The sequence below is a fragment of the Methanocaldococcus sp. FS406-22 genome, from assembly GCF_000025525.1.
GTDB lineage: Archaea > AGJL01 > Methanococci > Methanococcales > Methanocaldococcaceae > Methanocaldococcus.
On record NC_013887.1, the window covers coordinates 574,753 to 690,095 of the forward strand.

Below are 115,343 nucleotides of genomic sequence, written 5' to 3' on the forward strand. Positions count from 1 at the left end.
TTATAAAGCTACAATTAAAATCCATGTATAAAAATGGAATTATAAAAAAAGAAATTCTAAATAAATTTATTAATTTACATTTGGAAGGACAAATTATTTGGGAGTATAAGGGAGAATATCGTGAAGCTCCAAAACCCTATTATAAAATATCAATGGACGAAATAATAAAACCCTACATTGAAATATTAAAAAAAGACCGTAAAAAATCGGGAGTATCTGAGTTAAATTGTAGAAATGGAGCAAATTGCACTATTATAAACAAATTATTAGATATTGATATTAACGATGAGCTATATTGTATTATAGATAGAAACCAAAATCAAAAAGGAAACATTATTTTTAGTGGAAAAAATCCAATTATTAAAACAGAGAATATATTTCAAAATTTTAAAGTCAATGATGAGAGTCTTTGTAAATGGTTAAACGACTATCCAAGCAAGTATCATGAATTAATATTATTACTAATTTTGCTTAAAGAATTATATACTAAGGGATTATCCAAAAATTCAGATGGGGAGTTGCTCCATAAACTTGAAAATCTTTGTAATTATATAGGTATTGACATTAATAAGCTTAATTATGGCATTACTCCTAAATTATTATTATGTGAATTTATAATAAAACTCTTTGATAAAGCAATTATAAGATTTGAAGAAGTTAGAGGTTATCCCGAAATGCATGATTCCAACTACATAAAGCTTCCACTAAATCTCTGGGTTACTATGTTATCATCCCATATAGATACTCCAGAAAAAAAATATAGGATTAAATAAGCATCTTAAAAAAATATATGAAAATGCCGATAAAATATCTACTTATGGATTTGAAAATGAAAATTATTATGGAAATGGGAAAGATTTAGCAAAATACTTATTTTATTTAAAAAATGCTGAAGATTTATCCATTAGAAAGAAATATGAGAGTATTAAAATATATTTTGGGAATATATTTAGTCAAGAGGGCATAAATTTCGATGTTGTAAATTATGAAGGTTATCCAGAAATTGTTATTACTCATAACAATAAACAGCTACCAATTGATATGGTAGGTTCTGGAATTTTTGAAGTTTTGAATCTCTTAGCAGTTGTTATCGGTGCGGAGGAAAAAGTTATCTTATTAGATGAACCAGCACTGCACTTACATCCAGTTTATCAGAAAAAATTATTAAAAGATGTATTTGAGAAATTAAATGAAAATGGGAATAATCAAATTATAATAATAACACATTCACCATATTTCATTGATTTAAAAACCCTAAAAAATACATTTAGATTTTATAAGGAAAATAGCAAAACAAAAGTAATAAATGTAGAAGAACTTTTAAATGGAATTATAAATCTGAAAGATTTTACAAAAAATGATGCTTTAATCCGTTCATTATTTGCTAATGGGGTTATTTTAGTGGAGGGTGTTTCAGAATTCTTGAGCATTCCAATATTATTAAGAAAACTAAATTATGCATTAGAAGATTATAACTTGGAGATTATTAATGTTGAGAGTAAAACAGGATTTGAAAAATATGTTAGATTGATGAATTCTCTGAAAATACCTTGTGCAGTAGTTTGTGATGGAGATACAGCATATAATCTTTATAATAAAGATGGTGGAAAATGGAAATTAAACAAGAATTTACCACATATTATTAACATATACAAAAAAATAAAACCATTTTGGGTTAAAGATAAAGATATAGATATAGACAAAATCTTAGAAGATATTGAAAATAAAATAGCTACTAAAAAATCAAGTTTAGAAGAAGAAATTGACAAAGATGATAAATTAGAAGAAGAGCTTGTCGAAAGAGGAATTAAACCAATATATGAAGAAATTAAAGACATTTTAATAAATAAACTATTCATATTTGCATGTAAAGAATATGACTGGACTGGATTTTTAGGAATTAAAAAAGATGAGACTGAAAAATGTATCCAAAAAGCTTATGAATTTGATGATGAAGAAAAACTAAAAGATTTAAAAAACTTCATTAAAAACTTTATAGATAAACGTATTAATCCTAAAATAAACCATAATACAGCCTTAAACACATTTAAAGACGGTGGTAACCATGATTACAGTTAAAGTTAAAAACTTAACCAAAAAATACGGAGATTTTAAAGCATTAGACAAAGTTTCATTTGAAGCAAAGAAAGGAGAAATCTTAGGAATTGTAGGAAAGAGTGGAGCTGGGAAATCAACACTAATAAGAATTTTAAGAGGTAGCTTAGATTATGATGAGGGAGAAGTTGAGATTTTAGGTAGAAAGGATAACTTTAAAGAGATAACAGCCATACATTTGCAGAGAAACTTTGCACTATGGGCAGAGCCAGTTATAAACAACATAATTAGAAAGCTCTATGCAATAAGAAACAACTCTGATGAGTTATTACCAATGGAAGAAGAATGGGAAGATTATGAAAAAACAGCAATAGAAATACTAAAATTAGTTGGTTTAGAGCATAAAAAAGATGCTTTTGCAAATATATTGAGTGGTGGAGAGAAGCAGAGGCTAATCTTAGGCAGACAGATAGCTAAAATCTATGAGAAGGGAGAGGGGGTTTTATTATTAGATGAACCAGCAACAATGGCATGCCCAGCATCAAAGCAGAAGCTATTAGATGTTATTAAAAACATTAGAGATAAATTAGGCATAACTGTAATAATAACCTCTCACTTGCCAGAAATCCATAGATACCTCTGTGATAGACTAATTTTGTTAGAAAATGGAAGGGTAAAGATGGATGGAGATGTTGAAGAAGTTTTAAATGAATTCTTAAAAGAGATGAAACCTCCATACATAAGAACTCCAAAGATAAAGGACAACGCAATAATAAAGGTTAGAAATGTTGCTAAGAGATATTACGTTGTTCATGGTGGAGAGACATTAAATCTAAAAAATGTCTCATTCGATGTTAAAGAGGGGGAGATTCTATCAATTATTGGGCCAAGTGGAGTTGGAAAGACAGTTATTATGAGATTAATGGCTGGTTTAGAGTTACCAGATGAAGGAAAGATAATAGTTGATGGTGTTGATATAACCAACTACGGATGGGAGAGAATAGAGCTTAGAAAGAGAATTGGAATTATGCATCAAGAATTTTCCCTTCCATACTATCAAACAGTTGAGAACCTATTAAAATACAGATTAGGGCTTAAAGGAGAGAAAGCTATAGCACATGCAAAAGCAAAGGCTGAGGAATTGGGCTTATCTCCAAAGATTGTTGATGCTATCTACCAATTAATAGATGCTCCAGAGTCAGAGAGAATTTCAAAACTGCAAAAGATGGGATTGACAGAGGATATAATCTATAAACTCTTCCCACCAGTAGTTGAGAGCTTTGAGCCAGAGGAGATTTTAGAGGCTTTAGATTTAGGAAAAGATATTTTAAAGAAAAAGGTTATTGAACTAAGTGGAGGGCAAAAAGTAAGAGTAGCTATGGCTTTACAGTTGATAACAAAGCCAAAAATATTGTTCTTAGATGAGCCATTTGGAGACTTAGACCCAATAACTTTGAGGGATGTAGCTAACTATCTAAAAATAATCAATGAGAGGTTTGGCACTACAATAGTTTTAGTCTCTCACTGTGTAGAGTTCATTAAAGAGATTAGTGATAGAGCCATCCTATTGGATGAGAACAGGTTAGTTATGGAAGGAAATCCAGAGGAGGTTTGTGAAGAGTTTATAAGAAGAAGTAACGCAAGATTTATGAGGGAAGAATCCTCTTATAACTCTAAGAAATCTGTTTTAACAAGTGAATAAAGATTACTTCTACACTATATATAAATCTTTTTTAGAATTGGAAATTTTTTATTACTTTTTAATACTAGTCTAAAAATTTTCTCGGGATTTTCTTTCTTTTAGTAATACTAATTTAAATAGTTTATTTTATATTTAGATGTATAAGTATTACTGGATAAAAAAATAAAATTGGTGTTTAATTTGATATCCCCAAAGAGGCTGATTTTATTAATAAGTATGGCAGGAGCTTTAGTAGCAGACCCTCAGTATGTTTCCATACCGAATCGGTCTTATTTTAACGCAACATCTGAAAAGGGATTTGAATTGTTATTAGACAAGTTTCCATACCGAATCGGTCTTATTTTAACTGTATAGCGAGTTACGTAGTTCAAACAGCTTTGGAAGCTTTGTTTCCATACCGAATCGGTCTGATTTTAACCCTCTTTTAGGATTACACGCACACAAATACCCACATGATACGTTTCCATACTGAATCGGTCTGATTTTAACCTTTATGTCTTCGTTTGGATATAATGCTAAAAAGTTTCCATACCGAATCGGTCTGATTTTAACAAAAATTAGTTAATAAACATAAAGACGCAATGTTCGTGTTTCCATACCAAATCGGTCTTATTTTAACTATAATTCTAACAGATTTACCAATATCTGACATCTGTATTTTTATCGTTTCCATACCGAATCGGTCTTATTTTAACTCGGTTATCGAAAGATTGATATCTGTTAATGTTTTGACTGTTGTTTCCATACCGAATCGGTCTTATTTTAACGTTATTGAGAAGTTCATACAGACATTGGAGGACGGATCAAATCAAGTTTCCATACCGAATCGGTCTTATTTTAACGCTGAGTATGCATACAACGATATTGCAGAGAAGGCGTTTCCATACCGAATCGGTCTTATTTTAACAGTTATTAGATTTTTTAATAACCTTTTTCGAGTTTTGTTTCCATACCGAATCGGTCTTATTTTAACAGGGCAATCATTCACAACTTATTTTTTATTATTCTTCTAATATTTATACTTTTCGGCACTATATTTTTCTAAGGGTAGATAACTATCCTCATTTATAAACCTACTGATATTTAAATCTTTCTTTTTTAATTAAATTGAGTATTCTTATCTTTCTAAATTTGAAGATTTGACTTATTGGTTAGAGAAATTTTATTTAACTTATTATCTAATCTCAAATTTTAAAAATCTAAATAATTCAATAAACCTAAATATTCCAAACGATTAAACCAACAGACCCTTAGAAATTAAATTTAAATCCCCTAAATCCTTAAATACTAATTAATCATTAACCTTATCAAATTCCAAGTTCATTCAACAAGACAAATATAATTTACATATTTAAATACAGCAAAAAACAAAGATTAATAAGGAGATATTATTATGAAATATAGGGCACTCCAAATATAAAAACCTTAAGTATGAGGGTAAATATGATTATTGGTGTCTTAGCAATTCAAGGAGATGTTGAAGAGCATGAAGAGGCAGTTAAAAAAGCTGGCTATGAGGCAAAGAAAGTTAAAAGACCAGAGGATTTAGAAGGAATTGATGCCCTAATAATTCCAGGAGGAGAAAGCACAGCTATAGGAAAATTAATGAAAAAATATGGATTATTAGAAAAAATAAAAAACTCCAATTTACCAATATTAGGGACGTGTGCTGGAATGGTTTTATTATCAAAAGGAACTGGAATTAATCAAATTTTGTTGGAATTGATGGACATCACAGTTAAAAGAAATGCTTATGGAAGACAAGTAGATAGCTTTGAAAAAGAGATTGAATTTAAAGATTTAGGAAAGGTTTATGGTGTATTTATAAGAGCTCCAGTGGTTGATAAGATTTTGAGTGATGATGTGGAAGTTATAGCAAAAGATGATGATAAGATAGTTGGTGTTAAGCAAGGCAAATACATGGCTTTGTCATTTCATCCAGAACTATCCGAGGACGGATATAAGGTTTATAAGTATTTTGTTGAGAACTGCGTAGAAAATAAAAAATAAAAAGATAAAGCTTAATTCACTATTTTATCTCAACTTTTGCATTTAAGAAAACCGGTCCTCTAACGTCTATAACCTTATTCTCTCCCATTATCTGTTTTAAAGCTAATTCGTCAATTTTTAAGTTTATATCTCCTAAACTCCTAACTATTGGGACTCTGAACTTAAACTCATCTACATTTGAAACCAATGCCTCCTCAATCTTAGCCACCAACTTATAGATAATTCCATCTATATATCTGATGTTTGTAGAAACTCCCTCTTCCTTAGCTTTCTTTAAGATTGGGATATATTCCTCTTTAACTCCTTCATAAGTTGGAGGAATACCATAGATATTTCCATCATAGACATAGACTTCATTTAATACTGAAGGCCCTAACAACTTTTTATTTGGCTCATTTTCAAATATCTCTACCTTAATTATCTTTTTCTCTCCATTAAAGTTAAATTCCCTCTTAACCTCAATTGAGCATGGGCTTTCTTTATCTTTGTTGGCTATACAGATATCAATAAGCTCACTTGCAAAGTTATAAAGCTCATCCAATATAGGAACTTTATCAACCTTTATCATCCCAGCTATGTCTCTATCACTCAACCTATATTCATAAAATTGAGGATAGACCATTGCCCTAACATCCTCATAGCCATAAATTATCATTGCCAACCTCTCAACTCCTAATCCAAGATTCATAACTGGCACATCTATGCCATACTTAGCCAAGGCAATTGGTGAATAAACCCCAAAGGTTGCTACTTCAATCCACTCTCCCAACTTTGGATGATAAGCATAAACCTCTGTCTGTGTTTCTGGAGTGTAGTATTTGCTCTTCTTCTCATCAGGCTTAAACTTAAATTTTGTGAATCCAAATTGAGCTAATAAACCTTCAGCAACTATTTTACCATCATCCACACTAACATCCTCACCAACAACTACACAAGATGCAGAGTGATAGCTCATTAAATGACTCCTATCTTCTCTCTGCTCCCTCCTAAAACATCTATCAATTGAGAATAACTTTAATGGCAGATTTCTCTTTTTTATTAAACTGCTTAGAGTTATAAACCATCCAGATGTCATGTGGCTTCTTAATGTTAATGTTGTTGGCTCTGGCTTCAAATCCTTAAATTCAGGAAATGCTGTCTCTAAAACCTTTAACCCCATCTCATTGCTCACATTTAAAGCTTTAGCAATCTCAAATACTAAATCATCCCCATCTATAGCTCCTTTTTTATACAAATGGAGAACTTCTCTCAGCTTTTCTTTCTTCTCCTCATCTATATCAATGCCTAAATTTTTTATAATCTCAACCTTCTCATTTCCTAAACCCACATCTGGCCTTGGCAATCCAGCTAAGTAAAAGCATCTATCCAATACAGCCATTGCCTCTGGGCCGAATTGCTTATAAATCTCTACCTCATCAACAATAACTGGATTAATCATCTCTTCAAATCCCATTCTTAGATAAGCTTGCCTCAATCTTTCTATTGTCTCCATTACTGGATGTGGCTTTCCATAGATAGGCTTTAATCTCGGATATCTCTCATCAATATGTTTATCTTTTATTAATGCCTTTGTCTCTCTCCATGCCTTCTCAAAATCCTTCTCTGCCAATTCTAAAACCTTATTTATATCAAACCTCATTTTATCATCCCTTTTAAACTTTAATCTCTTCTAAAACTTCTCTAATTGCCAACAAATCTAATTTACTTTGTGCCTTTAAAATACCCTCCTCAATATTCACAAATAATATGTTTTTCTTAACAGTCCATACAATCTCATCAGTTATCTTTTCATAGAATATCTCATCCCTATTTTTAAAGTTTTCAAATAGCTTAATAACTCCCTCAAATAAATTCCTATTTTCATCCTCTAAGGAATACAGCAAATCCTTTAACTGCCTTTTTCTAACTCTAAGGGATTTTTTGCAGAATTCTTTAATATCCTCTCCCAACAATTTTTCTTGAACTGCTTCAACTAACTTTATTGGCTTTCCTCCAAAGTAGTGCCAAATAATCTCTATCTCTTCATCATTAAACCCATATCTTTTTAAAAATGCCTTTGTTGTTTCATAGTCAAAGTCATCAACTAAGTAGTATTTGCATCTATCTTTTAACATTCCCTCATTATAAACTCTTTCAATAAATAAGCTATCAGAGCTTAGGCAGAGAACATGACATAGATGTTTCTCTTTAGTTAAATCTATAAAGAAGTTAAATAACTCATAAATAAGATAGCCGTTAATCTTTAAGTCTCCTATTTTTTGCAATTCATCGATAATTAAAACTGGCTGTTTTCCTTCCTTCTTAATCTTTTCAAACACATCCAATATATACCTAAAGATGTTATTTGTCGGTTTGTCATCACTATATTCCTTAAATAAAACCTCAATAAAGTCCTCATACTTAGAAATAAAATGCTCCCTAAGGTTTATGTAAAAAACAACATACTTATCTCTATACTTATCCCTATTAAGCTTATTTTCTATAATATATTTTATCAAAGCTGTTTTTCCACTGTTTATTGGGCCATAAATAAAATAAATCAAATTAGGTTCAAAAGATAAGACTTTAAGCAAATAGTTAATTTCTTTTTCTCTATTAAAAAATTCCATGTTATCAACCAGTTAAAACTTTAAGCTGATTAAATCTGGTCTTGGCTTTTTGAATTTATATTCCTCTCTGCAGATATTACAAAGCTCTCTAACTCCAATATTAATGATATCATCACTTCCGGGTAGAACTCTAACAAATATCCAATCAGCATTTATATTATAGCTTTTAGCCAACTCTTCTAATTTATTTAAAATCTTCTCCTTAAATATCTCAACATCATCAATAAAAAGCCCTCTAACTGTAAGCATAATGCCAACACAAGAACATCTTGAGGCAAAGACATCCATTTCTGATATAAAAATCTCTCTTCCCAAAAGCTTTATAAAAAACTTCTCAATCTCCTCTCTATCCTTCAAAATCTTATCTTTCAATGTTTCACCTTTATAACCTTCTCTGCCAATTCCTTACAAAAGTTACATTTACTACATAACTTACTGCAAGATTTCCAATACTCAATAGCCCCATCTAAAGCCCTATTATCTAAATAATAGAAATGCTCTAACTCCCTTGGGCAATCTAACAACTCCATTAAGTTGCCATCCCATTTTTCATTTAAATATGCATTTATAACCCTCTTTATCCACCCAATTGGATGACTTCTCCCAGATATCTTAAATATATCAACCAATCCCCTATAATATTTCAAATCCTCTGGCCTTATGAATGGGCTTTTTATTATAAGCTCTTTTTTCTTAACTCTTAGGTTTATGCATTTGTTGTAATAATAATCATCCAAAGCTGGGATGTTTTGAGCATTTGCATGTGAAAAGAAATTAAAGTGCTGTATTCTCATAGGGCATTTGTATAGACAAGCTTCATTAACTAAGATTTTTAACTTACAGCTTACATTCTCTTTAATCTCTTGTATTATATCAAAGTGTCTATTTATTGAGCTGTCTAAGGTTATTGCATAAACCTCTTTCTCATCCCAAAATATAGCTTTATCTAAGCTATCAACCAAGGCAATGCAAGAGACATTAACCTCTAAGCCATTATCTTTAGCTAAATCTACCAAATAAGGGTCTGATAAAGCGACACTATCAACACCAATGTTTTTTAGCTGGCTAAAAATCCAGTTTATGTAGCTGATGCCTTTTGGTGTTAAGTGTATTCCCCCAATGCAAGATGCGTTTATAACAACCTCAAATCTAATGTTGTTTCTCTTTGCATAACTAACTTGCTTAGCCAAATCTTCAAAGTTTGGTTTGTATAAGGTTGCCCTTCCAGTTCCTACAAACTCTGGAAATCCAACATAGACTTCAAAACTCTCCTTTTTAAGCTTTTTATTTATCTTTCTAAGCTTATTAATTTCATCCACAATAACTTTTAATGATTCAAAGTTTCCGGGATGAGGAATAGAGAACAACTAAATCACCTTGTAATGGAGTTAATTATTCTTCATCTCTAACATAATTCCTTAAAACTCCAATGCCCTCAATCTCACACTCTACAACATCCCCAGCCTTTAATTCACCAACTCCCGGAGGAGTGCCAGTAGAGATAATATCTCCCGGATAGAGTGTCATTATTGAAGATACAAACTCAACCAACTCATAAACATCGAAAATCATATTTTTTGTATTAGATTTTTGCTTTATCTCACCATTGACTCTACACTCAATATCTAAGTTCATTGGGTCTATGTCCTTAACTATTCTCGGTCCTATTGGGCAGAAGGTATCGAACGATTTAGCCCTTGTCCATTGCCCATCCTTCTGCTGTAAATCTCTTGCAGTAACATCGTTTAAGATTGTATAGCCCATTATATAATCATCTGCCTCATCTTTTTTAACATTTCTGCATTTCTTTCCAATAACTATAGCCAATTCAACCTCATAATCAACTCTCTTAGAGATTTTTGGTTTTATTATGTAGTCTTCGTTATAGATGATTGCAGAAGTTGGTTTTAAAAATATTATTGGATACTCCGGAATCTCCATGTTTAGCTCTTTTGCGTGGTCTATGTAGTTTAAACCAACACAGATGATTTTTGTTGGATTTATCTCTCTAATATCCAAACTATCACCAATCTTTTGCTTTATTGAATTTAAATTTAAGTAATTGATTATTTTATACTTTTCTCCCAAGCTTTCAAATAAAACAACTGTTCCCTTAAATGCATCTAAAACTCCTCTGCTAAATTCATCCTCATCTAAATAATCATCAACATAATCTTCCAAAATCATAAAGCAATCTCTTAAATAACTTAGCAATGATTCATCATCAATCTCTGTTTTTGGAAAGTTAGGGATTTCTTCTTCAATAGCTCCCATCAATTCTTTCTCAAAATCAACGTTAAGGTAGAGTTCTTCAACATCAAAACCAAAACTTATTGCTTCATCTCTAAAAGTATCTAAGATTATGTAATAACCAAACAAAAGCCCATTATTGTATGAATCAGGATTTTTCTCATAGATTGATTTTGTTTCAAAAGCTTTCTTTATCAGCTCTTCAAAAAAGGATTTTAATATAGATTTTAAGGGCTTTTCCATATTTAATCCCTTAAAATAACAACTTTCCCATCCACAACATCAATCTTAACTAAGGTTTTTATCTTATAGCCAGTCTTTTCTTCAACTATCTTCTTTCCTTCTCCTCTTTCAATTACACAGATAATGTCTTTTATCTCTGCCCCAGCCCTTTTTAGAGCGTTTATTATAGCTATCATCGTTCCTCCAGTTGAGATGACATCATCTATAATAACAACCTTATCTCCTTTTTCTATGCCGTTTAGGTAGAGTTGTCCCTTGCTATACCCAGTAGATTGGAAAACTGGGATTTCTCCGGGCAGTTTGTATTCTCTCTTCCTCATAATCACATAAGGTATATCAGTATATAGGGAGAGTGTTGTTACCAAAGGAATTCCCATAGCTTCAGCAGTAACCAGCTTATCAACATCTTCAAAGTTTCCTATCTTTATTATTCTCATTGCTACCTCTCTCAACAACTTTGGCTCAACGAGAGGAACACCATCACTTATTGGATGTATAAAATAATGATATTGCCCCCTTTTAACAATTGGGCATGATTTTAATGTTTCTTCTAATAGCAATCTTCCACCTCCACTATAGCACTTTATAAACACCAGGTCTTGGTTCGAATATGTCTCCTGATTCTCTCAACTCAGATAAATACTTTTCTAACTCTTCTTCTGGGATATTAATTCTCCCAGCGAGTTCTTCAAATGTAACCTCTCCAAGATTTTCAATAATGGCTAAAATCTTATCTTTTATGACATCAGGGTTTAAAATTTCACTATATATTTCTTCTTCCAAACTTTCCTCTTCATAAGGCTCAGCTCCCTCCAATAAATATTTTCTTGTCTTTTTAATCTCTAAATCTCTAAGTTTTATCCATCTTTCATCTCTCTTTCTAATAATTTCAGCCATAATATATTTTTCTCCATCATAAACTCTCGGTCTTCCAATAACATCTACTATATCTCCCTCTTCAATATACACAGATTTTTCTTCAAAGTATCTAACATTAACTCCATCCACATAGAAGGATGTGATGTTTCCAACGTTTATATTCTCTACCTTCCCTAAGATTCTAACTCTCCTAACCTTTCTACTCTCTATAATTAGGGCGTTATCAACTACTTCATTATTTAAAAACTCCTCTGGGTAAATTTTGTAAGCAACATATCTCATTTTTTCACCATTAAATTTCCTCAATACTTAAAAATAAACATTTTAAATACTCAGTCCCTTTAGAAGTTATTGGATGGTCTGGACTTTGTGAGCCATACTTTATAATTTTAGCCCATTTCTTTGCCTTTAAACATGCATCTATAACCAAAGCCTTAAAGGCATCTGGTTCTACTGGTTGAGAGCATGAGCATGTAACCAATAACCTATCAGCTAATTTAGCTCCAAATCTGTTTAGCATGTGATATCCTTTTATAGCAGATTTTAAAGCCTTTTTTGATTGAGCAAATGCTGGGGGGTCGAGAATAACTACATCAAATCTCTCCCCATCTTCTATAAACTCTTCCATAACTTTAAATGCACTCCCTTCAATAAATTCATATTTATCCTTTGGGATGTTATTTAGCTCCATGTTTTCTTCTGCCAATTTTAATGCCTTTTTTGATAAATCAACTCCCACAACTTCAGCTCCTCTTATCGCTGCATGAACTGAAAATCCACCAGTATAACAGCAGATATCTAAAACCCTATCTCCCTCTTTTATAAACTTCTCTATCTCTAATCTATTTTCCCTCTGGTCTAAGAAAAATCCCGTCTTTTGCCCATCGAATGTAACTTTGAATTTTGCCTCTCCTTCTTTAATTATTGTTTCTGTTTTCTCTCCAGCCAATATTCCTTCTACTTCTGGTAATCCAGCTCTCTTTCTATTCCTTCCAGAACTTTTTTCATATATGCTGTCAATACCTAAATCTAAAAGAGTTTCAACAACAACATCCTTCATCTTCTCAATACCGTAGTTAAATATCTGAACTGTAGCTATATCATTGTATTTATCAATAACTAAGCCATTTAACCAATCTGACTGAGTATAAACCATTCTGTAGGTGTCTTTAAACCCTAATTTTAGTCTATACTCATTTGCTTTAATTATTTTTTCTTTTATGTAATTTTCATCTAACTCTTCCTTTCTCAAAGTCATTATTCTTACTTCTCTTGGATTTTTAAAACCTCTTCCTAAAAACTTTCCTCTCTTTGAGTAGATATCAACAACCTCTCCAATCTCAACACTATCAAAATCTTCTTTATTTAAGATATTCTCCCTTGGAATAATTAAATTTCCTTTTTCTATAGCAGAATATCCTCCAAAATCGACATATAGCTTTATTGTCATAGTTAATTCACCATTTTATTTTTCTTTTTCATTTGATTTTAGTTTTTCAGTGTATTTACATTTTGGATAGTTAGAGCAACCAACAAACTTTCCAAATTTTCCATCTCTAACAACTAAATCTCCTCCACATTTAGGGCATTTTCCTACAACCTCTTTTTTATTTATTGGTTCTGTGTATTTACACTTTGGATAATTTGAACAACCATAAAATGCTCCATAAATCCCCTTCTTTAAAACCAGCTTAGCTCCACACTTAGGGCAGATTCTGTCATCTTCTTTAACCTCTACTTGCTTTAAAGGACATTCTGGATTAATACAAACCTCTCTATCTCCAATTTTTAAAATAGGGGATTTGCATGCTTCACAAACTTTATTTGGGATTTTTATTCTTCCTTTATCTGGAAGAGAATACTTTACATCACATTCAGGATAGTTAGAGCAACCAACAAACCTGCCCTTTTTATGCCTTATTAAAATTAAGTCTCCTCCACACTTTGGACATTTCCCAACAATTTTTGCTTTTTTATTTGTAGCATCTAAGTTTTTAATAAGATAAATTCCAATATCTTCCTCTTTCTTTTTAAACTCTTCTAATATTTTTCTCAATCTTTTCTCAGCTTCTTCTAAAACATCATCTTTTTTAATTTTTCTAAACTGTATCTTTTCTAACTTTTCTTCTAAATCTCTTGTCATCTTTTCATCAATAATCTCTGGGCAGAACTTTTTTAATGTCTCAATTACTGAAATCCCTAAATCAGTTACTTTTAAAGAGCCGTCGTCAATAACATAGCCTCTTTTTATTAGTTTATCTACAATCTCTGCTCTTGTTGCCTTTGTTCCTAACCCTTTCTTTTCTAATTCTTTTATAATACTTGCAACAGTATATCTTTTTGGTGGCTGTGTTTCTTTTCTTGTTATTGTTATCTTTTCAACTTTGATTATATCATTTTTCTTTAATGCTGGCAATTCAATCTCATCAAATTTTGGGAAGTAATATATCTCATGCCAACCCTCTTTTACTGTCCTTGAACCAGATAACTTAAATTTCTCTCCTTTGATATCAACTTTTACATTTAAATATTCTCTCTCTGCATTATCCCAAAAAGCGGCTAAAGTTCTTCTTGCTATTAAATCATAAATTTTCTTTTCTTTCTCTGAAAGTTCTTCTTTTGGAATATCTACAATATGTATTGCAGGATGTGCAGGGTCTTCTTTCTTCCCTTCAACTGGCTTTAAATTCTCTTTTAAAATTCTCTCAGCCCATTTTCCATAAACTGGATGATTTTTTATTATATTTAGGATATCTTCCAAATACTTTCTATCTTTTGGAAGTTTTTGGCTGGATGTTCTCGGATATGAACAGTTATGCACAACTATACCATTTGCTATAAAGTTGTGGTAATCTTTGACAGTTAAATCATAAACCTCTCCTTCATATTCAATTTCTTCAATTTTTTTGATTTTTTGAATATAAACATCTCCGTTAGCAATTCTTTTTAAATCTCTGTCTATGATATAATTAGATAACTTTCTTAATCTATCTAAACTTAAACCTTTATTTTTTGATAATTGGTTAGATAGGTCAAATTTCTTTGCAATTCCAGATTTAAACTTATTTTTCCAATCTGAAGTGCAGATAATGCTATAATGATGAGAATATTTTTTATTTTCTAATATAAAATCAATAAATTTAGTTTTTTTAATTTTAAATGTCTTTTCTGAATTATTTATAAACATTACTACTTGCTCATTTTCTTTTAATTTTTCAGCCGGTATAAATATTAACTCATCCCTATAAACTAAAATTGGATGCTCCTTTGTAGTGATAAGTTCAGTTCCATCATTTAAAGTAATTTTTATCAATTTTTCTTTTATAGTTCTTTTTAAAAGTTTATATTTTGATTTTGTCAGTTTTAAGTCTTTATTTAGGCATAAAACCTCTCCTTCATCGTCTAAGTCTTTAATCTTTTTAATTCCATCTGGCAATAATATCAACGTATCTGGATGTAGGCAAAGCCCTTTCTCATACAAACTTTGGGCAATTTCTTGCGTTTCCTTTGGAGATATTTTAAAATAACTGTAAGCCTCTCTCTGTAAAGTTCCTAAGTCAAAAGGTGGGAGAGGTTTTATCTTCCTTTTAGTTTTCTTTATTTCAACAACCTTACCAAATTTTTCATTCTTTATTTTTTCATAAACACTTTTTGCCTCTTTTTCATCCCAAAACTTCTCTTTCTCATGTATGGCTTTTAAATTATCTTTAAATAGAGCTTCAATAACCCAATATGGTTTAGGAACGAATTTTTTAATTTCTAACTCTCTTTCAGTTAAAAAAGCTAATGCAGGGCCTTGAACTCTACCAATACTCATTGTTTTCCATCTATTCACTGCCCTTATGGCATTCATTAAAGCTCTCGATAGGTTTATTCCAAAATACCAATCTACAATATGCCTACTCTCTCCAGCATCAACTAAGCCATAATCAATTTCATCTGGATTTTCAAAAGCTTTAACTATCTCTTTTTTTGTTAAGGATGAGAATCTCATTCTCTTTGCTTTTTCTTTTCCGCAACAATATTTTAATGCATGATAACCAATTAACTCCCCTTCAATATCCCAATCTGTGGCTATATAAAATTCATCTGCCTCTTTTGAGAGCTTTTTTAATGCCTTTATGTATTTATTAACATATTCTTTTCCCTTTTCAACACTTGCAGGCACCCATTTTATATCAAAAACTGGATATGAGCCAAATTCTTTATTTTCCTTTTCAACTAAGGTAAATAGATGCCCAACAGCACTTGCCACTATAATCTTTTTTCCATTTCTTTCTAATTCATAGTATGGGACTCCATCAATGCTCTTTTTCTTTGCTTTACCTAAAGCATTTGCTATCTTTTTGGCAACACTCGGCTTTTCACAGATTATTAACGCTGTCATAATTCCACATGTTTTAAACTTATGACATAACTGCATAAATCATTTATGCTTATGTGGTATAATATCAGTAATAGGGTTTTATATGTTTGTTGGCATTGAGCAAGGCAATATATTGTTCTATTCAAAATTAACTGCAATAATTAAGAGATTTATACATAACTTTAATGGAGGCATATAAATGCATTTTTCTACAGGAAAGTTTTGAAATCGACATAGTTAGTTTTTGTAGCACAGGGGGAGGGGTAATATGACCAAAATTTCTGTTGTATTGCCTACTTATAACGAAAGGGATAATTTACCCATAGTTGTCAAAGAAATAGATGAGAATTTGAGAAATTATGATTATGAGATAATAGTTGTTGATGATAATTCTCCTGACAGAACATGGGAAGTTGCCTTAGAGTTGAGTAAAACTTATCCCATTAAATTAATAAGAAGATATGGAAAACTGGGTTTGGCCAGTGCCATATTAATGGGCTTTTATAATGCCGAAGGAGACATTTAATCTGCATGGATGCTGATTGCCAGCATGATTCATCTGTTTTAAGCAAAATGATTGAAGAAATTGAAAATGGGTATGATATAGTTATTGGCAGCAGGTACAATGGGAAAGTTGATGACGGCTGGGGAGTTAGGAGGGATATTATATCTAAAGGAGCTACTTTTTTAGCGAGGCCTTTAACTAATGTTAGAGATTGCATGAGTGGATACTTTGCAATAAAAAAGGATGTTATTGAGGGAATTAAAAAATGGAGCTTAATAGGATACAAAATTTTACTGGAAATTTTAGTGAAAAGTGGGGATTTAAAAGTTAAAGAAATTCCTATTAGATTTGGAGTTAGGAAGCATGGAAAAACGAAGTTAAACCATAAAGAGATTGTTAATTATTTACATTTAGTTTTTAAGCTGTATTTATGGAAATTGAGTGTGAAAGAATGAAAATTTTGGTTATAAACTGGAGGGATATTAAAAATCCAGAGGCTGGAGGGGCTGAAGTCCATATTCATGAAATATTAAGAAGATTGCCCAAAAGTTTTAAAATTGACTTTGTTTCTTCAACTTTTAAAGGTTGTAAAAAAATCGAAAAAATCGAGAACTATACTGTTTATAGAATTCCAAACAAATACTTATTTAACCTTATATTCCCGATATATTGGTTTTTTAAATTACGAAGAAATCGTTATGATGTTGTTATTGATGATATCTCAAAAATACCTCTCGGCACTCCACTTTATATCAAAAACGTTCCAATAATTGGGATTATCCACCATATTCATGCAAAAACCCTATTTACTGAATTAAATCCATTCTTAGCATTATATGTTTATATCATGGAGAAATTTATGCTGGGATTTTATAGAAAACACAAAATAATTACCGTTTCCAAGTCTTCAAAAAGTGAGTTGGAAGAACTTGGATTTTCAGATGTTGAAATTGTATATAACGGAGTTGATTGCGAGTCTTTAACTGAATTTTTAAACTTGAAAAAATCTAATGACCCAGTAATTATCTATCTAGGCCGATTAAAAAGTATAAAAGAGTTGATAATATTATCGAAGCCTTTAAAACAGTAAAAAATGAAATACCTAACGCTAAATTATGGATTGTAGGCTTAGGAGATGAAAAAGACAGATTAGAGAAACTCGTTAAGGATTTGGAGTTGAATGATGTAATTTTTTGGGGATATGTTTCAGAAAAAGAAAAATTTGAACTACTAAGAAAATCTTGGGTCTATGTAATTTGTTCAGAAAAAGAAGGTTTTGGAATATCAGTTATTGAAGCAAATGCAGTAGGAACTCCCGCCGTTGGCTATAGAGTTCTAGGGCTGGTGGATTCTATTAAAGATGGATATAATGGCCTGTTAGTGGAAGATAAGGACATTATAAAGCTTTCTGAAACCTTAATTAATTTATTGAAAGATTATGATTTAAGGGAGGAGTTAAGTGAAAATGCTATTGAATGGGCTAAGCAGTTTAGCTGGGATAAGAGTGCCGAGGAGTTTGAAAGAGTTCTAAAGATGGTGGTAAATAATGGATAAAAATCCCCTGGTCTCTATAGTGATTCCAACACACAACAGAAAAAAACATGTTGAGAGGTTAATAAATTCAATTTTAGAAAATACTTACAAAAATATCGAAATAATTGTGGTAGATGATGCTTCAACTGATGGAACTTACGAATATCTCAAAGAGAAATTTGGTAATTTGCCTAATTTCAAAATTGTAAGGAATAATAAAAATCTACTGGTATCGGGCAGTAGAAATAGGGGTATAGGTCTATCAAAAGGTGAATTGATTTTTTTAGTTGATGATGACAATATATTAGATAAAAAATGCATTGAAAATTTAGTAAAACTTCTCATTTTAGATGATAAAATAGGAGTGGTTGGCCCTATAATGTATTATTGGAAAGATAAAAAAAGAATTTGGTCGGCAGGGACGAAAAGAAACATGATAACAAGTAGAACTTATTTTATTGGTAGGGAGTTACCTTTACCAAATAGAAAAACATGGGAAACAGATGATTTCCCAAATGCTTTTATGGTGAAACGAGAGGCGATAGAAAAAGTTGGAGTATTTGACGATAAAACTTTCCCTATTCATTATGAGGAATCAGACTTTGGAGAAAGAATCAGAAAGGCCGGATATAAAATTGTTTGTAGCTCTAAAGCAATAATTTGGCATGATATACCACTACCTGAAGATGTTAAAGATAAATCGAGATTACTCCACTGTCATAATGAATTTAGAGCATATTACTGTGGGAGAAATAGAATAATGTACCATAAAAAATACTCCAAATGGTGGCAATTTTTAGTTTTTATTTTGATTTTTAATTGGCTTGTAGCAGGGTATTATTTAAAGGTTATAATATTTGAATCCAGGAAACCATTTAAAGAGAGTTTGAAAATAGCAAAGGCCTATTTAAGGGGTATTGCAGAGGGGATAAAATGAAAGAACACAGTAAAATTAACTATTTAAAATCAACATTAGATAGTAATAAACTTGTATTTTTTGCTTTTATCATATTGTCATTTATGTTATCACTATATTATTCATTTACTAATGGAGTAACTATGGGTGAAGATGCAGGAGCCAGTTTTTTATTATCTAAAAGTAATTGGGATGTATTCTTTTACACCTGGAATGAAAGAACTTTTAACGGAATTCCAAATTATTATGGAATATTTGAGTATCTACCACATATTTTAAGTTTATTTTTAGGTTCATCATTTTCTGCATTTATTTATTACTTTATTTTGTTATCGTGTAGTTTTTTAGGATGTTATTTGTTTATATATAAGTTACTTGAACAAAATGAGGATAGAAGTAAGTATATCAAAATTGCTGCATTTTTAGGGACGATTTTTTACTTCTTTAATCCTATTTCTACGGTGTATAGATTAGGTTGCACGCTAATAGGTGGAACAGTTTTTTATTTAATATTTCCTCTTATAGCATTGGTTATATTATTATACTCCAAACATCCAGTAAAATTAACCTTAATTTCATTATTGTTGTTCATTTTCTTTGGATTTGGGTTTATGGATGTTTTTCGATGGGCCATACAACTTCCTTTCTTAATAGGTTTTCTACTTATTCTTAAAAAAATCAGTAATAAACCGTTAATAAAAGTTTCAGATGTAATTAAATGCTCTTTACTGCTTTTTGTAGCATATTTACCAATTGTAATTTTAATATTCACTACAACATTTCAACAACTCAATATTGCATCGCAGATGATTAATCCAATAGACAACCTACAATTTATGAAAACTGTGGTATATGAGTGGCAAGCCATACTTCTCTATCCGTCTTACTTATGGCAAGGTTTAGACGCTTATGGTGAATACTACAAAAAGCCATGGGTTATAGGTTGTTGGTTAATAACAATATTATCTATTTATCTCCCTCTAATTTTAAAAAGAACTATAATAAAACAAAAGGGTTATCTCTGGGAGCTTTATCTCGTCAGCGTTAGCATACTCATATTAACTATACCTCTGTTAGCTTTGCCTAAAGGACCGTATGGAAGTATTTTTGAAACTTTATTTCTTAAATGTAAATTTTTATGGGTTTTTCGAACAACATACGATAAGTTTAACACTATTCCACTATTTTTTGCTACACTATCATTTTCTGCATCACTGGCTTTACTGCTTAATAGCAAAAAGATGCTATTTAATAAAATTCTTAATAGAACATTGTTATTTACTGTCATTATATGCATGATTACTGTTTCATTACCCGCCTTGAAAGGAGATATGGCATATAAACCTCAAACCAAATTCACGCCCTCAGAAAATCTTTTTCACGATTGGAAAGTATTAGAAGAATATGCAAAAAATGGTAAGATGTTTTTTGTGCCATGTTCTTATTGTATTTGGATATATTCCAACTTTGGATATCATGGAATAGACTATTTAATATGGGTAATTCCTGGCAACCATATAACCTATGCCTGTAGGTTTAATGAGCTAACTAAACTTATGTACGATGATTTAAGCAATCCAAATTTCGATGAAAAAACCTGTGAAAGGATAAATCATACATTACATGCATTGGGTGTAAAATATATTGTTCTTAGAAAAGACTTAAATCTAATTCAACAGGCAAAGCAGGCACCTGACGGTGAAAATATACTACAATCTTATAAAAACTTCCCTAAATTGGTAAAATATTTGAATCTAAGATTAGTAAAAAAATTGAACTATTACGAGATTTACGAGCTTCCAGACAGTTCTCCTGTTATTGATGCAATATCGGCTGATAATGAAATGAAATTGATACATACCACTCAAGGTTTGTTTATAAATCTCGACAATGGATATTACATGAAAATTCCACAAGTATTGGGTTCTAAAGGAATTACAATTCCTGTAGAAAAATCTAAAAATTACACTTTAATTCTAAAAGTAAAACCAATCACAATGGTTAAGCTTGAAATTAACAATAAAACTATGATAGATGAGGCTTATCCTTGCACTGCCACTATACGAAAACCTTTCTTTGAAAAAATTAGGGTTGGGGGAGATGCATGGCTTAATGAAAATCAATTCTTTGAAGGTTCTCTTAAAAATCTCACCATAGAGATAAATAATCATACCATTCGTCATGAATTATTAACAATCTCCAATGAAAAATATGTCGATATTCCTGTTAAAATAGACTATCCTATAACACAAATAGAGTATGATTTTACTGTAAATTTCTCCAATGATTCCTCTTTACATATAGGATTAATGCCAGAAAGATTCGAATTTATATGGTGGGAAACTAATACCATATGGGTTTCTGTCTATGACGAAGAGTTAAGACGTATCTCCTCTGATTATGAAAAAAAATTATACTGCCCGTATCATGTCAGAGTTTCATACAAACATATATCAACATCACTTCTGAATGTTACTACTGGGAAAAAATCAAATTACACAATTATAAACGCAACAAACGAATGTATAATAAAGATACCTCTTCATGGGGCAAATAATTATTTTATCCTCTCAGCTAATCCTCCTATATGGTTAGAAAGTATAATACTAACTCAGCCTAATCATAACTCATCTTCTACCTTTTATAAACCAGTGATTATTGAATTTGAAAAAATTAACCCAACCTTATGGGAAGTTAAAGTAAATACAACAAAACCCTTCATGTTGTCATTTGCTGAGAGCTACGACCCACTATGGGAAGCAAGGATATACAAGGATGGAAAATTAGTAGAAAAAGTTTCTCCAGTTCCGTTGTATAATGCAATAAATGGTTTCTACATAAATGAAACAGGAGATTTAAAGATAATCATCAGATACAAGCCACAAGATTGGTTTGATATTGGTTTAGCAATCTCTGGAACAACTTTCTTGGCATGCATTGCATACTTACTCTACGATTGGAGGAGAGAAAAAGATAGGAAACATTAATATTAAACAAAAACTAAATATTTGATTATTTTGATGGTTTATAAGGAGATACTATGGAGCAAAAATTAGCAAAACATAGTTTAATAATGGTATTTTTTAGCTTATTAACAGCATTTTTTAACTACCTATATCAACTTTTTATGGGGAGATTACTAACTCCAGAGGAGTATGGGATTTTGTTTTCTTTAATAAATATTTTTTATATTTTTAGTGTATTATCTTCAACAGTTCAAACTACAATGACGAAATATGCCTCCCAATTAAAAGCAAAGAATCAAGTTAATAAAATCTCCTACTTTTGGAGGTATGCATTAAAAAAATCTTTCACATTTGGAGTAATAACTACAATCTTATTTTTTATGATAACTCCCTTCTTATCAAGCTATCTCCATTTTCCATCTCAAATACCAGCATTAATATTATTCTCCTCTCTACTATTCGCCTATGCAATGCCTACAAATCAAGGAATCCTACAAGGTTTGCAGAGATTCATTCCATTAGGGATAACTCAAACACTATGGGCGTTCTTAAAATTTGTGTTAGGGATTTTATTGGTTTATTTAGGATTTAGCGTTAGTGGAGCATTAGCTCCATTTTTAATTGCAAATATTGTTGTTTTTATTATCTCATTTTATTTCTTAAAAGATTTAATAAAGATAAAACCAGAACCATTTAAAATCCCTAACCTCTACAAGTACTCAACTTTAACTTTATTGGCACTATTGACTTACACAACAAGTTATTCAATAGATACTATCTTAGCAAAACACTATCTAACTGATTTTTTAGCTGGGATTTATTCATCAGTTTCTGTCTTAGGAAAAATAATTCTTTTTGCTCCAGGGGGGATAGCAATAGTTTTATTCCCAAAAGTATCAGAACTAAAAGAAAAAGGATTAAACCACTTTAATTTATTTATAAAAGCACTAATATTAACAATTATTTTAATATTGCCAATCTTGTTACTATTCAAATTCTTTCCAGAACTAATTGTAAAAATTATTTTTGGAGAAAAATATCTAAAGACAATTCCATATTTATTTAAGTATAGTTTAGCAATGTTTTTCTTTGCAATTTCTGGGCTGATGATGAATTATCTCCTATCATTAGGAGTAACGAGAGTATCTTACGCTTTAACTTTAACTTTAATAATTGAAATAATTGGAATAACTTTATTCCATTGGGATATAAATCAAATAGTAGATGTTGTTTTAATGTTATCAATATTCTCATCCATAATACAAATGCCATTTTTAGTAAAAATTAGAGGGGTATTATGAATATAGAAAAATTAAAAAAATACAAAATACTCCTTATTTATCTTTTGTTATCAATAATAATCTCAATACCAATCTTCTCAGATAAATATTTCTTTCTATTGGATATGTTACCAGATTTAAGTAATCATAATCTAATTAATCAATTTTATGGTTTTGTTGCTCCATCCTATGGAGGTACTTTGTCATTTAATATCTTAGCTAATATAATCCCAGCAGATATCTTTCAAAAATTACTATTATTATTTATCCTATTTTTCAGTGGATTCTCTGCCTATTCATTGGCAAAGAAATTAACTAACTCAGAAGTTGGAAGTTTTTATGCAGGTATTTTGTATATGATTAACCCTTACACTTACATAAGAATAATAGTTGGACATTGGTTTATTTTATTTGCATACAGCTTATTGCCATTGGGGATAAAATATTTCATTGAATTATTAGAAAATAGAGATAAAAAGTCTATTATAAAAGTAACATTAATAACTTCATTGATTGCTTTCAATACACATACATTATTTATGGCTTTCATGGCCTATGGAATAATATTAATCACAAAACTAATCAAAGAAAAATCATTAAAATTACTAAAACCAGTTAGTTTATTTGCGATATCATTTACAGCGATAAATCTTTACTGGCTAATCCCATTACTAACTGCAAAATCCTCGTCATTGGTTAATTATATAACACTCCATGATTTATATGTATTTGCTCCAAAGATTGATTCCTTCTCTCCTTTATTTACATTGGCAAGCATGTATGGATTCTGGAGACCAGCTTATACCTATGCAAAAGACTACCTACCATTTTGGGAAATATTATTTATCATAATATTTTCCTTATCAATTTATGGGTTTATAAGTTATTATAAAAATAAAAAAGTTGGTGTCTATGTTATATCCTTTGCTCTGATTTGGCTAATTGGTTTATTGTTTGCTACAGGCATAACAGGATTTTTCAAAGATGTATTCCAATTTCTCTTTAATCATATATTTATCCTAAAAGGAATGAGAGAAACCCATAAATTTGTTACATTGATAGTTCTCTCTTATTCAATATTGGGAGCGTTTGGATTGAAGAAAATAATAGAAAGCCATAAATCAAATAAAATAAAAAAAAATATAATGATTTTCTTTATTTTAGTTCCTTTAATATACTCTTTCACTTTCTTCAACGGATTTGACAATCAAATTAAACCAACAGATTATCCAAAAGATTGGTATGAGGTGAATAACTTCTTAAATAAAGATAAGGATAACTTCAACATCTTATTCTTCCCTTGGCATCTATATATGGACATTCACTGGGTTCCAAATAAAGATAAAAGAATAGTAAATCCCTCACAAACATTTTTCGATAAAAATGTTATTTTTGCAGAAAATATTGAAGCAGATTCAATATATACTGAAGTTTATACACCTTATCAAAACTACATAAATTATCTCTTAGAAAATAAAGAAAAAATCAATAACTTTGGCTCTTTAGTGGCTCCTCTTGGAGTAAAATATGTCTTATTAACAAAAGAAGTGGATTATAAAAACTACGACTTCCTATTTAAACAGAAAGACTTAAAATTAGTTTTAGAAACAGAGAACTTCTATGTGTTTAAAAATGAAAGATTCAAAGGAAAGATTTATTCAGTTGAAGGAGTTGAATATGTAAAAAACCTTGATGAGCTTATAAACTTAAGCAATAAAGAGGATGTATCAAAAGAATTAATTTTAATTGGAAGTGGAGTTAATAAAACTTCAGACAAGTGGAAACCATTAAATTACAAAGAGATAAATCCTGCAAAATATGTTATTGAAGATGAACCTTTAAGGTATATAATATTCACAAACGAATATTCAAAAGATTGGAAGTTAAATGGAGAAAAACCTTTAAAAGCTTATGGCGTTGTTAATGCCTACGAAATAAAAGAAAAGGAGGATAAATATATCATAACCTATGAAAGATTTTATAAAATATGCTTGCCTTCTTACATAATCTCCTTAATATCTCTAATGTTATGTATCGCATGCTTAATTAAAGATAAAATTAAATTTAAAAATTAAATAAACTTCTATTTCCTATTCCAATCGTCATCAAATCTTACAATATCGTCCTCTTCCAAATATTCCCCAACCTGAATCTCTATAACCTCCAAAGGAATCTTTCCAGGATTCTCCAACCTATGTTTATAGCCACTCCTTACAAAGATACTCTCCCCGCTTCTAACAAACTTCTCCTCTCCTTCAATAACAACCCTTGCCATACCTTTAACTACAACCCAGTGCTCACTCCTGTGGTAATGCAATTGATAACTTAACTTCTTCCCAGGCAAGACAGTTATTTTCTTAACTTTATAAAATCTCCCCTCTTCCAAAACCTCATACCATCCCCATGGCCTATAAACTTTTTTATGGAATAAAACTCTTTCATCACCTTTTTGTTTTAAATATTTAACCACATCTTTAACTTTCTGACTTTCTCCTTTATTACAAATTAATAAAACATCCCTCGTATCAACGACAATCAAATCATCAACTCCAATTAAAGAAGCTAATTTTCCACCATGGGTATATATGAGATTATTTTTTGAATTTAAGATAACATTTTCCCCATGGATAATATTTCCATTATCGTCCTTATCAAAAACGTCATATATAGCATCAAAACTTCCCAAATCACTCCATTTTATGTTTATTGGAATAACCGCCACTCTATCGGATTTTTCCATAATTCCATAATCGATTGAAATGTCAGGAACTTTTCCATAAACTTTATTTATATCATCTTCTTTAAACGCCTCATAAACTTCTGGACAGTATTTTTTAACCTCTTCTTCAAAAACATCTGTTTTAAAGAGAAACATCCCACTATTCCACAAATAACCATTTTCAATGTATTTTTTTGCTGTTTCTAAGTCTGGCTTTTCTTTAAACTCATCAACTTTATAACCAACATCTAACTTTTCTCCTGGTTTTATATAGCCATATCCAGTATGAGGCTTATTCGGCTTTATTCCAAAAGTTATTAAATAATTATCTGCCAACTTAACTCCATCTTTAACAGATTTTACAAACCCCTCCCCATCCTCAATTAAATGGTCTGAAGGGAAAACAGCAACAGCGTCATCCCCCTCCCTTTCTTTTATAACTTTAACACCATAATATATTGCCGGGAGAGTGTTTTTTCCTATCGGCTCTATCAATATATTTTCTTCATTAAAGTTGTAACCTAACTCCTCAATTTGTCCTAAAACCAAAAATTTATGCTTTTCATTAGTTATTATGTAGATATCTTTTATATTTGACAACTTTAAAGTTCTTTCAAAAGTTAGTTGAAAGAGAGATTTTTCAAATGCTTTGAACTTTATAAATTGTTTTGGGTAGTATTCCCTACTCAAAGGAAACAACCTACTTCCTACGCCTCCTGCTAAGATGATGGATTTCACTGTTTCACCTTTTTATATTATTATAGACATATTTATCTTAATACATATTTAAAAAAATTTGGTGATGTTATGGAAGATAGAATAAAGAAAGTTAGGAGTATAATTTTAGACATTTCCATTATTGCGTTAATTGTTTATTTAGTAATTGCAACTTACACGTACTTAAAAACTGATATTCCTTACTACCTATATTTTATAAAAACGAGTATGCAAATAATATTAGGAATTTTGGGAATAACGCTTATTCTACTTTATATCTCAAAATTGAAAATGATAGCATGTAGCCTATATAATCTATTTAAGAAAACTTATTTTTCAATAAAATCTTTTTCATTGGGGCAAAAATTCATTCTTGTAGCAGTAATCCTCCTAATATATTCAGTAGTTTCTTTGATAAAAAATAATGAAAATTATGCAAATACTATTTCTATTTTAAGTTATTATTTTTTAGCCCTTGGAGTATTGAGCGAGTTTGTAAATTATATTTTAGCTGAAAGATTAATAAAATAAACAGATAAACACAAAAACCTTTTATATCTCTTACTACTTCTTACATTAGCTATCACTACATAAAGTAAGGTTTAGATATTATATTTTAAACTAACATTAAATATGTACTAATTTTTATATACACCGTTAAAATTGTTGGTTTTGTGAGCATTTTGAGTGTATGGGAGTATTTATAGTTTTTTACAAAAGTTATTAAAATCAAGCAATCCCTTTATGTTCATAAATCATTTATTGTTCTAATGGTTTCTCCTCTTTCTATTAATTTTATAATCAAATCCAAACTAACTGGTTTATAGTCAATAACTTCAACAGAAACATTAACCGTTTCCCGTTTCCATAACTTATCATAGCATTTAATAACTTATCATACAAATCGATAAGTTATGGAAACGGGTTGTCCTCAACCTATAGCTTCATCGGGAACACCGTTCCCTCAACTATGGTCTCATTGGACTTTTAGGGACAACGGAAAGCCCCCAAAATCTTTTTATCAAATTGAATACAGCTACAGCATCCCTATCAGCATAAAATCCACATTCAAAACAATACATTGGTCTCGAAGGCAGAGCCCTCTCATCGACTAATTTATACAGTTGAGATAACCTATTTCCACAATTTGGGCATAATACCGAAGTATAGGCAGGATTTACCTCAACAACTTTAACTCCGAATTCTAAGCATTTATTTTTTAAATAACCTAAGAATTTTTTAGCAGATATGTTATGCAATTTATGTTTTAGATTTTTAAACGACTTTTTAGCAATATTTTGGTTAAAATAAGGGGATAAATCTTCGATAATTAAAACTGCATTTTTATCTCTAAGTTCTTTAGCTATTTTATTAGCCAACTTTTTTAACTTGTCCTCTCTAATATTTTTTAACCTCCTACCGAATTTTTTAAGCAAAACAAAACCTTTTTTCTTTAACGGTTTATCCTGCCTATGAATTACTTTAAATGAGAATTTTTCTTGAATGTTAGCCATTATATTAGAGTATTTTTCGGTTAATTTCCCTAAATCAGTTTTTATCATCTTTATATTTTCGAAATTACCATAAGTTATATTGTCTAAGTTAAAATCTAATGCATAAACTTCTTTAAAATTGTCATTAATTGTTATTTCATTCTCTAATGGAATTAAAACAGCTATCGTTCCATCTTCCTTATTAAGTCTTAATTTAAAACCTGCCTTTATCTTCCAGCCCTCATTTAGCAGTTTAAAAAATTGCTTATGTGGTTTTAGGGGAATAACAATCCTACCATTCGGAGTTGATAATCTTAAGTGTAAGGTTTTCTTTCCCTCTTTATTTATAGAAAATAATCTCTCTATATTGGTTTTGAAATTTTTGTAGTTGAATAAAATATCATCTAACCATAAGGAGACATTTCTAACTTCTGGCTTTGAAGTGCATGCCTTATTTTTCTTTTTCATGGATATAAAACTCTTTATTCGTGTAGAAGCATCTTGAGAGGCAGTATAAATATAATGAGTTGGTAATTTTGGATATTTAATTTTTATTTCTTCATAGATCACCTCTCTAATCTTTCTATGACTTTTTCTCTTATTTTTTAAACCAAAATTTAGGGCAATAGATAAAACGTCTTTATACATTTCGATAATGTTTTCTATGATTTTTATTTTTGTCTTTGTTAATGGCTTGCTTTTCAATACTATAGTTTTAGTTAGTTTGATTATTTCTGACATGTTTATTCACTAAATAGTTTTTTTGCTGTTTATAATAATCTGTCACTATAAGTATTTATATATTACAACATGCTACAAAAACTAAGAAACTGTTTCAAACCCTCTTTCTTTTAGGATTTATAAATGGATATTCGTCTAAGTGATTTGCATGATGATGCCCATGTATAATCCAACCATCAAAATTAAAGGTATAAGAGCTATCCGGATTATGGATTAGCATAAATTTATAGCCATTATATTCAATAACCCTAAACTTCTCACCAAACTTGTCATGATTTCCTTTTATAAAAATTACCTCACCATTTAGCAGTTCTATAAGTTCTTTAGCTTTTTTAACCTTATTCTTGCTTAAAACAAAATCTCCCAAGAAATAAACGATATCTTTATCCCTAACAATGTTATTCCAGTTTTTTATTAGAGTTTTATTCATCTCTTCAACACTTGAAAAGGGTCTATTGCAATATTTTATAATGTTTGCATGGTTAAAATGCGTATCAGAGATAAAATAAATCTTTCTCATAGATATCCCAAAAATATAAATTATTTAAACCATGCATCCAATGTTTTTTGCTTTGTCTTATTTGCAATTAAGTTATAGAGCTTATCAACATGCTTTTTAACTCTCTCATAGCTAAAATCATTTTCATCAACTAAGAATTTTATAATTCCCTCTTTATCTGGAAGTTTTAAGCTTAGTGAATAGCTGTCGGTAACCTTTGGCTCTTTAAATATCCTTTTAATCTCTTCATAGTTCTCAACCTCTTTCTTTAAAACATCCTTAGCTACTCCACTTCTAACAAGCTCATAAGCCCTTTTAAATCCAATACCCTTAACTCCTCCTGGATTATAATCAGTCCCCATAAATATGGCTATATCTATCAAATCATCTAAAGAAATCCTTAAATCCTCTAAAACCTCATTCAGCTCAATTAACTCTGGCATCTCCTTTGTAGTTGTTAAGTTCCTAACAACCCTTGGAGAGCCGTACAACAAAGCATCATAATCTTGACTTACAACAGCCCAAACATCCCCTTTCTTTGCCATATAGCTTGCTTGTGCCTCTCCTTCAGAAGGAGCTTCAACATAAGGGATTCCCATTAAGCTTAGCAGATACTTGCAGTTTTCAACCATTTTTGGAGTTAGATAGCTAACTCTCTTTGCATACTTAGCCGCTTCCTCAAAATCCTCTTTTTTTATGGCCTCTTTCATCTTAAGCTCTGCCTTCTCCTTCATCTCTCTTCTAACTTTTCTTGTTTTTTCCTTTAATTTTGGTGGCTCACCATCAAAAACCCAGATTGGAGTTATGTCATTCTCTAACAAATGGATAGTTTTATAAAAAACTCCGTTGTAGGCAGAGGTTATCTCTCCCTTCCTATTTCTTAATGGTGAACCATCCTTCAATCTTATAGATGTTAAAAATTGATATAATGCGTTCATTCCATCAATAGCTACTTTTTTTCCTTTTAAATCCTCAAAGGAGATAATCTTTTTTGGTATAAAATCACCAAACTGCACTCCCATACTATCCCTCACTGTTAATCTTAGCTAAAAATTATAATTGCAAAAAAGATATTTATAAAAAACGGTTTAATTTGTTAAACCCCTATAAAAAATAAAAATTCTATAAAATTTTATAAAAATAATAAAAATAGCTTAGGAATTACCTTCCATTGCTCATAAGTTTTTCCTTCCAAATCATGTCTATATCTATGCTTCCTCCTTGGAATTCACCAATATCTGCTATATTACTATATGTCTCTTCAATATCTCCTTCGATCTCTAAATAAACCCTTTTTAGCTCTTCAATATTATCTTCACTTGTCTTCCACAATCCTCTTTGATATGCCTCTAACAACCTCCTTGCAATCTCTTCTAAAGCATATATGTTATGCTCTTTAAAGAACTTCCTATTTTCTTCATTTTTTACAAACGTATTAAATATCTCATCAAATATCCAATTTTCAACCTCCTTAGTTGTAGCACTCCAGCCATAAACCCTCCCAATCCTCTTGGCTATATCTCCAGCTCCTTTATAGCCATGTCTCTTCATTCCCTCAATCCACTTTGGATTTAGAAGTTTTGTTAAGCTAACTCTCTCAATCTCCTCCTTTAAAGTCCTTACTTCAACATTGTTTGGATTTCTTGTATCTCCGTAATATGCTTTAACTTCCTTTCCTTTTAAAACCCTTGCCGCATTTGTCAAACCTCCATGCGTTCCAAAGTAGCAACAACATCCAAATAAATCATATTCGTCAGTAACAACCTTATTAAATGTTAAATCAACCGTCTTTAGAATATTTTCAAATGCATCAACTGCCTTTTTTCCATAAATATTCTTTCCATAGGCATAGGAGTTCCAGTGAATGAATGCATCCTTTAAATCTTCCTCATTCTCCCAAGCACTTGCATAGACAGCATATTTAACCCCATTTCCATAAGTGCCGGGAGGAGAGCAGAATATTCTAAATGTAACCTCTCTAAATGACAAACCTTTATCTAAGCTCTCAACAACATGCTTTTTTACAAAGTTCATCTCTAATGGCTCATCTAAGTTTGCAACCTTTAATATTGCCTCATCAACAAGCTCTATGCAGTTTGGGAACATGTCCCTTGTTATTCCACTAACTCTTATGGTTACATCAATTCTTGGCCTTCCTAACTCCTCCAATGGAATAATTTCCAAACCAACAACCCTTCCTCCTCTATAAACTGGTTTAACTCCTAACAAGTATAAAATCATTCCCATTCCTTCTCCATCAGCCCACATTATGTCAGATGCCATCCAATACAAAGCAATATTCTCGGGATATCTTCCTTCCTCCTCTAAGTATTTTTTAATCAATTTCTCAGCCAATAAAACCCCAACTCTATATGCAGATTTTGTAGGGATTCTGTATGGGTCTAATGAGTAAAAATTCCTTCCAGTTGGTAAAATATCATAGTTTCCTCTTGTTATCAGCCCAGAGGGGCCGGGTTCGATATATTTGGCATCAATGCCCCTCAATAGAGAGCCAATTTCATCTGATTTCTCAATCCTTTCATTGATATCTTTAATCTTCTCCTCTAATTTTTTATCATCTATACTTTCTCCATTCAATACATCAGAAATTTTCTTCTTTAAATCTTTATCTTTATATTCAAACTCTAAAATACCCTTTATAAACTCAACTCTCCTCTCTCCCTCTGGAAGCTCTCCAAAGATGTGCATTCCATCGTTGCACTTTGAGTTCTTTATCATCTCTAAGGTATCTCTTAACTCATCAAATATCTCTTTAAACTTCTCATGAATCTTTCCTTCTTTTTCAATTTTCTCAATTTTTTCTTTGATTTTTAATAGGTTGGTTTTTTTGACTTCTTCAACTATCAAATGCTCTAATTGATGCCTTCTTGAGGCATCCATCTCTTTCAAATACTCCTCTACATAGCTATCCAATGTCTCCAACTCCTCATAAAATGCATCTGTCATAACTGTTTGCATATGGTCTATAATAGTTGCATAGCTCCTTCTCTTTGCTATAGTTCCCTCTGGTGAGTTGTCTGAATTATAAATATAGAGATGAGGAATATCTCCAATGCAAATATCTGGATAGCATTCATTAGACAATCCAACATTCTTTCCCGGAAGAAACTCCAAAGTTCCATGAGTTCCAACGTGGATTATAACATCTCCAATCTCATTAAAGTATTTATAGCTGGCAATGTATTGATGAGTTGGTGGGCAGTAAGGGTCATGCAAAATTTTGCAGACTCTACCATCACATCTTGCCCCAGCACAACCTCTTTTTGGCTGAACGCAGACATAAACATTCCCAAACTTTAAGCCAGTTATAACTATCTTATTTTTGCCATTAACTTTATAAATCATCCCAGCTGGGATGTCTTTGCCATTTAAATCTCCCCATGTCTCTAAAATCTTGTTTCTTACACTCTCTGGGAGTGTGTTGAAATATTTATAATATTCCTCTTCATCCATTAAGTATAGATATCCTCCTTTAGCTATAACCTCATTTACAGTAGTCCATCTAAACTCTGAAATTGCCTTTCTCTGCAGAATTAGTTGAGCTAACTCCTCCCCATCTTTTGGAATATTTTCTACATAATAACCCTCTTCCTTTAACTTCTTCATAATGTTTATAACACTCTGGAGGCTGTCTAAGTGAGCGGCACTTCCCACGGTTGCCTCAACAGAAGCACATGCATTGTTATGCAATATAAATATAACCTTTCTATCCTTCTTAGGTTTGTATTTTAGCTCAATCCATCTTTTTATCCTTCTAACAACTTTATCTATCCTCTCTTCAATACCAAACTTCTTTTCCAATCCAGCTTCATTTTCTGTAGTTCCTATAATAATTGGCTCAATTACTCCCTCAAATTCTGGCAATGCAACAGACCAACCAATATCTGCTGATAAACCCTGCTTATCTTCTTTCCAATCCTTGTAGCTTTTATAGTAGCTCATTATTGGATGAAACACTGGAACATCCAACTTTTTGAGTATCTCTATTCCAGAGATTTTGTTTAAACCTCCCTTATCTTTTACAGTTCCCAATGGAAATGATAGCAGATTGATTAAAGCATCTATTACTGGCTTATCATCTTTAAAGAAGTATTTTAAAACACTCTCTCCACTTCCTAAGGCATTTAACTCCTCACACTTAGCCCCATAAGAAAATACTGGAATTACGTTAAACTCCTTATCTAATCTATTTAATAGCTTCTCAATCACATCCATATCATCATTAACTAAATAATGCCTTGAGAATAAAACTCCAACAGTGTATTTTTTATCAAACTCAACTTCTTCTAAAAATTTCTCTAATTCTTCATAAATCTTTCCTTTATAATAGATACCTTGGAATGGATGCTTTACAATTTCCCTATTCTCTCCCATCAAATATAGAACCATATTTTTGAAGTTGTCTAACCCCCCATAAGTTGTAAATAAATAACATTTAGCAGATTTTTCAGAGTTCCAGACACTTGGGTCTTGGGCAACAACTATAACGTTTTCGTTAAACTTCTTTATCTTCTCTAAGTCAATATCATCTGATGATGTCTTGTAAATAAAAACTAAGTCAGAGTTCTTGGCATCTTCTAAAAATTCATCAGTAATAGAATTTCTGTTAGAATATATTTTATACTCAATGTTTTTCCCTTCTTTTTTTAGCTCATCCAAAGCCTTTTTTAATATTGAGCAGTATGATGCCCACATATAAAATGTGATTTTCATAACACCACCATAATAATAAGAGTTTATAATCACTACTTTAGTGTTAATTTTCTGTATATTTTATTACTACATTATTACAATTTTGGTATTTATAATTTGTCATTAAAAATCATGATAGATTTCATAAAATAAAAAATTAAAATTAGTAAATAGACGCTCCATCATTGTTTGGTTTAGTTAAAATAACTCTTCCATACCTATTTAACTTCTCTTTTACCTTCTCAACATTTTCATCTTCAACTATAGCTATATAACTCGGTCCAGTTCCAGATAAGCCAGCCGTTATTGCTCCAGCTTCTAAGGCATCTATTGCTATCTTTGTTGGAAAGTTTAACGCTGATGCATATAAAATCCCATTCAAAAACAAAGCTTTGAAATAGTTTCCATTAATAGCCTCATTAAAGGCAATTTCAACATAATCTTTTATCAATTTCATTCTATTCACATCAACATTCTTTTCTAAATTGGGAATTAGAACTAAGACGTTTAAATCTTCTCTCATCTTATCTCTTTTTAAAATCTTCCTTTTTATATTGTCAGTTATGGTAATTCCTCCATAGTATGATGCTGTAGCATCATCATAAGCTCCAGTAACTGTTAATTTTTCATCAAAACTTGATTTTATGCCCAAATTTAATATTAGTTCATCATCTATCTTTTCCCCTAATGCATCAAATGTTGCTAAAACAACTGCATTAGAAGTGGCTGAACTACTGCTTAAACCTGATTTTATAGGAATTTCTGTCTTTGTCTCAACATAGGCAGAGTAATTTAACCCAAAATAATCTAATGTATTTTTAACACATCTTACTATTAAATTTGGCTTAATATTTGGATTATCTAAAACTTTCCCTTCTATCTTATTTTTTCCATCGTCTATTAACTTAACTCTTGCATAGACTTTCAAATTTAGCCCAAAAGCTGAGCCCTTACCTGTCGCTATTGCGTTTATTATTGTTCCAGATGCTAACGCATAAGCTCTCCCTTCCATAAGAATCACTGCACTGCTTTTTATCACCATAAATAAAGTGGGGCTGAACGTAGTGAAGCCCCGCTAAATTTTGATGAACCTTTTACTAAAAGGTTCATGATAACGCATAGGCATTTCCTTCCATAAGTTATCCCCTTAATTATTATGCCAATTCCATAAACCTACTCTATCTTCCTTTGCTTCTCTTTCAACTTCTAAGAATTCATCTTTCAACTCAAAATCACTAATATAAACTCTCGCATAACCATATTTTAAAAGCTCTTCATTGAAGTTTATTAAGTTGTTAGAGTTATTTATAAAAATATAAGCTAAATATCTCCCATACTTATCTTTCTTTGGAGCTTTGTTGTCAAAGACAATTATGACTGTTTTATGGTCAAGCTCTTTTTTTGCAAATTCCTTGGCTTTTATCCCCCATTCTCTTAAATAAGTTATGTTTGTTATTGGTGTACCATTTAGTAGATAGTATTCATGAGGGTTATTTTTCTTGTATGTTTCGGGTGTATCAACTCCCAATAACCTAATTTTCCATAATTCTCCATCAACATTTACATAAACAGTGTCTCCATCTACAACTTTAACGACCCTTCCATAATAGTGTTCATGAGTATTTACAAAATTATTATAGTTTTGATAATTTCCATAATTCTCAATACTTTTAAAATCAACACACCCACACAAACTTATAGAAATCAAAATAAAAGCAATTAAAAGCTTTTTCATAATCTCACCACATATAAAACTTAGATTATTAATGAAAATATCTTAATACTTGCTATAATTGTTATTAAAACAACAACCCTCGTTATTTCATTTGAAGCTCCCAATATATCTCCATTAACCCCACCAAAATGCTTTTTAGCTATTTTAGCCATACACAAACCAGTAATTATTGCTGTTATTATAGCTATTATAACGATTTTCCTATCAACCCCACTAAATATTAAAAGTAGCGGGAGAGATAAAATAATTCCAATTGTTAAAAACTTTTCATCTGCCTTTTTAACAAAGTATCTTCCAGTTCCTTCAATTAAAGGACTTCCAAACGTTGAACAGCTCAGCATCCCAAGCTTTGCACAAACCTCTACGACCAGTAAGTATAGAATGTTGATGTCTAAAATATAAGACATGGATGCAACTGTCATTAAATTGATAAAAAAGGAAAAAACTAAACCACCACAACCAATATACCTATCTTTCATTGCCATTAATTTCTTTTTTTTGTCTCCAACAGCCATCCATCCATCTCCAAAATCAATTAAACCATCTATATGATGGAAACCGTTTAAATATTCAATAAAAAATAAAATTAAAATAGCTGCTAAAAAATCAGGAAACAAAAAACTAAAAATATACCCAAATATTAAGCTAAAAATTCCGAATATGTAGCCAATTAAAATAATTAAATAAAAATAGTTGGCAATATCTTCAAAATCAAAATCTTCCACATAGATTGGAATTCTTGTAAAAAATGACAACAGTGCTTTAAACTCCTTAAACATCACTATCCCCAAAATTTTATTATTTTAGGTTTTTAATAATATCTACGAGTTCTTGAAGAGAGTTTATTGTGTAATCGCTATATCCATCATCTTCCATATCTTTATATTTGCCTTTCAATATTCTAACTGTTATCATCCCCAGTTCCTTTGCTGGTTTTATATCCTTATCAACCCTATCCCCAACATATACAGTTTCCTCTGCCTTTAAACCCATTCTACTCAATGCATATTTAAAAAACTCTAAATGAGGCTTTCCTAAACCAAACTCCTCTGAAGTAATAACATCATCAAAGAACGGATGAATTCCCAACCTAATAAGTTTTTCCCATTGCTTTATGGTTAACCCATCAGTTATAACTCCCAACTTTAGTCCCATTGCCTTAAGTTCTATTAATGTCTTTATTGTATGAGGATAGGGTCTTAACAAAGCTACTTTAACGTTATGGTAGGTTATTATTCCAGTGGTTATTATCTTTGGGTCGTATCTTCCTAAAACAGCTTTAACCAAATCATCAAAGTGCTTTCCATAGTTTGAACCTTTGTCTTTGATGATTTTATTTAATATATCCATTGCCTCATCAAATTCTATATTTAAACCAGCATCTATCATTGATTTAACCGCTTCTCTCCTTGCAATTTTGACGAATTCTGATGAGTTGTATAGGGTGTCATCTAAATCAAATAAAATTCCTTTTATCATATCTTACTCCCTTTTTAAGATTTTTAATTAAAATTAATCAAATACCTACTTATGCTTTTTTTACTTTTTCCTTAACCATTTGGAATAATCCAACAAAGTCATCATCCTCATTCACTGGAACAACAATTAAGCCCAATTTTCTATGCCTCTCTATCCAATCCTCATCATAGACAGGAACTTCTATCTTTATCGGCTCGTCAGTTGGATTTCCAACTATAACATTTCTGTATGGGAATGGCTTTACATCGTCTCCTTCATAAGGAAATATGGTTTCTCTAATATACCCCCCTAAAGCCATGGTCATTCTTGGTAATAAAACCATCTTTGGCATTTTATATCCCCTTAATTTAAAGTTGTAAAAAGTAATATATTAACCTCTCAGATTTAAACTTAACTAAAATAGTTTATATCCATTCATCGGTATTTATAAATTATGTATAACAAATAAAAAAGAAAAAAGAGAAATAATTAGTATTCTATGTAGTCAATGGCATGTTTAAATATTAATAGGTTTCTATCCCCAACTTTTACCATTATTTCGTAGTTGGATACTCCTGTAACTTCAGCATCTAACACTTCCCCATTTCTTAAGAATATTTTTACTTTTTTCCAGTTTAATCTTCTTGCATATTCAAAGTTTGGGATAACTTTCTTTGGCTGCTGTTTTTTTGCTGGTCTATTCATCTACTCCACCTTTTAATATCTTATAAATATCAACCCTTATAATTTCCAATCACATATATATACTTTTTTATAATGTTTTTCAAAACTTTTTAAAATAATCAAAGGTATAGATGAACGCCTTCCTTTGGAAGCGTTCAAACTTCCTTAATAAATTTTGTTAATTTTGAAAAACACTATTGGGCAGTTATCACATAATGGCTTTTTCCTACAGAACTTTTTACAGTGCTCTACTATTAACGCATGATATTCTTTGTATATTTCCAAATCTTTTGGCAGAGATTTCTCAAATATTTCCTTAATTTCATCGTATTTAGCTTTTTCATTAATTATCCCTAACCTACTAAACATTCTCTTTGTGTATGCATCAACAACAAAGCTCTCCCTATCTAACGCATACAACAAAATACTATCAGCCGTTTCTTTCCCAACACCGTTTATTGATAAGAGTTCAGCCCTTAATGTTAAAGTATCTTTATCTGTTTTAGCCATCTCTTCTGTATTTCCATAGTTATCAACAATAAATTTAGTTACATTTTTTAGACGCTTAGCTTTTAAATTATAAAATCCAGCTGGCTTTATAAGTTCTTTTAATTTATCTTCATCAACATTAAGTATTTTTTCTTCATCCAATAAATTCTCATTTTTTAAGTTATTAATGGCTTTTTCCACATTTTTCCAACTTGTATTTTGGGTTAAAATTGCTCCAACAACAACCTCATACCTTGTTTCAGCAGGCCACCAATTCTGGTTTCCGTAATAGTTCAATAAAATTCTGTATATATTGTATATTATCTCAAATCTATTCTCCCTCATTTATCATCCCTTATGATTATAGATTTTTTATCAAATGGATTTGCTCTCACACATAAAGAATAGAGATATGGATAATTGTCTTTTAAGTGCATTAGATAGTTTAGCCATTGAATTATTAGCAATCTATATACTCTTATAATATCATTCTTTAAATGTTCTAAGTCACTTTTTGGGAGGTTGCTTAAATCTTCTCTTCTGTGCAACTCATCCGCTAAGTGAAACACTGCCATTAGTAATTCAGTAAAATCTTCATGCTCCAATAGCATAGGATTTTCCATCAATCTTAAAAGAAAATCTTTATTTCTTTCCAACAGATTTTTAAGTCCATATAAATCAATTTTCTCCATATCTATGTTGCAATCATAGCTTTTTAATAACTTTTTTATCCTTTCAAAAGTTTTATCATCCCAATCTTCTGATACTTTTAAGTAATCCTTTATATTCCCTACATCACCATTTAAAATTATTTTTAAAAGCTCTTCTCCAACAGTATTAAAAAAAGCCCCAACCACCATATTTAATTTTTCCAATATCTTCTTTTTCTCCCTATAATCTAAAATTCTTTCAATGATTAAACTCACAATCAAAACTTCAATAGGGACAAATGCTAAGTGCAATAAAAAATAGCTTAATATGTAATCAACCTTCCTAAAAATCAAAAAATGTATTAAATAAACTAATATGGATAAAAAAATTAGGGAAATACCTATTGTTAATAAATATCTCTTGTCATTCATCTTATCCCTTAAAATTCCAGATTTTATCCCCTACATAGTGAAGGTTTTTAATAGCTTTTCCTTTATCTGCTTCTTTCATCTCTTTTCCATTCATTAATGCAATTCCAACACATATTGGCTTTTTATGGGTTTCATCTACAACAAAAACAATATCTTCCTCTTTAATGTTTTCATCTGCCTCTACAATTCCCGGAGCCATTACATCTGCCCCATTTATTAAGAATTTTATAGCTCCCATATCAACTACAACTAAATTTTTATTAGGGAGGGATTTTAATAACAATTTTAATGTTGGAATTACTTTATCATCTTTTTTAAATGCAATTGGTTCTTTATCAACCAATATTATCTCAAAGTCATCGGTTATAGCTATTTCCACATTACCTTTTTTTGGAATTATCTCATCAACATTTTCAAAAAACTCCTCTAATTCTTTTTTTATTTTTTTGACATCTTTTTTGCTTAGAAAATACCTCTTCCTTATTTCCAATCTCTCACCTTTTATAAATAAATTGCTCACTCTAAAATTTTATACAGAGTAGTTCTCTCCTTAGGAATTAACCCAACTCTTTTAATCATATCCCGAATTTCCTCAACGCTCATATAAACTCCATGCTCAGCTCCTGCACTTCTTGATATATTCTCCTCTATTAAAGTACCACCAACATCATTAGCTCCACATCTTAAAGCAACCTGAACCATCTTTTTTCCTAATTTAACCCATGATGCCTGGATATTTTTTATCAATCCTTTAAATATTATTCTGCTAATAGCAAAAACCTTCAAATCCTCAATACCAGTAGCTCCTGCTCTTGCTTTCCCCTCTTTATAAATTGGGGCAAATCTATGCATAAATGAGAGAGGAACAAATTCAGTAAAGCCGTTTGTCTCTTCCTGAATCTCCTTAATTATAAATAGATGATTAACCCAGTGCTTATAGCTATCAATATGCCCATACATCATTGTTGCAGTTGTAGGAATGCCTAATTTATGAGCCTCCTTAATAATATAGATCCATTCTTTTGTTTTTATTTTGTTTGGGCATAACTCCGCCCTAATTTCATCATCCAAAATCTCTGCTGCAGTTCCTGGCATACTATTAAGTCCATGTTCCTTTAAAATCTTTAATGCTTCTTTAATAGTTAAACCAGCATTTTCAGCTCCAAAATAAACCTCCATTGGTGAGAACGCATGTATATGGATATCTCCATACGGCTTTGTTGCCTCATGCACAGCCTTTAAAATTTCTGCCTGGTAATAGGTGTCTATCTTTGGATGCAATCCTCCCTGAATACAAACCTCAGTGCATCCAAATTTTTTTGCTTCCACAGCCCTTTTAGCAATCTCATCAATATCTAAGAAATATGCATGACTATCGTTTTCGTTAGCTCTGAATGCACAGAATCTACAGTTTCCAACACAGATGTTTGTGAAGTTTATATTTCTATTTACAACATAGGTAACAGTATCACCAACTTCTTCCTTTCTTAAAGAATCTGCAAATTTAAACAACTCAAATATAATCTCATCATCTTCAAATAGCTCTAATGCCTCTTTTTTTGATATATCCTTCTCTCTAAATTTTTCTAAATCCATGTTCTCATCTCTTAGAGTATAGTGTTTTTCAAAAGTTATTAAAATTAATTAGGAATATTTGAACACCTTCTTTTAAGAAGGTGTTCATTAATACCTTAGTTATTCCAGAAGCCATAGAGGCTACGCCCCTATTGGCACAGGACTTTCACAGGAATAATTTTTCTTATTGAATATTGATGCCATTAGCATCTAAATTCCTTAATAATCTAAAAACTGTGAAAGTCCTGTGGGTATACCCCAATTTAATTTACACCTTCGAGCGTAAGCGAGGAGGTGTTAGGTTTTGGTTAAGCTTTTACTAAAAGGTTATTCTAAAGAATTTTGAAAAACACTATAGTATTCTTCAGTTATTTTTAGTTCTCCATCCTCTATTTTATAATGGAAGCATGAATAATAACCCTCATGACATGCAACTCCCTTCTGTTCAACTATAAATAACAGAGCATCTCCATCACAATCTCTATAAAATTTTATTAGTTTTTGAACATTTCCACTTTCTTCACCTTTTCTCCACAATTTTTTCCTACTTGTTGAATAATAATGCATATATCCAGTTTCTAATGTCTTTTTTAATGCCTCCTCATTCATAAATGCAACCATCAATACATTTTTATTCTCATCACACGTTATTGCTAAAATTAATCTCTCTCCTTCTATATTTCTAAATTTTAGGTTTAATTTTTTAATTATTCCATCTATGTCCATTAAAATCACCAATTATCTGGGTAATTTTAAGAGGCACTGCCGAGCGTAGCGAGGCAGTGCATCCTGGGTATCCCAATAGGGCGAAGCCCTATGGTTCTCTGAATTTTAGGTTTAGTTTTTTAATTGTCTCGTTTATATCCATTAAAATCACCAATTGAGGAGTTTAGTATTATTTTGATTTTTTCTACATTACCAATCATCTAAACCCATCCACTCTCCAACTATATTTATATCCTTTCCTCCATATACCCCATCAAATTTATCAATTTTAACTATTGATGGTAGAGATATCGCATTTCCTACTATAATCGCTTCTCCAATACCTAAAGAAGCTAAATCCTTTGCTAAATCTTCACCTAACTCTTCTGAAGCCCTTTGAATATATTTTTGGTCTTCTGGTTCGACTATTCTTAAAATTATCTTAGTGTTCGTTTGAGATAAAACATCTGGATGTAATTGCTTAGGCCTTTGAGATACTAAACCTAAGCCAACACCAAATTTCCTACCCTCTCTTGCTATTTTCCCCAACCATAAGCTTGCTGAATTACTCTCGTTTATTGGAATAAAGATATGGGCTTCTTCCACAATTAACAGCATAGGTTTTGTTACTACTTTGTAGTGTGATTCAATAATGTCTAAGTTTGACTGTGCAACTCTTCTAATTTCCTCATTAATACTATATACATCTTTTAATGATTTTAAGTATGATATCCTTTTTGAAAAAAGATGTTTGGCTATAAAACCAACAAAAGTTACCATTTGAGGAATCTCCAATCCGCTTAAATTAACGATGTTTATTTTTCCAATTTCAAATTCTTCGATTACATCTTTATCCCCAATATTTAGTGCATACTCTAATTTAAATTTGCTAATAATATCAATGAGAGACATTAATATAACGAAATCTTCCTTTTCTAATTTTCTTCTATCGTAATTTCTTCTTAACGGGTTGTAATATTTAATTTCCCAGCCAACTGATGCTATCTTACTCCACTCATAGAGTATATTTTCTATTTTTTCAATAAACTCAATCCCTTTAGCATCTGGATATTCATGTTTTACAGTATGGTATGCAAATTCTATATAAACTCTCTTTTCTATCTCATTATCCCCTATCCCAATTAAATTAGCAAATTCACTTGGAGTTAATAAAACAGGGTTTATTGTTGGATTTATTACCTTTATTTTCCCCTCCAGGTCTTCATGATATAAGGAAGTGTATTCCCCATGAGGGTCTATCATTATTACAGTTCCATTTTTCTTTGCAAGTTCTCTACATAAAACAGATACAGTATTCGACTTACCTCCCCCAGTTATAGAGAGTATAGCAAAATGTCTTGATACGAGTTTATTTGTATCTAAATAAACCCTAACATTATCTCTTGTCAGCAAATGGCCTATGTTCAACCCGTCTGGAGTTAGATATAGGTTAGTTAGTGTCTCATCATCACACAATCTAACCTCACTGTTCGGGAGTATTGGTGTTCTGTTTGGGATTATTTTATTTCCTTCCAGTACACCAATGACTTTAACTTCACCAACAAATTTCTCAATATCTGCAACTACATTTTTAATAACCCCTAATACCTCCTTGTTATCAACATTTTTTGCAATTACATACTCTCCAAATCTTATCTTTTCAAGGGATTCGAAAGTGAAATGTGTTGTTGTAGTTTTTCCTACAACCTTCATAGCATACACCCAAGTTTTTGGAGAAGTTCTTTTATTTGCATTAAAACGCTCTCGTCAGATTTATAGTCATCAAGTAATTCGCAGTATCTGTACATCTCGAATGATAACTTAGACTTTATATCATTAACCATCTGGGATATTTCATCTAAGCTTATGTATGATTCGATAAAAGATAAATAGATATATGCTCCAATGGGATTGTTGTTTACCATGTACTTCCATAGGTTTGATGCATAGAAACAAGTAATATTCGGTTTGTGATACATCACAGGAATATCGAACAGAACTGACTGTATCTCAAGATTCGTAGGTTTTCCGTTTCTTAATTTTTCCAATATATTGTCAATTTCACATGTAAATTGTAGAGAATTAACGATTTTCAAAATCTTTGTGTATGTTGTTATTGCCTCATCAATTTTTCCAGATTTTTCAAGAACTATTGCGAGAGATTTCAATGTGTCAATATCTTTTGGATTCACCCTTAAAGCATTTATAAAAGATTCGTATGCATCTTTGTAATTGCCTAACTTGTAATAAATATATCCTTTGACATACCACCATCTACTGCTATTTTCCATATTTATTAAATTATCTACATATTTCATGGCTTCGTAATAGTATCTTGAGATTCCTGTTGTCTCAGCTTTTCCAATTAAAGAGTATAGGTTGAGTATGCTAATATCTTCCTCTGAAAGCTCTTCAAGGTATGTTTCTAAAACCTTATCAAAAAAGTTTGAGGATTTTTCCAATTCTCCTTTTCTATAATAGAGTATGGCCAATCCAAAATACGCATACGGATTTTGTGGATTTAGCTTAATTGCCTTATTATATGCTTCTATAGCTCCATCTTCATCTCCAAGCTTGTATAGTATATCTCCTTTTTTTGCGTAATATAGACTCCTATTGAATATTGATATCGATTTATCAATATACTCGAGGGCTTTTTTATATTCTTCAAAGATTTCTGCAATTACACTTTTGTAATAGTAGGATATATCAGAATTTTCATCTATCTGAAGCACCTTATTGAAGATTTTTAATGCATTAATGTAATCTTTCTTTTTTATCATTGTAAGTCCATTATTTAAATCTTCGTAAGAGTTTATAGCATCTACAACTTTTTCCATACATTCAACGATTTTTTTACATTCATGATTTGGATTTTCTTTCAATATTTTGTTAAAGGTATCGTATGCTTTATCAATGTCCCCAAACAGTAGATAAACTTTCCCCGCCTTAAATAATGCATTAAGATTTTTTGAATTTATTTTATATGATTTTAAATAGTATTTCAAAGCCTCTTCATATCTACCATACTTAACAGATATATCCCCTAAAATTTCAAATAATTCATCGTTTTTAATCTTTTCAGATGCATTTTTAAGATATTTGTATGCTACAAGTATCTCTCCTCGTTTATAGTGTATGAGTCCTTTAAGATATGCAAAATATACGTTTGATGGAGATATTTTTAATGCCTCATTTATTGCTTCAAGTGCAGAGTCATATTTTTGTAAATGATAGAGTGCATAGGCAAGATTAAACCAATCAATAGGGTTGTTATTTTTCTTTTCTAATGCTTTTAAGTAGCATTCAACTGCTTTGTCATATATTCCTTCATCTAAGTAATAATTAGCCTCAGTAACCCAATCCTCATAGGATTTAAGTTTTTCACTAATTTTCTTAAATAAATTCATTATGAATCACCACATCTTATGCCCCACATTATTTGCTTTAGTTATAATTATATCTCCATAAATCCCATGTTTCTCAAAAACTTCATTAACTTTTTCAACGATTAATTTTTTATCCCCAAAGGCATAAATTGTTGGGCCAAAGCTTGAAAGTCCTGCATAAACATCTTTATGCAATTCATTAATTAAATCCTTTACAATCTGTGATTGTAAAGAAAGTTCAACTTTTTTAAAGCCTAAATATTGAAGTTTATTAACCACTTCTCCAAAATCATTAAAATTTTTCTCAACCACCGCTGGCATCATCTTCATCAATACGAGATGGCAGATTTTCTCAACTTCATTTAAAGGAACTGGGCAGTATTTTTTAAATATGTCTATCTCTTTTTTTCCATAGACGTGTTCTCCTTTTGGTATTATTAATATAATTTCCCAATCAAAATCATGTCTAAATATTATTGGAGCTGGTTTAACACCTTTTGATGCAGATGAAGGTCTAAAATCCTCTTTATCTTTACCTTTACCAAAACTATGCCCTCCATCAATTAAAAATCCTCCAAATTCAAAAGCTCCTATTCCAATACCAGAAGTCCCCCCCCTTCCAGTAATTTTGGCTATCTCATATCCACTCATTTCTTTATTGTATATCGTAGATATTAATTTCCCCGCCGCCAAAGATAGCTGTGTTCCACTACCAAGACCAGAATGAGCTGGAAATAGAGAGAGAATTTTTAAATCAACCCCTTCTCCACCAACAACATCTAAAACTTTGATAGCAGTGTTATACACTCTATCTCTAATAGATTCTATATAATTCTCCCCAAATTTCTCAATCAATTTTTTATCAAACTCAATATTTATTTCATCGCTTTCTTTTCCCTCAATTTTTATATTTGGTTCTTCTAAAGCCATGCCAATGCCTCCATCTACCCTCCCAATTGAACCGTTTAAATCTATAAGCCCCATGTGGATTCTTGATGGTGTTTGAATTATCATAATATCCCACCATTATTAGGTTTTAAAGAAATAACAAATAATCCGATGTTCTATAAATTATAATATTTACAACAAAAAAATAAAAAGTTTGGTAGAACTTTAGCAGGAATAAATGTTTTATTGCTTATGGACATCCTTTAGATGTCTAAGTTCCAAAGTAGATATATAAGCTGCGAAAGTCCCACTTAAATTAATGCTTCTATTAAATCCCCTCTTGTAACAATACCAATTAAATTTCCTTCATCATCAACTACTGGTAATCTTTTAATGTTATTTTCAACCATCAACTTTGCTGCATCGTTAATTGTCATATCTGGCTTAGCAACAATAACTTTTCTTGTCATTACATCTCTAACCTTTGTTTTTAATGCATTTTTTAAATCTTCCATAAATTCTTCTATCTTTAAAGCTGTTCTTAAAGGCAATTCAATCAAATCTAATGGTGATGGCAAAATGAGATTTAAATCTTCATTATGTGTAACAATGGTTTTAACTATGTCACTCTCTGATATTATCCCAACTAATTTTCCATCTTTATTTAAAACTGGAGCCCCACTTATCTTATTTTCCCTAAATAATTTTATTACATCGATTAAATCATCATCTTCATAAACCACAATGGGTTTTTTCATAATATCTTTTATTAGCATTATTTCACCGTCTATTTTTATTTATTCAATATACTCTTCAATATTTAATCCCAACTCATTACAAATTTCTTTTAGTTGATTGTATAAGTTTTCATCAATTTCAAATCCATCTTTCCTTTTGGCTTTATTTCTCTCCTCTATTTCTCCAGGGATTAGTATCTCAAATCCTTCAGCTGGTTCTGAAGTCTTAATCTCTTCTAACAACTCATCAACTTTTTCTTTAAATTTCTCCCTCCCCATAAAGAATTCTGGATTTATAGCTATAAATAAATCTCCTTTAGTGCATCTTTCTTTTGGATTAGCAGTTCCTTTCACTTTAGTTCCAACCTCAGCCCCACCAATAGCAGATAACATCTCAATAGCTAATGCCAATCCATAACCCTTAGGCCCTCCAAATGGTAATATACATCCTTCTAATGCCTTAGCAGGGTCTGTTGTTGGTTTTCCATCTTTATCTACTGCACAACCTTCTGGAATCTTTATTTTTTTTCTTAACGCCTCTAAAATCTTTCCTCTCGCTATTGATGCAGTTGCCATATCTAAGGAAAATTTATACTTATTCCCTTTAAATGCTATGGCTATTGGATTTGTTCCTAAAATTTTCTCTTTTCCTCCAAAAGGAGCCATAGCTGGTTCTGTGTTTGTTATTGTTATTCCAATCATATCTTGATTCATAGCCAACTCTGAATAATAGCCAGCAATACCAAAGTGATTAGCATTTTTTGTAGCAACAACTCCAACTCCAACATTTTTTGCTTTTTCTATAGCTAATTCCATAGCTTTTTTTCCAATAACTTGCCCTAAGCCAAAATCACCATCTACAACTGCTGTAGCAGTGCTTTCTTTAACTATTTTTATATCTGACTTTGGATTTATGTTTCCTAATTTTAAGGCAGTTATGTAATGTGGAAACCTCCCAATTCCATGGGAAGTGAAGCCTTTCAAATCAGCATCAACAAAAACATCTGCAGTTATTTTAGCATCTTCCTCTGGAACACCAAATTTCTTTAAAACATCAATTATCAGCTTTCTTTCATTTTCTGGCTTTAAAATCATTATATCCCCCCAAAATTTTTAATTTATGGTTTTACATAAGCCATGTTATAATAGACAATGTCTCCATCTGCATCAACTATTGCTATGAGTAATTTTTTTCTAACTGAATGAGCCACTCTAACAAATCCAGTTAGCTCACTTAATAGAAAAGAGCTATCTTCAGTAAATACCTTAACCAAATAAACAGAGTGTTCTTTATCTATGTTGGCTCCTCTCTCATAGAGCCTAAAATCAGCCCCATATTTTAGGCCGGTTTTTACTATGTAACCTCTTGTTCTTAAATCTTTATAAACTAAATATTTTAAGCAGAGTCTCTCTTCAATATTTTTTGCATATTCATATAGCTCTTCAAAACTCATTATCTTGCTGTCTTTGTTTTTAACTTCTAACCATCCTAAATTTACTAAATAGAGGGCTTCAACCAAAGATAATGATAAAAAATTTCCTTCAACATTTCCATAATGCCTTGCTGATAACTTAGATATCCCATTTTTGTCAAAAACTATGACTCTATCTCCATCCAGCAATCCAATAATTTTTTTGCCCATTTTATCTCTCACCAATTATTATTTTATAATCAATCTTAAAAGATATTGTAAGCAATAAAATAAATATTGTGTGGTTTTGGTTATCCAACAAAATTAATGAATGAATTGATATTGAGGTGGGTAAATGATATTTCATCCAAGGCCTTCACCAATAGCTGCTGCTATGTATCAACTTAGGGATTTAGGTGTTGATGCTATAATTTTGCATGGACCGAGTGGTTGTTGCTTTAGAACAGCAAGATTATTGGAGTTAGATGGAGTTAGAGTATTCACAAGCAATATTGATGAAAATGCCATCGTCTTTGGAGCTTCGGAGAATTTAAAGAGAGCTTTAGATTATGCAATTGAATATTTAAAAAATGAGTTAAAGAAAGAGAAGCCAATGATTGGTATTGTTGGGACTTGTGCGAGTATGATTATTGGGGAAGATTTGTGGGAATTTGTGGATGATGAAAGGGCAATAATTATTCCAGTTGAAGTGCATAGTGGTAGTGGAGATAACACAATAGGGGCAATAAAAGCAATGGAATCTGCCTTAAAATTAGGAATAATTGATGAGAAAGAGTTTGAAAGGCAGAAATTTTTATTAAAAAAAGCTACAGAAGTTGAGAAAAGAAGAGGAATGGCAAAGAAAGAGTATATAAAGCCAACCTATGATGATGATATAAATGAGGTTATAAAGATTTTGAAGGATTTAAAAGAAAAAGATGGGAAAATTGCATGTATATTGAATGCCAAAAAAGAAACAGCCTATTTATTTGCTCATCCTTTAATTGTTTTAAATAAATACTTTAACTGTGTGAATATAGCTAATTTAGATATAAATAAGGGACTTCCAAAGATAAGAAGAGATGCAAAAAATATATTAAATAGATTTAAGGCAGATTATATTACGGGAGGGTTGGATGAATATCCAATAACTGGGGATAAAGCGGTTGAAATATTAAAAGATTTAGATGTTGATGCTGTTGTTGTCTCTGGTGTGCCTCATGCCCTGCCTATTGAGAAACTAAATAAAGATGTTGTAAAAATAGCTATAAGTGACGGGCCAAGAACCTATCATCCAATAAAAGAGATTTATGATTATGCAATTGTTGAGTTAGATGCCCACGCAAAGGTTTTAGGAAAGAGAGATATTGTTAAATCAAGGTTTGGAGAGATATTGGATTATGCCCTAAAATAAAAACTTTTTGGTGATAAGATGGACAAACCATGGGTAGAGAAGTATAGACCAAAAACATTAGATGATATTGTAGGACAGGATGAAATAGTAAAGAGATTAAAGAAATACGTTGAAAAAAAGAGTATGCCGCATTTATTATTCAGTGGGCCTCCGGGAGTTGGAAAGTGCTTAACAGGAGATACAAAGGTTATTATAAATGGAGAGATTAGAGAGATTGGAGAAGTTGTTGAAGAAATAAGCAATGGAAAGTTTGGAGCAACTTTAGTCAATAATATAAAAGTTTTAGGAATTGATGAATATGGAAAAGTTAGAGAGTTTGATGTGCAGTATGTTTATAAAGACAAAACCAATACCTTAATAAAAATAAAAACTAAAATGGGTAGAGAGTTAAAGGTAACTACCTATCATCCTCTATTAATAAACAACAAAAATGGAGAAATAAAATGGGAGAAAGCAGAAAATTTAAAGGTTGGAGATAAGTTAGCAACACCAAGATACATATTATTTGAAGAAACCGAATATAATGAAGAATTAGCAGAGTGGCTTGGATATTTCATAGGAGATGGACATGCAGATAGTAAATATAATAAAATAACTTTCACAAACAGTGATGAAAAACTTAGAAGAAGATTTGCTGAACTTACTGAAAAGTTGTTTAAAGATGCAAAAATAAAAGAAAGAATCCATAAAGATAGAACGCCAGATATTTATGTTAATTCGAAAGAGGCTATAGAATTTATTGATAAACTTGGTTTAAGAGGAAAGAAGGCAGATAAAGTTAGAATTCCAAAAGAAATAATGGGAAGCAATGCATTGAAATCATTCTTAAGAGCATACTTCGATTGTGATGGTGGAGTTGAGAAACATTCAGTAGTTCTATCAACTGCAAGTAAAGAGATGGCAGAGGATTTAGTTTATGCCCTATCAAGGTTTGGGATAATTGCAAAATTAAGGGAAAAAGTAAATAAAAACAATAATAAAACGTATTATCATATAGTCATATCAAACTCTTCAAACTTAAAGGCATTCTTGGATAACATTGGATTTAGCCAAGAAAGAAAACTTGAAAAGTTATTAGAAATCATAAAAGACGAAAATCCAAACTTAGATGTTGTAACTATTGACAAAGAGAAAATAAGATATATAAGAGATAGATTAAAGGTCAAATTAACAAGGGATATTGAAAAAGACAATTGGAGCTACAATAAATGTAAGAAAATTGCATGGGAAGTTTTAAAAGAAATACATTGTAGATTGGAAGAGCTAAAAGAAATTGAAACAGCATTAGAAGGCAGTATATTAATTGATTGGAATGAAGTTACAGAAAGAAGAAAAGAAATTGCAGAAAAAACTGGAATAAGAAGTGATAGGATTTTAGAATACATAAAAGGTAAAAGAAAACCAAGTTTAAAGAACTATATAAAAATCGCCAATGCTCTTGGCAAAAATATTGAAAAAACAATTGATGCAATGAGAATCTTTGCTAAAAAGTATTCAAGCTATGCAGAAATTGGAAAAATGCTTAATATGTGGAACTCAAGTGTAAGAATTTATTTAGAAACCAATACACAAGAGATTGAAAAACTTGAAGAAATTAGAAAGGTTGAACTTAAACTTGTAAGAGATATTCTTAATGATGAAAAACTAATGGATAGCATTAACTATGTGTTATTCTTAGCTTCAAATGAAATCTATTGGGATGAAATTGTTGAAATTGAACAATTGAATGGAGACTTTATAATTTATGACTTGCATGTTCCAAAATACCATAACTTCATTGGTGGCAATCTACCAACTGTATTGCATAATACAACCGCTGCTTTGTGTTTAGCAAGAGATTTATTTGGAGAAAACTGGAGAGACAACTTTTTAGAGCTTAACGCGTCAGATGAAAGAGGTATAGATGTTATTAGGACAAAAGTAAAAGATTTTGCAAGAACTAAGCCAATTGGAGACGTGCCGTTTAAGATTATATTCTTAGATGAAAGTGATGCATTAACTGCAGATGCACAGAACGCTTTAAGAAGAACAATGGAGAAATATTCAGATGTTTGTAGATTTATCTTGAGTTGCAATTATCCAAGCCGTATTATCCCTCCAATTCAATCAAGATGTGCTGTCTTTAGGTTTTCACCATTAAAGAAAGAAGATATTGCTAAAAAGCTAAAAGAGATTGCTGAGAAAGAGGGATTGAATTTAACTGAAAGTGGTTTAGAGGCTATAATTTATGTCTCTGAAGGAGATATGAGAAAGGCAATAAATGTTTTACAAACAGCAGCAGCTTTAAGTGATGTTATAGATGATGAGATTGTTTATAAGGTTTCATCAAGAGCAAGACCAGAAGAAGTTAAGAAGATGATGCAATTGGCTTTAGATGGAAAGTTTATAGAGGCAAGGGATTTATTGTATAAGCTTATGGTTGAGTGGGGAATGAGTGGGGAGGATATATTAAACCAGATGTTTAGGGAAATAAATAGCTTAGATATTGATGAGAGGAAGAAAGTTGAGTTGGCAGATGCTATTGGTGAAACTGACTTTAGAATAGTTGAAGGGGCTAACGAACGAATTCAATTAAGTGCTTTATTGGCTAAAATGGCGTTAATGGGAAAATAATTTAACCTTCTTTTTCATGAATAATTTTATTATTTCCATAAAGATAGATGTTGAAAATGCTCCCACTAAACAAATAATCCATTCTTTTAAATTTAAAGGAGCAAATTCAAAAACCTCTTGTAGAAAGGGAATATATATAACACATAATGTTGTTAAAGCAATAATTATAGATGATAATATTAGCAATTTATTTTCAAAAATACCGATTTTGAATATGGATTCCTCTAAAGACCTGAAGTTGAAGGTATTAAATACTACCATGCCCGCTATAGTTACAAAAACCATTGTCCTTGCTTTTTCTATATTGTCTGTTGGATTAGATATAATGAATATCAAAAAAGCCACTGTTGCCATGAATAGAGCCAAACTAAAAACTAAAATGGAATTTCTCCTTGTTAATATTCCCCTCCTCACTTTTCTTGGTGGTTTGTTCATAATATCTTCTCTTGCAGGGTCTAAACCTAATGCTATTGCAGGCATTTCCTCATCAAACATATTTATGAACAAAATTTGTAATGGTAATAATGGCAAAAATTCAAATCCTAACAAAATTATGCCTAATCCTATAAGGATTACTTCTGTGAAGTTCCTTGAGATAAGATAGCAAGTGAATTTTTCAATATTTTCATATATTGCCCTACCATTTTTAATTGCTTCAACTATTGTAGCAAAGTTATCATCTTGCAAAATCATGTCGCTTGCTTCTCTCGCCACATCAGTTCCTTTAATGCCCATTGCTATACCAATATCCGCATTCTTTAATGCGGGGGCATCATTAACACCATCTCCCGTCATTGCCACTATATGCCCCTTCTTCTTTAATGCATTGACAATTCTCAACTTTTGCTCTGGAACTACTCTTGCATAGACAATAATATCTTCAACAATACTCTTTAATTCCTCATCACTTAGCCTATCTAATTCACTTCCAGTCATAACACCTTTTTCTAAAAATTTTTTAAGTTTTTTATTATTTATTGTTTTTTTATTCTCTTCAAATAGTCCAATTTTCTTTGCTATTGCTTTTGCCGTCTCTTCGTTATCTCCAGTAACCATAATAACCCTTATCTTTCCCCTCTTACATGCTTCTATTGCTTCTTTTACACCCTCCCTTGGCGGGTCTATCATAGCAATTAAGCCTAAAAAAACTAAATTTTCTTCAATATTCTTTGGAGTTATTTCAGATGCTTCTTTATATGCAACACCAAGAACACGAAATGCAGAGCTTGCAAAATCTTTATTTATTTTCAATATCTTTGCTTTTTCATCCTCATTAATTTCCTCTATTCTATCTTTTTTCTTTATGAATTTGCATTTTTTTAAAATAACCTCTGGAGCCCCTTTTGAGAAAATTAAAAGTTTCCCATCTTTTTTATGTATGGTTGTCATCATCTTCCTTTCAGAGGTAAAGATAACCTCCCCTACTCTTGGATATTCTTTTTCCAAATCTTCCTTCCATAAATTTGCCTTTGTTGCTACAACAATTAATGCCCCTTCTGTTGGGTCTCCAATAATCCCCCACTTTCCCTCCTTTTCTTCAAGAACAGAATTATTACATAAAGCAACCGCTTTTAACAACAAAATTAAATTTTCCTCTTTATTAATATCAACTTCCTCCCCATTATAAAGAAATTTCCCTTTTGGCTCATAACCAACTCCAGTTACATCGAAAATCTTGTCATCAACAAAAATCTTCTCAACTGTCATCTCATTTTTTGTTATTGTGCCAGTTTTGTCCGCGCAAATTACTGTTACTGAGCCAAGAGTCTCAACTGCAAGTAATTTTCTTATTATAGCGTTTTGCTTTGCCATGCGGTGCATGCCAATGGATAAAGTTAAAGTTAAAGCCAATGGCAATCCTTCAGGGACAGCAGCAACTGCCAACGCTAAAGCAACTACTAAAATCTCAACTACTGGAATTCCTTTAACAACTCCAAAAATGAATATAATCGCACAAGCAATTAAGGCTATTAATGCTAAAATCTTTCCTAACTTTGTTATTTTTTCTTGTAGTGGTGTTTTTTCTTCTATATCTTGAATCATTCCTGCTATCTTTCCCAATTTTGTATTCATGCCTGTTGCCACTACTATAGCTTTACACTTTCCATGAACTATCTGTGTCCCTGCAAAAATTAAATCTCCTTTCTTCTTCTCTATTGCTTTACTTTCTCCAGTTAGAATTGATTCATCAACTTTTAAATTAATTGCTTCAGTAACCTCTGCATCTGCGGGGATTTTATCTCCCATTTCCAAAATTAGTAAATCTCCTGGAACCACTTCTCTACTTGGAATTTTTCTTACCTTCCCATCTCTTATAACTCTTGTTGTTGGTTGGACAATTTTTTTCAATGATTCCATTGCACTCTCTGCTTTATACTCTTGAATAAACCCTAAAAATATAATAAAAAATAGAAGAAAAATGATAACCCAAAAATTTAAAACCTCTCCAATAAAAAATGATATAATAGATGCTGCAAAGAGAATCCAAACTAAAATATTGGAAAACTGTCTCAATAAAATTTTAGCCCATGTAACTTTTTTCTTTTCTTTAAGTTCATTGTATCCATATTTTTTTATTCTTTCCTCTACTTCAAGATTTGATAAACCAATCATTAATATCACTTAGATAAGTATATGGTAAATGTTATATAATTCACAACGTATAAACCTTTTTTTAACATCATATCATATTATGAATAAAGATTATTTTAGACATAAAAAGTAGGAGATAGCTATGAAAAGGGTTGTGCTTGCCGGAACATCAAGTGAAGTTGGAAAAACAGTTATTTCCACTGGAATTATGAAAGCTTTGTCAAAAAAATATAACGTCCAAGGATATAAAGTTGGGCCTGACTACATAGACCCAACCTATCACACAATAGCCACTGGAAATAAATCAAGGAATTTAGATTCTTTTTTTATGAATAAAGAGCAAATAAAATATCTTTTTCAAAAACATTCAAAAGATAAGGATATAAGCATCATTGAAGGAGTTAGAGGGCTTTATGAGGGAATATCTGCAATAGATGATATTGGCAGTACAGCAAGTGTTGCCAAGGCATTAGATGCTCCAATAATCTTACTTGTAAATGCAAAGAGTTTAACAAGAAGTGCCATAGCAATAATAAAAGGCTTTATGAGTTTTGATAATGTGAAAATTAGGGGAGTTATTTTCAATTTTGTTAGGAGTGAGAAACATATAAAAAAGCTAAAGGAGGCAATGAGTTATTATCTTCCAGATGTTGAGATTATTGGTTTCATCCCAAGGAATGAAGATTTTAAAGTTGAAGGAAGGCATCTTGGCTTAGTTCCAACACCAGAAAACTTGGAGGAGATAAAGAATAAGGTAAAGCTATGGGGAAAGTTGGTTGAGGAGTATTTAGATTTGGATAAGATTGTGGAAATAGCTGATGAGGATTTTGAAGAAATTGATGATGTCTTTTTATGGGAAGTTAATGAAAATTATAGAAAAATAGCTGTTGCCTATGATGAAGCATTCAACTTTTACTACTGGGACAACTTTGATGCTTTAAAAGAAAATAAAGCTAAGATAGAGTTTTTCAGCCCATTAAAGGATAGTGAAGTTCCGGATGCAGATATCTTATATATTGGGGGAGGTTATCCAGAGCTGTTTAAAGAGGAGTTGAGCAAAAATAAAGAGATGATTGAGAGCATTAGAGAGTTTGACGGCTATATTTATGGAGAATGTGGAGGATTAATGTATTTAACAAAATCAATTGACAATGTGCCAATGGTTGGTTTGCTAAACTGCTCTGCAGTTATGACAAAGTATGTCCAAGGGCTTAGTTATGTTAAGGCAGAGTTTTTAGAAAACTGCCTAATTGGAAGGAAGGGATTGAAGTTTAAAGGGCATGAATTCCATTACTCAAAGATTGTTAATATAAATGAAGAGAGATTTGCCTATAAAATAGAACGGGGGAGGGGAATTATTAACAACTTAGATGGAATTTTCAATGGCAGAGTTTTAGCTGGATATTTGCACAATCATGCTGTAGCTAATCCTTATTTTGCTTCATCTATGGTTAATTTTGGTGAATAATGGAGGGATTTGAATGAGAAAGTTTATAATTTGGACATTTTTAGAGATTATCTCATTATTTTTTGGATTATTTTCATTTGTATTGATTATTTTTGGATTTTCTCTATCTTTAGGATTTGGAAATGAGTATATTAGCAAATTTTTAGGAAATCCAAAAGATATTGATAGTATTTTAATAAATGCGGGAGTAGGGTTGGCCACTGCTTCGATGATGGTGTATGTTGCGTTACAAGTTAGAGAAATTAGGAAAGATAGAGATTTATCATTAAGAAAAGAACATACTGAAGAGTTGAGAAAAAAGGTTGTGATACCATGGATTGAAGAGTTAAAGAAAATATCAGAACCTAAAAAAGAATACCCTCCATGGCCTTTTCATTATTTAATTCATTCAATATATATGGGGCAAAGTTTAGCTATTGAAAGAAAAGAAGAGATACTTTTTAATGATTTTTTAGAAAATCATGCCTCTGAAGAATTAATAATTTCTCATAAAAAATTTAAAGAATCATGTAAAATACTATATGAGCTAACTGAAGAACTAAAAAATAAAGTTGAAAATTTTCTTAAAGAAAACGGAATTGAACTTTTACATTATAGAAAAATAAATAACATGATAAAATCTAAAGAAATTGAAAATAAACATCATGGAGTTTTCTATAAGGATGCAACCTTAGAGTTCTTTTTAGATAACTTAATAAGAGAGAGTAATGGAAAGGTAGAGTTTTCAGATGGTGGAAAGCATGGTAATTATCAAACATTAGGATTTTATTGTAAAAATAGCAAACCTGGAGGATACATACATCCAAATATAACAGAAGAAACAAAACAATATGTCAAAACTACAATTGAAAATCTATTAAAAGAAGCAAAAGAGAAATTTAAAGATGATATTAAAGAAATCCATAGGCTAATAGATGAAATCAATAAAAACAAAGAAATTATGCTTAAAGAGTTGGAGAAATTCAAATATAAAAGAATTTACGATGGAGATTGTGAATTTATAAAATACCCTTAAACTATTTATATAAAGCTAAGCATAATAATTCATAAAATATGAATTTATGGGATAATATGTTGAGAGGTAAAGAGGCCACATTAGCTGGGATAATAAGGGTTATCATTGAAGAAGAACCAGAGACACAAGATGAAATAGCTGAAAAGCTTGGAATTAGTAGGAGATATGTTGCTAAGCTTTTAAAGCCGTTGATTGATGAGAAGATTGTTAAACATCCTTATGTTGTGGATATGAGCAAACTGCACAAGATAAACCTACAGTTTGATGAAAATCTTTTAATGAAGGAGATAAAAACAACCTTGGAAAAGATGGAGATAACTCTTTTAAATAACTTGGACTTGGTTTATACTGCTTTAAAAAATAACGATAAAAAATTGGCTGAGGATATAATTATCAAAGACTATGCGTTAAATAAAATGGAGGAAGAAATTAGAATGCTCTTAGGGATGAATGCCTTAAAATACTTGCCTGGAGCTTATGCAAATGCCTTTGCCACTATAGCTTCAAACCTTGAAAGATTGGGAGATTATATAGCAAACATTGCTGAGGAGATAGTGCATGGGCTTAAATTAGATAAAGATATTGAGAATGAGGTTGCAGTTATATTTAATATTCTCAAAGAGATGCTAACTGAGGCTATAGATGTAGTTAAAAGCAAAAGAAAAGAGACAAAAATCCATGAGCTTGAAGAGCAATTACACAAAAACCTTGAGCTATTGCTGAACAAAGTTTTAGAAAATAAGAGGGAGGATTTAAACTTCTATGTTCAATTTGGAATGTTTTTAAAGGATATTGAGAGATTTGGAGATAGATGTGTAAATATTGTAGATATTGCTTTAGAGCTTTATCATAACATACCAAGAAGCCCAATTCCTGAGAGATTGAAAAGAGGGATGCTATGAGAGAGTTTATATTCAAAGCTAATAAAACAATAACTTCTTCAGATATAAATTTAAAAGATTTGCCCGGAAGTTGTGGAAGGTTGGATTTGCTCTGCAGATGTGTAAGTGATGCCTTCTTTTTATCTCATGATATAAGAAGAGATGTCATCTTCTACGCAGTTCTCTATGGACAGCCGAATCCGCCAGTTTGCATAAAATTTGTTGGTAGTGAATTGAAGAAGGTCTCTCCAGATGAAAGAAATATAGCCATATTTATAAAAAAAGCCCTCAAAAAATTTGAAGAACTTGATGAAGAGCAAAGAAAGAGCTGGAATCAATCAACCCCTGGAATTTATGTTAGGAGATTAGGATTTAGAGATTTAATTTTAGAGAGATTAGAGGAAGGGAAGAATATTTATTATTTACACAAAAATGGGGAGGATGTTGAAAACGTTGAGATAGAAAATCCTGTTTTTATACTTGGAGACCATATTGGCATTGGAGAGGAGGATGAGAGATTTTTAGAAGAGATTAAAGCTAAAAAAATCTCTTTATCACCATTGGAGTTGCATGCAAATCACTGTATAACTATAATCCATAATGTGTTGGATAAACGAAATATTTGAGGATAATCATTTTTACCTATCTTAGTGGGACATTAATTGGGGCTGAAAGCTCTAAATTATACCTAGGATTTATAACGTGTTGGATAAAAGAAATATTTTGAAGGGTTAAGCTATGGAGTTTGAAAAATTTATAGAGGAAAAAGTAAATCAAAAACTTAAAGAATTGAGGATAAAAAACTCCTTAGAAATTTTAAATAAGTTAGATATTGATATAGAGCTTAAAGAGGCCTTAAAATGCATGCTTTTAAAAAGATTACATGGAGATAGAGAGTTTTATAAAATCTCCATTGATAAAAAACCTTCTGCAGTTGTTGCATTCAGTGGAGGAGTTGATAGCTCAACCTCTACAATAATAGCAAAGCATATTTTTAATGTGAAGGCAGTTTCTTGCTATTCAAAGTATATTATGACAGATGAAATGAAAGAAACTGCCAAAAATGTAGCTAAGAAGATTGGAGTAGATTTAGAATTTATTGATATTGATTTAGAAGAGGTCTATGAAGGAGTTGTTAATGGTAGATTTCATCCTTGTGGTAGATGTCATAAAGTTATTGAAAATGCAATTATAAATTATGCTAAAAGCATCGATGCTGAATTTGTTATATTTGGTGATTTGCTGGCTTTTGGATATTTGGCTTTATATAAGGAGGATGAGATTTTTAGATTTAATTTGCCGTCTTTTTTTGCATTAACAAAGGATGAAGAGAGGGAAATATTAAAAAACAATGGTATTGAGTTGAGAATGGGCTATGGTTGCCCTTTATTAAAAATTTATCATCGACACAATAAGGGATACAAATTTACAATTCAAAGGATTTTGAGAGAGGTTAGAGGAAGAGTTATTAATGAAGAAGAGGGCTTTAAAAATATAACCGACATTTTAAATCAACAATAAAAATCCTTTCCAAGGGATGTGCAATATATTGTCCTCAACTTTTAGCTCATTGCCAATAACTATTCCTTTTGAGGCTTTAACTCTCTCCATGCTCTTTAAAACTTGTTTTGATTGTTTTTTATTTAAACTAACCTCAATAACAATCTTTTCCATGTATGGAGATAGTAGTATAAAATCAGCTCCTCCTTTTTTTGGCTCATAACTTAAGCTATAGCCTTTCTTTTTACAAAACAAGTATAGGTAGAATGCTACAACGTCCTCCAATAAAGAACCGTAGCACACATCATCTATTACAATCCCCATTTTATGCCATAATGCTGTTTTTATTGGAACTGGAAGGAATTTTATCTTTTGGGACTTTCTAACTTTCTTATCTATTGAGCCATAGGGATAGATTTTAAATAGCAACTCACACTTTTCTAAAACATCAATTAGGTTTATTAAAGTCCCTTTTGCAATTTGCAATGTATTGGCTAAACTCTCATAGCTGTATCTCTCTCCCTTTGGATTAGCCAACAAATATAGCAATTTAAAAGCTTTATCTAACGTTTCCATGTCAAACTCTCTCACTTCCCTAACATCCTTATAGATAATCCTCTCTAACATGGTGTATATCTTCTCATAGACATCCAACTCATCATCCTCCAATGCAAAAGGTAGAGAGCCAATTCTTAGATATTTTTTAACATCTTCATCCAAAATTTGAGAATAAACTTTGGCATAAACTTTTTTAAATTCATCCAAATTGTTATTTAAAATTACATCCTCAAATAGGCTTTCAATTTTAATATTCTTTGTCAAATAAAGATACTCTCTAAATGTCATTGGATGGATAGGCTTATGTAATGCCCTCCTTGCCAAATCTGAGCTTTCTTTAAGCTTTACGGCAGAAGAGCCAGTGGCTATTATAAATATATTAGTGGTATCATAGAGGTTTTTTAAGACCAAATCCCAATGTTTTTCATACTGAATCTCATCAAGCAATAGGATTAATTTGTCATCATATAGATTGATGCCAAAAATTTCCGAATAAGCTTTTAGAGCGTCAAACAACTTAATATCGTTGAGTTTTAGCTCATCCATTGAAAAGTATAAAACCTTATTAGGTTCTATCTTTAACCTTGCATAGTGATAAATTTGAGATAAAAGTGTTGTTTTTCCTAAGCCTCTTAAGCCATACAAAATAATTAGCTCCTTTTTATCATTTTCAATGTATTTATCGACCTTCTCCTTTAATATGCTGTAATCAAATCTTTTCCTCTCTTTGTTATACCTTGAAAGTATTAAAGGAGTTTTTGCAATATGGTTTAAAATATAGTCATTCAATTGAACCATAACATCACCAATATAGTCATTTGGTTGAACTAATATATAAAACTATCCTAAAATTAGATAATAGCATATAAATTCCAATCTATAAAATCTACAAAAATAGCTAAAAATATTTAGTAAAAAAGCTAAAAAAGTTTTTATAACTCTGTCCAGCCTAATGATTTTTTAAGAACTTCAGCATTGACCTTTCCAGCTCTATAGACTTTTCCAGTTGTCATATCGTTAATTACAACCACAGCTGGAGCAAACATTCCTTTGTCAATTTTGTAGAAATCATAGTCAGCAGCTTTAAACACTTCCATGAATGGCTTTCCATAGTCTTTTGATGCACAAGATGGAAGGGCTTTGCATAATCCCTCAATATCATCGTTTTCATCACTCTTAATGTAGTAGAATGTTATTCCTCCATATAAAACCATATCATTTGTAGCTCCCATCATTGCGAAGTCATCACCAATTATTGGAGCAATTGGAGCTAAACCTGCTGCATATTTAACTTTGTTAACATCAAACTCTAAAACTTCTAACATCTTGTATGTTCCGTTTTCAACAACTCTACCACTGATTTGGATTGAACCAACTAATGAGGCAGTTGGAGCAACTAATAAATAAACGTTCTCTGGCTCAACACCACACTCCTTAGCAACATACTCAGCAACTTCTTCATTTGGCAACTTTGAAGCCTCTAAACACAAAACAGCAACATCTGCATCATCTTCATAGCCAATTTCTTCATAGGTTTTCTTTGGCTTCTTGGCTAATGCCCTTGCCGGACCAGAACCCATTGCAAAGTATTTTCCTACTTTAACTGTCCATCCAGCCTTTTGAGCTCCCAATGTAGCTATTGCTGGATGTGAGGTTTTTACCTTAACATAAGGTAGAGTTATTCCTTTACACTCACATGGTGATAAGGAGATGCCAACGTGTGCTAAACCTCCCAAACAAATCTTTGTATATAGCTTTCCAGCTTCCCAGCTTCCAGCAACATTAACTCCACAATCTAAAACAGTAGCTCCGTTTTCCAATTTTATAACGTCAATATTTAACTCCTCTTTATTTTCTATCATTTTATTTACAATTTCCAATGCCTTTTTATTTACACTCAACATCTTATCACCAATGGAACATGGTGGCTTTATATAGCCTTTTTATGGCGATAATATTCTTATATAACTTTATTCGTATTGTTTTTATAGTTTATGATTTGAATTTGTTTAAGTGTAGTAACCAAATAACTAAATGTGATAATATGGACATGAAAGAGTGGGAGATATTTTATAACAAAATTATTGAGGACTTTGGATTTAGCAAAGAAAAAGATGTTGAAAGTGCAGTAATTTTAAATAACATTTTAGAGAAAGCTAATACAATACCTATTGACAAACTTAAAGATATTATTGAAGGCAGAGAAGTATTTATCTTTGGTGCAGGCCCATCAATAAAAAGACACATTAATATTATAAAAAGATTGAGATTACAAAATATAAACAACCCAATAATAGTAGCTGATGGTGCATGTAAGGCATTTTTAGAAGAAGGCATAATTCCAGATATTATAGTTTCAGATTTGGATGGAGATTTAGAGGCTTTAATTGAATGTAATAAAAATGGCTCTATAGTTGTGGTTCATGCACATGGGGATAACATTGAAAAAATTAAAAAATATGTCCCAAAACTAAAAAATATCATTGGAAGTTGTCAGATACCAAATTATAAAGAGCTAAATTTAAAAAATGTAATTAACTTTGGTGGATTTACAGATGGAGATAGATGCTGTTTTTTAGCTTATTATCTTAGAGCTAAAAAGTTAATCTTAGGAGGAATGGATTTTGGAGTTTATATAACTAAATATTCGAGACCAAATATAAAAGAGGATATAGCAATAGGAGATGAAATAAAAATTAAAAAATTGGAATATGCTAAAATGTTAATAAATTATTTAAAAGATAAAATAGAGATTGAGTTTTTAGAATAATTAGGAAGGTTTATATATCATTCTGGATAAGTAATAGGAGATATGCAAATGAGTATGATAGACGAATTAAACATTGCTATCGATATCAACAAATATACAATGTGATGAATATGATAACCGTAATAGGTTTTGGTTCTTTTGGTAGAAAAGTTGTAAATTTTATTAAAAATAAAGAACCAATTACAATTATCGACAAAAATATTGACGATGCTGACGATTTAGTGAAAGAAGGAGTAACTGTAATTGTTGGGGACGCTACTAAAGATGAAGTATTGAAAAAAGCTAAAATTGATAATGCAGATATTGTATTAATATTAACAAATGAGCCAGAGGTTAATAGGGCAATAGCTGAAAAAGTTTGTGAGCTAAGCCCAAACTCATACAAAATTGCGAGAGCTATTCCAAGATACCCAGAGCTTTATATGGGGCTAAATATAGATAAAATTATAAACATATTAGAGAGCGGAGCTAAAGACATTGCAAAGGAAGTTGAAGACGCAAAATTAAAGAGAAAGTTAATGCAATTAAAATCTGTGCTAATAGAGGGAAAGAAAAGATGCATGAAGTTGGAAAAAACGGAAGAAGAAAAAAAAGCTCCTCTCTTAATCTTAACACATACAAATCCAGACCCTGACGCTATAGCAAGTGCAATGGCTTTAAAAACACTTGCTGAAAAATGGGGTGTTGATGCAGATATAGCTTATGGAGGAAACATTGGTTATGATGAAAATAAGGCGATGATAAACTTATTAGGAATAAGGCTTTTAAATATCGAAGATGTGGATTTAAATAATTACTGCGTTATTGCAGTTATAGACACCTCCTCATCAAAGCAACTACCCATTGAACTTCCAAACATTGATATAATTATAGACCATCACAACAACACTGACTTAACTGCCAAATATATGGATGTTAGGCCAGAAGTTGGAGCTACTGCTTCTATTTTAACACAATACCTTATGGAATTGGAGATAGAACCATCGAGAAACTTAGCTACTGCCTTATTTTATGGAATACAGTCAGATACTGACTACTTTAAGAGAGAGACATCAAAATTAGATTTTGAAGCAGCTGCTTATCTGCAGAGCTACATAGATGCTTCTATCTTAAATATGATAGAAAATCCAGAAATTTCAACAGAAGTTATGGAAGTTTTAGCAAGGGCAATAATGAATAGAAGGGTAGTTAAAGGAAATATTGCTCTATCTTATGTTGGTGAAATTTCTAATAGGGATGCTCTGCCAAAAGCAGCTGATTTCTTATTAAAGATGGAGGGAATTTCTACAACATTCGTATTTGGTATTGTTGGAGATGAAATTCACATATCTGCAAGAACTAAGGATTTGAGATTGAACCTTGGAGAGATATTGAATAGAGCATTTGGTGGAGGAGGACATCAGACAGCTGCAGCAGCTAAAATTCCTTTAGGAATATTTAAAGCAGTATCTGACAAAGAAGCTTTAAGAAAATTAGTTGAAGAGGCAATTAGAGCTAAGATATTAGAAGTTATTGGGATAAAGGAAGAGGAAAAGTAGTATAATTAAATAATAACCTTTTTAGATTTTTTATGTCTTTTAAAATCTAAGGAGCAAGAAACATTGGAGAGATATTTTAAAGCAATTTCTTTTGCTTTTAATATTTTAGCTTCATCTGGTTTTTCAGCATTTAAATTATTATTATATTTTACATAACCAGTAATTCTATAAGGCAAATCCCAATTACTTAAAAACTTAGCTATTTTTTCAATTTCATCTAAATCAACAATATTTGGAATTAAAACTGTATCTATTTCAACTTTAAAATTAAACTCGTCTCCATTTTCACCTATATAACTTATACAATCCAAAACTTTTTTGTTAGAGCAGGAAGTTAAATATATATGTTTATTTTCATCATAAGCCTTCATATCAATATGTATTTCATCAACTTCAAGTTTATCAAGCATGTCTTTCAAATAATACCCATTTGTAGAAAGCATAAGATAAAACCCTTCATCTTTTAACAATTTTGTTAGCTCAACCAAATCTTTTTGTAATGTTGGCTCTCCACCAGCAATTAAAATTTTATTTAACCCATAACTCATATTAACTTCTAAAATTTTGTCTAAAATCTCCTCTACCTTATATTTTTTACAAGCCAAGGGCTTAAAGAAGCAGTATTTACATTTAAAGTTACATCCATAAGTTAGAAGAGTTATTTTATCACTCAAAGAAATATGAGAGATTAGCATTAAACCACCAAATTTTATTTTACGAAATTTTCCAGTCTGTAGGACTTTACAACTTCAGCATTAAATTTTTTGATGAAACTGAAGCGTTAGCTTCAGGCTATAAAAACTGTTAGGTTTTCATCTAATCGAAGCGTTAGCTTCGAGCTACAAAAACTCAAATGAGTTTTTGTTCAATGGAAAGCTTTGCTTTCCAGCAATGGAAACTTAACGGTTTTCATCTAACTTTTTCTAAAAGTTTCATTTATATAGCTTTTCAGCATATTCCTTAGCCATTCTTTCAGCATCAAAATATTCAACAATATGATTAACGCAGTTACAAGCTTTCATCCACCACCTTTCAGTATCATATATATCGGCAGCATCTTCCAATAAATTGTAAATGCAGTTAGCTACATAGGCATCATCATCCCTAACTCCATCGCCAATTGTAAAGCTATCATCCGGATACATCTTAGCCCATTCTACATGCCACCCGTCTAAGGTGCTCATGTGAATAGAGGCATTCATAGATGCCGTCATTCCAGATGTTCCAGATGCTTCATGATTTAGTTTTGGTGTGTTAAGCCAAATATCTGAACCCTGCTTTAACATCTTACTTAATTTTAACTCATAACCAGTTAATATGGTGGCTCCTTTCATATCCCTTGTCTTTGACACAATCCAGTTGAATGTTGCTATCATATTGTGGTCATTAGGATGAGGTTTCCCTGCCCAAATAACCTGTATTCTTTTCTTTTTTAATAGTTCAAGTAATCTCATCTCATCATGAAGCAATATATGAGGTCTTTTATAGGCAGTAAATCTCCTTGCCCAAACAACGGTTAATCTATCTTTTTTAAACAATTTTCCAGTTTGGTCAGCAACTTCCTCAAACAAAATTTCTTTTAATTCCATTTTTCTCTCTCTTAGCATATCTATATCATATTTTTTAGCAGCCTCCCTAATAATTGGGTCTTGCCAATAATGTCTATCTTGAGCGTTAGTTATTGCCACTATTTCACATCTATCTTTAACCCAGCTCCACATTCTATCGCAAACTTCTTTATGCTTTTTAGAGACAGCATTAGCTCTCTTACAAACTCTTAAGGCACAAACTGTGTAGTTAAATGGATTTCCTCCTAACTTTTCAGCTAATTTTACATCAACATTTCCAAAGAACCCCATAGATTTTAATAAATTAATGTCCTGAGTTTCATTCCCTTCTGGTAGTGGGGTGTGAGTAGTGAAAACTGTATGTTCTCTTGTATATTCAAGCCCATACTCTTCTATCAGCTTAAAAACCAATGGTAAAGGATGGGGCTCATTCATGTGGAAGAGCTTTACATTTTCACATTCTTTTATAACCTTATATCCTCCAACACCTAAAACAATCTGTTGAGCTATATGAAGTATGTTGTTGGCATCATACAATTTATGGGTTATAGTTCTTGAGAAGTCATCATTTTCTGGAATATCAGTTGTCAGAAAATATATTGGGCAAGTTCCAAAGACATCCTCCTCTAATTTATAGGCTTTAACCCAGACAGTGTTGTTATTTATTGTAACCGGGACTTTTAATTTGATATCCTCTAAGAAATCATAATATTTCCTTATATATTCAACTTTCATTTTTCCTTCTCTATCTCTTAATTGGTCATAATATCCATAACTCCATAATATTGAAACCCCCACAAGAGGTTGATTCAATCTTTTAGCAGCCCTAAAATGTGAGCCGGCTAAAAATCCCAATCCTCCAGCATAGGTTTTTAGTGGCTGATGTATTGCAAATTCCATACAGAAATAAGCAGTTGGTTTCATTTTCCTCCCTCAATTTTTGCTTTTTTCAATGATAGGAATTAAATGAAGTTCTTTATTTTTTAAATAATGTCTTATTAAAATGAAATTAACTGTTCCTATCATTATTACCCCAAATATCAACTCATAAAGTCCTAATAAAGAATCTATCCTTGACAATTTAAGGTAAATAAGCAATATTGCAATAGTTAGAACACCCCTGACAAGTTCTACTTTTATTTTTTCAGATTTTGTTAAATTTTTGTCTAAAAAATAATATGAACTTATGAAATCAATTTTTTTGCCATACTGTTTATTTAATATAGCCCAGCTAACAATCCATGGTATGATTATTGAATATATTACAATGGAGAAAACTACAACCAAACTAATTAACATTGTAATCCCCGGAAATATTTTGGTGTGCATAAATTAAATTTAATGTGTTAATGCTATCTATTTTATTTATGTGGTTTCTTTTTTATGTTTATCCCTTTAAATTCTTAGATAGTTCTTACTAAGTATAAATATTTGAATATTCAATTTATACATGGTAAAGGTCTTATAGTTAGTTGAGAATAAAATAAGTAAAAGAAACTTTATCGAACTTCGAAAATATTTAATTACGTGATTATTATGGTTCATGTTGCATGCTCTGAAAACATGAAAAAATATTTTGAAAACATTGTTAATGAAGTTGAAAAAATTTACAAAATAGCTGAAGAGTGTAGAAAAAAAGGTTTTGACCCAGTTGATGAAGTTGAAATTCCTTTAGCTGCTGATATGGCTGATAGGGTTGAAGGATTGGTTGGGCCGAAAGGTGTGGCTGAGAGAATTAGAGAGTTAGTTAAAGAGTTAGGTAAAGAACCAGCGGCATTGGAGATTGCTAAAGAAATTGTAGAAGGCAAATTTGGAAACTTTGATAAGGAAAAGAAGGCAGAGCAAGCAGTTAGAACAGCTTTAGCTGTATTAACTGAAGGGATTGTCGCTGCACCATTAGAAGGAATTGCAGACGTTAAAATCAAAAAAAACCCAGATGGAACTGAATATTTAGCCATTTACTACGCAGGACCTATAAGAAGTGCTGGAGGAACTGCACAAGCTCTATCTGTCTTAGTTGGGGATTTCGTAAGAAAGGCAATGGGTTTAGATAGGTATAAACCAACAGAGGATGAGATTGAGAGATATGTTGAGGAGGTTGAGCTATACCAATCAGAAGTTGGGAGCTTCCAATACAATCCAACGGCAGATGAGATTAGAACAGCTATAAGAAATATTCCAATTGAGATTACTGGAGAGGCTACAGATGATGTAGAAGTTTCTGGGCATAGAGATTTGCCGAGGGTAGAGACAAACCAACTAAGGGGAGGGGCATTATTAGTTTTGGTTGAGGGGGTCTTGCTAAAAGCTCCTAAAATATTGAGGCACGTTGATAAATTAGGAATAGAGGGATGGGATTGGCTTAAGGATTTAATGAGTAAAAAAGAAGAAAAAGAGGAAGAAAAGGACGAAAAAGTAGATGAAGAAGAAATAGATGAAGAGGAAGAAGAGATAAGTGGATACTGGAGAGATGTTAAGATAGAAGCAAACAAAAAGTTTATAAGTGAAGTTATTGCTGGGAGACCAGTATTTGCCCATCCTTCAAAGGTTGGAGGGTTTAGGCTAAGATATGGAAGAAGTAGAAATACTGGCTTCGCTACTCAAGGATTTCATCCAGCTTTGATGTATTTGGTAGATGAATTTATGGCTGTTGGAACTCAGCTAAAAACTGAGAGGCCGGGAAAAGCTACCTGCGTTGTGCCAGTTGATAGTATTGAACCACCAATTGTCAAGCTAAAAAATGGAGATGTTATTAGGGTTGATACAATAGAGAAAGCTATAGAGGTTAGAGATAGAGTTGAGGAAATTTTATTCTTAGGAGATGTTTTAGTTAATTATGGGGATTTCTTAGAGAACAACCACCCATTATTGCCAAGCTGTTGGTGTGAAGAGTGGTATGAGAAGCTATTGATAGCTAATAATATAGAGTATGATAAGAAGTTTATAAAAAATCCAAAGCCAGAAGAAGCTGTTAAATTTGCTTTAAAAACAGAAACCCCATTGCATCCAAGATTTACATACCATTGGCATGATGTTAGTAAGGAGGATATAATCTTATTAAGAAAATGGCTATTAAAAGGAAAAGAAGATAATTTTGAAGGAAAAAAAGTTTGGATTGTTGATTTAGAGACAGAGGATGATAAAAAAGCTAAGAGAATTTTAGAATTAATTGGTTGCTGTCACTTAGTTAGAAATAAAAAGGTTATAATTGAAGAATACTATCCTTTACTCTACTCATTAGGATTTGATGTTGAGAATAAAAAGGATTTAGTTGATAATATAGATGAAATTCTAAAAACAGCTAAGAACAGCATGCATCTTATAAATCTATTAGCCCCATTTGAAGTTAGAAGAAACACCTATGTCTATGTTGGAGCAAGGATGGGAAGACCAGAGAAAGCTGCTCCAAGAAAGATGAAGCCCCCAGTTAATGGGCTGTTCCCAATAGGCAATGCTGGAGGGCAAGTGAGATTGATAAACAAGGCAGTTGAAGAAAACAACACAGATGATATTGATGTTTCCTATACAAGATGTCCAAATTGTGGAAAAATCTCTTTATATAGAGTCTGTCCATTCTGTGGAACTAAGGTAGAGTTAGACAAATTTGGACGAATTAAAGCTCCTTTAAAGGATTATTGGTATGCTGCTTTAAAGAGATTGGGTATAAATAAGCCAGGAGATGTTAAATGTATTAAAGGGATGACTTCAAAGCAGAAGATTGTTGAGCCATTAGAAAAAGCTATATTGAGGGCTATGAATGAGGTCTATGTCTTTAAAGATGGAACTACAAGATTTGATTGCACTGATGTGCCAGTAACTCACTTTAAACCAAATGAGATAAATGTTACTGTTGAAAAGTTGAGAGAGCTTGGCTATGACAAAGATATCTATGGCAATGAGCTGGTTGATGGAGAGCAAGTTGTTGAGCTAAAGCCACAAGATGTAATTATTCCAGAGAGCTGTGCAGAGTACTTTGTTAGAGTAGCTAATTTTATAGATGATTTATTGGAAAAATTCTATAAGGTTGAGAGATTTTACAATGTAAAGAAGAAGGAGGATTTAATTGGGCATTTAGTTATTGGTATGGCACCTCACACATCAGCAGGAATGGTTGGAAGAATTATTGGATATACAAAAGCGAATGTTGGATATGCTCACCCTTATTTCCATGCTGCAAAGAGAAGAAACTGCTTCCCAGGAGATACAAGAATTTTGGTAAATATCGATGGAAATGTTGAAAGAATCACCCTAAAAGAACTCTATGAATTATTTGATGAGAAGGATGAAGTATTTGAAAAAGATGCATTCATAAGAAAGAAGCCAAAGAGGGATATTAAGGTTTATTCCTTTGATGTAGAAAATAAAAAAGTAGTTTTAACAGATATTGAAGAGGTTATAAAGTTACAATCTCCAAATCATTTGATAAAGATAACTATAGATGGAAATAGAGAGTTTATAACAACCCACGACCATCCAGTTATGGTTTATGAAAATGGCAAATTTATCAAAAAATTAGCAATGGATGTTAAAGAAGGAGATTTAATGCTAATCCCAAAGATTGAGTTTGAAGAAGATGATATAGAAGAATTTGACCTATTAAAAGAATTCTCAAAAGAGGAGTTTAAAGATTTATGGAGTATTTTGAGAGTTAGGGGTATTAGCAATTGGATTAAAGAAAATATTGATAAAACATTAGTTAGAGAGTTGAAGTTAAATGATTATTTGAGATATGATACAATACCATTGGATAAACTTCTAATCTTATTAGAGAAATCAAACTTAACGGTTGATGATGTTCCAAAGGACTGTTATATTGCTGTTAGAAGAGATAAAGTTAATATTAAAAGAATTATTAAGATTGAGCCATTATTAAAGTTGATTGGATACTATCTCTCTGAAGGATATGCGAGAGAATCAGAGAGTGTTTATCAGCTAAGCTTCTCAGCTCATGAAGAGGAACTTAGAGAGAATATTAAAAAAGCTATAAGGGAAGCATTTGGAGACGTAAATATCTATGAAAACAAAGAGGAAGGAAAGCTAACATTATCATCAAGAGTTGTTTATTTATTCTTTACAAGAGTTTTAAAGATTGGTAAAAAAGCCAAGTCAAAGAGAGTTCCAAGCTTTGTCTTTAAATTACCAAAAGAGAAAGTTAAATTAATGCTCTCTGCATACTTTGATGGAGATGGAACTGCTTTAACAACAAAACCAAGAGTTGCCGTTTATAGTGCAAATAAAAAATTGTTGGAGGATATCGATTTATTGCTAAATAGATTTGGTATTAAAACTTACTGGACAGTTGATGAAAATGCAAATGAAAGAGATGGAAGTTGTGTAAAGAAATATTATGAAGAGAGAGGAAAAGAAGCTCCAAAGTCAGTAGTTTATGCTTTAAACATAGCTGGGCATTATTATGATATATTCTTTAAAGAGATTGGCTTTTTCTTAGAAAGAAAGCAGAAAGTTTATGAATTGCATAAAAATAGGGTAAAAAGAATAGATGAAAGTGATTGGGAGGAAGGATGGTATTGTAAAGTTAGAAAGGTTGAGATAATAAAATCAGAGGATGAGTTTATATATTCATTGAATGCTAAGAACCACCATAATGTAATTATAAATGAGAATATTCAAACATATCAATGTGATGGAGATGAAGATTCTTTCTTTTTGCTATTAGACGCGTTTTTGAACTTTTCTAAGAAATTCCTGCCAGATAAAAGAGGAGGGCAGATGGATGCCCCACTGGTATTAACAACAATCTTAGACCCAAAGGAGGTTGATGGAGAAGTTCATAATATGGATACAATGTGGAGCTATCCTTTAGAGTTTTATGAAAAGACATTAGAAATGCCTTCACCAAAGGAGGTTAAGGAGTTTATGGAGACTGTTGAAGATAGGTTAGGAAAGCCAGAGCAGTATGAAGGAATTGGCTACACTCACGAAACCTCAAGAATTGATTTAGGGCCGAAAATTTGTGCTTACAAAACCTTGGGTTCAATGTTAGAAAAAACCACTTCTCAATTATCAGTTGCTAAAAAGATTAGAGCTACAGACGAGAGAGATGTTGCTGAAAAAGTAATTCAATCCCACTTCATCCCAGATTTGATTGGAAATTTAAGGGCTTTTTCAAGGCAGGCAGTTAGATGTAAGTGTGGGGCTAAATATAGAAGAATCCCATTGAAAGGAGTTTGTCCAAAGTGTGGCTCTAAGTTGATACTAACTGTTTCAAAGGGAGCCGTTGAGAAGTATATGGATGTTGCAGAGAAGATGGCTGAGGAGTATGATGTAAATGATTATATAAAACAAAGATTAAAAATAATTAAAGATGGAATTAATTCAATATTTGAAAACGAAAAGAGTAGGCAAGTTAAGTTAAGTGATTTCTTTAAGATAGAATAATAAAATTTTAAAAATTTTTAAATTTTTTCTAAGAAGTGGTGGAACTATGAAAGTTATTCCCTTAGCTTCTGAAAGTTTGGGGGTCAGGTCTTTAGCAACATATGTTAAAACAAAAGATGTAGGGATTTTAATAGACCCCGGAGTAGCTTTAGCCCCAGATAGGTATGGTTTAAAACCAAATGATATAGAATTTGAAAAATTGAGGGAGATGAGAAATAAACTCAATGACTATGCAAAAAAGTCTGATATTATAACTATCTCCCACTATCATTATGACCACTATACTCCATTTTTTGATGACATATACTTAGAATCAAAAGATTATGCTAAAGAGTTATATAAAGATAAGATTTTGTTAATAAAGCATCCTACTGAGTTTATAAATAAAAGCCAAATGGAGAGGGCAAAAAAATTTTTAGAGGGTGTTAAAGATATTGCAAAAAAGATTGAATTTGCTGACAACAAAACCTTTAAATTTGGAAAGACAGAAATAAAATTTTCTCCACCATTCCCACATGGGAGAGATGACAAGTTAGGCTATGTTTTGATAACTACAGTTAAAGAAGGGAAGTTTAAGTTTATGCACACTTCCGATACTCAGGGGGTAATATTTGATGATATTAGAGATTATATAGTTAAAGAAAAGCCCAACCTAATACTTATGGGAGGGCCGCCAACATATTTAATGCATAGATATGGAAAAAAGAACTTAGAAAAAACTAACGAAAACTTAAAATATATAGTTGAAAATACTGGGGCTGAGCTTATAATCGACCACCATCTATTGAGGGATAAAAAGTTTAGAGAAAAAATTAATGTTGATTTTAAAACAGTTGCTGAGTTTTTAGGAGAGAAGAATTTATTGTTGGAGGCATATAGGAAAGAGATTAAGCAGGGGAAAGATATTAATGAGTTGTTTAAATAATTTATTTCGCGTCGATGATGAAAGTTACCCCCACCGACCTTTTTGGGATGAAGAAATCGGCACTAACTGAGACGCACTATTTATTAAAATTTTGAACTACCTATTAAGGGATTTTTATGTTTGTAGATGAGATTATAAACAATTTAAAAGGGAATGAATTTCTGAACACCTCTCTTTTAACTAAAAGTAACAGAAATAGATTATATTATGCAGTAAAACAGCCAGATGGCAATATAAAGGTAGTTCTTCCATTTGTTTTTGAAAATAAAAATTTTTTAAAACTTTCTGAATATAAGGAGGGTATAGAAGGAGCTACGCAGAGAGTTATTGAGGAAATAAAGCAGGAAATAATTAAGAAAAAGAGATTTTTGCCATTAGCAGGATATTTTGGTAGAATCTATAAAGCTTTATATGAACCTTTAACAGTAGTGAATTGCGATTTAAATTTGGGATATGATTTGTGGAAAGCTGATAGATACAACTACATTGAAGGGGATAGGATATATTTAATGCTTAGGATGATTTTTAAAGAAAAAGATGTTAAAGAGATTGTTAAACAGATTAATAACTTGTGTTATGATTTAGATAAATTTATTAAAAACATTTCAATTGATTTACTAATTGATGAAGCTAAAAATATTATGAATCAAAAATATCTTAGGGACAAATTAGACGAACTTGGTTTAGTTTGCTTTATAGCAAATAACTCAAAGCCAGCAAGAAAATATACTGAAGTTAGGAGGCATTATAGAATAGCAGGACCTAAAGATGTAAATATCCCTTTTGAATGTCCAGAAGAACTTGAACCAATAGAGATAGAGCTTAAGTATGGTAAAAAAGTTAAAGGGCTTGGTATAAAAAAGAAGGAGATATTTATAATCACTGGAAGAAATGCCCAGGGAAAAACAACTCTCTTACAAGCAATAGATAGTGGGAGAGACGACCACTTAATTGGAGATGGTAGGGAGTTTATAATAACTACTAAAAGCTTATCTAAGGCATCAACAGGAAGTATGGAGATGAGTGGGCAAGATATAAGCTTATTTTTTCAAAAATTACCTCCAGGGATTAAGGGCTCTCCTAAAGCAGTTTATGGAACAGCTTCTGGCTCAATGTATATGGCTTATCAAATACAGAGGGCTATAAAGAATAAAACTAAGCTTATTTTGATAGATGAGGACAACTCAGCAGTAAATTTATTGGTTAGTGGGGTTCTAAGTAAGTGGTTTGAGGGAGTTAAATCATTATCTGAGATAATCATGGAAAATAGGGAAAAGCTCGGAGATAGCTCTTTTATTATAGTTACAAGTTCGTTGGATTTATTAACGGCTTTGGGAGATAGAGCTATTTACTTAGAAGACCATAAAGCTAAGTATCTTGATTTGAATTATTTTAGAGAAGAACTTGGAAGATATTATTTGGAGTTGGCTTCCAAATTTATTGGAATAGGACTTTCCCAGGAATAAATATTCTGTTGCACATTAACATCCTTTAGATGTCTAAATTCCAATTGAATATATAAACTGCGAAAGCCCTATTGAAAAATAGAAACAGAAACACATTTATTTTAGGACTAGATATTAAAAGTTTTGTATAATTTTAATGATTTATTATAATTCTAATTGGGATAATCATGAGCAAAGAGAGCAAAATAACTTTAATTGGTAGCAAATTGGCAAAGACGGGAGGAGAATTTATTTATTTGGGAGAGATTGAAGAGTGCAACAACTGTAAGTTTAAAAGATTATGCCACGGAAATTTAGAAGTTGGAAGGAAATATAAGATAGTTTCAGTTAGATCAGCAAATCATCCTTGTGTAGTTCATGAAGGAGGAGTTAAGGTTGTTGAAGTAGTGTTGGCTGATTTGATAATTATGATTGAGTCAAAAAAAGCACTTGAAGGAGTGGTATTAAATCACGAACCGATAAGTTGTGATAACTTTGATTGTGAGTATTATAGTTTTTGCAATCCTGAAGGAATAAAAGAAGGGGAAAAATATAAAATAAAACAGGTTCTAAATGAAAAAATAAACTGTCCAAATGGAAAATCATTAAAAAAGGTTGTGATTGAGTTAGTAGAAAATAAATAATTATTTTTTAACTACCTCACATCCTCCAGGAGGAAGCACTCTCAAAATATCTTCATCATCAACTCCATAATCCTTAAATATCTCTTTCAACTCTTTAACTACTTTTCCTTTCTCTTTATTTGAAGGCTTTAAGATAACCCACTTAATAAAGCTCTTTTGCAATGTCTTTGGAGGAGCTGTTGTTATCTTTATGTCTCCATCGTATTCAATAACTCCAATACCTAACTCTAATGGTGTATTTCTATAATAATGCCTCTCTCCCCTAATTACAAACGCTCCTCTCTTTAAATACTCTCCACTCTCGGCTGTCTTTGATATTTGCTCTGGTTTAACCCAGTAGGTGTCTATAGCCCCATATCCAAGCTTCCAAGCCCTTGAGTGAGAGACAGAGAATTTAGCAACTTCTTCCAATGTTTCTTCATCAACTTCTCTACCATAAGTTTTTATAACTGTGAATGGAGCCCCTTGAATATCTGCGTGGAATACAATATCATCCTTATCAGTATATTTTTTGATAATAATCTCGTTTGTTATTGCATCCTTTCCAGCAATAACTAAGAATCCATTAATAACAGTCCATTTAAATTTCTCATACCACTTTCTCTCCTTTCTTACTTTCTTCTTCATCTGTATGGATTCTTTTTCTTTCAATTCTTCTTCTCCTTTCTTTTTAAGCTCATCTATTTTCTTTTTAGTTAATTCAATGGCATTTTCTATACCTTCAATCTTATTTCTTAATTTTTTAGCTTTTTCATAGTAGCTTTCAGCATTTTCAAAGGCATTTTTTCTTATATCTAAAGAAACTCTTTCTTCTATAACGTTGTCATCAACTTCAGATTTTAATCTAACAACTATTTCTCCAACATTCTCATTTATATTTTCAATCAATCCTAAAATTGGATGCTCTTTATTTTCTCTAATTATCTTTTTTATTCTTGCCCAGTCCATTTTTTCTCTTGCCTGTCTTATGGCATTTAATAGCTCTTCAACAATTTGATAATTTGCATAGATTAAATCCCCCTTAATTTGGTTTTTTTCTGCATCTTCTTTATATTTTTTCAATGTCCCCAACTGTCTTTTCAATATATTTTCCTGCCTTTCAATCTCTCTCTCAAATTTTGATTTTTCCTTTTTAACCTCAACTTTAACCAAAAATTTAGCAAAATAGTCATCAACTGCCTCTAAAAAGCTATTATAGTATTTTTTCTCTAAGCCATCATATTTCTTTAAATCTATAGGCACAACGTCAAAGTATTCATTATCTTTTAAAACAATCTGCGGTTTTCTATTGTTAAAGATTTCATTAAATAGATTTTTAGATGCCTCAAATAACTTCTTTATCTCTTCTTCACTTAACTCTTTCTTTTTCTTATCTATCTCTGCCCTCTCACAAATCTCTTCAGCGTAGAGCCCTCCAATACCAAAAACTCTTGATATCAATCTAACGCACTCAACTCCTTTATTATTCAAGAAATAATCTTTAAAAACCTCATAGGCAATAGAAAACTCTAAATTGTAAGGATTTAATGGCTTTTGTGGTGGGAATTTATATTTTTCTCTTGGGATTATGTTTCTTGAGCTCCATCTCTCAACTCTAAGTGGGGCTATAATTATGTCTTCATTATTTAAAAATATAATATTTCCATCTCCAAACAGCTCAGCAACTAATTTATAAATTCCATCTCTTGTTTCGAAGTGAAAAATAACTATCCTATCAAAATTCACCTGCTCAATTTTTATTAGTTTTGCGTTTTTTAAATATTTTCTTAAGAGCATGGCAAAAGATGGAGGAAGTTTTGGTTTTTCCCTCTCATAATTTGTTAAAGTTATATATTTGTATCTACCGATACTTATGACAAGCTCTCTACTCCCTCCCTCAGGAACGTGGATTTTTAATATCAACTCCCTGTTTTGCTCGTTATCAATTAAAAATGCTTTATCTAACCTACCGTTAATGAGGTTTTGTAATTCATCTACAACACAGCACACATCTACATTGGTTATCTCGCTTTTCATAATCTCACCAGAAAAATTTATTTATCTCTCTTATAATAATGTTATTAATTGTGATAGTATGGAGAGGGAAGTGTTTTTAAAGTATTTAAGACAGGGAAAATATGATAAATTGGCTAAGTTAATTAATAGCTGTCCAGATATTTTAAGTTTTTTAGATGAGCTATTTACATCTAACAAAAAAGATGATGTTAGAAGGGCACTGTTAGTTTTAAAAAGGCTGGATAATGAGATAATTGAGAAATATTTATTTTATGTTATTTTAGCTCTAAATGAAAAGAGAATTATAGCCAGAGAGGCAGAAGAAATATTAAGGAAGGTAACTAATAGAGAGAGTATTGAAGAAGCGATACTTGAGATTGCAAAAAAGCCTTTGGACGAGAAAATAATTTATTTATTTCTGCAAAATATGAAGGGAAAAAATATGTTCTTTAGAGCCATCCTTGAGCACACAAAAAGCAGAAACATAGATGAGGGCATAAAAATCTTATTAAAAAACTACAATCAGGAAGAGATATTAAAAATCTTGGTTAATAAGTTATATTCTTCAGAAAAGACTGAAAGAGAGCTTGCAGTGGATATATTACTAAATATAGTTGATTCTTTAAATAACAGAGAGAAAAATATTTTGAAGAGTTGTTTAAATCCTAATTTATTGGGAGATGAGAACAAAAAATTGTATAAAAAATTTAAACAACTATTTGAAAAGTTAAATATCTCACTTGAATTTTCAAATGAGCAAATAAAATCTCTACTAAAATCACATGGAAAAACTGCTTTAAATATAATTTTGAGAGAAAATATTAAACTTCCTGCTAACTTTTACGATAGGGAATTTTTAAAAGACTTTTTATATGTAAGAGATGAGGAAAAACAGTTTGTTGGAGTTAAATTAATATCATTAAAACAAGATTCAAAAAAGAAGGTTGATTTATTATTTAAATTTTTAAACTATGGGTATGGAAAAGCAAAAACCTCTGCTACAAGAGAGCTTAAAAAGATAGCTCAAAATAATAATGAGTTGAGAGAATATATTGAAAATAAAGCACTAAAATTTGCAAAAAAGATGAATTTAGGGCTAAAAATATCATCTCTGAGAATATTAAAAGAATTTGCAAAAAAAGAACATTTAGAGTTTCTAATTAATGAGCATAAGAGGTTGAAAGAGTTAATTTATAAGTTGGAAGAAGAGAAGTTTATGGGTGGATTTAGACATTTGTTGATGATGGAAGAGGAAATAAGAAAGTGCAGTGTTGCTATGAGGTTGATAGAGGAGATTGTAGCAGAGATTTGTGTAAAATACAACATCCATTATAACGATTTAAAGATATCTGAAAAACTTGGTTATGAATTTTATAAAACAATAGAGCTAATAGGTGCTAAAAATATAGAGTTAATAGATATTTATGATTTTTTAGAGGACGTTAAAAAGAATGGTGAGCTTATAGTTCATTTAACTGGAATTGTAATTAACAACGATAAAATAGACAATAATAATTTAGCTAAAAAAATTTTAGAGGTAACTGAAAAAGCAGAAATGGATGATAAGGATGTGTTAAATGCAAATAAAATCATGATTTATGCATCTTTAAATAGGGTTGATAAGATTGGAGAAATTATGAATATGGCCGAGGGCTATTATTCAAAGTTGGCTTTTATCAATGCTGTTAAAAAATTTATTGATGAAGGATTATTGGATGAAGAGAAGATAAATCTATTAATCCCAAAAATTGCTGAAATGATATATTCAACGAAAAAATTAAGATTAATGGCTTTGGAATTTTTTAAAAACTATCCAAATGAGCTTGTTCTTCCAATATTGATTAATGAGATTGGTAATTATAAGGGAGAGGATAAGTTAATGATAGATGTTATTTCAAACGTTATATTTAAATATCCGAATAACATACATAGTATTAGAGATATGTTGAATACAGATAAGAGAAATGCATGTTTAAAGATATTGCTCAAAGTTAGTGAAAAAAGACCAGAACTTTTAGAAGATTTTATATATCTGCTTGCTGGAATTTACACATCTGCAAATGAAGAGGATAAGATTCTAATAAAAAAGATTTTAAAAAATATTACTAATGAGGAGCAAAAATCAATATTAAAACCCATAATTGGAGATTTGTAAAAATTTAATAAAATTTAATAATAAAAAATTTCTGGAAGATGGTTATGAGAAGGGATGAATACTTTGAAAAATTATTGGAGGTTATTGAAGAGCTAAAGATTGAGGCAGAGGAAAAGCCAATTATTGTTGAAGGAAAGAGAGATGTCGAAAGCTTAGAGAAGTTGGGAGTTGAAGGAACCTTTATTATAATAGCCAAAACTCCTATTTATTTAATAGCCGATGAACTTGTAAGGAAAAGGGTTAAAGAAGTTATCCTATTAACTGACTTTGATAGAAGAGGCAGAATGTTGGCTAAAGCAATAGTAGAGGAGTTTAGACATAGAGGAATTAAAGTAAATACAAAAATTAGGCATGAAATCTTTATCTATACAAACAGCGGCATTAGGGATATTGAAAGTCTATTTTCCTATGTAAATAAAAGAATGTTTTAGAGCAATCTCAACAATTTTTTCCTTTTAATTTTCTTAACCATGTTTTCATGTTCTATTTTTTCATGGGTTTTTTGTAGAATTTCCTTTATGTTATCAATGTAATATAATTTTGGCTTCCCACTCACAGCTTTTATAATACCTTCCTTTTCTAATTTGTTTAGTATGTGGTAGAGCTTAGTTTGAGATAGGTTTGTTAAGTGTAGTAAATCTTTAGCTGTTAGCTGTTTATTAATTAAATTTACAATTACTTCTATCTCATCATCTTCAAAATTGAAATTTTTTAGTTCTTCCCTCCAGTTTATGTTACTATTTTGCGATAATTCAAATATAACTCCAGTAAATGATAGATTATTGTGGAATCTTACCAAATCCTTAGCTATCGTTTCACCATAACTTAGCCAGCCAATACAATTATCTTCCATCATATAATCTTCAACTTTTTTATCAGTTTTATAGAAATTTAAGAAATATTTAAGGATATCTTCTTCAAATTCTCTAAACATTGAATTTTTTAATACTTCCCTTCCATAACATTCGTTTATAAATATCAAGGGGTTTTCAAAACTTTCAGCTTTTTTCAGTTCCTCAGCAATTGATTTTACCTGCTTTTCAATATCCGTTTTCATTAATACAAGGAAACTTCCTTCTAATATATTCCTTCTAAATACCAAGGCATTTTCTTCAACTCTTTCCAAGAATGCAGTAATATAATTCCCATTAATATCCATAAATCCAAGAGGATGCATTAAGTAAAAATCAAGACGTCTCAAATCCCTGTAGAAATATTTTTCAATAATATCTATTGGTAGTTTTGTGTATTCTGACAGCATCTCTAAGTATCTTTGATAAGCTGGCTTTCCATCTAATTCATAAACTACCTTCCCCTCAGCTTTAGTAACCCTCGCGTATATATCAGTTGGCTCATACCCGTGCCCGTAAATTAAATCGAACTTTAGTTTTCCCCCAATAACTCCAAAGACGCAGCAGTCTTTAACAATCTCCCCTTTATATATTTGGAAAAACTTACTAAATGAACCATCATCCGATGCTGTTCCTCCAATAATCGGAATAGTTAGTTCCCTCCCTAAAACATCTAATATCTCCTGCTCACTGTCCATATCCCAATCAAAAAAAACAAACCCTAAAAAATTGTCATCTATGTCTAATTTTGGATATTTATCTCTAATACAGGTTTTTATTTTATCAGCTATCTCCTCACCAACATCTTCAGCTTCCTTATCTATCTTTTCACAAGATACTGCACTTTTGTAATATTCGTCGAAGGCTAAAATCAAAACCCCATCCTCTTTTATGTAATTTTTACCATTGAATGTTCCTCCTGTAGAACATCCAATGAGGTTGTCTAATGGAATATACTGTTTCATTCCTCTAAATACCTGTTTTAATTTATCTTCATCTAATATTGATGTTATAAATATTATTAAAGATGCTCTTCCCACGTTTCTTTTTATTTCTTCTCCAATTTCGATTCCATCTTTTATGGGATTTTTTATCTTTTTGTGAATGTATATCATTATAATCCCCAAAGATATTTAGCTTTAAATATTAACTGTGAATTATCTTGTTACTAGATACTATTATAATTATAATATATTACTGATTGAATATTTATGTATTATAGTACAATTCTTAGACATATGTTTATAATTTGGTAATAACAGTCCAGTGTTTGCCTATTTATAGATTTCAAATTTTTAATGCTAATATTGGATATTGCTATAAATACTTAATGCATAAAGGTTTAATATAGGACTTTCGCAATTTATATATTCAATTTGGAACTTTGATGTAAGTTTTATCCAATATATTGAGGTGGCATAATGTTACAAAGATGTATTGAATGTGGAAAAACATATGATGTTGATGAGATAGTCTATACCTGCGAATGTGGTGGCTTATTGGAGATTATCTATGATTATGAGGAGATAAAGGATAAAGTTTCAAAAGAGAAGCTTAGAGAAAGAGAAATTGGGGTTTGGAGGTATATAGAATATCTACCAGTAAAAGATGAAAGCAAAATTGTTAGTTTATGTGAAGGAGGAACTCCATTATATAGATGCAAAAATTTAGAGAAAGAGTTGGGAGTTAAAGAACTCTATGTTAAAAATGAAGGGGCAAACCCAACTGGTAGCTTTAAAGATAGGGGAATGACTGTTGGTGTAACGAGAGCTAATGAGTTAGGGGTTGAGATTGTTGGCTGTGCATCAACTGGAAACACATCAGCATCTTTAGCCGCTTACTCAGCAAGATGTGGAAAGAAGTGCATAGTTTTATTACCAGAAGGAAAGGTAGCTTTAGGAAAGTTGGCTCAAGCAATGTTTTATGGAGCTAAGGTTATCCAAGTCAAAGGAAACTTTGATGATGCCTTAGATATGGTTAAGCAGTTGGCAAAGGAAAAATTAATTTATTTATTAAATTCAATAAATCCGTTTAGATTAGAGGGGCAGAAAACAATTGCTTTTGAGATTTGTGACCAACTAAATTGGCAAGTTCCAGATAGAGTTATAGTCCCAGTAGGAAATGCTGGAAACATCTCAGCTATATGGAAGGGATTTAAGGAGTTTGAAATGACTGGAATTATTGATGAGTTGCCAAAGATGACTGGAATTCAAGCAGAAGGGGCTAAACCAGTTGTTGAAGCATTTAGAAAGAGAGCTAAAACTATAGTTCCATACAAAAATCCAGAGACAATTGCAACAGCCATAAGGATTGGAAATCCAGTAAATGCTCCAAAGGCATTAGATGCTATATATTCCTCTGGAGGTTATGCTGAGGCAGTTACTGATGAGGAAATTGTTGAGGCACAAAAGTTATTGGCAAGGAAGGAGGGAATTTTTGTTGAACCAGCTTCAGCATCATCAATAGCTGGATTAAAAAAGCTATTAGAAGAAGGAGTTATTGATAGAGATGAGAGAATTGTTTGTATAACAACTGGGCATGGATTAAAAGACCCAGATGCTGCTATAAGAGCAAGTGAAGAGCCAATTAAGATTGAATGTGATATGGAAGTTTTAAAGAGGATTTTGAGAGAGTTATAATTTTTAATTATCAATTTCAAATCACCAAATACTTATAAAGACAATAAAGTCAATAAAAAATAAAAGTATTTATTATACTTCATCTCTCTTTTTATTATCAAAAATTCTGGGTGGGATTATGCAGAGTGTAATCAAAGGTAGAGTTTGGAAGTTTGGAGATAACGTAGATACAGATGCCATATTACCAGCAAGATACTTAGTTTATACAAAACCTGAAGAATTGGCTCAATTTGTTATGACTGGAGCAGACCCAGATTTCCCAAAGAAGGTTAAACCTGGAGATATAATTGTTGGAGGAAAGAACTTTGGATGTGGTTCAAGTAGAGAACACGCTCCATTAGGATTAAAAGGAGCTGGAATCTCATGCGTTATAGCTGAAAGCTTTGCAAGAATCTTTTACAGAAATGCCATTAACGTTGGTTTGCCACTGATTGAATGCAAGGGCATTTCAGAAAAAGTTAATGAAGGAGATGAGTTGGAGGTTAATTTAGAAACTGGAGAGATTAAAAACTTAACTACTGGAGAGGTTTTAAAAGGGCAAAAATTGCCAGAGTTTATGATGGAAATTTTAGAGGCAGGAGGATTGATGCCTTACTTAAAAAAGAAGATGAAAGCATAATTCGAATATTTAATATATATTTAACACCTCACACATTCTAAGAGGCGTTGTTTAAGCTAAAGCTTAAACAACGCATCCGTTTTGATGAAACTTTTACTAAAAGTTTCACGTAAAGAAGAAGATGGAAGCTGAAAGCCAGTAATTTCCATACCTTTATTTTATATTATTTTTATTTTATAGTGTAAATTTTTACAAAAAATAAAAAAACATTATTGAAAGATTAACCAGCCATAGTCTCGAATTTTATGAAGAGGGATAACATGATAAGTGATAGAGTAAAAAAAGGAATAAAAAGAGCACCAAATAGAAGTTTATTAAAAGCTTGCGGATATACAGATGAAGAGTTGGAAAAACCATTTATTGGCGTTGTTAATAGCTTTACGGAAGTAGTTCCAGGACATATACATCTAAGAGATATAGCTGATGCTGTTAAAAAAGGTATTTATGCAAATGGAGGGACAGCTTTTGAGTTCAACACAATGGCAATATGTGATGGAATAGCAATGGGTCATGAGGGAATGAAATACTCTCTACCTTCAAGAGAGATTATTGCTGATACCGTAGAGAGTATGGCAAAGGCACATGGATTCGATGGTTTAGTTTTAATCCCAAGCTGTGATAAAATTGTTCCTGGAATGATAATGGGTGCTATAAGGACTGGATTACCATTTATAGTTGTTACTGGAGGGCCGATGTTTCCTGGAGAGTTGAGAGGTAAAAAGTATGATTTAATCAGTGTATTTGAAGGAGTTGGTGCCTGTGCAGCTGGGAAGATTACAGAGGAAGAGCTTAAAGAGATTGAGGACATAGCTTGCCCAGGAGCTGGTAGTTGTGCTGGGTTATTTACAGCGAATACAATGGCTTGTTTAACAGAGGCTATGGGGCTTTCTCTGCCTTACTGTGCTACTTCACATGCAACAACAGCAGAGAAGATAAGGATAGCTAAGAGAAGTGGGATGAGAATAGTTGATTTAGTTAGAAACAACATAACTCCAGACAAGATTTTAACTAAGGAGGCATTTGAAAATGCTATTTTAGTAGATTTAGCTTTAGGAGGTTCAACTAACACTACCCTTCATATTCCAGCAATAGCAAATGAAATAAAGCCAAAGTTCATAACATTAGATGACTTTGATAGGTTGAGTGATGAAGTTCCACATATAGCTTCTTTAAGACCTGGAGGAGAGCACTTTATAATTGATTTACATAGAGCTGGGGGAATTCCAGCTGTATTAAAAGTTTTAGAAGAGAAGATAAGAAAAAACTGCTTAACAGTTAGTGGAAAAACTATTGGAGAGATAATCAAAGAGGTTAAATATATTGACTACAGCGTAATAAGACCAGTAGATAAGCCAGTTCATAAAACAGCTGGTTTGAGAATATTGAAGGGAAGCTTAGCTCCAAATGGAGCAGTTGTTAAGATTGGAGCAGTTGATCCAAAGATGTATAAGCATGAAGGCCCCGCAAGAGTATTTGACAGCGAGGAAGAGGCAGTTGATGCTATATTAGGAGGAGAGATTGAGAGAGGGGATGTTGTAGTTATTAGATATGAAGGCCCAGCTGGAGGGCCGGGAATGAGGGAGATGTTAGCTCCAACTTCAGCAATTTGTGGAATGGGGTTGGATGATTCAGTAGCATTAATTACAGATGGTAGATTCAGCGGAGGTAGTAGGGGGCCGTGCATTGGGCATGTTTCTCCAGAGGCAATGGCTGGAGGCCCGATAGCGATAGTTGAGGATGGAGATATCATTAAAATAGATATGATAAATAAAAGGTTAGATTTAGCTTTAGAGGAAGAGGAGATTAAAGAAAGATTGGCTAAATGGAAAAAGCCAGAACCTAAAGTTAAAAAAGGTTATTTAGCAAGGTATGCTAAGTTGGTTAGTTCAGCTGATGAAGGGGCTGTATTAAGATACGATTAGTGTTTTTCAAAATACTTTGAAAGAACCTTTTTAGTAAAAGTTGAACAAAATCAAAAAAATTTTGTAGCCAGAAAGCAGAGCTTTCTGCTTCACCAAAACCTAACACCTCCTCGCTTATGCTCGGAGGTGTAATTTAGAATTGCTGGGGTATACCCACAGGACTTTCACAGTTTTTAGATTATTAAGGAATTTAGATGCCAATGGCATCAATATTCAATAAGAAAAATTATTCCTGTGAAAGTCCTGTGCCAATAGGGGCGTAGCCCCTTGGCTTCTGGAATAATTAAGGCACTGATGAACGCCTTCTTAAAAGAAGGCGTTCAAATATTCCTTATCAATTTTATAAGTTTTGAAAAACACTATAAATTAAGAGAGTTTATAAGAGTTTAAAAATTAATTTTTAACTTTTTTGCTACATTTAGCTACAAATATGTGCTTCACTACTATTGGAGTTATTGTAGCAGTTATTACAGAGAGTGCTACAATTGTCACAAATATTTCATTTCCTATTAAACCAAGCTCTCTTCCAATTGATGCCGCTACTAATGAGGCTGAAATTTTTGGGACTGTTAATAAACCCCCAATAATGTTTTTTATCCTATCAAAACCTAAAATTCTTAAAGCTATAAAGCCAGACATGAATTTTAATGCCACTGCTGAAATTAATGTAATTAATAAAAGCTCCAAATTACTTAAATTAAATATAACTCTTATGTTCGTTTCCATCCCCAAAACTAAGAAGAATATTGGTATAAAGAAACCATAGCCAATTGCATTTAAATTTTTATTTAGAAGTTCATCATGCTCTTCCTTAGTTAATGCTTCACTAACAGCGACTCCACAGATAAAAGCCCCCACTATTGGGTGAATTCCAATAATTTCCCCAACTATTATGGCAATGAATATAATAAATAAAACATAATGTATCCTTTGAGCATGAAGTTTTTCAAATATGCCAAGAATATTTTTGGAGAGGGATGGAATAGCTAAAAGTAACACTCCAATATATAAAAATGTCTCTAATAAGAACATCCCCACATTTTCTCCACCAACCCCTAACTTTATAACTACTGATAGCAAAAGGAGAGTAAATAAATCAACAGTAATTGTAGCACTTAAAATTATAGTACCTAACCTTGTTTTAACCATTTTTAGTTCTTCCAATACTCCATAAACGATGGCTACAGAATGAGAAGCAAAGATTACGGCATACAACAAACTTCCAATAAATCCTAATCCTAAAAACTGCCCAATTAAATAACCTCCAATACCTGGAATTAATAGTGAAAATAAACTTAAAATTAAGGAATTTTTGAACTCTTCCTTTAAAGTTTCGTTATCCACCTCAAGTCCAGCTAAAAACATTAGCATAATTGCTCCAAAATCTGCAAGCACCTTCAGTGTATTATCAACCTGCAATATATTTAACCCATAAGGGCCTATAATAATCCCTGCAATCATAATCGAAGTTATAGCAGGGATGTTAAATTTCTTTAATAGATTTGGCACGATAAAGATTATTGACAATATTATAAAAAACACATAATAATAACTTTCCATTACCCCACCATTAAAATTTTAATTGTTAGATTAGGGGATTATTTAATATTTAATCTTTATTGTTGAATTAAAAATTTGGTGATATGATGTTAATCTTAGCTGGTTTAGGACTGTATGATGAGAATGACATGACATTAAAGACATTAAAATTTGCTAAAAAGGTAGATAAAATTTATGCTGAATTTTACACCGCAGTTTTAACAGGGACTACAATAGAAAAGATAGAAGAAGTTTTAGGTAAAAAGATTCATGTTTTAAGTAGAAAAGATGTTGAATATAACGGATATAAATTGATAGAAGAGGCAAAGAATAAAGATATAATGTTTTTAACTGCTGGAGACCCAATGGTTGCCACAACACACGTTGATTTGGTTATAGAGGCAAAAAAGAAAGGGGTTGAGGTTGTTATTATAAATGCCCCCTCAATTTATTCAGCTGTTGGGATTACTGGACTGCAGTTGTATAAATTTGGTAAAACAACATCAATCGTTTTTCCAGAAGAAAACTACTTCCCAGAAACCCCATACAATGTAATAAAAGAAAACTTAGAGAGAGGATTGCATACCCTCTGCCTCTTGGATATCAGGATTGATGAGAATGAAAAAAGGTTTATGACAGCAAATGAAGGATTAAAAATATTATTGGAATTAGAAAATAGAAAGAAAGAAAATGTTATAAATGAAGATACAAAGGCTGTTGTTGTAGCAAGAGCTGGAAGTTTAAAACCAAAACTTGTTTATGGAAAAATAAAAGATTTAATTAACTATGACTTTGGAGAGCCTTTACACTGCATAATAATCCCAGGAAAACTCCATTTTATGGAAGAGGATGCGTTAAAATATTTATGTGAAAATATTTAAAATTTTTAAAAAATTTTTATGTTGTTGAACTTTCAGCATCGTTGTATAACTCATCTCCAATATCAACCTCTTCCTCAAACCCTCTGCTATCTTTTAGGGTCTCTATTCTGAACATATAGGACTTATACCAAATATCCTCTGGTTTTTTCTTTACAGGAGCTAATTTCCAAGCTCTTGTTTCTTCTTCATAACCCCAATTTACATAGTGGTTGAAATTTCTTATTATATCAGTTATAACTACATTGAACTCATTTATTAATGTTCTTTGAATCTCTCTCCACTTATCTAAAGAACTCTCTCTCCTTGTAATTCCAAAGTAACCAGCTCTTCTCTCTCCTTTTAGTGCTGATATTCCTCTACCAATGAATGTTTTTATTGCATAAACTGTTTCTGGTGGGTCTGTTATGAATGTATCAAATGCCTTACTGTATTTCTCTGGAAGTGGTTTTCTTAAATCTAAGGTAATAACCTCAATATTTTTGTAATTTAATTGCTCAGCAACCTCTTTTATGAAGTTGATTAATCTATCATCGATATCAACAACAACTATTTTCCTTGGAAGATTTGAGAGCATTAAAGCGATGCTTGTTAAGTCATCATCCCCTAAAACTAAAACATCTTTGTTAAACAAATCTCCTCTTGAATTCATTAAAGCAATTCTTGAAATTGTACATTCTGGTGTAACAAAACCTTGGTCGTATTCGTGTTTTGGCATTGGTCTGTCTTTAACTATTTCTTTAAATCTTTCCAATAAATCTTGGTAGTTCTTTAAAGACACCCCTCTCCCTTCGCAACATTCGCAAACACTATCCTCTTTAGCTCCAATTCCATAGGATTTTATAAATTCATTTCCTTTTTCAGTAAATTCTATTCCGTTACCTATTTTTATTAAGCCTTCATTCTCTAAAACCCTTATGATGTCAGCAACTAAGGGCAATGGCTCCTCACTCAAATCAACAATCTTCCAAAAATCGCTTGTTGTTAAAATAGCTGATAATACATTCTCTACTGACTTGTCATATACTGGAATCTCTGATTTTTCTCTAACCTTCTCTAAGATTCTCTCCATTATTTCACCTCTTTTAGGTATTTTCTATAACAAGCTCCCTGCCCTATTCCTTCGTTGATAGAGACCTCTATCCAATTTATATTTGAAAAACCGAGATTTTTTAAGCTATTTGCTATTTCATCTGCAAAATATACTGCCAAATCTTCAGCTGTAGTTGATGGAATAGGTAATAAAATGACATCCTCAACAGGAATACTGTATTCCTTATTCTCATATTTAAAGTATAGGGTTTTATCCCTTAACTCATAATAAACTTTATCATGATTTTTTGGTAGTATTAATTTATGGTCTAATTTATCACAAATTTCTTTCACAATCTTTTTAATTATTTTGAAATCACATACAAAATTAAATTCTCCAGCTCTCTCTCCATACAGCTTTACATCCACATAATAAGAATGCCCGTGGATAACCCCACAAGTTGGATGTCCAAATACAATATGGGCTGAAGAAAACCTTAAACCTGCATGCAGTCCATTTAACTCTAACATCATGTTTTTACACCTTTTTTCAATTTTAGGTAATTAATTAATCCTCCTGCATTTAATATTTCCATCTCTAATCCCTTTGGTGCTTTACATTTTATTATTTTGTCTTTGTTAATTATTTTGATTTCCTCCTTGTCTAAATCAATCTCTACAATGTCCTCATCTTCAATCTTATCAGTATTTGCTATTATTGGGATTAATCCAATGTTGATGGCATTCCTATAAAATATTCTTGCAAAGCTTTTGGCTATAACAGCCTTAATCCCACAGTATTTTATTGCTATTACTGCCTGCTCCCTACTTGAACCACAACCAAAATTCTCTCCAGCAACTATCACATCCCCCTCCTTAACCTTCTTTGGGAAGTTTTCATCTATCCCAGCCATGCAGTGTGAAGCTAACTCATAAGGGTCTGTAGTTCTTAAATAAGGGCCGGGAATTATTGCATCTGTATCTATATCATCCCCAAATTTGTGAACTCTTCCTTTAATAATCATTCTATCACCAAAAATATTTTATCTGAACTTTAAAAATTTGAATTTTAAAAGAAAATAATACCTAATGAAAATATTTAGGAAAAATTAGTATTTTTCAAAATACTTTAGTATAACTAAGGCACTGATGAACACCTTCTTTTAAGAAGGTGTTCAAATATTCCTTATTGCTTTGGTAAGTTTTGAAAAACACTATAAATAAAATAGCATTTGCTATAAAAACTTTATTATTTAATTAAATTACTTATTACTAACCTCCATTATTTTCTTTTTCATTGGAGGAGTTATAATTGGTTTTTCAGGAATTAAACCAGATGGCTTGTAGTATAGAATGAGAAGCATTAAAACTCCAAATAACATATAAGATAGCCAAACTGGTTCAAATGGAATATTTAACGCATATTTTATATTATATTTGTATATATCTAATAAGACCTTAACTATCACATAACCTAAAACCCCCAAAGCAACTCCTTTGTTATTTCCTTTTCCTCCTAATAGGACCATTAAGAATGGGAAGAAGGTCCAATCTACTCTTGTAAATGCGTTAGCAATAATATTTACAGTATATAATGAATATAAAACTCCTGCAATTGCCCCAATCGCAGAACCAATAGCTACCGTTTTTATCCTCAACTTCATTATATCTCTACCAAATGCCTTAACAGTATCTTCATTCTCTCTCATTGCCCTCAGTACTCTACCAAATGGTGTATTTAACAGCCTCTCAAAGAATAAATAAACTAAGAAGGCAATAAATAACACAATCCCTGCAAACACCCAACCTCTGTACTCTCCAGAGACAAATGCTAAGATATCTGGAGTTGAAATTCCATAATAACCTCCAATTATATTTAGGTTATATGTGCAAATTAAAAGAACTACCTCACTTATAGCTAACAAGTGATTCCTAAATAATCCTCTTTTAACTTGGCACTTGGTAAAATAAAGATTGCTCCAACAACAAATCCGAGAATTGAAGCTAATATTATTGCCAATATTAAAATTCCAATTCCAATTAGTGGGTTTGAGGCAATTAAATTGTTTATCATAGATGTTGCATAGGTGCTACCTTCAATTAAACCTCCTCCGACACCAAAATATAGCATTAACAACCTATCTAAAATCCCTCCAACTGCAATAGCTCCAACCAACACTGATAACGCCTTACCAAAGTTTGGAATTCCTGCATAACCAAATTCCATATTCAATGATAATGAGACAATATAATAAAGCCCAAACCATAACAAAATCATGGATATTATATCAATACTCATAATCTTTCACCTCAAAAAGTAAATTATGAAATAGATAGCATCTTCCTAACTTTCTTCCAATCAACTCCGGTAATTCCATAAGGTGCTATTAATAATGTTGCTATCATTATTATTAAGGAAATAACCTTTCCATAAACTAAAAATCCTGTTCCAAATGCTTGTGCCAAGTAATAGGTTATTAAACTCTCAGATATTCCAATGATGTAACCCCCTATCAACGCTCCACTTATATGCCTTAACCCCCCAACAATACTTGCCGCAAAGATTGAAATAATAATTAAATCTCCTGTAGCTGGAACAATCTCTTGCATAAAAGGTAAAAGCCCTCCTGCAACTCCAGCCAAAGCTCCAGAGAGAATCCAAGAGAATAACCTTGTTTTTTCTACATCAATTCCCATTGTTTGAGCAAGAGATGGGTTTTCCATTGAAGCTCTCAAAGCAATTCCAAACTTTGTTTTGTATAATAGAAGATAGAGTCCAATCAACAACAGTATGATAACAAATGTTGAAACAAATAAAATCCCCTTAAAACCAAATAATGAAAAATCCAAGTTTGCAAAAACGAATTTTGCTTGGGTAGAACCAACAATTTGACTTAATATTTCAGAATAAGCCCCAATGGCTCCTAACAATATCAAATCAATAGCTAATGTTGCAATCATCAAAATCTCTACTGAAGCTCCCCTCTTTATTAATGGTTTTAAAGCTAAATAAGTGATTAAACCAACAACTGCTCCAACAACGAATAAAACTGGCAAAGATAGGTAAGGACAAATACCAAACAACTTTAATAGTGTTAAAGCCACATAACTCCCAACTATTGCATAACTCCCCTGAGCAAAGTTTGGGACATTTGTTGTTATATAAGTTAGAGTTAAACCTAACGCCAATAAAACTAAAAGGTTAGAATAAATAATCGCCCCTTCTAAAATCATTTTTTCACCTTGAAACTTTTAGTAAAACTAACAATCTTATTAAATAGCAGTTATTCCTAATGAATATTCCTTAAATTTCTCATGGTTTAACAACTCTTCCGCAGTTCCTTCAAATGCTACCCTTCCACTCACAAACATATACCCGTTGTCACTAATCTCTAAAGCTCTTTTAGCGTTCTGCTCAACCAGCAGGATTGTTAAGCCGAAATCATCTCTCATCTCAATAATCTTTTCAAATATTAACTCAGCAAGCTTTGGAGATAATTGAGCTGTTGGCTCATCCAACATTAAAACTTCAGCATCCCTAACTAAAGCCATTCCCATGGCTAAGAACTGTCTCTGCCCTCCACTTAATGTTCCAGCCTTTCTCTTTAAAATATTCTTAAGCTCTGGAAATACACTTAAGGCTATTTCTATCCTCTCTTTTACCTTATCTTTATCTAATACATAGCCAGCAATCTTTAAATTCTCCTCTACAGTCAAATTAGCAAATACATTATTTGTTTGGGGGAGATAAGCAATTTTCATCCTTGCTTTTATGTGAGGAGGAATTCTCGCTATATCTTTATCTTTGAATATAATCTCTCCAGAATATATCTTTGTCAAACCAAATAGTGTTTTTAAAAATGTGGATTTTCCACTACCATTTGGCCCAACAACAGTTGTAATTTTTCCTTTTTCTATTTTTGCATTTACATCAAATAGTATCTGTAACTTTCCATAACCAGCGTTTAGGTTTTTTACCTCTATCATATTCATCACCAAAATCAAATTTATTCTCCAATGTAAATTTCAACAACTTTTGGGTCAGATAAAACTTTTTTAATCTCCTCTTCTCCTCTACCCTCAGCAATAATCTGCCCGTTGAACATAACATATAAGTGGTCTATATAGTTCAAAACAATATCCAATCTATGCTCGACAATTAAAAAAGTTATTCCTTTAGCTTTCAATTCAAGGACATGGTTGAATATATCGTGAGCTAAACCTGGAGCAACTCCAGCTATTGGTTCGTCCATAACAATCATTTTTGGATTTGTCATCAAAGCTCTCCCAATCTCAACAAGTTTCATCTGCCCTCCACTTAACTCTCCTGCCTTTCTATCGTATAGATGAGATAATTTCAAAAATTCCAATATTTTAAAAGCTTTTTCAACCATCTCCTCCTCTTTTGGAATCCATTTTTTATAGAATAAGGCATTTAAAGGACTTTCTCCTGGGTTAATCTCCCCTATTAGCAAATTTTCTAAGACGGTCATCTCTTTTAAAGGTTGTGGAGTTTGAAAAGTCCTAACGATTCCGTGATGATAGAGTTCAACTGGTTCTTTGTTTGTTATGTCTTTATTTTCAAAATAAACTTTCCCCTCATCAGCCTTTAAAAAGCCAGTGATAACATTTATTAGTGTAGATTTCCCGCTCCCATTCGGGCCTATAATTAATGTGACATCTCCCTTATTTACACTTATAGAAACTCCATCTAAGGCTTTGAATTCTCCAAAATACTTTACAATATTCTCTGTCCTTAAAATCTCCATTTTATCCCTCAAAAATAATAAAAGTTGAGATAATAAAAATTTATGAATTTAATACATATGCACATTTAAAAAATTTTAAAAGAGTTATTTAAAGTTTTTGGAATTGTTCATTAGCTATTAAGCCAGTTTATTTTTCCAGTTTTGTAATCCCAGATTCCAACCAATTTCCATCCCTCTTCTGTTACAGCATGGATTCCGTAATCTCCACTGGCTCTGTCGTTCCATTCATTCAAGTAGATATCTCCAGTAACTGGTTTAATTCCAAATTCGCCTTTTGTGTATTTAACAGTATTTTCTTTTATTAACTTGGATAATAAGTTAGCATCATATTTTCCTCCAGTTTTATTCAACATCTCAGCATAAGAAATTGCTCCAACCCATAAAGCATCATAAGCAATTAAAGCGTATTGTCTTGGTTTTTTTCCATAGCCTCTTTTCTCATACTCTTCTGCTAATTTCTTTGCTTCATCACTTACACCATAGAACTCAGTTGAATACAGTCCAACTTTTTCTGCTTTATTTTTAGCTTCACTAATAACTTTTTCACTATCTACAATCCCATCTGAACCAAACCATTTAACTTTTAATAATGGGGAATCTTTATCTATTTGTGATAGTAATGTAGCTATTTCATCAAATCCAATAGCCAATACTGCAGTGGTTTTTGGATCTTTTCCAGCAATTTTATTTTCCAATGTTTGTATATATGGACTCCAATCTGATGGTTCTGGAGTACTTGGATACTCAATTTCACCAATAATATTTACCCCTTCTTTTTTTAAATCATCTACAGTAGCTTTTTCTAATCCCATACCCCACGCATCTCCTCTGTATATTACGACAACATTTTTAATACCCATATCTTTTATTTCCCCAGCAATTGCTTTTGCCTGGAAGTTATCTGTTGGGACAAACCTAAATATATACTTTTTTTGCTCTGGTGTTGTAAATCCAATCATCTGTGGTGGAGCAGTTGAACTTGGAGAAATAATAACCATATGATTGGAATTTATATAGTCTTTTATATTCTTAACTTCCGCACTTGATGTTGGACCAATTATCAAGTTGATACCCATAGCATTTAATGATTGAACTTTTTGGAGACAGATTGATGGATTACTTTGAGTATCTTCCACATAAAGTTTAATTTTATATGGAAGTCCTTTTTCTTCAAAATATTTGTTTATATCATCTTTTCCAATTTTTAAAGTTTTTTCTATGTCATTACCGTCAGATGATAAAGGTCCTGATAAATCTGTTAAAACACCTATTTTTATTACTGTTTCTTTAGTAGATGCGGTAATAGTTGTAGTATTTGCGTTTTCTCCACTTCCAGTTTTCTCTGTACATCCTGCAAAAAATACTCCAGATATTAAAAAGAGGGATATTAAAAGCATCCATATTTTTTTCATATTCTCACCTCATTGTGGAGGAAAGTATTTTCCGACTATATACTATTCAAAATTAGGCTATTAAAAGTTTTCGTTTAACTATAAAATTAATTATGTGAATTTAAAAATTATCTAAAAAATAAAATAAATATATTAAAATTATTAAGTATATTCCCAGTTAATTTTCCCGGTTGTTGAGTCCCAGATTCCAACTAACTTCCATCCATCTTTAGTTACTGCAAAGATTCCATAGTTTCCACTCGCTCTATCATTCCATTCATTTAATTTAATATATCCAGTTACTGACTTAACTCCAAACTGCCCTTCAGAGTATTTAACAGTATTTTCTTTTATTAACTTGGATAATAAGTCAGCATCATATTTTCCTCCAGTTTCATTCAACATCTCAGCATAAGAAATTGCTCCAACCCAGAATGCATCGTAGACGTTTAATGCATACTGGTCTGGTTCTCCATAGCCCCTCTTTTTAAACTCTTCTTTTATCTTTTTAGCTTCATCTGTCTCTGATTGGAACATTGTTGAGTAGAGCTTAACCTTAATAGCTTTATTTTTAGCCTCCTCTAAGACCTTTTTACTGTTTGCTGTTCCATCACAGCCAATCCAAACATGTTTCAATAATGGGGAATCGTCATCAATCTGTGATAATAATGTTGCTACCTCTTCATATCCGATAAATACTATTCCAGTATCATTTCCTTTTCCAGCAATTTTATTGGTTGTAGTTTGGATTATTGGGCTCCAGTCCCCAATGTTAGGGTCGTAAGGTATTTCATCAATAACATTTATCCCATTTGCCTTTAGTTTTTCTACAGTTGCTTTCTCTAATCCATCTCCCCAAGCATCATCCCTATATATAATTATAACATTCTTTAAACCAAGTTCTTTAGCAACATCTCCAATAGCGTTTCCTTGAAAGTTATCTGTTGGAACAAATCTAAACACATATTTCTTTTCTTCTGGTGTTGTAAATCCAATCATCTGTGGTGGAGCAGTTGAACTTGGAGATATTATAACAATTTTATTCGAGTTAATAAATCCTTTAATATTTTTAACCTCTCCACTTGCCATTGGTCCCAAGAATAAGTTTATTCCTTGAGCGTGAAGAGCCTGAACCTTCTGCAAACATACATTAGGGTCAGCCTTTGTATCTTCAACGTAGAGTTTTACTTTGTAAGGAATTCCTTTCTCTTCAAAGTATTTGTTTATTTTCTCTTCAGCAATCTCACAGATATGTTTCTCGTTATTCCCATAAGTTGCTAAACCTCCAGATAAATCAACCAATAACCCAACTTTAATTTCTTTCTCTGTTTCTTCTTTTTGAGTACATCCTGCTAAAAACAAACTCCCTATAAGGACAGCCCCAAGCAATAGGGCAAGTATTTTTTTGATAATCCCACCTCACTAAAGTTATTAGCAATCTCACTTTTTATAAATGGATAATATTTAAGTTTTTCGAGATGGATTTGTCTAATAAATATTATTATAATTTTTAATAGCTTATCGTCAAAATTTTTAAAGTAGAATATCTAAGGTAATATTGATTATATAAAGATTTTTGATTTATTTTAAATTTTGAAAAGTAAAAAATGTGATACCATGAAAGAAAGAACATTCGTAGCCTTAAAACCAGACGCTGTAAAAAGAAAGTTAATTGGAAAAATCATTGAAAGATTTGAAAATAAAGGTTTGGAAATTGTGGGTATGAAAATGATTAAATTAGATAGAGAAATGGCAGAAAAATATTATGAAGAGCATAAAGGAAAAGAATTTTTTGAAAGGTTAATAGAGTTTATGACATCCGGAAGGATAGTAGCTATGGTTATTGAGGGGGAAAATGCTATATCAGTTGTAAGAAAGATGATTGGTAAAACAAACCCTGCTGAAGCAGAACCAGGAACTATAAGAGGGGACTTTGCTTTAACAACCCCAGATAATATAATTCATGCTTCTGACTCAAAGGAAAGTGCTGAAAGAGAGATAAAGCTATTTTTTAAAGAGGATGAAATATTTAGTGAATAAGCATAAAGGTTTAATAACACATCTTTCATTTTTGTATATCAACCAAATAAATATTATCAGCTATATAAGGTGTAATTATGGATGAGAACGATTTAAAGTATATAGAAAAAGTTTTGGGAAGAAAACCAAACCATGTAGAGTTGGCAATGTTTGAAAACCTATGGAGTGAGCACTGTGCTTACAGAACTTCAAAAAAGCTCTTAAGAATGTTTGCTAAAACAGTTAATGAAAAAACCTCTAAAAATATAGTTGTTGGAATTGGAGATGATGCCGCTGTAATTAGGTTGAAAGATGATATCTGCTTAGCAATAGCTATGGAAAGCCATAACCACCCATCATATATAGACCCATACAATGGGGCTGCTACTGGAGTTGGAGGAATTGTTAGAGATGTTTTGTCAATGGGAGCTAAGCCAATAGCTCTATTAGACCCATTAAGGTTTGGAGATATATTTGGAAAAGAAGGAGATAAAGTTAGATGGTTAATAGAGGGAGTTGTCAAAGGAATTGGAGATTATGGAAACAGGATAGGAGTTCCAACAGTTGGAGGAGAGTGTGAGTTTGATAGCTCTTTTGATTACAACAACTTAGTAAATGTTGTGTGTGTTGGTTTAGTTAAGGAGAATGAAATCATTACAGGGAAAGCTAAAGAGCCAGGATTGTCTTTAATATTGGTTGGTTCTACAGGAAGGGATGGAATAGGAGGAGCTTCATTTGCATCAAAGGATTTAACTGAGGAAAGTGAGGAAGAAAGGCCAAGTGTTCAAGTTGGAGATGCATTTTCTGAAAAATGTTTAATTGACGCTGTTTTAGAGGCAGTAAAAACAGGTAAAGTTAAAGCTATGAAAGATTTAGGAGCTGCAGGGCTTTCAGGAGCTTCATCTGAGATGTGTTATGGTGGAGGAGTAGGATCTGAGCTTTACTTAGAAAATGTTGTGTTGAGAGAGCCATTAACTCCTTACGAAATTATGGTTTCTGAGAGTCAAGAGAGGATGTTGTTGGCTGTTGAACCTGGAAGTGAGGAAGAGATAATTGAGATATTTAAAAAATATGAATTGCCTGCAGCAGTTATTGGAAAAACAATTAAAGAGAAGAGGATTATTGCCAAATATAAAGGAGAAGTTGTGGTTGATTTACCATTAGATTTGCTTTGTGAAGCTCCTTTATATGATAGAGAGGCAAAGGAAGACTTAAAAGAAAAAGAGGATGACAAAGAAAAGATAAAGATGCCTGAAGATTTAAATGATGTATTATTAAAACTCTTAGAGAGTCCAAATATCTGCTCAAAAGAATGGATTTATCAGCAATACGACCATGAAGTTCAAATAAGAACTGTTGTAAAGCCAGGAAAAGATGCTGCTGTTTTAAGAATAACTGAAGTATATCCAATGGGTATTGCCTTAACAACTGACTGTAACTCAAGATACTGCAAATTGAATCCTTATGTAGGGGCTGTAAATGCCGTTGCTGAGGCAGTTAGGAATTTAGCAACAGTTGGGGCTGAACCAATAGCTATGCTTGATAACTTAAACTTTGGAAATCCTGAAAGACCAGAGAGATTTTGGCAGTTGGCAGAATGCATTAAAGGTTTAGCTGATGCTGCTGAATTTTTCGAAATCCCAGTTGTTGGAGGAAACGTAAGTTTATACAATGAGACGATTATTGAAGGAAAAGAACATCCAATAAACCCAACTCCAGCAATATTTGTATTAGGTAAAGTTGAGGATGTTGAAAAAGTTCCAGGGGTTTTAGATAACAAGATTAAAGAAGGAGATATCTTAATAATCACAAATGAGACAAAAGATGAGATGGGAGGAAGCGAATACTACAAAGTTATACACAATACTGAAGAAGGAAGAGTGCCAAGAGTTGATTTAGAGAAAGAGAAGAAAATTTATGAAGAAGTTAGAGAGGTTGTAAAAGAAGGATTAGTTAGTGAGGCAGTAGATTGCTCAAGAGGAGGTTTAGCTGTAGCTTTAGCCAAAATGGCTATATTAAATAACATTGGTTTAGATGTAGATTTAACCTCTTACAACAAAAATAATTTAAGAGAGGATGTTTTATTGTTTTCAGAAACTTCTGGAAGAATAATTTTAGCAGTTAGAGAAGAGAATAAAGATAAAGTTTTAAGTAAATTAAGCAATGCCCATATAATTGGAAAAGTTGGAGGGAATAGGTTAAAGATAAATATTAACGGAAAAGAGATTATTGATTTAGATGTTAATGAGATGAAAAAGAGATATTATGAAGCATTTCCAAAGATGATGGGGGAGATTTAAAAATCTAATTTTTATTTTTTATAGTTTATCTAACTTTACTACCTGCTTTTATATCTTTATCAACAGTTAATAGGCTAACATTTCCTTCATCATCTTCAGCTGCTAAAATCATTCCTTCAGATAAAACACCACACAACTTAGCTGGTTTTAGATTGCAAATAACAACCACTTTTTTACCAACTAACTCCTCTGGTTTATAATATCCTTTAATTCCTGAAACTATCTGTCTCTTCTCATCTCCCAAATCAACAATTAATTTTAAGAGCTTCTTGGACTTTGGTATGTCCTCTGCTTCAACAATCTCTCCAACTCTTAAATCAATCTTCTCTAAGTAGCTTATATCTATCTGCTCCATATTTTCTCCTCCTTCAGTTTCTTTTTTGTTTTCATAGAGTTTTTTCTTCATCTCCTCTATCTTCTTATCCTCTACCTTCTTAAATATAATCTTTGGTTTCTTTAACTCATTTCCTCTCAACTCTAAATCAAGCTCTTCATTCATTAAATTTAACAGCTCAAGAGATTTTTTAGGCATGTATGGGTATAAAAGGTAAATTATAGTTTTAACAGCCTTACAGCAAGTGTATAATATTTCCTCTAACCTCTTCTCATCATTAACTGCCCAAGGCTCCATCTTTTGGAAGTAACTGTTTCCTTCAATAGCAAGATGTAATATATTAACTAAAGCATCCCTAAACTTAAAGCTCCTTATGTTTTTATCTACTGCTTCAATAGTCTCTTCACATTTTTTCAATAAAGCTTTATCCTCATCTTTTAATCTATTTTCATCAACTATTGGGACTTTTTTAAACTTTCTATGTGTGAAGGTTAAAACTCTGTGAGTGAAGTTTCCAATAATGTTAATTAGCTCATTGTTTATCTTATTTTTGAAATCATCAAATGAGAAATCACAATCCTTAAACAGAGGAGCTGACATAATTAAATAGTATCTTAAATAATCTGCATCAAAGTTCTTAACAAAATCTTTAACCCAAACAACCCATTTTTTACTTGTACTCATCTTTCTTCCTTCTAATGTAAGGTAGCCCCCACTAACTACTGCTGTTGGTAAGTTAAAAGAACCATGAGCAATCAACATTCCTGGCCAGAAGACAGCGTGATGGACAGTTATATCCTTCCCAATAAAGTGGTAAATCTTTGTATCTTTCTCTAACCAATATTTCTTCCAAACATCTCCTAACATCTTTGTAAATGAGATATAGCCAATAGGAGCTTCTAACCAAACATACATTACCTGATTAGTTCCTGGAATTGGGACTCCCCAGCTTATGTCCCTTGAAATATCCCAATCGTGCAACTCTTTAATCCAATTTAATGCCATGTTTTTAACGTGCTCTGGCATTTCCTCTGCATTTTTTATATACTCCTCTAACTCCTTTTTTAAAGCACTTAACTTAAAGAAGTAGTGCTTAGTTTTTCTAATCTCTGGCTTTCCTTTACAGATTACACAATAAGGGTTTTTTAACTCAAATGGCTCTAAGTGTCTTCCACAAACCTCACAGTGGTCTCCTCTCGCCTCTCCTCCACAGTATGGACAGATTCCCTCAACATATCTATCTGGCAAGAATTTTTTACACTTCGGGCAGTAAAACTGCTCTATCTCTTTTTCATAGATATAGCCGTTCTCTTTCAGCTTTAGATAAAACTCTTGGGCAGTTTCTATATGTATTTGGCTGTGAGTTTTACCAAAAGCATCAAACTCTATCCCCAATAAATCTAAATCTTCTTTAATCTCATTATGGTATTTTTCAACTATTTCTTCAGGACTTTTTCCCTCTTTTTCAGCAGTTAAAGTTATAGGAACTCCATGGTTGTCAGTCCCCCCAACGTGGATAACATCCTCCCCTTTCAACTTTAAGTATTTATACATGATATCTGCTGGGATGTAAGTACTTCTCGCATGCCCTAAGTGTAAAGGCCCATTAGTGTAAGCTAAGGCAGTAGTTATTAGATATCTCATCCTCTCCCTCTTCAGAATTTTTTCTTCTTTCTGCCTAAGATGTGTCTTGCTATAGGGTCATCTATATTAAGCATCTTGGCAATTGCTTCAAGTTTTTTGTTGGTTATTTCAACAGTCTCATGGGCTTTTTTTAATATATAAGGATAACCGTTAATAGATATTTGCTTTAATGAAGATAGTAGCTCTTTATCTATTTTGTTAAAGCTTGTTATTCCCACAACTCCACAGTTATCTTCCAATCTAACAAATTGTATATACGCTGTTTCAATATTGCCTTCATATTCATTTATAAAATTTATTCCCTTCATTACACTACTTAATTGGCTATGCCCTTCTCCTTTCTTTTTTCCAATCATTTCTATAAAGTTTATTGGAGTTGAATAACCTTCCTTATTGGTAAATTTTGTAAAAACTGCTATATCCGGAATCTCAGCATTAAAATAAATATTTATCTTAGATGTTTTTGAAATTCCAATTAGTTTATCTTTAAATTCCTTTAAAAGTTTAGTTAATGTTAATATATACTCAGCGTGCTCAACTAATAACTTATCTTCCCTATCTAATTCCAAATCTTTTGATATAACACCAATTTCTCCGGTTTTTAGTTCTTCTTCAATTTTCTCATTTAATTCTTTTTTATACTCTTTGTATATTGAATCAAACTTATCTTTGTCAGCTTTATCAATGTTGGTCTTTGCAAAGATTAATAGGGAGAATAAAGAACCATCTATTATGTAATAATCAATGTCATAATTTCTGAGCATGTATAATGCTGTTTTTAGTTCTAAAGTAAGCATGTAAGTTCTTAACTTAGTTTCAATATCTAATGGGTGAGAAATGTCAAAAATGTATGCATCTTTAGTTTTTTTAACTTTTTCTCCAATTTTGTGAATGAAACTAACTGCTCCAACACCAAAAAATGAAAATGAGATGTAATCTATGTGATTATAGCTCCCATCTCCACCAGCAAAGTTCATCTCAACTGAATCATCAAAATTATCTTCAATCCAATGTTCATTAATGTTGTAGGATATCTCATTAATTTTTTCCATTTTTTTGATAATCTGATCTTTATTTTTTAAGAGATATTCAATCATTATTAATCCCTCAATTTTAGTAAAGATTATAAAGAAGAAATTATTCTTGATTATCCCTCAATAGTTCCATAACCAATCAATCTCCATCTTGAGCCAACTCTTCTGCTTATAGCTACTCTATCTCCAATCTCAGCACATATTGGGATTTTTAGCTTTATATCTGCAATATCTCCTCTTGCTGATGTTATAACTCCAGCAGTTGTAGCAGTTCCAATATTCAACATTAGAACTTCTCCTGTTCTTAATGGTTCTATCTTTAACTCCTCTTTAGTTCCTACAACCCTATCTAACAAATTAGCTCTTATTGTTATCTTCTCTCTTATAGGTGGGAGAGTTCCAGGCAATCCAACAACACTTCCAGTTAATGCATCTGATTTTGTTAAGTATGGGTCTAATGTTGTTCCAACTCCAATCAAACCTCCTGGATGTGCTTTTCTAAGTATGGTGTTTCCAGCAGCTAATGAAACAATCTTTGTAGTTAATGGCTTCCAGAATGTTTTGTTTCCTTCAGTTACTTTGATTCCAGGTCTTATTTCAATTTCATCCCCAACTTTAAATACTCCTTGAATAATTGCCCCTCCTAAAACCCCTCCTTTTAAGTCCTTAATCTCAGTTCCTGGCTTGTTTATGTCAAAGCTTCTTGCAACATACATTCTTGGGGTTGCATCAGGGTCTCTCTTAGGCGTTGGGATAAAGTCCTGTATTGCCTTTAACAAAACATCAATGTTTGCTTCGTGATGAGCTGAGATTGGGATTATTGGGGCATTTTCAGCAATAGTTCCCTTAACAAATTCTTTTATTTGCTCATAGTTTTCTTCTGCCTGCTTTTCATCAACTAAGTCAATCTTGTTCTGGACTATTATAATTTTATCAATTCCTAAAATCTCTAAAGCCATCAAATGCTCTTTTGTTTGTGGTTGAGGGCATGGTTCGTTAGCGGCTATAACCAAAATTGCCCCATCCATCAAAGAAGCTCCAGAAAGCATTGTAGCCATCAATGTTTCGTGTCCTGGGGAATCAACAAAAGAAACCCTTCTCAAAAACTCTGTTTCGGCTAAACAGTTTGGACATCTTGGTTTTGTTGTGTATGTTCCACACTGTGGGCATTTCCTTATCTCACAATCAGCATAACCTAACCTAATTGAAATTCCTCTTCTCAACTCTTCACTATGCCTGTCAGTCCAAACTCCTGTTAATGCTTTTGTTAAACTTGTCTTTCCATGGTCAACGTGTCCAACCATTCCAATATTTACTTCTGCTTGTTTAGCTTGTTTTTTCTTAGCCATAGTTATCCCCTTTGTAAATTTCTTATTTATTCTGTAAAATAGTATTTCCATATTTTTATAATTTTAGCTTACTTAGCTTACAAAGTTATATTCGGCAGTATCAAAATAGTCAAAAACTACAAACCACTACAATATTTTAAATACAAAAATAAAATAAAAATAAAATTAAGCTATGTTTATTTATTGTTCTTGATTTTCTCCACCTTCTAATCCTAACAATTCAGGGATTGATTTTTCTCCATACTCAACAACTTTAACGTTAATTTGGACAATGTCAGGAGCTATTGTGTTTCCTCTAACTGTTTTTCTTCTTCTCTCTCCTTTTCTCTTTGGCCTGAATCCTGGTGGAGCACTCAATAAAACTCTAACCTTTCTACTTCCGTGGATGTCAGGCCTCATTGGGAAACCACTTGAATCAGTTCCTCCCCTTATTTGCAACTTGTATCCTTCTAAACCTATAATTTTACCATCAAATATTTCTCCAATTTTTTTACCAACTAATGGTGTGTTGTCTGCTTCAATTTGGTAACATCTTCCTGTTTTTGGGTCTGCAACTACGAATTTTGCTGTTGGCATAGTATTCCCTCCTATATTTTTATTTTTGTTATTTGTTTTTAGTTTCAAATTTTTAAATTAAGTTTTAAGTTTTGATAAAACAGCTATTTTTTTATTTTTATTTATTTTTCACCCTTTGCCTCCCCAGCTTCATCGTTTCGCTACCCCTTTGGGGTTAAAGGGGAAGGAACTCCACTGGGTCATCGACATGTCCCAACTCCATAGGAGTCAGGACAATAGCCAGGATAATATTGAGATTATAATATTTTAAATAATTTTTGGTTTTACATTTTCAATGCTATTGTGATAATATAATAAAGAATTATAAGCCCTGCAATAGCTAAAAACATATATTGTGTTCTCAACATCTTCTTTCTTCTTTGCATATACTCAATTTTACATTTTTCTGAACAAAATACCTGGTCTGGTGGGATTGAAATACCACAATTTAAACAGTGTCTGTGCTTTGGAATCTCCATTTTATCCCTCAATTATTGTTCCATTTATTATTCCTCTACTGACATTTAAAAGCTCTTCGGGTGTTCCTTTAACAACAGCCACTTTTAATTTAGCCCTTTCAATAATCTTAGCCGCCAATAAATCAACCACTGATGAAGAACCTGCTTTTAGTGAAGAAGCTAAAGCTAAATCAACAAGTTCTTTAGCAGAGATTTTATCGAATTTTTTAGCATCTTTGTATTTATTGGGGTCTTTGTCATAGACACCATCAACATTTGTTCCTATAACTAACAAATCAGCATTTATAAACTCTGCTAATGAAGCGGCAACAGCGTCTGTTGTATGTCCTGGATGAGTTCCTCCCATAACTGGAATTTTTCCTAAATTTAGTATAAATTCAGCCTCTTCAAACGATGTAGGGACTTTTTTTATGCTATAATCTCCTAAGGCAGTAATTAATATCATCGCATTCATTCTTGTAGCCATTATTCCAAGCTCATCACAAAAACTTTCACTTGCTCCAAGTTCTCTCCCTATCTCTATATATTCCCTCGCTGTTTTTCCACCTCCTACAACTATAGCTACCTCATGCCCTTCATCCTTAATCTTTTTAAAAATATTGGCATATTCCATGATTTTTTTAACATTAGCCCCTTCCTTTGGCATTATAACGGAACCTCCCAAATCAAAAACAATCTTCATCTTCTCACCAAAACTCCCCTAATATTCATCAAAACTATTAAAATAGCAGTATTTAATTTTAATTCCATTTAGCTCCAAATATTTAAATATTTCTATTAATATGCACAAAAAATAAAAAGGTGTAGTGATATTATAGATATAATGTAAGCTCAGTACTTAACCTCTCAATGCTGCCTTAACATCTTCGACTTTTACTGTCTTTCTCTTTGCGTGCTTAGCTAAATCAACTGATTTCTTCGCAATCTCTAAGGCAATTTCCTCTAAAGCCTCAGCAAAGTATTTCCCTGCTGCTTCACTTACCCTCTGAGCACCTGCCTTCTTCAATATCCTTACACATGGTGCAACTGGAAGCTCAGCCATAATACCACCTCAGAACTTTACATTTTTAGTTTTTTATGATAGAAGTATATATATTTTTCGGAGATACCCTATAATATTCTCCCTATACTTTTTTGAGTATTATTGTGAGTTCATTTTTAGTATTAGCCTTTAAATTAGTTATTTTAAATATTTTTATACTTTTATAATGGTTTAAAATTTTTAACACCTGCTCTAAATCCTCTTTTTTAGTTTTCAAATTTCTCGCTTTTAATGTATGAATTATATAACCATTACTTTTTAAATATTTCGCAAATTTTAATGTTAAAAAGATGGATTCATCTGGGTAAAGATTGGTATCATTGGTTATCAAATCAATTTCCTCTCCAATATCTTTTTCAAAATCTACATATTCAGCTCTCTTTTTTATATGGATTATATTGTTAGCTTTTATTTTTAACTCTCCTGTATCTATAGCATAAACCTTTTTAGCTTTTTTTGATAACATCTTTGCCCATCCCCCTGGAGATGAGCCGATATCCACAACACAGTTTAGGTTTTCAAATATAAATGGAAATTTTTTTATTAATTCATCCATTTTTCTCTCTGAACGGTTTAATGGTCTTTCAACATATCTCTTTAAGTTTTTTAAGTTTTTTATATTTTCTTCAATAACAAGTTCATTAAATTCATCCTGAAATATCGAGATATAGCTTTTATCCTGTAGAATCTCAATATTTATTTTAAAATCCCAGTTTTTTAGATTCACTTTTAAATTTAAATCTTTAAAATTATCTAATACATATTTCCCAATGGTTCTTTCAACTTCTTCACTTGTAAATTCATGATTCCCTCTCCTATTGCATCTAACCACAAAAGATTTATTCCTTAAACTTTCTTTCTTTTCATTGATTAAAAAAGACACAGCTTTTTTCATCTCATCAATATCTGTTTGACATTCCATTTCTAATGGAATTACTCTCAATAAAAATTTTAGATTAGCCTTATTTTCTTTAATAATATTTAAAAATTCATAAGGGTTTTGAGATATTATTTTTAAAATTCCCCTAAATGGTGTCCAGAGAATTTTCTTTTTTATTGGTAATTTATTTAACTCCTCTCTTAATTGCGGTTCAAATCCTGGTTTTGTTGTTACTAAAGCAACTGGCTTCATAAAGACCCACAGAATTCAATAATATTTTTTGCTAACCTAACCTTATCATCTAATGTCTTCATGATTGTGTTGGTTATGAAAACTTCACAAGGTATTTCTTTAGCTATTTCTTTATCAGCATTATCTATAACCAAAACATCAACTATATCTTTATAAAATTCATAAACTCCTCTAACAGATACTTCATAACCCTTAGCTTTCATTAATTTACCTGCAGGGCCGGAAACAGCAGAATTTCCAACTATTGGTGAAACTGCTACAACTTTTTTATCTTTTAATAACTCTCTAATTCCATTTAAACTTAAAATTGGTCCTATAGAGGTTATAGGATTTGAAGGACCGATAATAATAAGCTCGCTATTTTTTATAGCTTCGACAGCCTTTTCACAAGGTTTAGCATATAGGCTGTTTTCATAAATAACATCTAAAACCTCAACTTCACCCTTTCTTTTAACCCAGAAATCATGGAACTTTAATAAATCAACCTTTCCATCAACCTTTGCTAAAATTTTTGTTTCAACTTTATCATCAGTCATTGGGATTACTTTTGCTTTAATCCCTAAAGCTTCTCTCTCCATATCTACAACTTCTGAAAGCTTATAACCTCTTTTTAAATAATAAGTTTTATGCATTTTTAAAGCTCTATCTTTGTCTCCTATCCTTAAAACTTCATCAAATCCAAGATTTTTTAATTGTTCATGAGTGTAAAAAGTATCTCCTTTAACTCCATACCATGTTTCTTCATTAATCAAGTCTGCTAATGTATAAAGGACAGTATCAACATCGGGGGACAAATACAAATCCCCTATCCAAGTGTCTTCACCAGTATTAACAATAACAGCCAATTTCTCATTATCAACAACTCTTTTTAAACCTTGTAATAACTTTGGCGTTCCAGTTCCTCCTGACAATACGGTAATCACTTTCTCACCTAATCTTTAGCTTAAACTTATTGATTAATTTGTTGGCTATCCTATCAGTTAAGTAGTATTTTCTTATATTCTCCCTTGTCTCAAAAAATTCATCTATTATTTTCTTGATATTTTTCTTTCCATTGTATTTTTTTGCAAGCTCTTTCATTTTTAAAGCATTTCTCTTATACATTTTCATATTTCTTATGTCGAAAATGGCTTCTTCCAATCTATATAACTCTTTATAAGATAAGGCAATTCCACAACCCAAATCATGGACTTTTTTAGCATTATTACCCTGCTCTGGATGGTCTAAATCTGGAATAACTATTAATGGTTTTCCAAATGATAGGGCTTCCATTATTGTTGAATGCCCACCATGAGATATAATAAGTTCAGCGTTTTTTATAAGTTCTTTCATATTTGTTGTTATTGGGATTATATCAATGTTTTCATTTTTATAGGAGTTTAAGTTTAAATCTCTCATTAGTTTTTTAGCAACCTCATAACTTCCACATACAAGTTTAACATTCAAGTTATTTTTTAAGGCAATCTTTCCAAGTTCTTCAAGGATTTTGTATCTATATTCAAAACCACCGATAACACTTAATATATAATCTCCATCATTATCAACATTATCAACATCGTATCTAATTAAAGGGCCTATGAACTCCATATTTTTTATAATTTTTAAGTTATATTCACATATAGTATAAGGCAAAGGAAAGTCAGGAACTATAAACTTCTCACACCTTTCATTTATCATATTTAGTGCTTTCATTGTTGGGTAGACGATTAAATCTGTTTTTAATCTATATCTTGTGTAGTTTTGATTACTTATACAAATAACTGGCTTTTTTAAAAGTTTTGCGGCTACAACTGTGCTATATTTACAGTCAGAAATTACTAAATCAGGATTATATTCCCTTATAATGTTAATCTCTCTTCTAATGGCTTTTTTTGGGCTGTATTCTTTATTAAATATACTTGAAGTTATATCAAATTTCCCATCTTTTCCTTTAAGTTTTATCTCTGGAAATGTCTCAAAAACTTTAAATCCACATTTTTCAATGAAATCTTTGCTTTTTCCGTAAGCAATGTAGCTTATTTGATAATCATCTTTTAAAGCTTCACCAATTGCTATACATCTTGTTGTATGTCCAAAACCCTCCCCACATACTGAAATGAGTATTTTCATATTTCCACCCAATAAAATCTTTTACTAAATATTTTTTAGGTAATTACAGCAACTTCTTACTTTCTTCTGTAAGTGTTAGTTTGTTGATTCTTCCTATTTTTTCTTTCATTATTATTTTTCTATCCTCCAATTCAGAAATAATCCTTGAAACCTTTGGCTTACTCATTCCAGTAATTTCGACGATTTCTTTTTGAGTAATATGACCATGTTTTTTTATTAAATCAATTATAAGTTTTTCATCTTCAGTTAAGAAGCTCCACAATACTCCTCTTTTTTCTTCCATATATCTTTTTGCAATCTCATCTAATTCCCTAACCTTATCTTTTAGTTCATCATTTTCTTTCTTTAATTTTTCGATATATTTATTTAGTGATTCTATCTTTTCTTTATACGTGCTATTCTCATCTAAAAGTTTTAATATTTTGCTTTCATATTCTGAAACTCTTTCATTTAACACTCCAATAATCTCATCTTTATTTAATAGGTTTTTATTAGCTTTATTTAATTCCTCTTCTAAATCTTTTATCTTCGTAGTTAATTTTTCTATTTCTTCTTCTCTTTCTTTTAATTTAATTTTTAGATTATTTAACTCATCTTTTATATTATCAATTCCAGTTATAAGCTTCTTTTTAGTAATTTTTTCTCTAACAAACAACCCTCCAAATAATACAACTCCAAATATTGCAACTATTAGATAGTATTTTAAATTGTTGCTATTGCTAATATTTGGTTGTTCAATTATATTTTGTGAAGGATAGGTTACGAAAGTATATTTGACTGTGATTGTGAAAGTTATTTCTTTATTTAATGATAAATCCCAAATTATGATTTGATGCTTCCCATCAGTGGTTATTTTATATCCTGGAGGAGTTACAAGTAAATTTCCTTGGGGGGAAGATATAACAGCCCCCGGAGGGAGAACTACCTTTATAGTTGCGTTTTTTGCTGAGATTGGAAAGTTCATAATGAGTTGCTTAACATCGTTTTTTGTCCAAATTGCATCAGTAACTAAACATTTGAATGTTATATTTACATACTCAGTTGGAGGAATTGGTTTTCCAAATTCTACGGCAATTTCAGTAATACCATCGTTATATAAGGCACTATATCCCTTAATATCTACAGATGAGTTTATTGTGAAATTTTCGACATTCTGAGGAATGGTATAGGTTATACTACTCAAATTTTTATTGTCGTTATTGTAGATTACCATGGTTATTGTTTCGTTTATAGTATCGTCGGGATTAACTATACACTCAATATACATTTTTTCGATGGAATATGCCAAAGACACATTTGCAAATAAGAAGAATAAAAATAAAAACACTAAAATTTTTTTGGGTTTAATGAATATCACCTTGATATTGGGGGTATTATTATTTATATCACTTTGCCATATATAAAAAATTTGTCTCAATAGTAAAACACTAAAGGGGTTGGAAGAAATGATAAAAGATTGTAGATTGGCAGTGGCTATCCCAATAACCCTTCTTATACTTTCAATTTTGTTAATTGGTTTTAAAGGAATTCCAAAAAGTGTAGATATAACTGGGGGGACAGAAATAACAATTAAAGTAGATAAAGATATTGACATCACTTCTTTAAAGGAATTACTCAATGGAAAAGCTGAAGTAAAAAAAATAGAATCAGCTAATGGCTATTATATAGTAATTAGATGCAAAAATGAAGATGTAGATTTTGTAAAGCAGAAAATTAAGGAATTTTTCCATGTGGATAGCTTAGATAAGTTAGATTATTCTGAAAAAACAATTGGAGCAACATTAAGTCAAAAATTCTTTGAGGAAGGATTTAAGGCCGTTGGATTTGCATTTATATTTATGGCAGTGGTTGTTTATCTATATTTCAGAAATCCAGTGCCAAGCGGGGCTATTATACTATCTGCACTTTCAGATATAATTATGGCTCTGGGGGCTATGAGTTTGTTTAATATTGAGCTTTCCTCAGCAACAATAGCGGCTCTATTAATGGTTATTGGTTATAGCGTAGATTCAGATATATTGCTAACAACAAGAGTTTTAAAAAGATTAACAAAGAGTTTTGATGAAACTGTTAAAGAGGCAATGAAAACTGGTTTAACTATGACATTAACAACAATCACTGCAATGCTAATCTTATTGATTGTTGTAAAACTCTTCATTCCAGTAGCTGATATATTGGCAAATATAGCAGAGGTTTTAATCTTAGCTTTAATTGCTGATGTTATAAACACTTGGCTGTTAAATGCTGGGATATTGAAGTATTATATAACCGAGTATAGAGCTAAAAAGATTTAAAAATACTCTTTTTTTAAAATCTCCAAAAACTTTTTTATTCCCTTCTCAATGCCATTTTTCTGTCTTTCTTTGACATTTTCAAAAGTAATTAGGTTGGCATATACATCTGAAGTGAATAAATGGCAGTTGTTATCGGTTATTATACAAATAGCCCCTCTTCCAACTCCAGCAGTAGAGCCGATAGCTATATTAACGTTGAGCTTTTTCTTTAAAGCTTCAGCCATTAACTTAGCAACCTCTAAATCTTTCTCTTCACTGTAAGCCTTTGCATATCTATAGGCATAATCCGGCTCTGGGAGTTTTATATCTAAGAGTTTTTCAGCGGCAATAATAGAAGGAACAAACATAGCAGTTAAGACTTTAACATTCTTAACCAATTTTAAATTCTCATCACTAAATAGATATTTGAACTCAAAGTTTTCATAACCAGCGGCGGCTTTGTGTATAGTTAAGCCGATATTCGCATGTGTAAAGCATTCAGCTGTTGCTACAGTTATCATAATTTCCACCGTGAGAACATGGGCATTAAAGAGTATTATGACAAATTAGCTAAGAACTATGATAAATTATATAAAAACAAGTATATGAGAGTTGTGGAAAGAGAGATTATAAAGAAGGAGATTAAAGATGATGATTTTGTCTTAGATATTGGTTGTGGGACTGGAGAGCAGTTAAAGCTATTAAATAAAGCAGTTGGTTTAGATATATCTATAGAAATGGCTAAGATGGCAAAACATAAGACAAACAAACCTGTTGTTGTTGCAAATGCTGAATTTCTCCCATTCAAAAATAAGAGTTTTGATAAGGCAATATCATTTTTTGGAGCTTTAAATCATTGCAACTTAAAGAGGGCTTTGAGAGAGGTTAATAGGGTTTTAAAGGATGATGGAGTTTTTATATTTACTATAGCAAACATCTACGACATAAAATGGATTTTAAAAAACATCTTAAGAGGAGATTTTAAGAAGGTAAAAAATGCCCTAAAGAAAAGAAAAGGAACAATAACAAAAATTATTGACGGAGAGAAGATAAAGGTAAAAACAAGATTCTATAGCATTGGAGAGGTTGAAAATGCATTAAGAAAAGAGGGTTTTGAAGTAATTTATACGTTTGGAGCTAATATAACAAACTCTCCATTGGATAAGTTTATTTATAGAAGTTTTTTAAAACATTTTGCATCATACATTGGATTTGTTGCAAAAAAGATAAAAAAGAGATAGATGAATCTTTATTTTAATCCAAATAACAACTTTATTAACTCAATAGCGTTTGGATTTGTTATTATATAAAGCAATATTAATATCACGAATCCAATAGTCATTTTTTTATCCAATTTATAGAACCTTTCATCTATTTTTTTATCTAAGTAGTGAAACTTTTCATCAACATACCTTAAAATTCTCTCCCCTAATAATTCTAAATCCTTTTTAGTAGCTAATTCATCTTTCAACTCTTCCTTAACCTCTGTCTTAACCTCTATTTTGCCCTCCCTTACTAACTCAACAATTACATCATAAAATTCTTTAGCGAAACTTTTTAAAAAAGTTTCATCAAAACATGATGCATTATCTCGCTTCGCTCGATAATGCCTCTTAGCTTTTCTCATAACCGACCTCTCTTAAGTTTCAATAACTCTGTCTTCTCATCCTTAATTTTTTTAAGGATTAACTCATATAATTTAGCATAGGCAACAGCCATACTGCCCCTCCAGATTTTCAATATTTCATAATATATTTTTTAAATTTTAAAAAACTATTTTATTTTTTGTTTAGAATTTTACTGTTTCTTCAACTTTTCTCTTCCAGCTTTTTTAATTGCGTCATACATCATCTCAACAGCTTTAGGATTCTCTTCCAACAAATTACCGGTAACTATAGCATCAGCCCCAGCCAAGACCTTCTCATAAGCAATTTCCGGCTTTCTAATCCCTCCACCAACAATTATATTAATCCCAGAGAGTTTTTTTGATAAAGCTATTGTTTCATTGTTTATAGGATACTCTGCTCCACTTCCCGCCTCTAAGTATGCCCATCTCATTCCAAAGAACTTTGCTGATAAACAATACATTGCAGTTATCTTTGGTTTGTTTTGAGGAATTTCCCTTATCTCACCAACATAACCAACGGCTGTTTTTTTAGCTGGCTCTATGCAGAGATATGCCATTGGAATTGGTTCTAAACCATACTTTAGAATTGTTATAGCCCCCAACGTTGGGGCAGTTACTACCCAATATGTGTTTGTTGAGTTCATTAAGCTCATGTAAAAGACTGCATCGGCATATCTTGATAATCCATCAACATTTCCCGGAAACAGAATTATTGGCAATTTAGTTAGCTTTTTTATTTTTTTAACTGCTTCATCTAAATTAACTATCCCAATACTTCCTCCAACCATTATTGCATCTGCATAGTCCTTAACGTTTTCAGCTATCTCTTCTATATTCTCTTCCTCTGGGTCCAATAGGGTTAAATAAACAGCTCCTTCTTCCTCAATAATGCTGTTTAATTTTTTTTCAACTTTACCAATCTTTATTTCCATGATATCCCATAGATTTCTGTTTTAATAATTTTAGTGTTTAGGCATTTTATAAAAATCTTTAGTTCGAGGGTTGGGACAGAAGTCATAAGGAATTAACTTACCTACTTCCGAAAGGTTTTTATATATTTAGCATCCTTATTACAATTACGAATTTAGTAAAATATTGCCATGAATATTTTCCAATGACGTAAATTAAATTATGTATTCAAATATGGTGATATAATGGATTTGGATGCTGAGTTAATAATGGCATGTCAGGAGGGAGACGTTGAAAAAGTAAAAGAGCTTATAAAAAAAGGAGCAAATGTCAATGCCAAAAACAGATTTGGAGGCACTCCTTTACAAGCTGCTGTTGTAGGAAATCATATTGAAGTTGTTAAATTATTAATTGAAAATGGAGCTGATTTGAATGTAAGGAATAGATTGGGGGTCTGTCCAATGTGAGCGTTGGTGAGTAAATGCCTCACATTGGACTTGGGCGTCATCAGCCTCTTAATAGAAACCTCTGCCCCTGTCGTGGGGACCCCAGCTCCACCCACCAATTTGACAATTGGTCGGCTGCTTTAATATTTTTAAAAGAGGTTTAGGAAAATTTAGAGTTAATTGGAGTGGCATTATAAACTATGCATAAAAATAATATATAAACATTTCGAAAACTCAACACTCCCGTACACTCACAAATACTCACAAAAAACTAAACAGTTTAAAACAGCAGGACTCCACTAATGACAGCAATAGAGATGAAACATGTAGAAATAGCAAAATTATTGATTGAGAGTGGTGCAGATGTTAATATTAGGGATAACTCTGGCATTTCTCCAATAATGGTTGCAGAAGACTACCTTCTACAAGATGTTGTTAAATTATTGTTGAAGTATGGAGCAGATACAGAAGGAATACAGCATTTATATGATAACAAATAATTTATTTTTTATTTTTCAATAATTGTCTCTTTTATTGCCATTCCAAAATGCCTCGCATATTCCTCTGGCTTTATTAAAACCTTATCTCCAGGTTTTAAATCAACAACAGATATTGGCTCTC

97 protein-coding genes, 4 pseudogenes and 1 CRISPR repeat array (2 of these 102 only partly in view) are annotated in these 115,343 nt (G+C 31.6%); of the genes and pseudogenes, 37 read left to right on the plus strand and 64 right to left on the minus strand.

The window, feature by feature from the left end:
* From MFS40622_RS02935 to pdxT, 4 genes are all read left to right on the plus strand, one after another.
* On the plus strand, window positions 1-773 hold the 3' portion of the coding sequence (locus tag MFS40622_RS02935; RefSeq protein ID WP_048197432.1) for an AAA family ATPase. Its footprint begins 283 nt before the window's first position; 773 of the gene's 1,056 nt are visible here — the last part of the coding sequence; the start codon falls outside the window, past its left edge; its stop codon occupies window positions 771-773.
* Between the two features lie 130 nt (window positions 774-903).
* Window positions 904-2,079: an ATP-dependent endonuclease gene (locus tag MFS40622_RS02940; RefSeq protein ID WP_394296023.1), complete on the plus strand. Its 1,176-nt coding sequence runs from the start codon at window positions 904-906 to the stop codon at window positions 2,077-2,079.
* Window positions 2,066-3,757, plus strand: a complete 1,692-nt coding sequence (locus tag MFS40622_RS02945) for an ABC transporter ATP-binding protein (RefSeq protein ID WP_012980190.1) — start codon at window positions 2,066-2,068, stop codon at window positions 3,755-3,757. The genes MFS40622_RS02940 and MFS40622_RS02945 overlap by 14 nt, the downstream gene beginning before the upstream one ends.
* A 249-nt stretch (window positions 3,758-4,006) precedes the next feature.
* Window positions 4,007-4,730: a CRISPR direct-repeat array (repeat unit 21 nt; unit sequence GTTTCCATACCGAATCGGTCT).
* A gap of 470 nt (window positions 4,731-5,200) precedes the next feature.
* Window positions 5,201-5,767 carry a pyridoxal 5'-phosphate synthase glutaminase subunit PdxT gene (pdxT, locus tag MFS40622_RS02950; protein WP_012980191.1) on the plus strand — a complete coding sequence of 189 codons (567 nt, stop codon included), beginning with the start codon at window positions 5,201-5,203 and terminating at the stop codon, window positions 5,765-5,767.
* 19 nt (window positions 5,768-5,786) lie between these two features.
* On the opposite strand, the gene sepS is transcribed toward pdxT, so the two are convergent.
* The 9 genes from sepS to topA all read right to left on the minus strand — a co-directional run bounded on the left by sepS (window position 5,787) and on the right by topA (window position 16,135).
* A complete protein-coding gene (gene sepS, locus MFS40622_RS02955; protein ID WP_012980192.1) occupies window positions 5,787-7,406 on the minus strand; it encodes an O-phosphoserine--tRNA ligase in 1,620 nt (539 codons plus the stop codon).
* A 13-nt stretch (window positions 7,407-7,419) separates the two neighbouring features.
* Window positions 7,420-8,376 carry an ATP-binding protein gene (locus MFS40622_RS02960; protein WP_012980193.1) on the minus strand — a complete coding sequence of 319 codons (957 nt, stop codon included), beginning with the start codon at window positions 8,374-8,376 and terminating at the stop codon, window positions 7,420-7,422.
* A gap of 12 nt (window positions 8,377-8,388) precedes the next feature.
* Window positions 8,389-8,748: a DUF5402 family protein gene (locus MFS40622_RS02965; RefSeq protein WP_012980194.1), complete on the minus strand. Its 360-nt coding sequence runs from the start codon at window positions 8,746-8,748 to the stop codon at window positions 8,389-8,391.
* Complete coding sequence (locus MFS40622_RS02970; RefSeq protein ID WP_012980195.1) at window positions 8,745-9,743, minus strand: peptidase U32 family protein; 999 nt, start codon at window positions 9,741-9,743, stop codon at window positions 8,745-8,747. The genes MFS40622_RS02965 and MFS40622_RS02970 overlap by 4 nt, the downstream gene beginning before the upstream one ends.
* A 25-nt stretch (window positions 9,744-9,768) precedes the next feature.
* Entirely contained in the window at window positions 9,769-10,395 is a 627-nt protein-coding gene (locus tag MFS40622_RS02975) for a fumarylacetoacetate hydrolase family protein (protein WP_048197563.1), read from the minus strand.
* Window positions 10,396-10,871: 476 nt separating this feature from the next.
* Window positions 10,872-11,429, minus strand: a complete 558-nt coding sequence (gene hpt, locus MFS40622_RS02980; protein ID WP_048197436.1) for a hypoxanthine/guanine phosphoribosyltransferase — start codon at window positions 11,427-11,429, stop codon at window positions 10,872-10,874.
* Between the two features lie 13 nt (window positions 11,430-11,442).
* Window positions 11,443-12,030, minus strand: coding sequence for a hypothetical protein (locus MFS40622_RS02985; protein ID WP_012980198.1), 588 nt, complete (start codon window positions 12,028-12,030; stop codon window positions 11,443-11,445).
* Window positions 12,031-12,040: 10 nt separating this feature from the next.
* Window positions 12,041-13,198, minus strand: a complete 1,158-nt coding sequence (locus MFS40622_RS02990) for a class I SAM-dependent rRNA methyltransferase (RefSeq protein WP_012980199.1) — start codon at window positions 13,196-13,198, stop codon at window positions 12,041-12,043.
* 15 nt (window positions 13,199-13,213) lie between these two features.
* On the minus strand, window positions 13,214-16,135 hold the full coding sequence (gene topA, locus MFS40622_RS02995; protein WP_012980200.1) for a DNA topoisomerase I: 2,922 nt from the start codon (window positions 16,133-16,135) through the stop codon (window positions 13,214-13,216).
* A gap of 247 nt (window positions 16,136-16,382) precedes the next feature.
* On the opposite strand from topA, the pseudogene MFS40622_RS09685 reads away from it, so the two are divergent.
* The 7 genes and pseudogenes from MFS40622_RS09685 to MFS40622_RS03025 all read left to right on the plus strand — a co-directional run bounded on the left by MFS40622_RS09685 (window position 16,383) and on the right by MFS40622_RS03025 (window position 25,389).
* Window positions 16,383-17,074: pseudogene (locus tag MFS40622_RS09685) on the plus strand (polyprenol monophosphomannose synthase).
* On the plus strand, window positions 17,071-17,709 hold the full coding sequence (locus MFS40622_RS09320; protein ID WP_052292127.1) for a glycosyltransferase: 639 nt from the start codon (window positions 17,071-17,073) through the stop codon (window positions 17,707-17,709). The pseudogene MFS40622_RS09685 and the gene MFS40622_RS09320 overlap by 4 nt, the downstream one beginning before the upstream one ends.
* A complete protein-coding gene (locus tag MFS40622_RS09325; protein WP_369750819.1) occupies window positions 17,688-18,173 on the plus strand; it encodes a glycosyltransferase family 4 protein in 486 nt (161 codons plus the stop codon). Before MFS40622_RS09320 ends, MFS40622_RS09325 begins: the two co-directional genes overlap by 22 nt.
* On the plus strand, window positions 18,166-19,089 hold the full coding sequence (locus MFS40622_RS03010; protein ID WP_012980201.1) for a glycosyltransferase family 2 protein: 924 nt from the start codon (window positions 18,166-18,168) through the stop codon (window positions 19,087-19,089). Before MFS40622_RS09325 ends, MFS40622_RS03010 begins: the two co-directional genes overlap by 8 nt.
* Window positions 19,086-22,055 (plus strand): hypothetical protein, encoded by a 2,970-nt coding sequence (locus MFS40622_RS09690; protein WP_012980202.1) that lies wholly within the window; start codon window positions 19,086-19,088, stop codon window positions 22,053-22,055. The genes MFS40622_RS03010 and MFS40622_RS09690 overlap by 4 nt, the downstream gene beginning before the upstream one ends.
* 53 nt (window positions 22,056-22,108) lie before the next feature.
* Window positions 22,109-23,335 (plus strand): oligosaccharide flippase family protein, encoded by a 1,227-nt coding sequence (locus tag MFS40622_RS03020; RefSeq protein WP_012980203.1) that lies wholly within the window; start codon window positions 22,109-22,111, stop codon window positions 23,333-23,335.
* Window positions 23,332-25,389 (plus strand): hypothetical protein, encoded by a 2,058-nt coding sequence (locus MFS40622_RS03025; RefSeq protein ID WP_012980204.1) that lies wholly within the window; start codon window positions 23,332-23,334, stop codon window positions 25,387-25,389. Before MFS40622_RS03020 ends, MFS40622_RS03025 begins: the two co-directional genes overlap by 4 nt.
* Window positions 25,390-25,397: 8 nt before the next feature.
* On the opposite strand, the gene MFS40622_RS03030 is transcribed toward MFS40622_RS03025, so the two are convergent.
* Entirely contained in the window at window positions 25,398-26,771 is a 1,374-nt protein-coding gene (locus MFS40622_RS03030; RefSeq protein WP_012980205.1) for a mannose-1-phosphate guanylyltransferase/mannose-6-phosphate isomerase, read from the minus strand.
* A gap of 69 nt (window positions 26,772-26,840) precedes the next feature.
* On the opposite strand from MFS40622_RS03030, the gene MFS40622_RS03035 reads away from it, so the two are divergent.
* Window positions 26,841-27,281 carry a hypothetical protein gene (locus MFS40622_RS03035; protein ID WP_012980206.1) on the plus strand — a complete coding sequence of 147 codons (441 nt, stop codon included), beginning with the start codon at window positions 26,841-26,843 and terminating at the stop codon, window positions 27,279-27,281.
* A gap of 437 nt (window positions 27,282-27,718) precedes the next feature.
* On the opposite strand, the gene MFS40622_RS03040 is transcribed toward MFS40622_RS03035, so the two are convergent.
* The 21 genes from MFS40622_RS03040 to endA all read right to left on the minus strand — a co-directional run bounded on the left by MFS40622_RS03040 (window position 27,719) and on the right by endA (window position 48,581).
* On the minus strand, window positions 27,719-28,984 hold the full coding sequence (locus MFS40622_RS03040; RefSeq protein ID WP_012980207.1) for an RNA-guided endonuclease TnpB family protein: 1,266 nt from the start codon (window positions 28,982-28,984) through the stop codon (window positions 27,719-27,721).
* A gap of 94 nt (window positions 28,985-29,078) precedes the next feature.
* Window positions 29,079-29,504 carry a metallophosphoesterase gene (locus tag MFS40622_RS03045; protein WP_012980208.1) on the minus strand — a complete coding sequence of 142 codons (426 nt, stop codon included), beginning with the start codon at window positions 29,502-29,504 and terminating at the stop codon, window positions 29,079-29,081.
* 20 nt (window positions 29,505-29,524) lie between these two features.
* Window positions 29,525-30,505 carry a flap endonuclease-1 gene (fen, locus tag MFS40622_RS03050; RefSeq protein WP_012980209.1) on the minus strand — a complete coding sequence of 327 codons (981 nt, stop codon included), beginning with the start codon at window positions 30,503-30,505 and terminating at the stop codon, window positions 29,525-29,527.
* 139 nt (window positions 30,506-30,644) lie between these two features.
* Window positions 30,645-34,217 carry a cobaltochelatase subunit CobN gene (cobN, locus tag MFS40622_RS03055; protein WP_012980210.1) on the minus strand — a complete coding sequence of 1,191 codons (3,573 nt, stop codon included), beginning with the start codon at window positions 34,215-34,217 and terminating at the stop codon, window positions 30,645-30,647.
* A 142-nt stretch (window positions 34,218-34,359) separates the two neighbouring features.
* Window positions 34,360-35,208: a shikimate kinase gene (locus tag MFS40622_RS03060; RefSeq protein ID WP_012980211.1), complete on the minus strand. Its 849-nt coding sequence runs from the start codon at window positions 35,206-35,208 to the stop codon at window positions 34,360-34,362.
* Between the two features lie 135 nt (window positions 35,209-35,343).
* On the minus strand, window positions 35,344-35,931 hold the full coding sequence (locus MFS40622_RS03065; protein ID WP_012980212.1) for a thermonuclease family protein: 588 nt from the start codon (window positions 35,929-35,931) through the stop codon (window positions 35,344-35,346).
* A gap of 20 nt (window positions 35,932-35,951) precedes the next feature.
* A complete protein-coding gene (cobS, locus tag MFS40622_RS03070; RefSeq protein ID WP_012980213.1) occupies window positions 35,952-36,710 on the minus strand; it encodes an adenosylcobinamide-GDP ribazoletransferase in 759 nt (252 codons plus the stop codon).
* Window positions 36,711-36,729: 19 nt separating this feature from the next.
* Complete coding sequence (locus MFS40622_RS03075; protein WP_012980214.1) at window positions 36,730-37,410, minus strand: TIGR02253 family HAD-type hydrolase; 681 nt, start codon at window positions 37,408-37,410, stop codon at window positions 36,730-36,732.
* Window positions 37,411-37,459: 49 nt separating this feature from the next.
* Window positions 37,460-37,741 (minus strand): energy-converting hydrogenase B subunit P, encoded by a 282-nt coding sequence (locus tag MFS40622_RS03080; protein WP_012980215.1) that lies wholly within the window; start codon window positions 37,739-37,741, stop codon window positions 37,460-37,462.
* 137 nt (window positions 37,742-37,878) lie between these two features.
* Window positions 37,879-38,094: an RNA chaperone Hfq gene (locus MFS40622_RS03085; protein WP_012980216.1), complete on the minus strand. Its 216-nt coding sequence runs from the start codon at window positions 38,092-38,094 to the stop codon at window positions 37,879-37,881.
* Window positions 38,095-38,238: 144 nt separating this feature from the next.
* Window positions 38,239-38,907, minus strand: a complete 669-nt coding sequence (locus MFS40622_RS03090; protein WP_012980217.1) for an endonuclease III domain-containing protein — start codon at window positions 38,905-38,907, stop codon at window positions 38,239-38,241.
* Window positions 38,904-39,644: a hypothetical protein gene (locus MFS40622_RS03095; RefSeq protein WP_012980218.1), complete on the minus strand. Its 741-nt coding sequence runs from the start codon at window positions 39,642-39,644 to the stop codon at window positions 38,904-38,906. The genes MFS40622_RS03090 and MFS40622_RS03095 overlap by 4 nt, the downstream gene beginning before the upstream one ends.
* Window position 39,645: 1 nt before the next feature.
* Entirely contained in the window at window positions 39,646-40,134 is a 489-nt protein-coding gene (locus MFS40622_RS03100; RefSeq protein ID WP_048197440.1) for an RNA-binding protein, read from the minus strand.
* A gap of 26 nt (window positions 40,135-40,160) precedes the next feature.
* The gene (gene cofH, locus MFS40622_RS03105) at window positions 40,161-41,240 is read right to left on the minus strand and encodes a 5-amino-6-(D-ribitylamino)uracil--L-tyrosine 4-hydroxyphenyl transferase CofH (protein WP_012980220.1); all 1,080 of its coding nucleotides are present in this window, start codon (window positions 41,238-41,240) and stop codon (window positions 40,161-40,163) included.
* Between the two features lie 306 nt (window positions 41,241-41,546).
* Window positions 41,547-41,945: a phosphoribosyl-AMP cyclohydrolase gene (gene hisI, locus MFS40622_RS03110; protein ID WP_012980221.1), complete on the minus strand. Its 399-nt coding sequence runs from the start codon at window positions 41,943-41,945 to the stop codon at window positions 41,547-41,549.
* Window positions 41,946-42,134: 189 nt separating this feature from the next.
* A complete protein-coding gene (locus tag MFS40622_RS03115) occupies window positions 42,135-43,637 on the minus strand; it encodes an ATP-binding protein (protein WP_012980222.1) in 1,503 nt (500 codons plus the stop codon).
* Window positions 43,634-45,334: a tetratricopeptide repeat protein gene (locus MFS40622_RS03120; protein WP_012980223.1), complete on the minus strand. Its 1,701-nt coding sequence runs from the start codon at window positions 45,332-45,334 to the stop codon at window positions 43,634-43,636. The genes MFS40622_RS03115 and MFS40622_RS03120 overlap by 4 nt, the downstream gene beginning before the upstream one ends.
* 6 nt (window positions 45,335-45,340) lie before the next feature.
* Window positions 45,341-46,327 carry a beta-ribofuranosylaminobenzene 5'-phosphate synthase gene (locus tag MFS40622_RS03125; protein WP_012980224.1) on the minus strand — a complete coding sequence of 329 codons (987 nt, stop codon included), beginning with the start codon at window positions 46,325-46,327 and terminating at the stop codon, window positions 45,341-45,343.
* A 185-nt stretch (window positions 46,328-46,512) separates the two neighbouring features.
* Window positions 46,513-46,977, minus strand: a complete 465-nt coding sequence (locus tag MFS40622_RS03130; RefSeq protein ID WP_012980225.1) for a CBS domain-containing protein — start codon at window positions 46,975-46,977, stop codon at window positions 46,513-46,515.
* Between the two features lie 21 nt (window positions 46,978-46,998).
* Window positions 46,999-48,033 carry an L-sulfolactate dehydrogenase gene (comC, locus tag MFS40622_RS03135; protein WP_012980226.1) on the minus strand — a complete coding sequence of 345 codons (1,035 nt, stop codon included), beginning with the start codon at window positions 48,031-48,033 and terminating at the stop codon, window positions 46,999-47,001.
* A gap of 23 nt (window positions 48,034-48,056) precedes the next feature.
* Window positions 48,057-48,581: a tRNA-intron lyase gene (gene endA / locus MFS40622_RS03140; RefSeq protein ID WP_012980227.1), complete on the minus strand. Its 525-nt coding sequence runs from the start codon at window positions 48,579-48,581 to the stop codon at window positions 48,057-48,059.
* Between the two features lie 124 nt (window positions 48,582-48,705).
* On the opposite strand from endA, the gene cfbD reads away from it, so the two are divergent.
* The gene (gene cfbD, locus MFS40622_RS03145) at window positions 48,706-49,764 is read left to right on the plus strand and encodes a Ni-sirohydrochlorin a,c-diamide reductive cyclase catalytic subunit (protein ID WP_012980228.1); all 1,059 of its coding nucleotides are present in this window, start codon (window positions 48,706-48,708) and stop codon (window positions 49,762-49,764) included.
* Window positions 49,765-49,782: 18 nt separating this feature from the next.
* Window positions 49,783-52,377, plus strand: coding sequence for a replication factor C small subunit (locus tag MFS40622_RS03150; RefSeq protein ID WP_012980229.1), 2,595 nt, complete (start codon window positions 49,783-49,785; stop codon window positions 52,375-52,377).
* Here MFS40622_RS03150 and MFS40622_RS03155 read toward each other — a convergent pair.
* Window positions 52,363-54,990, minus strand: a complete 2,628-nt coding sequence (locus MFS40622_RS03155) for a cation-translocating P-type ATPase (protein WP_012980230.1) — start codon at window positions 54,988-54,990, stop codon at window positions 52,363-52,365. The genes MFS40622_RS03150 and MFS40622_RS03155 overlap by 15 nt on opposite strands.
* Window positions 54,991-55,111: 121 nt before the next feature.
* Here MFS40622_RS03155 and cfbB point away from each other — a divergent pair, with 121 nt between their 5' ends.
* From cfbB to MFS40622_RS03180, 5 genes are all read left to right on the plus strand, one after another.
* On the plus strand, window positions 55,112-56,437 hold the full coding sequence (gene cfbB / locus MFS40622_RS03160) for a Ni-sirohydrochlorin a,c-diamide synthase (protein WP_012980231.1): 1,326 nt from the start codon (window positions 55,112-55,114) through the stop codon (window positions 56,435-56,437).
* Between the two features lie 13 nt (window positions 56,438-56,450).
* Entirely contained in the window at window positions 56,451-57,452 is a 1,002-nt protein-coding gene (locus MFS40622_RS03165) for a hypothetical protein (protein ID WP_012980232.1), read from the plus strand.
* A gap of 56 nt (window positions 57,453-57,508) precedes the next feature.
* Entirely contained in the window at window positions 57,509-58,354 is an 846-nt protein-coding gene (locus MFS40622_RS03170) for a phosphate uptake regulator PhoU (RefSeq protein WP_012980233.1), read from the plus strand.
* The gene (gene trmY, locus MFS40622_RS03175; RefSeq protein WP_012980234.1) at window positions 58,351-58,959 is read left to right on the plus strand and encodes a tRNA (pseudouridine(54)-N(1))-methyltransferase TrmY; all 609 of its coding nucleotides are present in this window, start codon (window positions 58,351-58,353) and stop codon (window positions 58,957-58,959) included. The genes MFS40622_RS03170 and trmY overlap by 4 nt, the downstream gene beginning before the upstream one ends.
* A gap of 112 nt (window positions 58,960-59,071) precedes the next feature.
* The gene (locus MFS40622_RS03180) at window positions 59,072-59,854 is read left to right on the plus strand and encodes a 7-cyano-7-deazaguanine synthase (RefSeq protein WP_012980235.1); all 783 of its coding nucleotides are present in this window, start codon (window positions 59,072-59,074) and stop codon (window positions 59,852-59,854) included.
* On the opposite strand, the gene MFS40622_RS03185 is transcribed toward MFS40622_RS03180, so the two are convergent.
* Together MFS40622_RS03185 and mch are read right to left on the minus strand one after the other, a co-directional pair.
* Window positions 59,840-61,189, minus strand: a complete 1,350-nt coding sequence (locus MFS40622_RS03185; RefSeq protein WP_012980236.1) for an ATP-binding protein — start codon at window positions 61,187-61,189, stop codon at window positions 59,840-59,842. The genes MFS40622_RS03180 and MFS40622_RS03185 overlap by 15 nt on opposite strands.
* Before the next feature lie 134 nt (window positions 61,190-61,323).
* Entirely contained in the window at window positions 61,324-62,295 is a 972-nt protein-coding gene (gene mch / locus MFS40622_RS03190) for a methenyltetrahydromethanopterin cyclohydrolase (protein WP_012980237.1), read from the minus strand.
* A gap of 140 nt (window positions 62,296-62,435) precedes the next feature.
* Between mch and MFS40622_RS03195 the strand changes: the two genes are divergently transcribed.
* The gene (locus tag MFS40622_RS03195; protein WP_012980238.1) at window positions 62,436-63,161 is read left to right on the plus strand and encodes a 6-hydroxymethylpterin diphosphokinase MptE-like protein; all 726 of its coding nucleotides are present in this window, start codon (window positions 62,436-62,438) and stop codon (window positions 63,159-63,161) included.
* A gap of 110 nt (window positions 63,162-63,271) precedes the next feature.
* Complete coding sequence (locus MFS40622_RS03200; RefSeq protein ID WP_012980239.1) at window positions 63,272-64,699, plus strand: DHH family phosphoesterase; 1,428 nt, start codon at window positions 63,272-63,274, stop codon at window positions 64,697-64,699.
* Between the two features lie 5 nt (window positions 64,700-64,704).
* On the opposite strand, the gene MFS40622_RS03205 is transcribed toward MFS40622_RS03200, so the two are convergent.
* The 3 genes from MFS40622_RS03205 to MFS40622_RS03215 all read right to left on the minus strand — a co-directional run bounded on the left by MFS40622_RS03205 (window position 64,705) and on the right by MFS40622_RS03215 (window position 67,566).
* Window positions 64,705-65,394, minus strand: a complete 690-nt coding sequence (locus tag MFS40622_RS03205) for a radical SAM protein (RefSeq protein ID WP_012980240.1) — start codon at window positions 65,392-65,394, stop codon at window positions 64,705-64,707.
* Between the two features lie 237 nt (window positions 65,395-65,631).
* Window positions 65,632-67,191 (minus strand): alpha-glucan family phosphorylase, encoded by a 1,560-nt coding sequence (gene glgP / locus MFS40622_RS03210; RefSeq protein WP_012980241.1) that lies wholly within the window; start codon window positions 67,189-67,191, stop codon window positions 65,632-65,634.
* Window positions 67,192-67,200: 9 nt separating this feature from the next.
* Window positions 67,201-67,566, minus strand: a complete 366-nt coding sequence (locus MFS40622_RS03215) for a hypothetical protein (protein ID WP_012980242.1) — start codon at window positions 67,564-67,566, stop codon at window positions 67,201-67,203.
* A 237-nt stretch (window positions 67,567-67,803) separates the two neighbouring features.
* On the opposite strand from MFS40622_RS03215, the gene MFS40622_RS03220 reads away from it, so the two are divergent.
* From MFS40622_RS03220 to MFS40622_RS03235, 4 genes are all read left to right on the plus strand, one after another.
* Window positions 67,804-72,666: a DNA-directed DNA polymerase II large subunit gene (locus MFS40622_RS03220; RefSeq protein WP_012980243.1), complete on the plus strand. Its 4,863-nt coding sequence runs from the start codon at window positions 67,804-67,806 to the stop codon at window positions 72,664-72,666.
* Between the two features lie 46 nt (window positions 72,667-72,712).
* Window positions 72,713-73,591, plus strand: a complete 879-nt coding sequence (locus tag MFS40622_RS03225) for a hypothetical protein (protein ID WP_012980244.1) — start codon at window positions 72,713-72,715, stop codon at window positions 73,589-73,591.
* A 116-nt stretch (window positions 73,592-73,707) separates the two neighbouring features.
* Window positions 73,708-75,057, plus strand: coding sequence for an ABC-ATPase domain-containing protein (locus MFS40622_RS03230; RefSeq protein WP_012980245.1), 1,350 nt, complete (start codon window positions 73,708-73,710; stop codon window positions 75,055-75,057).
* 167 nt (window positions 75,058-75,224) lie between these two features.
* On the plus strand, window positions 75,225-75,680 hold the full coding sequence (locus MFS40622_RS03235) for a UPF0179 family protein (protein WP_012980246.1): 456 nt from the start codon (window positions 75,225-75,227) through the stop codon (window positions 75,678-75,680).
* Here the strand turns inward: MFS40622_RS03235 and rqcH are convergent, their stop codons facing one another.
* A complete protein-coding gene (rqcH, locus tag MFS40622_RS03240; protein ID WP_012980247.1) occupies window positions 75,681-77,696 on the minus strand; it encodes a ribosome rescue protein RqcH in 2,016 nt (671 codons plus the stop codon).
* Window positions 77,697-77,754: 58 nt separating this feature from the next.
* Here rqcH and MFS40622_RS03245 point away from each other — a divergent pair, with 58 nt between their 5' ends.
* Together MFS40622_RS03245 and MFS40622_RS03250 are read left to right on the plus strand one after the other, a co-directional pair.
* On the plus strand, window positions 77,755-79,830 hold the full coding sequence (locus MFS40622_RS03245) for a hypothetical protein (protein WP_048197445.1): 2,076 nt from the start codon (window positions 77,755-77,757) through the stop codon (window positions 79,828-79,830).
* Window positions 79,831-79,874: 44 nt separating this feature from the next.
* Window positions 79,875-80,261: a toprim domain-containing protein gene (locus MFS40622_RS03250; RefSeq protein ID WP_012980249.1), complete on the plus strand. Its 387-nt coding sequence runs from the start codon at window positions 79,875-79,877 to the stop codon at window positions 80,259-80,261.
* Here the strand turns inward: MFS40622_RS03250 and MFS40622_RS03255 are convergent.
* Entirely contained in the window at window positions 80,258-81,796 is a 1,539-nt protein-coding gene (locus MFS40622_RS03255; protein WP_012980250.1) for an FIST N-terminal domain-containing protein, read from the minus strand. The two genes, MFS40622_RS03250 and MFS40622_RS03255, sit on opposite strands and share 4 nt — an antisense overlap.
* Before the next feature lie 306 nt (window positions 81,797-82,102).
* Between MFS40622_RS03255 and thrC the strand changes: the two genes are divergently transcribed.
* The 3 genes from thrC (at window position 82,103) to ilvD (ending at window position 85,861) form a co-directional block, all read left to right on the plus strand.
* Window positions 82,103-83,320 (plus strand): threonine synthase, encoded by a 1,218-nt coding sequence (gene thrC / locus MFS40622_RS03260; protein ID WP_012980251.1) that lies wholly within the window; start codon window positions 82,103-82,105, stop codon window positions 83,318-83,320.
* A 118-nt stretch (window positions 83,321-83,438) separates the two neighbouring features.
* The gene (leuD, locus tag MFS40622_RS03265; RefSeq protein ID WP_012980252.1) at window positions 83,439-83,939 is read left to right on the plus strand and encodes an Isopropylmalate/citramalate isomerase small subunit; all 501 of its coding nucleotides are present in this window, start codon (window positions 83,439-83,441) and stop codon (window positions 83,937-83,939) included.
* A gap of 260 nt (window positions 83,940-84,199) precedes the next feature.
* The gene (gene ilvD, locus MFS40622_RS03270; RefSeq protein ID WP_012980253.1) at window positions 84,200-85,861 is read left to right on the plus strand and encodes a dihydroxy-acid dehydratase; all 1,662 of its coding nucleotides are present in this window, start codon (window positions 84,200-84,202) and stop codon (window positions 85,859-85,861) included.
* A gap of 393 nt (window positions 85,862-86,254) precedes the next feature.
* Here the strand turns inward: ilvD and MFS40622_RS03275 are convergent, their stop codons facing one another.
* The gene (locus MFS40622_RS03275; protein ID WP_012980254.1) at window positions 86,255-87,421 is read right to left on the minus strand and encodes a cation:proton antiporter; all 1,167 of its coding nucleotides are present in this window, start codon (window positions 87,419-87,421) and stop codon (window positions 86,255-86,257) included.
* An 86-nt stretch (window positions 87,422-87,507) separates the two neighbouring features.
* On the opposite strand from MFS40622_RS03275, the gene dph5 reads away from it, so the two are divergent.
* The gene (gene dph5, locus MFS40622_RS03280) at window positions 87,508-88,281 is read left to right on the plus strand and encodes a diphthine synthase (protein WP_048197446.1); all 774 of its coding nucleotides are present in this window, start codon (window positions 87,508-87,510) and stop codon (window positions 88,279-88,281) included.
* 16 nt (window positions 88,282-88,297) lie between these two features.
* On the opposite strand, the gene MFS40622_RS03285 is transcribed toward dph5, so the two are convergent.
* The 9 genes and pseudogenes from MFS40622_RS03285 to MFS40622_RS03325 all read right to left on the minus strand — a co-directional run bounded on the left by MFS40622_RS03285 (window position 88,298) and on the right by MFS40622_RS03325 (window position 96,880).
* Window positions 88,298-89,350, minus strand: a complete 1,053-nt coding sequence (locus MFS40622_RS03285) for a bis-aminopropyl spermidine synthase family protein (protein ID WP_012980256.1) — start codon at window positions 89,348-89,350, stop codon at window positions 88,298-88,300.
* Window positions 89,350-89,844: a 6-carboxytetrahydropterin synthase QueD gene (locus MFS40622_RS03290; RefSeq protein WP_012980257.1), complete on the minus strand. Its 495-nt coding sequence runs from the start codon at window positions 89,842-89,844 to the stop codon at window positions 89,350-89,352. The genes MFS40622_RS03285 and MFS40622_RS03290 overlap by 1 nt, the downstream gene beginning before the upstream one ends.
* Window positions 89,841-90,335, minus strand: a complete 495-nt coding sequence (hacB, locus tag MFS40622_RS03295) for a homoaconitase small subunit (RefSeq protein WP_012980258.1) — start codon at window positions 90,333-90,335, stop codon at window positions 89,841-89,843. The genes MFS40622_RS03290 and hacB overlap by 4 nt, the downstream gene beginning before the upstream one ends.
* A 237-nt stretch (window positions 90,336-90,572) precedes the next feature.
* Window positions 90,573-91,609 (minus strand): annotated as a pseudogene (locus MFS40622_RS03300) (branched-chain amino acid ABC transporter permease).
* A 23-nt stretch (window positions 91,610-91,632) separates the two neighbouring features.
* Window positions 91,633-92,544 (minus strand): branched-chain amino acid ABC transporter permease, encoded by a 912-nt coding sequence (locus tag MFS40622_RS03305; RefSeq protein WP_012980259.1) that lies wholly within the window; start codon window positions 92,542-92,544, stop codon window positions 91,633-91,635.
* A 39-nt stretch (window positions 92,545-92,583) separates the two neighbouring features.
* Window positions 92,584-93,297 carry an ABC transporter ATP-binding protein gene (locus MFS40622_RS03310; protein ID WP_369750802.1) on the minus strand — a complete coding sequence of 238 codons (714 nt, stop codon included), beginning with the start codon at window positions 93,295-93,297 and terminating at the stop codon, window positions 92,584-92,586.
* Between the two features lie 20 nt (window positions 93,298-93,317).
* The gene (locus MFS40622_RS03315) at window positions 93,318-94,079 is read right to left on the minus strand and encodes an ABC transporter ATP-binding protein (protein ID WP_012980261.1); all 762 of its coding nucleotides are present in this window, start codon (window positions 94,077-94,079) and stop codon (window positions 93,318-93,320) included.
* Between the two features lie 110 nt (window positions 94,080-94,189).
* Window positions 94,190-95,491, minus strand: a complete 1,302-nt coding sequence (locus MFS40622_RS03320; protein ID WP_012980262.1) for an ABC transporter substrate-binding protein — start codon at window positions 95,489-95,491, stop codon at window positions 94,190-94,192.
* 141 nt (window positions 95,492-95,632) lie between these two features.
* The gene (locus MFS40622_RS03325) at window positions 95,633-96,880 is read right to left on the minus strand and encodes an ABC transporter substrate-binding protein (protein WP_198003860.1); all 1,248 of its coding nucleotides are present in this window, start codon (window positions 96,878-96,880) and stop codon (window positions 95,633-95,635) included.
* Window positions 96,881-97,087: 207 nt separating this feature from the next.
* On the opposite strand from MFS40622_RS03325, the gene MFS40622_RS03330 reads away from it, so the two are divergent.
* Together MFS40622_RS03330 and purL are read left to right on the plus strand one after the other, a co-directional pair.
* The gene (locus MFS40622_RS03330; RefSeq protein WP_012980264.1) at window positions 97,088-97,510 is read left to right on the plus strand and encodes a nucleoside-diphosphate kinase; all 423 of its coding nucleotides are present in this window, start codon (window positions 97,088-97,090) and stop codon (window positions 97,508-97,510) included.
* 77 nt (window positions 97,511-97,587) lie between these two features.
* The gene (gene purL, locus MFS40622_RS03335; protein WP_012980265.1) at window positions 97,588-99,789 is read left to right on the plus strand and encodes a phosphoribosylformylglycinamidine synthase subunit PurL; all 2,202 of its coding nucleotides are present in this window, start codon (window positions 97,588-97,590) and stop codon (window positions 99,787-99,789) included.
* 25 nt (window positions 99,790-99,814) lie between these two features.
* Here purL and metG read toward each other — a convergent pair whose 3' ends face one another.
* From metG to MFS40622_RS03390, 11 genes are all read right to left on the minus strand, one after another.
* On the minus strand, window positions 99,815-101,767 hold the full coding sequence (gene metG / locus MFS40622_RS03340; RefSeq protein WP_012980266.1) for a methionine--tRNA ligase: 1,953 nt from the start codon (window positions 101,765-101,767) through the stop codon (window positions 99,815-99,817).
* Window positions 101,768-101,778: 11 nt separating this feature from the next.
* Complete coding sequence (locus MFS40622_RS03345; protein WP_012980267.1) at window positions 101,779-102,864, minus strand: DNA double-strand break repair nuclease NurA; 1,086 nt, start codon at window positions 102,862-102,864, stop codon at window positions 101,779-101,781.
* Between the two features lie 50 nt (window positions 102,865-102,914).
* Window positions 102,915-104,150 carry a translation initiation factor IF-2 subunit gamma gene (locus MFS40622_RS03350; protein ID WP_012980268.1) on the minus strand — a complete coding sequence of 412 codons (1,236 nt, stop codon included), beginning with the start codon at window positions 104,148-104,150 and terminating at the stop codon, window positions 102,915-102,917.
* A gap of 180 nt (window positions 104,151-104,330) precedes the next feature.
* Window positions 104,331-104,726: a 30S ribosomal protein S6e gene (locus MFS40622_RS03355; RefSeq protein WP_012980269.1), complete on the minus strand. Its 396-nt coding sequence runs from the start codon at window positions 104,724-104,726 to the stop codon at window positions 104,331-104,333.
* Window positions 104,727-104,989: 263 nt separating this feature from the next.
* Window positions 104,990-105,184, minus strand: a complete 195-nt coding sequence (locus MFS40622_RS03360; protein WP_012980270.1) for a DUF2116 family Zn-ribbon domain-containing protein — start codon at window positions 105,182-105,184, stop codon at window positions 104,990-104,992.
* Between the two features lies 1 nt (window position 105,185).
* On the minus strand, window positions 105,186-105,866 hold the full coding sequence (gene pyrH / locus MFS40622_RS03365) for a UMP kinase (protein ID WP_012980271.1): 681 nt from the start codon (window positions 105,864-105,866) through the stop codon (window positions 105,186-105,188).
* Between the two features lie 156 nt (window positions 105,867-106,022).
* A complete protein-coding gene (locus tag MFS40622_RS03370) occupies window positions 106,023-106,226 on the minus strand; it encodes a histone family protein (RefSeq protein WP_012980272.1) in 204 nt (67 codons plus the stop codon).
* An 82-nt stretch (window positions 106,227-106,308) separates the two neighbouring features.
* Window positions 106,309-107,358: a THUMP domain-containing protein gene (locus tag MFS40622_RS03375; protein ID WP_012980273.1), complete on the minus strand. Its 1,050-nt coding sequence runs from the start codon at window positions 107,356-107,358 to the stop codon at window positions 106,309-106,311.
* Entirely contained in the window at window positions 107,355-108,281 is a 927-nt protein-coding gene (cofD, locus tag MFS40622_RS03380; protein ID WP_012980274.1) for a 2-phospho-L-lactate transferase, read from the minus strand. The genes MFS40622_RS03375 and cofD overlap by 4 nt, the downstream gene beginning before the upstream one ends.
* A gap of 4 nt (window positions 108,282-108,285) precedes the next feature.
* Window positions 108,286-109,467 carry an MJ1255/VC2487 family glycosyltransferase gene (locus tag MFS40622_RS03385; RefSeq protein ID WP_012980275.1) on the minus strand — a complete coding sequence of 394 codons (1,182 nt, stop codon included), beginning with the start codon at window positions 109,465-109,467 and terminating at the stop codon, window positions 108,286-108,288.
* Between the two features lie 43 nt (window positions 109,468-109,510).
* Complete coding sequence (locus tag MFS40622_RS03390; protein ID WP_232217825.1) at window positions 109,511-110,761, minus strand: winged helix-turn-helix transcriptional regulator; 1,251 nt, start codon at window positions 110,759-110,761, stop codon at window positions 109,511-109,513.
* Between the two features lie 151 nt (window positions 110,762-110,912).
* Between MFS40622_RS03390 and MFS40622_RS03395 the strand changes: the two genes are divergently transcribed.
* Window positions 110,913-111,761, plus strand: a complete 849-nt coding sequence (locus MFS40622_RS03395; protein ID WP_012980277.1) for a protein translocase subunit SecF — start codon at window positions 110,913-110,915, stop codon at window positions 111,759-111,761.
* On the opposite strand, the gene MFS40622_RS03400 is transcribed toward MFS40622_RS03395, so the two are convergent.
* A complete protein-coding gene (locus tag MFS40622_RS03400; RefSeq protein WP_012980278.1) occupies window positions 111,758-112,261 on the minus strand; it encodes a UPF0254 family protein in 504 nt (167 codons plus the stop codon). The genes MFS40622_RS03395 and MFS40622_RS03400 overlap by 4 nt on opposite strands.
* Window positions 112,262-112,279: 18 nt before the next feature.
* Between MFS40622_RS03400 and MFS40622_RS03405 the strand changes: the two genes are divergently transcribed.
* The gene (locus MFS40622_RS03405) at window positions 112,280-112,981 is read left to right on the plus strand and encodes a class I SAM-dependent methyltransferase (protein ID WP_012980279.1); all 702 of its coding nucleotides are present in this window, start codon (window positions 112,280-112,282) and stop codon (window positions 112,979-112,981) included.
* 8 nt (window positions 112,982-112,989) lie between these two features.
* Here MFS40622_RS03405 and MFS40622_RS09450 read toward each other — a convergent pair.
* Window positions 112,990-113,459, minus strand: a pseudogene (locus MFS40622_RS09450) (hypothetical protein).
* Window positions 113,460-113,537: 78 nt separating this feature from the next.
* Window positions 113,538-114,299 (minus strand): geranylgeranylglyceryl/heptaprenylglyceryl phosphate synthase, encoded by a 762-nt coding sequence (locus MFS40622_RS03415; protein WP_012980282.1) that lies wholly within the window; start codon window positions 114,297-114,299, stop codon window positions 113,538-113,540.
* A gap of 222 nt (window positions 114,300-114,521) precedes the next feature.
* On the opposite strand from MFS40622_RS03415, the gene MFS40622_RS03420 reads away from it, so the two are divergent.
* The gene (locus tag MFS40622_RS03420; RefSeq protein ID WP_048197572.1) at window positions 114,522-114,743 is read left to right on the plus strand and encodes an ankyrin repeat domain-containing protein; all 222 of its coding nucleotides are present in this window, start codon (window positions 114,522-114,524) and stop codon (window positions 114,741-114,743) included.
* Between the two features lie 278 nt (window positions 114,744-115,021).
* A pseudogene (locus MFS40622_RS03425) lies at window positions 115,022-115,222 on the plus strand (ankyrin repeat domain-containing protein); the annotation flags it as partial.
* Between the two features lie 8 nt (window positions 115,223-115,230).
* Here MFS40622_RS03425 and MFS40622_RS03430 read toward each other — a convergent pair.
* Window positions 115,231-115,343, minus strand: the end of a protein-coding gene (locus MFS40622_RS03430; protein WP_012980283.1) for a 3-dehydroquinate synthase II. 973 nt of this gene lie beyond the right edge of the window; 113 of the gene's 1,086 nt are visible here — the last part of the coding sequence; the start codon falls outside the window, past its right edge; its stop codon occupies window positions 115,231-115,233.

What these genes read in the sequence shown, in the direction of transcription:
- MFS40622_RS03290 (WP_012980257.1), bottom strand. Translation starts at nt 89,844, where the DNA reads ATGATGTTAGAGTTAAATGGACTGCATGCAGGTTTAAGGTTTTCTTCA.
- MFS40622_RS03220 (WP_012980243.1), top strand. Translation starts at nt 67,804, where the DNA reads ATGGTTCATGTTGCATGCTCTGAAAACATGAAAAAATATTTTGAAAAC.
- MFS40622_RS03305 (WP_012980259.1), bottom strand. Translation starts at nt 92,544, where the DNA reads ATGATTTTAGAAGGGGCGATTATTTATTCTAACCTTTTAGTTTTATTG.
- MFS40622_RS03125 (WP_012980224.1), bottom strand. Translation starts at nt 46,327, where the DNA reads ATGATAATTCAAACACCATCAAGAATCCACATGGGGCTTATAGATTTA.
- MFS40622_RS03375 (WP_012980273.1), bottom strand. Translation starts at nt 107,358, where the DNA reads ATGAAGCCAGTTGCTTTAGTAACAACAAAACCAGGATTTGAACCGCAA.
- cobN (WP_012980210.1), bottom strand. Translation starts at nt 34,217, where the DNA reads ATGAAAATCACATTTTATATGTGGGCATCATACTGCTCAATATTAAAA.
- MFS40622_RS03020 (WP_012980203.1), top strand. Translation starts at nt 22,109, where the DNA reads ATGGAGCAAAAATTAGCAAAACATAGTTTAATAATGGTATTTTTTAGC.
- hisI (WP_012980221.1), bottom strand. Translation starts at nt 41,945, where the DNA reads ATGGACATAGATGGAATAATTAAAAAATTAAACCTAAAATTTAGAAAT.
- MFS40622_RS03405 (WP_012980279.1), top strand. Translation starts at nt 112,280, where the DNA reads ATGGGCATTAAAGAGTATTATGACAAATTAGCTAAGAACTATGATAAA.
- MFS40622_RS09320 (WP_052292127.1), top strand. Translation starts at nt 17,071, where the DNA reads ATGAAAATTTTGGTTATAAACTGGAGGGATATTAAAAATCCAGAGGCT.
- MFS40622_RS03345 (WP_012980267.1), bottom strand. Translation starts at nt 102,864, where the DNA reads ATGATTGAATATCTCTTAAAAAATAAAGATCAGATTATCAAAAAAATG.
- MFS40622_RS03245 (WP_048197445.1), top strand. Translation starts at nt 77,755, where the DNA reads ATGGAGAGGGAAGTGTTTTTAAAGTATTTAAGACAGGGAAAATATGAT.
- endA (WP_012980227.1), bottom strand. Translation starts at nt 48,581, where the DNA reads ATGGGCAAAAAAATTATTGGATTGCTGGATGGAGATAGAGTCATAGTT.
- MFS40622_RS03315 (WP_012980261.1), bottom strand. Translation starts at nt 94,079, where the DNA reads ATGGAGATTTTAAGGACAGAGAATATTGTAAAGTATTTTGGAGAATTC.
- MFS40622_RS03320 (WP_012980262.1), bottom strand. Translation starts at nt 95,491, where the DNA reads ATGAAAAAAATATGGATGCTTTTAATATCCCTCTTTTTAATATCTGGA.
- MFS40622_RS03085 (WP_012980216.1), bottom strand. Translation starts at nt 38,094, where the DNA reads ATGAATAGACCAGCAAAAAAACAGCAGCCAAAGAAAGTTATCCCAAAC.
- MFS40622_RS03080 (WP_012980215.1), bottom strand. Translation starts at nt 37,741, where the DNA reads ATGCCAAAGATGGTTTTATTACCAAGAATGACCATGGCTTTAGGGGGG.
- MFS40622_RS03185 (WP_012980236.1), bottom strand. Translation starts at nt 61,189, where the DNA reads ATGGTTCAATTGAATGACTATATTTTAAACCATATTGCAAAAACTCCT.
- MFS40622_RS03420 (WP_048197572.1), top strand. Translation starts at nt 114,522, where the DNA reads ATGGATTTGGATGCTGAGTTAATAATGGCATGTCAGGAGGGAGACGTT.
- cfbB (WP_012980231.1), top strand. Translation starts at nt 55,112, where the DNA reads ATGAAAAGGGTTGTGCTTGCCGGAACATCAAGTGAAGTTGGAAAAACA.
- MFS40622_RS03350 (WP_012980268.1), bottom strand. Translation starts at nt 104,150, where the DNA reads ATGGCTAAGAAAAAACAAGCTAAACAAGCAGAAGTAAATATTGGAATG.
- purL (WP_012980265.1), top strand. Translation starts at nt 97,588, where the DNA reads ATGGATGAGAACGATTTAAAGTATATAGAAAAAGTTTTGGGAAGAAAA.
- cobS (WP_012980213.1), bottom strand. Translation starts at nt 36,710, where the DNA reads ATGTTTAAGGAGTTTAAAGCACTGTTGTCATTTTTTACAAGAATTCCA.
- sepS (WP_012980192.1), bottom strand. Translation starts at nt 7,406, where the DNA reads ATGAGGTTTGATATAAATAAGGTTTTAGAATTGGCAGAGAAGGATTTT.
- MFS40622_RS03370 (WP_012980272.1), bottom strand. Translation starts at nt 106,226, where the DNA reads ATGGCTGAGCTTCCAGTTGCACCATGTGTAAGGATATTGAAGAAGGCA.
- MFS40622_RS03010 (WP_012980201.1), top strand. Translation starts at nt 18,166, where the DNA reads ATGGATAAAAATCCCCTGGTCTCTATAGTGATTCCAACACACAACAGA.
- topA (WP_012980200.1), bottom strand. Translation starts at nt 16,135, where the DNA reads ATGACAGCGTTAATAATCTGTGAAAAGCCGAGTGTTGCCAAAAAGATA.
- pdxT (WP_012980191.1), top strand. Translation starts at nt 5,201, where the DNA reads ATGATTATTGGTGTCTTAGCAATTCAAGGAGATGTTGAAGAGCATGAA.
- MFS40622_RS03415 (WP_012980282.1), bottom strand. Translation starts at nt 114,299, where the DNA reads ATGGAAATAAAGATTGGTAAAGTTGAAAAAAAATTAAACAGCATTATT.
- MFS40622_RS03385 (WP_012980275.1), bottom strand. Translation starts at nt 109,467, where the DNA reads ATGAAAATACTCATTTCAGTATGTGGGGAGGGTTTTGGACATACAACA.
- MFS40622_RS03255 (WP_012980250.1), bottom strand. Translation starts at nt 81,796, where the DNA reads ATGATATACATTCACAAAAAGATAAAAAATCCCATAAAAGATGGAATC.
- MFS40622_RS02960 (WP_012980193.1), bottom strand. Translation starts at nt 8,376, where the DNA reads ATGGAATTTTTTAATAGAGAAAAAGAAATTAACTATTTGCTTAAAGTC.
- trmY (WP_012980234.1), top strand. Translation starts at nt 58,351, where the DNA reads ATGAGAGAGTTTATATTCAAAGCTAATAAAACAATAACTTCTTCAGAT.
- leuD (WP_012980252.1), top strand. Translation starts at nt 83,439, where the DNA reads ATGCAGAGTGTAATCAAAGGTAGAGTTTGGAAGTTTGGAGATAACGTA.
- MFS40622_RS03360 (WP_012980270.1), bottom strand. Translation starts at nt 105,184, where the DNA reads ATGGAGATTCCAAAGCACAGACACTGTTTAAATTGTGGTATTTCAATC.
- metG (WP_012980266.1), bottom strand. Translation starts at nt 101,767, where the DNA reads ATGAGATATCTAATAACTACTGCCTTAGCTTACACTAATGGGCCTTTA.
- MFS40622_RS03400 (WP_012980278.1), bottom strand. Translation starts at nt 112,261, where the DNA reads ATGATAACTGTAGCAACAGCTGAATGCTTTACACATGCGAATATCGGC.
- MFS40622_RS02985 (WP_012980198.1), bottom strand. Translation starts at nt 12,030, where the DNA reads ATGAGATATGTTGCTTACAAAATTTACCCAGAGGAGTTTTTAAATAAT.
- mch (WP_012980237.1), bottom strand. Translation starts at nt 62,295, where the DNA reads ATGTTGAGTGTAAATAAAAAGGCATTGGAAATTGTAAATAAAATGATA.
- MFS40622_RS03115 (WP_012980222.1), bottom strand. Translation starts at nt 43,637, where the DNA reads ATGAAGGTTGTAGGAAAAACTACAACAACACATTTCACTTTCGAATCC.
- MFS40622_RS03165 (WP_012980232.1), top strand. Translation starts at nt 56,451, where the DNA reads ATGAGAAAGTTTATAATTTGGACATTTTTAGAGATTATCTCATTATTT.
- glgP (WP_012980241.1), bottom strand. Translation starts at nt 67,191, where the DNA reads ATGAAACCAACTGCTTATTTCTGTATGGAATTTGCAATACATCAGCCA.
- MFS40622_RS03170 (WP_012980233.1), top strand. Translation starts at nt 57,509, where the DNA reads ATGTTGAGAGGTAAAGAGGCCACATTAGCTGGGATAATAAGGGTTATC.
- MFS40622_RS03395 (WP_012980277.1), top strand. Translation starts at nt 110,913, where the DNA reads ATGATAAAAGATTGTAGATTGGCAGTGGCTATCCCAATAACCCTTCTT.
- MFS40622_RS03195 (WP_012980238.1), top strand. Translation starts at nt 62,436, where the DNA reads ATGGACATGAAAGAGTGGGAGATATTTTATAACAAAATTATTGAGGAC.
- MFS40622_RS09690 (WP_012980202.1), top strand. Translation starts at nt 19,086, where the DNA reads ATGAAAGAACACAGTAAAATTAACTATTTAAAATCAACATTAGATAGT.
- MFS40622_RS03060 (WP_012980211.1), bottom strand. Translation starts at nt 35,208, where the DNA reads ATGGAAGGGAGAGCTTATGCGTTAGCATCTGGAACAATAATAAACGCA.
- MFS40622_RS03230 (WP_012980245.1), top strand. Translation starts at nt 73,708, where the DNA reads ATGTTTGTAGATGAGATTATAAACAATTTAAAAGGGAATGAATTTCTG.
- MFS40622_RS03250 (WP_012980249.1), top strand. Translation starts at nt 79,875, where the DNA reads ATGAGAAGGGATGAATACTTTGAAAAATTATTGGAGGTTATTGAAGAG.
- hacB (WP_012980258.1), bottom strand. Translation starts at nt 90,335, where the DNA reads ATGATTATTAAAGGAAGAGTTCACAAATTTGGGGATGATATAGATACA.
- ilvD (WP_012980253.1), top strand. Translation starts at nt 84,200, where the DNA reads ATGATAAGTGATAGAGTAAAAAAAGGAATAAAAAGAGCACCAAATAGA.
- MFS40622_RS03045 (WP_012980208.1), bottom strand. Translation starts at nt 29,504, where the DNA reads ATGAGAAAGATTTATTTTATCTCTGATACGCATTTTAACCATGCAAAC.
- MFS40622_RS03025 (WP_012980204.1), top strand. Translation starts at nt 23,332, where the DNA reads ATGAATATAGAAAAATTAAAAAAATACAAAATACTCCTTATTTATCTT.
- MFS40622_RS03205 (WP_012980240.1), bottom strand. Translation starts at nt 65,394, where the DNA reads ATGCTAATCTCTCATATTTCTTTGAGTGATAAAATAACTCTTCTAACT.
- MFS40622_RS03065 (WP_012980212.1), bottom strand. Translation starts at nt 35,931, where the DNA reads ATGAAAAAGCTTTTAATTGCTTTTATTTTGATTTCTATAAGTTTGTGT.
- MFS40622_RS03225 (WP_012980244.1), top strand. Translation starts at nt 72,713, where the DNA reads ATGAAAGTTATTCCCTTAGCTTCTGAAAGTTTGGGGGTCAGGTCTTTA.
- comC (WP_012980226.1), bottom strand. Translation starts at nt 48,033, where the DNA reads ATGATTTTAAAGCCAGAAAATGAAAGAAAGCTGATAATTGATGTTTTA.
- MFS40622_RS02990 (WP_012980199.1), bottom strand. Translation starts at nt 13,198, where the DNA reads ATGACAATAAAGCTATATGTCGATTTTGGAGGATATTCTGCTATAGAA.
- rqcH (WP_012980247.1), bottom strand. Translation starts at nt 77,696, where the DNA reads ATGAAAAGCGAGATAACCAATGTAGATGTGTGCTGTGTTGTAGATGAA.
- MFS40622_RS03120 (WP_012980223.1), bottom strand. Translation starts at nt 45,334, where the DNA reads ATGAATTTATTTAAGAAAATTAGTGAAAAACTTAAATCCTATGAGGAT.
- MFS40622_RS03215 (WP_012980242.1), bottom strand. Translation starts at nt 67,566, where the DNA reads ATGTTAATTAGTTTGGTTGTAGTTTTCTCCATTGTAATATATTCAATA.
- MFS40622_RS03275 (WP_012980254.1), bottom strand. Translation starts at nt 87,421, where the DNA reads ATGGAAAGTTATTATTATGTGTTTTTTATAATATTGTCAATAATCTTT.
- fen (WP_012980209.1), bottom strand. Translation starts at nt 30,505, where the DNA reads ATGGGAGTGCAGTTTGGTGATTTTATACCAAAAAAGATTATCTCCTTT.
- thrC (WP_012980251.1), top strand. Translation starts at nt 82,103, where the DNA reads ATGTTACAAAGATGTATTGAATGTGGAAAAACATATGATGTTGATGAG.
- MFS40622_RS03155 (WP_012980230.1), bottom strand. Translation starts at nt 54,990, where the DNA reads ATGATTGGTTTATCAAATCTTGAAGTAGAGGAAAGAATAAAAAAATAT.
- MFS40622_RS03090 (WP_012980217.1), bottom strand. Translation starts at nt 38,907, where the DNA reads ATGAGGGAGAATAGATTTGAGATAATATACAATATATACAGAATTTTA.
- MFS40622_RS03310 (WP_369750802.1), bottom strand. Translation starts at nt 93,297, where the DNA reads ATGATAGAGGTAAAAAACCTAAACGCTGGTTATGGAAAGTTACAGATA.
- MFS40622_RS03075 (WP_012980214.1), bottom strand. Translation starts at nt 37,410, where the DNA reads ATGATAAAAGGAATTTTATTTGATTTAGATGACACCCTATACAACTCA.
- MFS40622_RS03040 (WP_012980207.1), bottom strand. Translation starts at nt 28,984, where the DNA reads ATGTCAGAAATAATCAAACTAACTAAAACTATAGTATTGAAAAGCAAG.
- MFS40622_RS03355 (WP_012980269.1), bottom strand. Translation starts at nt 104,726, where the DNA reads ATGCCAACAGCAAAATTCGTAGTTGCAGACCCAAAAACAGGAAGATGT.
- MFS40622_RS03235 (WP_012980246.1), top strand. Translation starts at nt 75,225, where the DNA reads ATGAGCAAAGAGAGCAAAATAACTTTAATTGGTAGCAAATTGGCAAAG.
- dph5 (WP_048197446.1), top strand. Translation starts at nt 87,508, where the DNA reads ATGTTAATCTTAGCTGGTTTAGGACTGTATGATGAGAATGACATGACA.
- MFS40622_RS03035 (WP_012980206.1), top strand. Translation starts at nt 26,841, where the DNA reads ATGGAAGATAGAATAAAGAAAGTTAGGAGTATAATTTTAGACATTTCC.
- MFS40622_RS03150 (WP_012980229.1), top strand. Translation starts at nt 49,783, where the DNA reads ATGGACAAACCATGGGTAGAGAAGTATAGACCAAAAACATTAGATGAT.
- MFS40622_RS02945 (WP_012980190.1), top strand. Translation starts at nt 2,066, where the DNA reads ATGATTACAGTTAAAGTTAAAAACTTAACCAAAAAATACGGAGATTTT.
- pyrH (WP_012980271.1), bottom strand. Translation starts at nt 105,866, where the DNA reads ATGAAGATTGTTTTTGATTTGGGAGGTTCCGTTATAATGCCAAAGGAA.
- MFS40622_RS03130 (WP_012980225.1), bottom strand. Translation starts at nt 46,977, where the DNA reads ATGCTAATAAAAGATATTATGAAAAAACCCATTGTGGTTTATGAAGAT.
- MFS40622_RS03180 (WP_012980235.1), top strand. Translation starts at nt 59,072, where the DNA reads ATGGAGTTTGAAAAATTTATAGAGGAAAAAGTAAATCAAAAACTTAAA.
- MFS40622_RS03200 (WP_012980239.1), top strand. Translation starts at nt 63,272, where the DNA reads ATGATAACCGTAATAGGTTTTGGTTCTTTTGGTAGAAAAGTTGTAAAT.
- MFS40622_RS03285 (WP_012980256.1), bottom strand. Translation starts at nt 89,350, where the DNA reads ATGGAGAGAATCTTAGAGAAGGTTAGAGAAAAATCAGAGATTCCAGTA.
- MFS40622_RS03330 (WP_012980264.1), top strand. Translation starts at nt 97,088, where the DNA reads ATGAAAGAAAGAACATTCGTAGCCTTAAAACCAGACGCTGTAAAAAGA.
- cofH (WP_012980220.1), bottom strand. Translation starts at nt 41,240, where the DNA reads ATGGATTTAGAAAAATTTAGAGAGAAGGATATATCAAAAAAAGAGGCA.
- MFS40622_RS03095 (WP_012980218.1), bottom strand. Translation starts at nt 39,644, where the DNA reads ATGAATGACAAGAGATATTTATTAACAATAGGTATTTCCCTAATTTTT.
- cfbD (WP_012980228.1), top strand. Translation starts at nt 48,706, where the DNA reads ATGATATTTCATCCAAGGCCTTCACCAATAGCTGCTGCTATGTATCAA.